This is a genomic window from Escherichia sp. MOD1-EC6300, from assembly GCF_002965045.1.
In the GTDB taxonomy this organism is placed as follows: domain Bacteria; phylum Pseudomonadota; class Gammaproteobacteria; order Enterobacterales; family Enterobacteriaceae; genus Escherichia; species Escherichia coli_F.
Window position 1 is genome coordinate 344,991 of the sequence record NZ_PTRH01000003.1, and the last position, 85,339, is coordinate 430,329.

86 protein-coding genes and 2 pseudogenes (1 of these 88 running past the window's edge) are annotated in these 85,339 nt (G+C 49.8%); 57 read left to right on the plus strand and 31 right to left on the minus strand.

Features of this window, described 5'->3' with window-relative positions; genetic code table 11:
• Positions 1-133: the 5' portion of a multidrug efflux MFS transporter MdtH gene (mdtH, locus tag BGE37_RS06705; protein WP_000092207.1), read on the minus strand. It extends 1,076 nt beyond the left edge of the window; the window shows 133 of its 1,209 coding nt (coding positions 1-133); the start codon lies at positions 131-133; its stop codon lies beyond the left edge, outside the window.
• Between the two features lie 235 nt (positions 134-368).
• Here mdtH and rimJ point away from each other — a divergent pair, with 235 nt between their 5' ends.
• From rimJ to murJ, 4 genes are all read left to right on the plus strand, one after another.
• Positions 369-953 (plus strand): ribosomal protein S5-alanine N-acetyltransferase, encoded by a 585-nt coding sequence (rimJ, locus tag BGE37_RS06710; RefSeq protein ID WP_000468190.1) that lies wholly within the window; start codon positions 369-371, stop codon positions 951-953.
• Positions 954-963: 10 nt separating this feature from the next.
• Positions 964-1,611 carry a YceH family protein gene (locus tag BGE37_RS06715; RefSeq protein WP_000877108.1) on the plus strand — a complete coding sequence of 216 codons (648 nt, stop codon included), beginning with the start codon at positions 964-966 and terminating at the stop codon, positions 1,609-1,611.
• Between the two features lies 1 nt (position 1,612).
• Complete coding sequence (locus BGE37_RS06720; protein ID WP_105287890.1) at positions 1,613-2,536, plus strand: Gfo/Idh/MocA family protein; 924 nt, start codon at positions 1,613-1,615, stop codon at positions 2,534-2,536.
• A gap of 109 nt (positions 2,537-2,645) precedes the next feature.
• On the plus strand, positions 2,646-4,181 hold the full coding sequence (gene murJ, locus BGE37_RS06725) for a murein biosynthesis integral membrane protein MurJ (RefSeq protein ID WP_001050688.1): 1,536 nt from the start codon (positions 2,646-2,648) through the stop codon (positions 4,179-4,181).
• A gap of 39 nt (positions 4,182-4,220) precedes the next feature.
• Here the strand turns inward: murJ and flgN are convergent, their stop codons facing one another.
• From flgN to flgA, 3 genes are all read right to left on the minus strand, one after another.
• Positions 4,221-4,637 carry a flagella biosynthesis chaperone FlgN gene (gene flgN / locus BGE37_RS06730; RefSeq protein WP_000197347.1) on the minus strand — a complete coding sequence of 139 codons (417 nt, stop codon included), beginning with the start codon at positions 4,635-4,637 and terminating at the stop codon, positions 4,221-4,223.
• 4 nt (positions 4,638-4,641) lie between these two features.
• Complete coding sequence (flgM, locus tag BGE37_RS06735; protein WP_000020882.1) at positions 4,642-4,935, minus strand: flagellar biosynthesis anti-sigma factor FlgM; 294 nt, start codon at positions 4,933-4,935, stop codon at positions 4,642-4,644.
• Positions 4,936-5,010: 75 nt separating this feature from the next.
• Positions 5,011-5,670 carry a flagellar basal body P-ring formation chaperone FlgA gene (gene flgA / locus BGE37_RS06740; protein WP_000955728.1) on the minus strand — a complete coding sequence of 220 codons (660 nt, stop codon included), beginning with the start codon at positions 5,668-5,670 and terminating at the stop codon, positions 5,011-5,013.
• Between the two features lie 154 nt (positions 5,671-5,824).
• Between flgA and flgB the strand changes: the two genes are divergently transcribed.
• The 11 genes from flgB (at position 5,825) to flgL (ending at position 15,790) form a co-directional block, all read left to right on the plus strand.
• Positions 5,825-6,241 carry a flagellar basal body rod protein FlgB gene (gene flgB, locus BGE37_RS06745; protein ID WP_000884705.1) on the plus strand — a complete coding sequence of 139 codons (417 nt, stop codon included), beginning with the start codon at positions 5,825-5,827 and terminating at the stop codon, positions 6,239-6,241.
• A 3-nt stretch (positions 6,242-6,244) separates the two neighbouring features.
• A complete protein-coding gene (gene flgC / locus BGE37_RS06750) occupies positions 6,245-6,649 on the plus strand; it encodes a flagellar basal body rod protein FlgC (RefSeq protein WP_001196460.1) in 405 nt (134 codons plus the stop codon).
• An 11-nt stretch (positions 6,650-6,660) separates the two neighbouring features.
• The gene (gene flgD / locus BGE37_RS06755) at positions 6,661-7,356 is read left to right on the plus strand and encodes a flagellar hook assembly protein FlgD (RefSeq protein WP_000020488.1); all 696 of its coding nucleotides are present in this window, start codon (positions 6,661-6,663) and stop codon (positions 7,354-7,356) included.
• A gap of 25 nt (positions 7,357-7,381) precedes the next feature.
• A complete protein-coding gene (flgE, locus tag BGE37_RS06760) occupies positions 7,382-8,587 on the plus strand; it encodes a flagellar hook protein FlgE (protein WP_032183932.1) in 1,206 nt (401 codons plus the stop codon).
• Positions 8,588-8,606: 19 nt separating this feature from the next.
• On the plus strand, positions 8,607-9,362 hold the full coding sequence (gene flgF, locus BGE37_RS06765) for a flagellar basal-body rod protein FlgF (RefSeq protein ID WP_000349334.1): 756 nt from the start codon (positions 8,607-8,609) through the stop codon (positions 9,360-9,362).
• A 170-nt stretch (positions 9,363-9,532) separates the two neighbouring features.
• Positions 9,533-10,315, plus strand: coding sequence for a flagellar basal-body rod protein FlgG (gene flgG / locus BGE37_RS06770; RefSeq protein ID WP_000625837.1), 783 nt, complete (start codon positions 9,533-9,535; stop codon positions 10,313-10,315).
• Between the two features lie 52 nt (positions 10,316-10,367).
• Complete coding sequence (flgH, locus tag BGE37_RS06775; protein ID WP_001295442.1) at positions 10,368-11,066, plus strand: flagellar basal body L-ring protein FlgH; 699 nt, start codon at positions 10,368-10,370, stop codon at positions 11,064-11,066.
• Positions 11,067-11,077: 11 nt separating this feature from the next.
• Positions 11,078-12,175 (plus strand): flagellar basal body P-ring protein FlgI, encoded by a 1,098-nt coding sequence (gene flgI / locus BGE37_RS06780; RefSeq protein ID WP_105277117.1) that lies wholly within the window; start codon positions 11,078-11,080, stop codon positions 12,173-12,175.
• Positions 12,175-13,116: a flagellar assembly peptidoglycan hydrolase FlgJ gene (gene flgJ, locus BGE37_RS06785; protein WP_105277118.1), complete on the plus strand. Its 942-nt coding sequence runs from the start codon at positions 12,175-12,177 to the stop codon at positions 13,114-13,116. The genes flgI and flgJ overlap by 1 nt, the downstream gene beginning before the upstream one ends.
• Positions 13,117-13,181: 65 nt before the next feature.
• Positions 13,182-14,825, plus strand: a complete 1,644-nt coding sequence (flgK, locus tag BGE37_RS06790) for a flagellar hook-associated protein FlgK (RefSeq protein ID WP_105287891.1) — start codon at positions 13,182-13,184, stop codon at positions 14,823-14,825.
• An 11-nt stretch (positions 14,826-14,836) separates the two neighbouring features.
• The gene (flgL, locus tag BGE37_RS06795) at positions 14,837-15,790 is read left to right on the plus strand and encodes a flagellar hook-associated protein FlgL (RefSeq protein WP_105287892.1); all 954 of its coding nucleotides are present in this window, start codon (positions 14,837-14,839) and stop codon (positions 15,788-15,790) included.
• Between the two features lie 194 nt (positions 15,791-15,984).
• Here flgL and rne read toward each other — a convergent pair whose 3' ends face one another.
• Entirely contained in the window at positions 15,985-19,170 is a 3,186-nt protein-coding gene (rne, locus tag BGE37_RS06800; RefSeq protein ID WP_105287893.1) for a ribonuclease E, read from the minus strand.
• A 572-nt stretch (positions 19,171-19,742) separates the two neighbouring features.
• Here rne and rluC point away from each other — a divergent pair.
• Positions 19,743-20,702, plus strand: coding sequence for a 23S rRNA pseudouridine(955/2504/2580) synthase RluC (rluC, locus tag BGE37_RS06810; protein ID WP_000846356.1), 960 nt, complete (start codon positions 19,743-19,745; stop codon positions 20,700-20,702).
• 111 nt (positions 20,703-20,813) lie between these two features.
• On the opposite strand, the gene yceF is transcribed toward rluC, so the two are convergent.
• Positions 20,814-21,398, minus strand: a complete 585-nt coding sequence (gene yceF / locus BGE37_RS06815) for a 7-methyl-GTP pyrophosphatase (RefSeq protein WP_105287894.1) — start codon at positions 21,396-21,398, stop codon at positions 20,814-20,816.
• Between the two features lie 198 nt (positions 21,399-21,596).
• Between yceF and yceD the strand changes: the two genes are divergently transcribed.
• The 14 genes from yceD (at position 21,597) to ptsG (ending at position 34,103) form a co-directional block, all read left to right on the plus strand.
• Positions 21,597-22,118, plus strand: a complete 522-nt coding sequence (gene yceD / locus BGE37_RS06820; RefSeq protein WP_001174481.1) for a 23S rRNA accumulation protein YceD — start codon at positions 21,597-21,599, stop codon at positions 22,116-22,118.
• A 51-nt stretch (positions 22,119-22,169) separates the two neighbouring features.
• Positions 22,170-22,343, plus strand: coding sequence for a 50S ribosomal protein L32 (gene rpmF / locus BGE37_RS06825; RefSeq protein ID WP_000290727.1), 174 nt, complete (start codon positions 22,170-22,172; stop codon positions 22,341-22,343).
• An 80-nt stretch (positions 22,344-22,423) separates the two neighbouring features.
• Entirely contained in the window at positions 22,424-23,494 is a 1,071-nt protein-coding gene (plsX, locus tag BGE37_RS06830; protein WP_000197578.1) for a phosphate acyltransferase PlsX, read from the plus strand.
• Between the two features lie 67 nt (positions 23,495-23,561).
• Positions 23,562-24,515 (plus strand): beta-ketoacyl-ACP synthase III, encoded by a 954-nt coding sequence (gene fabH, locus BGE37_RS06835; RefSeq protein WP_105287895.1) that lies wholly within the window; start codon positions 23,562-23,564, stop codon positions 24,513-24,515.
• Positions 24,516-24,530: 15 nt separating this feature from the next.
• Positions 24,531-25,460: an ACP S-malonyltransferase gene (fabD, locus tag BGE37_RS06840; protein WP_000191372.1), complete on the plus strand. Its 930-nt coding sequence runs from the start codon at positions 24,531-24,533 to the stop codon at positions 25,458-25,460.
• Positions 25,461-25,472: 12 nt separating this feature from the next.
• Positions 25,473-26,207: a 3-oxoacyl-ACP reductase FabG gene (fabG, locus tag BGE37_RS06845; RefSeq protein ID WP_105287896.1), complete on the plus strand. Its 735-nt coding sequence runs from the start codon at positions 25,473-25,475 to the stop codon at positions 26,205-26,207.
• A 210-nt stretch (positions 26,208-26,417) separates the two neighbouring features.
• Complete coding sequence (gene acpP / locus BGE37_RS06850) at positions 26,418-26,654, plus strand: acyl carrier protein (protein WP_000103754.1); 237 nt, start codon at positions 26,418-26,420, stop codon at positions 26,652-26,654.
• An 86-nt stretch (positions 26,655-26,740) separates the two neighbouring features.
• Positions 26,741-27,982, plus strand: a complete 1,242-nt coding sequence (fabF, locus tag BGE37_RS06855; RefSeq protein ID WP_000044678.1) for a beta-ketoacyl-ACP synthase II — start codon at positions 26,741-26,743, stop codon at positions 27,980-27,982.
• A 119-nt stretch (positions 27,983-28,101) separates the two neighbouring features.
• Positions 28,102-28,911: an aminodeoxychorismate lyase gene (gene pabC, locus BGE37_RS06860; protein ID WP_105277121.1), complete on the plus strand. Its 810-nt coding sequence runs from the start codon at positions 28,102-28,104 to the stop codon at positions 28,909-28,911.
• A gap of 2 nt (positions 28,912-28,913) precedes the next feature.
• A complete protein-coding gene (yceG, locus tag BGE37_RS06865) occupies positions 28,914-29,936 on the plus strand; it encodes a cell division protein YceG (protein ID WP_000756841.1) in 1,023 nt (340 codons plus the stop codon).
• Positions 29,926-30,567, plus strand: coding sequence for a dTMP kinase (tmk, locus tag BGE37_RS06870; RefSeq protein WP_105277122.1), 642 nt, complete (start codon positions 29,926-29,928; stop codon positions 30,565-30,567). The genes yceG and tmk overlap by 11 nt, the downstream gene beginning before the upstream one ends.
• Positions 30,564-31,568, plus strand: a complete 1,005-nt coding sequence (holB, locus tag BGE37_RS06875) for a DNA polymerase III subunit delta' (RefSeq protein WP_105277123.1) — start codon at positions 30,564-30,566, stop codon at positions 31,566-31,568. The genes tmk and holB overlap by 4 nt, the downstream gene beginning before the upstream one ends.
• Before the next feature lie 10 nt (positions 31,569-31,578).
• Entirely contained in the window at positions 31,579-32,376 is a 798-nt protein-coding gene (locus tag BGE37_RS06880; RefSeq protein WP_105287897.1) for a metal-dependent hydrolase, read from the plus strand.
• A gap of 293 nt (positions 32,377-32,669) precedes the next feature.
• Positions 32,670-34,103 carry a PTS glucose transporter subunit IIBC gene (gene ptsG / locus BGE37_RS06885; RefSeq protein ID WP_000475716.1) on the plus strand — a complete coding sequence of 478 codons (1,434 nt, stop codon included), beginning with the start codon at positions 32,670-32,672 and terminating at the stop codon, positions 34,101-34,103.
• Positions 34,104-34,162: 59 nt separating this feature from the next.
• Here the strand turns inward: ptsG and fhuE are convergent, their stop codons facing one another.
• Complete coding sequence (gene fhuE, locus BGE37_RS06890) at positions 34,163-36,352, minus strand: ferric-rhodotorulic acid/ferric-coprogen receptor FhuE (RefSeq protein WP_105287898.1); 2,190 nt, start codon at positions 36,350-36,352, stop codon at positions 34,163-34,165.
• Between the two features lie 333 nt (positions 36,353-36,685).
• Between fhuE and hinT the strand changes: the two genes are divergently transcribed.
• The 8 genes from hinT (at position 36,686) to BGE37_RS06935 (ending at position 42,962) form a co-directional block, all read left to right on the plus strand.
• The gene (hinT, locus tag BGE37_RS06895; RefSeq protein ID WP_000807125.1) at positions 36,686-37,045 is read left to right on the plus strand and encodes a purine nucleoside phosphoramidase; all 360 of its coding nucleotides are present in this window, start codon (positions 36,686-36,688) and stop codon (positions 37,043-37,045) included.
• A 2-nt stretch (positions 37,046-37,047) separates the two neighbouring features.
• Entirely contained in the window at positions 37,048-37,425 is a 378-nt protein-coding gene (locus BGE37_RS06900; protein WP_001225293.1) for a YcfL family protein, read from the plus strand.
• 13 nt (positions 37,426-37,438) lie between these two features.
• The gene (lpoB, locus tag BGE37_RS06905; protein WP_000594311.1) at positions 37,439-38,080 is read left to right on the plus strand and encodes a penicillin-binding protein activator LpoB; all 642 of its coding nucleotides are present in this window, start codon (positions 37,439-37,441) and stop codon (positions 38,078-38,080) included.
• Positions 38,061-38,885, plus strand: coding sequence for a thiamine kinase (thiK, locus tag BGE37_RS06910; RefSeq protein WP_105277125.1), 825 nt, complete (start codon positions 38,061-38,063; stop codon positions 38,883-38,885). Before lpoB ends, thiK begins: the two co-directional genes overlap by 20 nt.
• 10 nt (positions 38,886-38,895) lie before the next feature.
• Positions 38,896-39,921, plus strand: a complete 1,026-nt coding sequence (gene nagZ, locus BGE37_RS06915; RefSeq protein WP_105277126.1) for a beta-N-acetylhexosaminidase — start codon at positions 38,896-38,898, stop codon at positions 39,919-39,921.
• 22 nt (positions 39,922-39,943) lie between these two features.
• Complete coding sequence (ycfP, locus tag BGE37_RS06920) at positions 39,944-40,486, plus strand: alpha/beta hydrolase YcfP (protein ID WP_000587933.1); 543 nt, start codon at positions 39,944-39,946, stop codon at positions 40,484-40,486.
• Between the two features lie 405 nt (positions 40,487-40,891).
• A complete protein-coding gene (gene ndh / locus BGE37_RS06925) occupies positions 40,892-42,196 on the plus strand; it encodes an NADH-quinone dehydrogenase (RefSeq protein ID WP_000211045.1) in 1,305 nt (434 codons plus the stop codon).
• 226 nt (positions 42,197-42,422) lie between these two features.
• Positions 42,423-42,962 (plus strand): glycine zipper 2TM domain-containing protein, encoded by a 540-nt coding sequence (locus tag BGE37_RS06935; protein ID WP_001043462.1) that lies wholly within the window; start codon positions 42,423-42,425, stop codon positions 42,960-42,962.
• Positions 42,963-43,024: 62 nt separating this feature from the next.
• On the opposite strand, the gene comR is transcribed toward BGE37_RS06935, so the two are convergent.
• Positions 43,025-43,657 (minus strand): TetR family copper-responsive transcriptional repressor ComR, encoded by a 633-nt coding sequence (comR, locus tag BGE37_RS06940; protein ID WP_001356845.1) that lies wholly within the window; start codon positions 43,655-43,657, stop codon positions 43,025-43,027.
• Between the two features lie 240 nt (positions 43,658-43,897).
• Between comR and bhsA the strand changes: the two genes are divergently transcribed.
• Complete coding sequence (gene bhsA, locus BGE37_RS06945) at positions 43,898-44,155, plus strand: multiple stress resistance protein BhsA (RefSeq protein ID WP_000800153.1); 258 nt, start codon at positions 43,898-43,900, stop codon at positions 44,153-44,155.
• Between the two features lie 82 nt (positions 44,156-44,237).
• Here the strand turns inward: bhsA and ldtC are convergent, their stop codons facing one another.
• The 3 genes from ldtC to BGE37_RS06960 all read right to left on the minus strand — a co-directional run bounded on the left by ldtC (position 44,238) and on the right by BGE37_RS06960 (position 49,991).
• Positions 44,238-45,200, minus strand: coding sequence for a L,D-transpeptidase LdtC (gene ldtC, locus BGE37_RS06950; protein ID WP_105277127.1), 963 nt, complete (start codon positions 45,198-45,200; stop codon positions 44,238-44,240).
• Between the two features lie 143 nt (positions 45,201-45,343).
• Positions 45,344-48,790 (minus strand): transcription-repair coupling factor, encoded by a 3,447-nt coding sequence (gene mfd, locus BGE37_RS06955; protein WP_105277128.1) that lies wholly within the window; start codon positions 48,788-48,790, stop codon positions 45,344-45,346.
• 127 nt (positions 48,791-48,917) lie between these two features.
• On the minus strand, positions 48,918-49,991 hold the full coding sequence (locus BGE37_RS06960; protein WP_105277129.1) for an acyltransferase family protein: 1,074 nt from the start codon (positions 49,989-49,991) through the stop codon (positions 48,918-48,920).
• Positions 49,992-50,253: 262 nt separating this feature from the next.
• Between BGE37_RS06960 and lolC the strand changes: the two genes are divergently transcribed.
• The 5 genes from lolC to cobB are packed head-to-tail and all read left to right on the plus strand — an operon-like array spanning position 50,254 to position 55,168.
• Positions 50,254-51,453: a lipoprotein-releasing ABC transporter permease subunit LolC gene (gene lolC / locus BGE37_RS06965; RefSeq protein WP_000284708.1), complete on the plus strand. Its 1,200-nt coding sequence runs from the start codon at positions 50,254-50,256 to the stop codon at positions 51,451-51,453.
• Positions 51,446-52,147, plus strand: coding sequence for a lipoprotein-releasing ABC transporter ATP-binding protein LolD (lolD, locus tag BGE37_RS06970; RefSeq protein WP_105287899.1), 702 nt, complete (start codon positions 51,446-51,448; stop codon positions 52,145-52,147). Before lolC ends, lolD begins: the two co-directional genes overlap by 8 nt.
• On the plus strand, positions 52,147-53,391 hold the full coding sequence (lolE, locus tag BGE37_RS06975; protein ID WP_001251354.1) for a lipoprotein-releasing ABC transporter permease subunit LolE: 1,245 nt from the start codon (positions 52,147-52,149) through the stop codon (positions 53,389-53,391). The genes lolD and lolE overlap by 1 nt, the downstream gene beginning before the upstream one ends.
• A 28-nt stretch (positions 53,392-53,419) precedes the next feature.
• Positions 53,420-54,331, plus strand: a complete 912-nt coding sequence (gene nagK, locus BGE37_RS06980) for an N-acetylglucosamine kinase (RefSeq protein WP_105277130.1) — start codon at positions 53,420-53,422, stop codon at positions 54,329-54,331.
• A 15-nt stretch (positions 54,332-54,346) separates the two neighbouring features.
• The gene (gene cobB / locus BGE37_RS06985; protein ID WP_105277131.1) at positions 54,347-55,168 is read left to right on the plus strand and encodes a Sir2 family NAD+-dependent deacetylase; all 822 of its coding nucleotides are present in this window, start codon (positions 54,347-54,349) and stop codon (positions 55,166-55,168) included.
• A 212-nt stretch (positions 55,169-55,380) separates the two neighbouring features.
• On the opposite strand, the gene potD is transcribed toward cobB, so the two are convergent.
• From potD to potA, 4 genes are read right to left on the minus strand one after another with little or no spacing between them, the layout of a single operon-like run.
• On the minus strand, positions 55,381-56,427 hold the full coding sequence (gene potD / locus BGE37_RS06990; RefSeq protein ID WP_000759307.1) for a spermidine/putrescine ABC transporter substrate-binding protein PotD: 1,047 nt from the start codon (positions 56,425-56,427) through the stop codon (positions 55,381-55,383).
• On the minus strand, positions 56,424-57,218 hold the full coding sequence (gene potC / locus BGE37_RS06995) for a spermidine/putrescine ABC transporter permease PotC (protein WP_000580316.1): 795 nt from the start codon (positions 57,216-57,218) through the stop codon (positions 56,424-56,426). The genes potD and potC overlap by 4 nt, the downstream gene beginning before the upstream one ends.
• Positions 57,215-58,072 (minus strand): spermidine/putrescine ABC transporter permease PotB, encoded by an 858-nt coding sequence (gene potB, locus BGE37_RS07000; protein ID WP_000799396.1) that lies wholly within the window; start codon positions 58,070-58,072, stop codon positions 57,215-57,217. Before potB ends, potC begins: the two co-directional genes overlap by 4 nt.
• Positions 58,056-59,192 carry a spermidine/putrescine ABC transporter ATP-binding protein PotA gene (potA, locus tag BGE37_RS07005; RefSeq protein ID WP_042003470.1) on the minus strand — a complete coding sequence of 379 codons (1,137 nt, stop codon included), beginning with the start codon at positions 59,190-59,192 and terminating at the stop codon, positions 58,056-58,058. Before potA ends, potB begins: the two co-directional genes overlap by 17 nt.
• A 249-nt stretch (positions 59,193-59,441) precedes the next feature.
• On the opposite strand from potA, the gene pepT reads away from it, so the two are divergent.
• Positions 59,442-60,668 carry a peptidase T gene (gene pepT, locus BGE37_RS07015; RefSeq protein WP_000359451.1) on the plus strand — a complete coding sequence of 409 codons (1,227 nt, stop codon included), beginning with the start codon at positions 59,442-59,444 and terminating at the stop codon, positions 60,666-60,668.
• A 47-nt stretch (positions 60,669-60,715) separates the two neighbouring features.
• Here pepT and roxA read toward each other — a convergent pair whose 3' ends face one another.
• The 8 genes from roxA to rluE all read right to left on the minus strand — a co-directional run bounded on the left by roxA (position 60,716) and on the right by rluE (position 68,548).
• The gene (gene roxA, locus BGE37_RS07020; RefSeq protein WP_001353283.1) at positions 60,716-61,837 is read right to left on the minus strand and encodes a [50S ribosomal protein L16]-arginine 3-hydroxylase; all 1,122 of its coding nucleotides are present in this window, start codon (positions 61,835-61,837) and stop codon (positions 60,716-60,718) included.
• Positions 61,838-61,912: 75 nt separating this feature from the next.
• Positions 61,913-63,373 carry a two-component system sensor histidine kinase PhoQ gene (phoQ, locus tag BGE37_RS07025; protein ID WP_000735412.1) on the minus strand — a complete coding sequence of 487 codons (1,461 nt, stop codon included), beginning with the start codon at positions 63,371-63,373 and terminating at the stop codon, positions 61,913-61,915.
• Positions 63,373-64,044, minus strand: coding sequence for a two-component system response regulator PhoP (phoP, locus tag BGE37_RS07030; protein WP_001265481.1), 672 nt, complete (start codon positions 64,042-64,044; stop codon positions 63,373-63,375). The genes phoQ and phoP overlap by 1 nt, the downstream gene beginning before the upstream one ends.
• 168 nt (positions 64,045-64,212) lie before the next feature.
• Positions 64,213-65,583, minus strand: a complete 1,371-nt coding sequence (gene purB, locus BGE37_RS07035) for an adenylosuccinate lyase (RefSeq protein WP_050876101.1) — start codon at positions 65,581-65,583, stop codon at positions 64,213-64,215.
• A 3-nt stretch (positions 65,584-65,586) separates the two neighbouring features.
• Positions 65,587-66,228 carry a high frequency lysogenization protein HflD gene (hflD, locus tag BGE37_RS07040; RefSeq protein ID WP_001297479.1) on the minus strand — a complete coding sequence of 214 codons (642 nt, stop codon included), beginning with the start codon at positions 66,226-66,228 and terminating at the stop codon, positions 65,587-65,589.
• 35 nt (positions 66,229-66,263) lie between these two features.
• Positions 66,264-67,370, minus strand: a complete 1,107-nt coding sequence (mnmA, locus tag BGE37_RS07045) for a tRNA 2-thiouridine(34) synthase MnmA (RefSeq protein ID WP_001353282.1) — start codon at positions 67,368-67,370, stop codon at positions 66,264-66,266.
• Between the two features lie 53 nt (positions 67,371-67,423).
• Positions 67,424-67,885 carry a phosphatase NudJ gene (gene nudJ / locus BGE37_RS07050; protein ID WP_000476093.1) on the minus strand — a complete coding sequence of 154 codons (462 nt, stop codon included), beginning with the start codon at positions 67,883-67,885 and terminating at the stop codon, positions 67,424-67,426.
• Positions 67,886-67,894: 9 nt separating this feature from the next.
• Positions 67,895-68,548, minus strand: a complete 654-nt coding sequence (gene rluE / locus BGE37_RS07055; protein ID WP_105287900.1) for a 23S rRNA pseudouridine(2457) synthase RluE — start codon at positions 68,546-68,548, stop codon at positions 67,895-67,897.
• Between the two features lie 171 nt (positions 68,549-68,719).
• Here rluE and icd point away from each other — a divergent pair, with 171 nt between their 5' ends.
• From icd to trkG, 4 genes and pseudogenes are all read left to right on the plus strand, one after another.
• On the plus strand, positions 68,720-69,970 hold the full coding sequence (gene icd, locus BGE37_RS07060) for an NADP-dependent isocitrate dehydrogenase (protein ID WP_000444487.1): 1,251 nt from the start codon (positions 68,720-68,722) through the stop codon (positions 69,968-69,970).
• 386 nt (positions 69,971-70,356) lie between these two features.
• A complete protein-coding gene (locus BGE37_RS07065) occupies positions 70,357-71,724 on the plus strand; it encodes a hypothetical protein (protein ID WP_105287901.1) in 1,368 nt (455 codons plus the stop codon).
• Positions 71,725-72,036: 312 nt separating this feature from the next.
• Positions 72,037-72,426, plus strand: a pseudogene (locus BGE37_RS07070) (IS5/IS1182 family transposase); the annotation flags it as partial.
• 250 nt (positions 72,427-72,676) lie between these two features.
• Positions 72,677-74,134, plus strand: coding sequence for a Trk system potassium transporter TrkG (trkG, locus tag BGE37_RS07075; RefSeq protein WP_001360580.1), 1,458 nt, complete (start codon positions 72,677-72,679; stop codon positions 74,132-74,134).
• Between the two features lie 734 nt (positions 74,135-74,868).
• Here trkG and iraM read toward each other — a convergent pair.
• The 5 genes from iraM to bluF form a co-directional block, all read right to left on the minus strand.
• Positions 74,869-75,192, minus strand: a complete 324-nt coding sequence (gene iraM, locus BGE37_RS07080; RefSeq protein WP_000649797.1) for an anti-adapter protein IraM — start codon at positions 75,190-75,192, stop codon at positions 74,869-74,871.
• 248 nt (positions 75,193-75,440) lie between these two features.
• Positions 75,441-75,701, minus strand: a complete 261-nt coding sequence (locus BGE37_RS07085; protein WP_105287902.1) for a biofilm development regulator YmgB/AriR family protein — start codon at positions 75,699-75,701, stop codon at positions 75,441-75,443.
• Between the two features lie 394 nt (positions 75,702-76,095).
• Positions 76,096-76,500, minus strand: coding sequence for a DUF1398 domain-containing protein (locus tag BGE37_RS07090; protein ID WP_032183956.1), 405 nt, complete (start codon positions 76,498-76,500; stop codon positions 76,096-76,098).
• 221 nt (positions 76,501-76,721) lie between these two features.
• Positions 76,722-77,453 carry a DNA-binding transcriptional repressor BluR gene (bluR, locus tag BGE37_RS07095; protein ID WP_000332295.1) on the minus strand — a complete coding sequence of 244 codons (732 nt, stop codon included), beginning with the start codon at positions 77,451-77,453 and terminating at the stop codon, positions 76,722-76,724.
• 204 nt (positions 77,454-77,657) lie between these two features.
• Complete coding sequence (gene bluF / locus BGE37_RS07100; protein WP_105277835.1) at positions 77,658-78,869, minus strand: blue light-responsive regulator BluF; 1,212 nt, start codon at positions 78,867-78,869, stop codon at positions 77,658-77,660.
• A gap of 313 nt (positions 78,870-79,182) precedes the next feature.
• Here bluF and ycgZ point away from each other — a divergent pair, with 313 nt between their 5' ends.
• The 6 genes from ycgZ to ymgF all read left to right on the plus strand — a co-directional run bounded on the left by ycgZ (position 79,183) and on the right by ymgF (position 82,605).
• Complete coding sequence (gene ycgZ / locus BGE37_RS07105) at positions 79,183-79,419, plus strand: regulatory protein YcgZ (RefSeq protein WP_001186982.1); 237 nt, start codon at positions 79,183-79,185, stop codon at positions 79,417-79,419.
• Between the two features lie 42 nt (positions 79,420-79,461).
• Entirely contained in the window at positions 79,462-79,734 is a 273-nt protein-coding gene (locus tag BGE37_RS07110) for a hypothetical protein (RefSeq protein WP_032302888.1), read from the plus strand.
• Between the two features lie 28 nt (positions 79,735-79,762).
• The gene (ariR, locus tag BGE37_RS07115; RefSeq protein WP_000888778.1) at positions 79,763-80,029 is read left to right on the plus strand and encodes a biofilm/acid-resistance regulator AriR; all 267 of its coding nucleotides are present in this window, start codon (positions 79,763-79,765) and stop codon (positions 80,027-80,029) included.
• A 120-nt stretch (positions 80,030-80,149) separates the two neighbouring features.
• A complete protein-coding gene (locus tag BGE37_RS07120) occupies positions 80,150-80,398 on the plus strand; it encodes a hypothetical protein (protein ID WP_088541688.1) in 249 nt (82 codons plus the stop codon).
• A gap of 333 nt (positions 80,399-80,731) precedes the next feature.
• A complete protein-coding gene (locus BGE37_RS07125) occupies positions 80,732-82,255 on the plus strand; it encodes an EAL domain-containing protein (protein ID WP_088541689.1) in 1,524 nt (507 codons plus the stop codon).
• A 131-nt stretch (positions 82,256-82,386) separates the two neighbouring features.
• Positions 82,387-82,605: a cell division-associated protein YmgF gene (gene ymgF, locus BGE37_RS07130; protein WP_001065863.1), complete on the plus strand. Its 219-nt coding sequence runs from the start codon at positions 82,387-82,389 to the stop codon at positions 82,603-82,605.
• Positions 82,606-82,780: 175 nt separating this feature from the next.
• Here ymgF and BGE37_RS07135 read toward each other — a convergent pair whose 3' ends face one another.
• The 3 genes from BGE37_RS07135 to BGE37_RS07145 are packed head-to-tail and all read right to left on the minus strand — an operon-like array spanning position 82,781 to position 83,618.
• On the minus strand, positions 82,781-83,116 hold the full coding sequence (locus BGE37_RS07135; protein WP_000979977.1) for a YmgD family protein: 336 nt from the start codon (positions 83,114-83,116) through the stop codon (positions 82,781-82,783).
• Positions 83,117-83,119: 3 nt separating this feature from the next.
• Positions 83,120-83,464: a YMGG-like glycine zipper-containing protein gene (locus BGE37_RS07140; protein ID WP_000726978.1), complete on the minus strand. Its 345-nt coding sequence runs from the start codon at positions 83,462-83,464 to the stop codon at positions 83,120-83,122.
• A gap of 1 nt (position 83,465) precedes the next feature.
• Positions 83,466-83,618: a hypothetical protein gene (locus BGE37_RS07145; RefSeq protein WP_032183962.1), complete on the minus strand. Its 153-nt coding sequence runs from the start codon at positions 83,616-83,618 to the stop codon at positions 83,466-83,468.
• Positions 83,619-83,883: 265 nt separating this feature from the next.
• On the opposite strand from BGE37_RS07145, the pseudogene BGE37_RS25090 reads away from it, so the two are divergent.
• Positions 83,884-84,004, plus strand: a pseudogene (locus BGE37_RS25090) (ATPase).
• A gap of 64 nt (positions 84,005-84,068) precedes the next feature.
• The coding region (locus BGE37_RS07155; protein WP_198598465.1) for an AIDA repeat-containing protein at positions 84,069-85,339 on the plus strand (1,271 nt) is incomplete at its 3' end.

Sequence of the window (85,339 nt, forward strand, 5' to 3'; positions counted from 1 at the left end):
CGGCCCAGCCCATTTGATCAACGAAGCGGATAGAGATCAGCGGGAAGACAACAAAGAACCCCAGCACGACCAGCATATTATCGATGAGCAGGAAATATTTACCCAGGTTCCTCGCCTGCGACACGCGGGACATTTCCCCTCCCGGGAAATAAAAGATGAGCACTTTCTATTCTGCATTGCCGTTAAGACTTTTCCCATCACTTCGGGGACAATATTTTTTTATCAAAACGTCGCTTTGATAGAGAGTTTTTATCAAATATGTGAATAATGCAGAAAACGGCATTCTGGACTTTTCACAGGGTCTGGTTGCGCAGGTATAGTAATACTTACAGCGTATTAAAGACGTTACGGGAAGGAGTAGGTATAGAATGTTTGGCTATCGCAGTAACGTGCCAAAAGTGCGCTTAACCACTGACCGACTGGTCGTGCGTCTGGTGCATGATCGTGATGCCTGGCGTCTCGCGGATTATTACGCAGAGAATCGCCATTTCCTCAAGCCCTGGGAGCCAGTGCGCGACGAAAGCCACTGTTATCCATCAGGCTGGCAGGCCAGGCTGGGGATGATTAACGAATTTCATAAACAAGGTTCAGCTTTCTACTTTGGCCTTTTCGACCCGGACGAAAAAGAGATTATTGGCGTTGCCAATTTTTCCAATGTTGTTCGCGGCTCTTTTCATGCCTGCTATCTCGGTTATTCGATTGGGCAAAAATGGCAGGGCAAAGGACTCATGTTTGAAGCCCTGACCGCAGCCATTCGTTATATGCAGCGCACCCAACATATTCATCGCATTATGGCCAACTATATGCCGCACAATAAACGCAGCGGTGATTTACTGGCACGATTGGGTTTTGAAAAAGAAGGCTATGCGAAAAACTATCTGTTGATTGATGGACAATGGCGCGATCATGTTCTGACGGCATTAACCACCCCAGACTGGACGCCTGGCCGCTAAGGAGAATCTGATGAAATATCAACTTACTGCTCTGGAAGCCCGCGTGATTGGCTGCTTGCTGGAAAAACAGGTGACTACGCCGGAGCAATACCCGCTATCAGTAAATGGTGTAGTAACGGCCTGTAATCAGAAAACGAACCGTGAACCGGTCATGAATCTGAGTGAATCTGAAGTGCAGGAACAGCTGGATAATCTGGTCAAACGTCATTATCTACGCACGGTGAGCGGTTTTGGTAATCGGGTCACCAAATATGAGCAACGTTTTTGTAATTCAGAATTTGGCGATCTGAAACTGAGCGCCGCAGAAGTGGCGTTAATCACCACGTTGTTATTGCGTGGTGCCCAGACGCCGGGTGAACTGCGCAGCCGCGCCGCGCGAATGTATGAATTCAGCGATATGGCGGAAGTGGAGTCGACGCTGGAACAACTGGCGAATCGCGAAGATGGTCCTTTTGTGGTGCGTCTGGCCCGCGAACCGGGTAAACGCGAAAGCCGCTACATGCATCTTTTCAGTGGTGATGTTGAGGAACAGCCGCCGCTAACGGATACGTCGAACGTGGGTAACGGTGATTTACAGGCCCGCGTCGAAACCCTGGAAATTGAAGTGGCAGAACTGAAACAGCGTCTTGATTCGTTGCTTGCCCATCTGGGAGATTAAAGTGAAAAAATTACGTATCGGCGTAGTGGGATTAGGCGGCATCGCGCAAAAAGCGTGGTTGCCGGTGCTGGCGGCAGCATCTGACTGGACCTTACAAGGCGCCTGGTCGCCAACGCGCGCGAAAGCCCTGCCAATTTGTGAAAGCTGGCGCATTCCTTATGCCGATTCGTTATCCAGCCTTGCTGCCTGTTGTGACGCTGTTTATGTGCATTCCAGCACCGCCAGCCACTTTGACGTGGTCAGTGCGTTACTCAATGCGGGGGTGCATGTCTGTGTCGATAAACCGCTGGCAGAAAATCTGCGCGATGCTGAACGGCTGGTTGAACTGGCGGCGCGGAAAAAACTGACGTTGATGGTCGGTTTTAACCGTCGCTTCGCACCACTCTACGTTGAGTTAAAAACACAACTCTCCACCGCCGCCTCGCTAAGAATGGATAAACATCGTAGTAATAGCGTCGGGCCACACGACCTTTATTTCACGTTGCTGGATGATTATCTGCATGTGGTGGATACCGTGCTGTGGTTGTCGGGCGGTAAAGCCTCTCTGGATGGCGGTACGCTACTGACTAATGACGCGGGCGAAATGCTGTTTGCCGAGCACCATTTTTCGGCCGGTCCTTTGCAGATCACCACCTGTATGCATCGCCGTGCCGGAAGTCAGCGTGAAACCGTGCAGGCCGTGACTGACGGTGCGCTCATCGACATTACGGATATGCGCGAATGGCGTGAGGAGCGCGGGCAGGGCGTGGTGCATAAACCGATTCCTGGTTGGCAGAGTACTCTTGAGCAACGTGGATTTGTCGGCTGTGCGCGGCACTTCATTGAATGCGTGCAAAATCAGACAGTTCCGCAAACCGCCGGCGAACAGGCCGTGCTGGCGCAACGTATCGTTGACAAGATCTGGCGCGATGCGATGAGTGAATAAACCCTGTAACATCTGGCGGTAGCAATTCACCATAATCCAGGTAGACTATTCGCCTCTTTCAGCGCCTGCTTTGCAGGCGTTTTGCCCGTGGGTCTGGATTAGAACACCGATGAATTTATTAAAATCGCTGGCCGCCGTCAGCTCGATGACCATGTTTTCGCGTGTGCTTGGCTTCGCACGTGACGCAATTGTCGCCAGAATCTTTGGCGCAGGGATGGCAACAGACGCCTTTTTCGTCGCATTTAAACTTCCTAACTTGTTGCGCCGTATTTTTGCCGAAGGGGCATTTTCCCAGGCATTTGTACCGATTCTGGCGGAATATAAAAGCAAGCAGGGTGAAGACGCCACGCGGGTCTTTGTCTCTTATGTTTCTGGCCTGCTGACACTCGCGCTGGCGGTTGTGACGGTCGCCGGGATGCTCGCCGCGCCGTGGGTGATCATGGTGACCGCGCCGGGTTTTGCTGACACGGCCGACAAATTTGCCCTGACTACCCAGTTATTACAGATTACCTTTCCTTATATCTTGCTGATTTCCCTGGCGTCGCTGGTGGGTGCGATTCTGAATACCTGGAACCGCTTCTCAATTCCGGCGTTTGCCCCGACATTGCTCAATATCAGCATGATTGGCTTTGCGCTGTTTGCCGCACCGTACTTTAACCCACCGGTGCTGGCGCTGGCGTGGGCTGTTACGGTTGGCGGCATCCTGCAGCTGGTGTATCAGCTACCCCATCTGAAGAAGATCGGCATGCTGGTTTTGCCACGCATTAACTTCCACGATGCCGGAGCAATGCGCGTGGTGAAACAGATGGGACCGGCGATCCTTGGCGTCTCTGTGAGCCAGATCTCCTTAATCATCAACACCATTTTTGCCTCATTTCTTGCTTCCGGTTCGGTGTCGTGGATGTATTACGCCGACCGCTTAATGGAGTTCCCCTCCGGTGTTCTGGGCGTGGCGCTTGGCACTATTTTGCTGCCGTCGCTATCTAAAAGTTTTGCCAGCGGCAATCATGATGAATACAACCGTTTGATGGACTGGGGGCTGCGTCTTTGTTTCCTGTTGGCACTGCCGAGTGCGGTTGCGTTGGGCATTCTTTCAGGCCCGTTAACCGTTTCGCTGTTCCAGTACGGTAAATTTACCGCCTTTGATGCGCTGATGACCCAGCGGGCGTTGATTGCCTACTCGGTGGGTTTGATTGGCCTGATTGTCGTGAAAGTGTTGGCTCCTGGCTTTTATTCCCGCCAGGACATTAAAACGCCAGTGAAAATTGCCATCGTTACGCTGATTTTAACGCAATTGATGAACCTGGCATTTATCGGCCCGTTGAAACATGCCGGGCTGTCCCTTTCTATTGGTCTGGCGGCGTGTCTGAATGCTTCTCTGCTTTACTGGCAGTTGCGTAAGCAGAAAATCTTTACCCCGCAACCCGGCTGGATGCCGTTTCTGTTGCGTCTGGTGGTGGCGGTACTGGTGATGTCTGGCGTGCTTTTAGGTATGTTACATATTATGCCTGAGTGGTCACTGGGTACTATGCCCTGGCGTTTACTGCGTTTAATGGCGGTCGTGCTGGCGGGAATTGCCGCGTACTTCGCTGCACTGGCGGTGTTGGGCTTCAAAGTTAAAGAGTTTGCCCGTCGGACGGTATAACAATGCATTCCGGCCTGCACTGCAGGCCGGAGATAATCTTCAGATCGAAATCTTTTTACTGCCGCGATGGGGTATTGATGTCTGACCGTTCGCCCCGTACAGCGTCGGTTCCTGATGCGGTTTTAACATTTCCAGCGCCTGTTGATTGCGCTCAATCTGTCCTTCCAGTAACCAGCCATTATGTTGATTCATTTGACGTAGTTGCTGAGTTTGCACCGTAATTTCCTGCCAACGTTGACTAATATCAACGCTATTTTCTGCATTGGGTTCTTTTCTGCGTAACTGTTCGAGGTAATCCAACGTCGCCAGCAGTGAGCTTTTTTGTTCTGTAATCCATTGCAACTGGCTGCCGTTGATCTGCCCCATTGAGAGATGTTGCTGCTCTTGATCCATTACTGTTTTGAGATCGTTAAGCACTGCGGACATCTGGTCGAGGATCTCTGCAAGACGCGTCATACGATCAGTTACTCTGCAAGTCTTGCTGCGCTTCGTTGATTAGCGCATCGGCAATTTTGCCGGTGTCCATTTTTAGTTCACCGTTACGAATCGCCAGTTTTAACGCTTCGACACGTTCAAGATTGATATCACTGCTGCCGGGTTGCATTAGTTTTGCTTGCGCGTCGCTTAACGTCACACTGGTGCTGGTGGCGGCGGTTGTTTTTGCCGCCCGGGTATTCGTTACCGGCGCGTCAGTGGTTTCACGCGGTTGAACGGTGCTTACGGGCTTCAGAGGTGAAGTGCGGTCAATACTCATGGTTTATTCCTCATTGAGGGCGCTTTTATCATGTGTTGCTTATTTATCGGCATGGGTCGGGTAATCTTTAACAGCTTACAGGTTTATAAGAATATTCCCATCTGCATCAACAACGCCGCTGACCACCTGTCCCGATACCATGCGCACCCGCGCATTCTGTGCGACGGCAGCATTGTTCAACGCCTGACCTTCAGCGTTGGCGCTAAATCCATCACCGTTGGCGATCACGTTGACGCGTTGTCCCGCTTTTACACGCCAGGCCTGGCGCAACTGGGTTAATTGGATAGGTTGTTCGGGTGATAGATCGCGCAGGCTAACGGCATCAATAAGTTGATTGATATCCAACACAGTACGCGGCGGCAAGGTGTCCAGTCGTCCGCGTTTCAGTTTTACATTGCCAGCTTCCAGCTTTCCTCCCCGCACAATGGGCATCGCGGCAACCACATAATTTCCTGTGGCCTGTACATTGACTTGCAAATATCGTTTGTCGTTACCGCAGCGTGCCAGCACATTCACATTTCCCCACAGGCGGGAATTATTGCTTATCGAAAGCAGTGGTTGCTCGCACGGCGGAAGTAGATGGGGCGATGTACGAATAGAAACACGAACCTCATCACTTACTCCCGCGAGCTGGGCGCTAAAAAAGGTTTGTAACTGCGATGTGAGATTGCTCGCCGTACTTAACGGACTGAACAGTATCGCAATGATCGCCACGCTACGTTTTATTGTCAGCATTTTCGCTCCCAGCCATTTCTACAACGTGAATTGTACCTGTACGCAATGACCATCAACGGCATAAATAGCGACCCATTTTGCGTTTATTCCGCCGATAACGCGCGCGTAAAGGCATTTAAGCTGATGGCAGAATTTTGATACTTGCGGAGGAGATATGCTCGATAAGCTCGACGCCGCCTTACGTTTTCAACAAGAGGCGCTCAATCTGCGCGCCCAGCGTCAGGAAGTGCTGGCAGCAAACATCGCCAATGCCGATACCCCTGGTTATCAGGCACGCGATATCGATTTTGCCAGTGAACTTAAAAAGGTCATGCAGCGTGGACGGGATGAAACCAGCATGGTTGCGCTGACGATGACCTCAACGCAACACATTCCGGCGCAGGCGCTGACGCCTCCTACCGCAGAACTGCAATACCGTATTCCGGACCAGCCTTCGCTGGACGGTAATACCGTCGATATGGATCGCGAACGCACTCAGTTTGCCGATAACAGCCTGCAATACCAGATGAGCCTTAGCGCGTTGAGCGGGCAAATCAAAGGCATGATGAACGTTTTACAGAGCGGAAATTAACGGATGGCACTGCTGAACATTTTTGATATCGCCGGGTCGGCGTTAACTGCCCAGTCCCAGCGCCTGAATGTGGCGGCCAGTAATCTGGCGAATGCTGATAGCGTGACCGGTCCCGATGGACAGCCATATCGGGCAAAACAGGTGGTATTCCAGGTGAACGCTGCGCCAGGCGCTGCGACAGGCGGCGTAAAGGTTGCCGATGTTATAGAAAGTCAGGCTCCGGACAAACTGGTTTATGAACCGGGTAATCCGCTGGCGGATGCAAAGGGCTACGTGAAAATGCCAAACGTTGATGTTGTCGGCGAGATGGTTAACACCATGTCGGCGTCACGCAGCTATCAGGCCAATGTTGAAGTGCTCAACACGGTGAAAAGCATGATGCTGAAAACCCTTACGCTTGGTCAATAAAGGAGAAATCTATGTCCATTGCGGTAACCACCACCGATCCGACAAATACCGGCGTCAGCACCACCAGCAGTAGCTCACTCACGGGTAGCAACGCCGCAGATTTACAAAGCAGTTTTCTGACTTTGCTGGTGGCGCAGCTGAAAAACCAGGACCCGACCAATCCAATGGAAAACAACGAGCTGACGTCGCAATTGGCACAAATCAGCACGGTCAGCGGGATTGAAAAACTCAATACCACGCTCGGATCTATTTCCGGACAGATTGATAACAGCCAGTCGTTACAGGCCAGTAACCTGATCGGTCACGGTGTGATGATCCCCGGCACCACAGTTCTTGCCGGAACCGGCAGTGAAGAAGGGGCTGTGACCACGACCACACCGTTTGGTGTTGAGTTGCAGCAGGCGGCAGACAAAGTTACGGCCACCATCACCGATAAAAACGGCGCGGTTGTCCGTACCATTGATATCGGTGAACTGACTGCCGGAGTCCACAGTTTCACCTGGGACGGTACGTTGACTGACGGCAGCACTGCGCCGAACGGTTCTTACAATGTAGCGATTAGCGCCAGTAGCGGTGGTACACAACTGGTTGCCCAGCCGCTGCAGTTTGCTCTGGTGCAGGGTGTGATCCGCGGCAACAACGGTAATACGCTGGATCTCGGCACTTACGGCACCACCACCCTCGACGAAGTACGGCAGATAATTTAAAGCCCTCAAATTTCAGGAGTCAGTCATGGCCTTTTCTCAAGCGGTTAGCGGATTAAACGCTGCCGCCACCAACCTCGATGTTATTGGCAACAATATCGCCAACTCCGCCACCTACGGCTTTAAATCAGGCACGGCCTCTTTTGCCGATATGTTTGCCGGTTCGAAAGTGGGACTGGGGGTAAAAGTTGCCGGTATCACTCAGGACTTTACCGATGGCACGACCACCAACACCGGGCGAGGTCTGGACGTTGCTATCAGCCAGAATGGTTTTTTCCGTCTGGTAGACAGCAATGGTTCGGTTTTTTACAGCCGTAATGGACAATTTAAGCTTGATGAAAATCGTAACCTGGTGAACATGCAAGGATTACAGCTGACGGGGTATCCGGCAACCGGTACGCCGCCGACTATTCAACAAGGGGCGAATCCGACCAATATTTCGATCCCGAATACCCTGATGGCAGCGAAAACTACCACCACGGCGTCGATGCAGATCAACCTGAATTCCAGTGATCCGCTTCCCTCTGTTAAAGGATTCGATGCCAGCAATGCGGATAGCTATAACAAAAAAGGTTCGGTGACTGTTTTCGATAGTCAGGGTAATGCTCATGATATGAGCGTTTATTTTGTGAAGACCGGGGATAATAACTGGGATGTTTACACCCTGGATAGCAGTGATCCAAAAGGCACAGCTAACCCTGCAACGACGCTGGTGTTTAATGCCAATGGCGTTCTGACCTCAGATCCAACAAAGGATATTACCACCGGAGCAATTAACGGCGCAGATCCCGCCACGTTTAGCCTGAGCTTCCTCAACTCCATGCAGCAAAATACCGGTGCTAACAACATTGTGGCAACCACCCAGAACGGCTACAAACCGGGCGATCTGGTGAGTTATCAAATCAATGATGACGGTACGGTTGTCGGCAACTATTCCAACGAACAAACCCAACTGCTGGGGCAGATTGTACTGGCGAACTTTGCCAACAACGAAGGTCTGGCATCCGAAGGCGACAACGTCTGGTCTGCGACGCAATCTTCTGGCGTGGCGCTGTTGGGGACAGCCGGGACGGGCAACTTTGGCACCCTGACCAACGGTGCGCTGGAAGCGTCCAATGTCGATCTCAGCAAAGAACTGGTCAATATGATCGTTGCCCAGCGTAACTATCAGTCTAACGCCCAGACCATCAAAACCCAGGACCAGATCCTCAACACGCTGGTTAACTTACGCTAATCGCTGACGGGATAGCTCAATGGATCACGCAATTTATACCGCGATGGGGGCAGCCAGCCAGACGCTGAATCAACAGGCGGTGACCGCCAGTAATCTGGCCAATGCCTCTACGCCCGGTTTTCGCGCACAGTTAAACGCCTTGCGTGCAGTGCCGGTGGAAGGGCTTTCACTACCCACGCGCACGCTGGTTACGGCGTCAACACCGGGTGCTGACATGACGCCCGGTAAGATGGATTACACCTCGCGCCCGCTGGACGTCGCGTTGCAGCAGGACGGCTGGCTGGCCGTGCAGACCGATGACGGTAGCGAAGGGTATACGCGTAATGGCAGCATTCAGGTTGATCCCACCGGGCAACTGACAATTCAGGGGCATCCGGTGATCGGCGAGGCGGGGCCAATTGCTGTGCCGGAAGGGGCGGAAATCACTGTTGCTGCCGATGGCACAATCTCAGCGCTGAATTCTGGCGATCCGGCAAATACGGTTGCACCAGTGGGGCGTCTGAAGCTGGTGAAAGCCACGGGCAGCGAAGTGCAGCGCGGTGACGACGGCATTTTTCGTTTAAGCGCAGAAAGCCAGGCTACGCGTGGGCCGGTACTGCAGGCAGATCCAACCTTACGTGTGATGTCGGGGGTTCTGGAAGGCAGTAACGTCAATGCCGTTGCGGCAATGAGCGACATGATTGCCAGCGCGCGGCGTTTTGAAATGCAGATGAAGGTGATCAGCAGCGTCGATGATAACGCAGGCCGTGCCAACCAACTGCTGTCGATGAGTTAATTGAACGGATACATGACAAACGTAAGTTGCCCGGTGTGCAAACTTATCGGTCTACGGGGTACATCGCAATTTATTGATTTTTCTATACCTTGTAGGCCGGATAAGGCGTTTACGCCGCATCCGGCATGAAGACATATGCATTTTGTCAATAATCCACCACAGGACATTTTATGATCAGTTCATTATGGATCGCCAAAACGGGCCTTGACGCCCAGCAAACCAATATGGACGTCATTGCCAACAACCTGGCAAACGTCAGTACCAACGGTTTTAAGCGCCAGCGCGCGGTGTTTGAAGATCTGCTGTATCAAACCATTCGCCAGCCGGGGGCACAGTCTTCCGAACAAACCACCTTGCCATCCGGGTTGCAAATCGGCACGGGGGTACGTCCGGTCGCCACTGAACGCTTACACAGCCAGGGCAACCTGTCGCAGACCAACAACAGTAAAGACGTCGCGATTAAAGGGCAGGGCTTTTTTCAGGTGATGTTGCCAGATGGCTCATCAGCCTATACCCGCGACGGCTCTTTCCAGGTGGATCAGAACGGGCAACTGGTGACGGCTGGTGGTTTTCAGGTGCAGCCAGCGATCACCATTCCGGCGAATGCGTTAAGTATCACCATCGGTCGTGATGGCGTGGTCAGCGTAACCCAACAAGGCCAGGCAGCTCCGGTTCAGGTTGGGCAGCTCAATCTCACCACCTTTATGAATGATACCGGACTGGAGAGCATTGGCGAAAACCTCTACACCGAAACGCAATCCTCCGGTGCACCGAACGAAAGCACGCCGGGCCTGAACGGCGCGGGACTGCTTTATCAAGGGTATGTTGAAACGTCTAACGTTAACGTGGCGGAAGAACTGGTCAATATGATTCAGGTGCAACGCGCTTACGAAATCAACAGTAAAGCGGTATCCACCACCGATCAGATGCTGCAAAAACTGACGCAACTCTAAGGCATAACCGGTGGCAGATTCACCGGGTTACTGATTTTTGAAGATGATAGCCATGCAAAAAAACGCTGCGCATACTTATGCCATTTCCAGCTTGTTGGTGCTTTCACTAACCGGCTGCGCCTGGATACCCTCCACGCCGCTGGTACAGGGGGCGACCAGTGCACAACCGGTTCCCGGTCCGACGCCCGTCGCCAACGGTTCTATTTTCCAGTCTGCTCAGCCGATTAACTATGGCTATCAACCGCTGTTTGAAGATCGTCGACCACGCAATATTGGCGATACGCTGACCATCGTGTTGCAGGAGAACGTCAGCGCCAGCAAAAGCTCCTCTGCGAATGCCAGCCGTGACGGTAAAACTAATTTTGGCTTTGATACTGTGCCGCGCTATTTGCAGGGGCTGTTTGGTAACGCTCGTGCCGATGTCGAAGCCTCTGGTGGCAACACGTTCAACGGAAAAGGCGGGGCCAATGCCAGCAATACCTTTAGCGGCACGTTGACGGTGACGGTTGACCAGGTACTGGTCAACGGCAACCTGCATGTGGTGGGTGAAAAACAGATCGCCATTAATCAGGGTACCGAATTTATTCGCTTCTCTGGTGTAGTTAATCCTCGCACCATCAGCGGCAGTAATACCGTACCGTCTACTCAGGTGGCGGATGCGCGCATTGAATACGTAGGCAATGGCTACATTAACGAAGCGCAAAATATGGGCTGGTTGCAGCGTTTCTTCCTTAACCTGTCGCCAATGTAAGTGAGGCTGTGGTGATTAAATTTCTCTCTGCATTAATTCTTCTACTGGTTATCACGGCAGCTCAGGCTGAGCGTATTCGCGATCTCACCAGTGTTCAGGGGGTAAGGCAAAACTCACTGATTGGCTATGGCCTGGTGGTGGGGCTGGATGGCACCGGTGACCAGACAACTCAGACGCCGTTTACCACACAAACGCTTAATAACATGCTCTCACAGCTGGGAATTACCGTTCCGACGGGCACTAATATGCAGCTAAAAAACGTCGCTGCGGTAATGGTGACGGCGTCACTTCCACCGTTTGGACGTCAGGGGCAAACCATTGACGTGGTGGTTTCTTCCATGGGAAATGCCAAAAGTCTGCGTGGCGGTACGTTATTGATGACACCGCTTAAGGGCGTTGACAGTCAGGTGTATGCGCTGGCACAGGGCAATATTCTGGTTGGCGGCGCAGGGGCCTCCGCTGGCGGTAGCAGTGTTCAGGTGAACCAACTGAACGGTGGACGGATCACCAATGGTGCGGTTATTGAACGTGAATTGCCCAGCCAGTTTGGCGTCGGGAATACCCTTAATTTGCAACTTAACGACGAAGATTTCAGTATGGCGCAGCAAATCGCTGACACCATCAACCGCGTGCGTGGATATGGCAGCGCCACCGCGTTAGATGCGCGGACTATTCAGGTGCGCGTACCGAGTGGCAACAGTTCCCAGGTCCGTTTCCTTGCCGATATCCAGAATATGCAGGTTAATGTCTCCCCGCAGGACGCTAAAGTAGTGATTAACTCGCGCACTGGTTCGGTGGTGATGAATCGCGAAGTGACCCTCGACAGCTGCGCGGTAGCGCAGGGGAATCTCTCGGTTACGGTAAATCGGCAGGCCAATGTCAGCCAGCCAGATACACCGTTTGGTGGCGGGCAGACTGTGGTTACTCCACAGACGCAGATCGATTTACGCCAGAGCGGCGGTTCGCTGCAAAGCGTACGTTCCAGCGCCAGCCTCAATAACGTGGTGCGTGCGCTCAATGCGCTGGGCGCTACGCCGATGGATCTGATGTCCATACTGCAATCAATGCAAAGTGCGGGATGTCTGCGGGCAAAACTGGAAATCATCTGATGATCAGCGACAGCAAACTACTGGCAAGTGCGGCCTGGGATGCACAATCGCTCAACGAACTTAAGGCGAAAGCGGGCGAAGATCCGGCGGCAAATATCCGTCCGGTGGCCCGCCAGGTGGAAGGGATGTTCGTGCAGATGATGTTGAAAAGCATGCGCGACGCTTTACCAAAAGATGGCCTGTTCAGCAGCGAGCACACTCGCCTGTATACCAGTATGTATGACCAGCAGATTGCCCAACAGATGACGGCGGGCAAAGGTCTGGGGCTGGCAGAGATGATGGTTAAACAGATGACGCCAGAACAACCATCGCCAGAGGAGTCCACGCCAGCAGCACCGATGAAATTCCCGCTCGAAACCGTGGTGCGTTATCAAAATCAGACGCTTTCGCAGCTGGTGCAAAAGGCCGTACCACGTAACTACGATGATTCGCTGCCGGGTGACAGTAAAGCATTCCTCGCGCAACTCTCGTTGCCCGCCCAACTGGCAAGCCAGCAAAGCGGTGTGCCACATCATTTGATCCTCGCTCAGGCGGCGCTGGAATCTGGCTGGGGACAACGGCAAATCCGCCGTGAAAACGGCGAGCCGAGCTATAACCTGTTTGGCGTCAAAGCCTCTGGCAACTGGAAAGGGCCAGTCACTGAAATCACCACGACTGAATATGAAAATGGCGAAGCGAAGAAAGTAAAAGCGAAGTTTCGGGTCTACAGCTCGTATCTGGAAGCATTGTCGGATTACGTTGGGCTATTAACACGTAACCCGCGCTACGCTGCCGTGACGACCGCCGCGAGTGCGGAGCAGGGGGCGCAGGCCCTACAGGACGCGGGCTATGCCACCGATCCTCACTATGCCCGCAAACTCACCAGCATGATTCAGCAGATGAAATCGATAAGCGACAAGGTGAGCAAAACCTACAGCATGAACATTGATAATCTGTTCTGAATAACTCAAGTCCGGCGTGTCGCTGCCGATAATACTCTGTAATTGAAGGCTTATAAGGAACCTCCATGTCCAGCTTGATCAATAACGCCATGAGCGGACTGAACGCGGCTCAGGCGGCGTTAAATACGGCAAGTAATAATATTTCCAGCTATAACGTTGCCGGATATACCCGCCAAACCACTATTATGGCGCAGGCCAACAGCACGTTGGGCGCGGGTGGCTGGGTTGGCAATGGCGTCTACGTTTCTGGTGTGCAGCGTGAGTATGATGCGTTTATTACCAACCAGTTACGTGCTGCGCAGACGCAAAGTAGCGGCCTGACTGCCCGCTATGAGCAGATGTCGAAAATCGACAATATGCTCTCCACCAGTACCTCTTCGCTGGCAACACAGATGCAGGATTTCTTCACCAGCCTGCAAACGCTGGTAAGTAACGCGGAAGACCCGGCAGCACGCCAGGCGCTGATTGGGAAATCAGAAGGGTTGGTGAATCAGTTTAAAACCACCGATCAATATCTGCGCGACCAGGACAAACAGGTCAATATCGCGATAGGTGCCAGCGTTGATCAGATCAACAATTACGCTAAACAAATCGCCAGCCTGAACGATCAGATCTCCCGCCTGACAGGCGTGGGGGCAGGGGCGTCACCTAACAATCTGCTGGATCAACGCGATCAACTGGTGAGCGAATTAAACCAGATTGTTGGCGTAGAAGTCAGCGTTCAGGATGGTGGCACTTATAACATCACGATGGCCAATGGCTACTCACTGGTTCAGGGTAGTACGGCGCGGCAGCTGGCGGCAGTTCCTTCCAGCGCCGACCCTTCTCGTACGACTGTCGCTTATGTTGATGGGACTGCGGGCAATCTTGAGATCCCGGAGAAATTGCTGAATACCGGGTCACTGGGCGGTATTCTGACATTTCGTTCTCAGGATCTCGACCAGACGCGTAATACGCTCGGACAACTGGCGCTGGCATTTGCCGAGGCTTTCAATGCCCAACATAACAAGGGGTATGATGCCAATGGTAAAGAAGGGGAGGATTTCTTTGCTATCGGTAAGCCCGCGGTTCTGCAAAATACTAACAACAATGGTGGCGTTGCGATCGGTGCAACGGTAACTGATGCCTCCGCGGTACTGGCGACAGATTACAAAATCTCGTTCGATAATAATCAGTGGCAGGTCACCCGCCTTGCCAGCAATACCACTTTTACGGTGGCGCCGGATGCCAACGGTAAAGTGGCATTTGATGGTCTGGAGTTGACGTTTACAGGAACGCCTGCCGTTAACGACAGCTTCACGCTGAAACCGGTAAGTGACGCCATCGTCAACATGGATGTATTAATCACTGACGAAGCGAAAATCGCCATGGCGAGCGAAGAAGATGCGGGTGATAGCGACAACCGCAACGGTCAGGCCCTGCTGGATCTGCAAAGCAACAGTAAAACGGTGGGCGGTGCGAAATCCTTTAACGATGCTTATGCATCGTTAGTGAGTGATATCGGTAATAAAACCGCGACGTTGAAAACCAGTAGCGCCACGCAAGGTAATGTGGTGACGCAGCTTTCCAATCAGCAGCAGTCGATTTCCGGTGTCAATCTCGATGAGGAGTACGGAAATTTGCAACGTTTTCAGCAGTATTACCTGGCGAATGCGCAGGTTCTGCAGACGGCAAACGCGATTTTTGATGCGCTGATTAACATTCGCTAAGGGGAGATAAAATGCGTTTCAGTACCCAGATGATGTACCAGCAAAACATGCGTGGCATCACCAATTCTCAGGCAGAATGGATGAAGTACGGCGAACAGATGTCGACGGGTAAGCGAGTCGTTAACCCTTCAGATGATCCCATTGCTGCATCACAAGCTGTTGTTCTCTCCCAGGCACAGGCGCAAAACAGTCAGTACACGCTGGCGCGTACTTTCGCCACTCAAAAAGTGTCACTGGAAGAGAGTGTGCTTAGCCAGGTCACCACTGCTATCCAGAATGCTCAGGAAAAAATTGTCTACGCCAGCAATGGCACCTTGAGTGACGATGACCGGGCCTCACTGGCTACGGATATTCAGGGGCTTCGTGACCAGTTGCTGAATCTGGCGAACACCACTGACGGTAACGGGCGCTACATTTTTGCCGGTTATAAAACAGAAACTGCGCCGTTTAGTGAGGCAGACGGCGAATATGTTGGCGGAGCAGAAAGTATTAAACAACAGGTCGATGCTTCGCGTTCGATGGTGATAGGGCACACGGGTGACAAAATTTTCGACAGTATTACCAGCAACGCGGTAGCGGAACCAGACGGTAGCGCTTCTGAAACCAATCTTTTTGCCATGCTGGATAGCGCCATCGCAGCCCTGAAAACGCCGGTCGCGGATAGCGAAGCGGATAAAGAAACCGCCGCTGCGACACTGGATAAAACCAACCGCGGACTGAAAAATTCGCTGAATAATGTGCTGACCGTTCGCGCGGAATTAGGCACGCAGCTGAACGAACTGGAGTCGCTGGATTCATTAGGTAGCGATCGCGCTTTAGGGCAAACGCAGCAGATGAGCGATCTGGTTGATGTGGACTGGAATGCAACTATTTCATCTTACATCATGCAGCAAACGGCATTGCAGGCATCGTATAAAGCATTTACCGATATGCAGGGATTGTCGCTGTTCCAGCTCAACAAATAAGCTCGCTTTAAAACATATCATGAAACTGGGTATGTTTTGTCTGCCTGCTCTGGGATCGCCGGGGCGGGCATTTTTTTGCCTATTTTGTATTGTTGGTTAGCAAGGATGCCATTCGATGAATTTTAATATGTTGATTTAAAGATGAAATAAAAAAGCCCTGGCAGTTACCAGGGCTTGATTACTTGAGCTAATTATTACTCAACAGGTTGCGGACGCGCAGGCGCGGCAGATGCATGATGCGTTGCCGTATGACCACCTGCAGCACCTTTACCTTCGAAGGTAAAAGCAGGGCGCTGCCAGTCACTGTGACGCGGTGCCTCCGGAACATATGCCGGAGCCGGAGCACGCGTCATTGGCGCGGTAGCGTGGTTATGCTCAACAGCTAATACAGGTTCAACAGCGGCTACCGTTTCAACTTCTGCTGCGACTTCAGCGACGATTTGCGCGGGAGGTTGAGCAACAACTTCAGGTTCAGCAACCACAACCTCAGCAGTTTCGGCAACTTCTTCAATATCAGCCGTCTCTTCCTGCGGTTCAACCACCGGTTCTGCGTGTTCTGCAACTTCCTGGGCTACGGCAACATCAGACTCGGTAATCACCTGCGGCTGTTCAGTTACCGCGGCGGCAATCACCTCAGGATGCGTCGTTTCAACCACTTCCGGTTGCGGTTCGGCAACCTGAACGGGGGCTTCTACGACTTCAGCCACTTCTTCAACAACCGGCGCGCTAACAACAGGTTCGACAGCGGCGGCGACAGGGACCTCAGTCACCATCGGTTGCACTTGTACTTCTTCCTGTTCGCGCTGCTCTTCAACCTGTACATCTTGCGGACGTACAATCGGATAGCGGATCCAGACTTTGCCAGAGGCCAGTTCCGGAGACGCGCACGCTACGGTTAACGGCATTGGCGACTGGGTCGGATAACGCTCGTCACGATAGCGACGACGACGCTGACCACTTACGCGCAGGTGACGAGGCGAGCGGCGAGAGCGACGCGGCATGCCACCGTTATCACGGTTATCAGCATTGTTCTCTTCCTGCTGTTCCGGCGCAGTTTGCGCTACGACTGGCAGCGGGACTTTCGCCAGTTCTGTACGCGGAGCAGGCACTTCCTGAACGATGGTTTCGGCAGCGGCAGTTTCTTCAACCACTGGTGCGGCTACCGTTTCTTCGGCTACGCTTTGCTCGTAACGCACTTTCTGATTCAGCTGGCGCTGTTTACGACGCGGCTGAACCGGACGTACACGTTCTTCCTGTTCGATTTCCTGAACAGATTGCTCTTCAACATTCAGCGCTTTCGCTTCTTGTTGCGCCTGACGTTTATCATCATTACGGCGGCGGCTACGTTCACGACGCGGCGCTTGCTGCTCGTCGGTGGTACGCGCTTTTTCCGTTACCTCAGCCTGCTGACGGCTCTCACGCGTCTCGGCAGTCTGCTGCTGTGCCTGGCGACGATTACGGCGGTTTTCTTCGCGATTATCGCTGCCTTCATTACGTTCGCTACGTGTGTCGCGGCGTTCATTTCGGTCACGACGGTTGTTCTGACGTGGCTTACGGCGGTCCTGTTGACGTTCCGGTTTCGTTTCAGTTTTCGGTGCCGGTTGCTCGGTCGGTTTGGTTTCTTCACCACCGCTGAACAGCGCTTTCAGTGCGCCGAAGAAGCGGCTCAACAGCCCAGGTTGTGCAGGAGTTGCTGGTGTTGTTGATGCAGCTTTAGGTGCTGGGGCTGCGACAGGCGCGGCAGGTTCAGCTGGGGTTGGCGCTGGCGGCACATCCGGCATGGCAAACGTTGCCAGCGCAGGTTGTTCCGGACGCTTACGTTCAGCGAACTCTTCTTCAGACGGCAGCGCCATCGCTTCTTCATGCAGCTTCGGCAGCATGTAGCTTAAGGTTGGGGTTTCTTCCCCTTTGCGCACGCGCAGCACATGGTAGTGCGGGGTTTCCATCTGATCGTTTGGCACAATCACACAGCGCACGCCGTCCTGACGAGTTTCAATGGCATTTACCGCAGAGCGTTTTTCGTTCAGCAGGTAAGAAGCGATTGGTACAGGAACAATGGCATGCACTTCCTGAGTGTTCTCTTTCAGCGCTTCTTCTTCAATCAGACGCAGAATAGAGAGCGACAGGGATTCGTTGTCACGCACGGTGCCGGTACCGGAGCAGCGCGGGCAGACGTGATGGCTGGATTCACCCAATGATGGGCTCAGGCGCTGACGGGACATTTCCAGCAGGCCAAAGCGAGAAATATGGCTGATTTGAATACGTGCACGGTCCTGACGCACCGCTTCACGCAGACGGTTTTCTACCGCACGCTGGTGGCGTACTGGCGTCATGTCGATGAAGTCGATAACAATCAGGCCGCCGAGGTCACGCAGGCGCAGCTGACGAGCAATCTCATCGGCAGCTTCGAGGTTGGTGTTAAACGCGGTTTCTTCGATATCGCCGCCGCGGGTCGCGCGTGCGGAGTTGATGTCGATGGCTGTTAACGCTTCGGTGCTGTCGATAACAATGGAACCACCGGATGGCAGACGAACTTCACGCTGGAAGGCGGACTCGATCTGCGACTCGATCTGGTAGTGGCTGAACAGCGGAATTTCACCAGTGTACAGCTTGATTTTGCTGCTGAAATCCGGGCGACCTAATGCAGCGATATGCTGACGCGCCAGTTCGAGCACTTTCGGGTTATCGATAAGGATTTCGCCGATGTCCTGACGTAAGTAATCGCGGAATGCGCGAACGATGACGTTGCTCTCCTGATGAATCAGGAATGGAGCAGGGCGGCTTTCAGCGGCTTTTTTGATGGCTTCCCAGTGTTTCAGACGGAAGCTTAAATCCCATTGCAGCGCCTCTGCAGATTTGCCGACGCCAGCGGTGCGCACGATAAGCCCCATGCCTTCCGGCAGTTCAAGGCTTGCCAGTGCTTCTTTTAATTCGGTACGGTCGTCGCCTTCAATACGGCGAGAAATACCACCCGCGCGCGGGTTGTTCGGCATCAGAACCAGATAGCTACCCGCCAGACTGATAAAGGTGGTTAATGCCGCGCCTTTGTTGCCGCGCTCTTCTTTATCGATCTGAACAATGACTTCCTGACCTTCACGCAACACATCTTTAATGTTGGGACGACCATGAGCACTGTAGTTAGCAGGGAAATATTCGCGGGCAATTTCTTTTAGTGGGAGGAAACCGTGACGTTCAGCGCCGTAATCAACAAAAGCAGCTTCCAGACTCGGTTCAATGCGGGTGATTTTACCTTTGTAGATGTTTGCCTTTTTCTGTTCGTGCCCTGGACTTTCGATATCCAGGTCATACAGACGCTGCCCATCTACAAGGGCAACGCGCAACTCTTCCTGCTGAGTTGCGTTGATTAACATTCTTTTCATCGTAACTTACTCATTATTCTTACATTGACGACTAAGCTGCGGGCAAAGTAACGCCTTTCCGGGTGTGAACCGATGGCCTCGTGTCTAGTCGCGTCGCCAACCTCACGGTTATCGTCAGCTCAAAGAGGCGCAGAGTGTCGGTTGCCCGTTTTTCATGCGGAAAAACAGCGCAATTATCAAAGAAACAGACTGGGTATTACTCTCCAGAAATATTTCCATCTACCGGTAAGGACTGCAACCCGCAGCCCGCTAACTGCCTGAAAGATCAATACGTCTTACGCCATTGCTGCGTGGATGATCGGTCGGGCAAAATGGGTTATTCCGTAAAATTTCTTGTTTTAACAAGGATGGACACGGAAACGTTCTCATTATTCCACTGCAAGCCTTGTTATAGCAAGATGACTTTTACCATTTATCACCCGCTTACTCACAGTTTTTTCACTTCTTAATGGTGATTGGTTTAATAACCATCAATAAAGTGATGACGTAGTGGAGTAATAAGGTGCAAAACTAAATATAAGCATAGAAAAATGAGTGGCGCGAATCCTGTTGGCTAATTAGAATCGCCCACCATGAAAACAGAGACTCCATCCGTAAAAATTGTTGCTATCACCGCGGACGAAGCGGGGCAACGTATCGACAACTTTTTGCGTACCCAATTGAAAGGCGTACCTAAAAGTATGATTTACCGTATTTTGCGTAAAGGCGAAGTGCGGGTGAACAAAAAACGTATTAAGCCTGAATATAAACTCGAAGCAGGTGATGAGGTGCGTATTCCACCGGTTCGCGTTGCTGAACGTGAAGAGGAGGCGGTTTCGCCACATCTGCAAAAGGTGGCGGCGCTGGCGGACGTCATCTTATATGAAGATGAGCATATCCTGGTGCTGAATAAACCTTCCGGTACGGCAGTACATGGCGGCAGTGGTTTAAGCTTCGGCGTTATCGAAGGTTTACGGGCGTTGCGCCCGGAAGCGCGGTTCCTTGAACTGGTACATCGTCTCGACCGGGACACTTCCGGTGTGTTGCTGGTAGCGAAAAAACGCTCGGCGTTGCGTTCTCTGCATGAGCAATTACGTGAAAAAGGGATGCAAAAAGATTACCTGGCGCTGGTGCGCGGTCAGTGGCAGTCGCATGTGAAGAGCGTACAAGCGCCGTTGCTGAAAAATATTCTGCAAAGTGGCGAACGTATCGTGCGTGTGAGTCAGGAAGGTAAACCGTCGGAAACACGCTTTAAAGTGGAAGAACGCTATGCATTTGCCACCCTGGTGCGTTGTAGCCCGGTAACTGGGCGTACTCATCAGATCCGTGTGCATACACAGTATGCGGGTCATCCGATTGCCTTTGACGATCGCTACGGTGACCGTGAATTTGATAGACAGCTCACTGAAGCAGGCACGGGATTAAATCGTCTGTTCCTGCACGCCGCAGCGTTGAAGTTTACCCATCCGGGAACCGGTGAGGTGATGCGTATCGAAGCGCCGATGGATGAAGGTTTGAAGCGTTGTTTGCAAAAGCTGCGTAACGCGCGCTAATACAAGCATATAAACCTGATAATGGGCGGTTGGCCTGATAAGGCGTTTACGCCGCATCAGGCCGCCAGCACCGATTGCCGGATGCGACATACCTGCATCCGGCGTAAAAAACTATCCCATCAGCGGATTTTTCCCTTCCCGACGTAACATCTGACACAGCGCGATTAGCGGTAAACCAACCAGCGTGTTATGGTCACGCCCTTCTAAACGCTCAAACAGCGTAATGCCAAATCCTTCACTCTTAAAGCTACCCGCGCAGTGCAGGGGATGCTCCTTACGCACGTAATTATCAATCTCCGCCTCGCTCAGGTGACGGAAATGGACGTCAAAAGGCTCCACTTCTGTTTGCAGATGCCCATTCGCCGAATTAAACAACGCCAGTCCAGTATAGAAGGTGACGATATTGCCGCTGGCTTTGCGTAATTGCAGACGGGCATTTTCTTCCGTTAACGGTTTACCGGTGATTTCGCCATCAAGAACACATACCTGGTCTGAACCAATAATTAAATGATCCGGATAACGTGACGCCAGAGATTGCGCTTTTTCTTGTGCCAGTCGAAGCACCAACTGTCGCGGTGATTCGTCGCTGCGTGGGGTTTCGTCGACCTCGGGTGCTGCACATTCAAAAGAGATTTGCAGTTTTTCCAGAAGAGCGCGACGCCAGGGCGAGGTGGAGGCTAAAATAAGTTTAGGCATATTTTTTTCCATCAGATATAGCGTATTGATGATAGCCATTTTAAACTATGCGCTTCGTTTTGCAGGTTGATGTTCGTTATCAGCACTGAACGAAAATAAAGCAGTAACCCGCAATGTGTGCGAATTATTGGCAAAAGGCAACCACAGGCTGCCTTTTTCTTTGACTCTATGACGTTACAAAGTTAATATGCGCGCCCTATGCAAAAGGTAAAATTACCCCTGACTCTCGATCCGGTTCGTACGGCTCAAAAACGCCTTGATTACCAGGGTATCTATACCCCTGATCAGGTTGAGCGCGTCGCCGAATCCGTAGTCAGTGTGGACAGTGATGTGGAATGCTCCATGTCGTTCGCTATCGATAACCAACGTCTCGCAGTGTTAAACGGCGATGCGAAGGTGACGGTAACGCTCGAGTGTCAGCGTTGCGGGAAGCCGTTTACTCATCAGGTCTACACAACGTATTGTTTTAGTCCTGTGCGTTCAGACGAACAGGCTGAAGCACTGCCGGAAGCGTATGAACCGATTGAGGTTAACGAATTCGGTGAAATCGATCTGCTTGCAATGGTTGAAGATGAAATCATCCTCGCCTTGCCGGTAGTTCCGGTGCATGATTCTGAACACTGTGAAGTGTCCGAAGCGGACATGGTCTTTGGTGAACTGCCTGAAGAAGCGCAAAAGCCAAACCCATTTGCCGTATTAGCCAGCTTAAAGCGTAAGTAATTGGTGCTCCCCGTTGGATCGGGGATAAACCGTAATTGAGGAGTAAGGTCCATGGCCGTACAACAGAATAAACCAACCCGTTCCAAACGTGGCATGCGTCGTTCCCATGACGCGCTGACCGCAGTCACCAGCCTGTCCGTAGACAAAACTTCTGGTGAAAAACACCTGCGTCACCACATCACTGCCGACGGTTACTACCGCGGCCGCAAGGTCATCGCTAAGTAATCACGCGTCTGCGTGATGAAGCTTAGTGAGGATTTTCCCCAGGCAACTGGGGAAAGACCAAACCGGGCGGCGACGATACCTTGACACGTCTAACCCTGGCGTTAGATGTCATGGGAGGGGATTTTGGCCCTTCCGTGACAGTGCCTGCAGCATTGCAGGCACTGAATTCTAATTCGCAACTCACTCTTCTTTTAGTCGGCAATCCCGACGCCATCACGCCATTACTTGCTAAAGCTGACTTTGAACAACGTTCGCGTCTGCAGATTATTCCTGCGCAGTCAGTTATCGCCAGTGATGCCCGGCCTTCGCAAGCTATCCGCGCCAGTCGTGGGAGTTCAATGCGCGTGGCCCTGGAGCTGGTGAAAGAAGGTCGAGCGCAAGCCTGTGTCAGTGCCGGTAATACCGGGGCGCTGATGGGGCTGGCAAAATTATTACTCAAGCCCCTGGAGGGGATTGAGCGTCCGGCGCTGGTGACGGTATTACCGCATCAGCAAAAGGGCAAAACGGTGGTCCTCGATTTAGGGGCCAACGTCGATTGTGACAGTACAATGTTGGTGCAATTTGCCATTATGGGCTCAGTTCTGGCTGAAGAGGTGGTGGAAATTCCCAATCCTCGCGTGGCGTTGCTCAATATTGGTGAAGAAGAAGTAAAGGGTCTCGACAGTATTCGGGATGCCTCAGCAGTGCTTAAAACAATCCCTTCTATCAATTATATCGGCTATCTTGAAGCCAATGAGTTGTTAACTGGCAAGACAGATGTGCTGGTTTGTGACGGCTTTACAGGAAATGTCACATTAAAGACGATGGAAGGTGTTGTCAGGATGTTCCTTTCTCTGCTGAAATCTCAGGGTGAAGGGAAAAAACGGTCGTGGTGGCTACTGTTATTAAAGCGTTGGCTACAAAAGAGCCTGACGAGGCGATTCAGTCACCTCAACCCCGACCAGTATAACGGCGCCTGTCTGTTAGGATTGCGCGGCACGGTGATAAAAAGTCATGGTGCAGCCAATCAGCGAGCTTTTGCGGTCGCGATTGAACAGGCAGTGCAGGCGGTGCAGCGACAAGTTCCTCAGCGAATTGCCGCTCGCCTGGAATCTGTATACCCAGCTGGTTTTGAGCTGCTGGACGGTGGCAAAAGCGGAACTCTGCGGTAGCAGGACGCTGCCAGCGAACTCGCAGTTTGCAAGTGACGGTATATAACCGAAAAGTGACTGAGCGTACATGTATACGAAGATTATTGGTACTGGCAGCTATCTGCCCGAACAAGTGCGGACAAACGCCGATTTGGAAAAAATGGTGGATACCTCTGACGAGTGGATTGTCACTCGTACCGGCATCCGCGAACGCCACATTGCTGCACCAAACGAAACCGTTTCAACCATGGGCTTTGAAGCGGCGACACGCGCAATTGAGATGGCGGGCATTGATAAAGACCAGATTGGCCTGATCGTTGTGGCAACGACTTCTGCTACGCACGCTTTCCCGAGCGCAGCATGTCAGATTCAAAGCATGTTGGGTATTAAAGGTTGCCCGGCATTTGACGTTGCAGCAGCTTGCGCAGGTTTCACCTATGCATTAAGCGTAGCCGATCAATACGTGAAATCTGGGGCGGTGAAGTATGCTCTGGTCGTCGGTTCCGATGTACTGGCGCGCACCTGCGATCCAACAGATCGCGGGACTATTATTATTTTTGGCGATGGCGCGGGCGCTGCGGTGTTGGCTGCCTCTGAAGAGCCGGGAATCATCTCTACCCATCTGCACGCCGATGGTAGCTATGGTGAATTGCTGACGCTGCCTAATGCTGACCGTGTGAATCCAGAGAATTCAATTCATCTGACGATGGCGGGCAACGAAGTCTTCAAGGTTGCGGTAACGGAACTGGCGCACATCGTTGATGAGACGCTGGTGGCGAATAATCTTGACCGTTCTCAACTGGACTGGCTGGTGCCGCATCAGGCTAACCTGCGTATTATCAGTGCAACGGCGAAAAAACTCGGCATGTCGATGGACAATGTCGTGGTGACGCTGGATCGCCACGGTAATACCTCTGCGGCCTCTGTCCCGTGCGCGCTGGATGAAGCTGTACGTGATGGGCGTATTAAGCCGGGGCAGTTGGTTCTGCTTGAAGCCTTTGGCGGTGGATTCACCTGGGGTTCCGCGCTGGTTCGTTTCTAGGATAAGGATTAAAAGATGACGCAATTTGCATTTGTGTTCCCTGGACAGGGTTCTCAAACCGTTGGAATGCTGGCTGATATGGCGGCGAGCTATCCCATTGTCGAAGAAACGTTTGCTGAAGCTTCTGCGGCGCTGGGTTATGACCTGTGGGCGCTGACTCAGCAGGGGCCAGCCGAAGAACTTAATAAAACCTGGCAAACTCAGCCAGCGCTGTTGACTGCATCAGTTGCGCTGTACCGCGTATGGCAGCAGCAGGGCGGTAAAGCACCAGCGATGATGGCCGGTCACAGCCTCGGGGAATACTCTGCGCTGGTTTGCGCTGGTGTGATTGATTTCGCTGATGCGGTGCGTCTGGTTGAGATGCGCGGCAAGTTCATGCAAGAAGCCGTACCGGAAGGAACGGGCGCTATGGCGGCAATCATCGGTCTGGATGATGCGTCTATTGCGAAAGCGTGTGAAGAAGCTGCAGAAGGTCAGGTGGTTTCTCCGGTAAACTTCAACTCTCCAGGCCAGGTGGTAATTGCGGGACATAAAGAAGCCGTTGAGCGTGCTGGAGCTGCCTGTAAAGCTGCAGGCGCAAAACGCGCGCTGCCGTTGCCAGTGAGCGTACCGTCTCACTGTGCGCTGATGAAACCGGCAGCCGACAAACTGGCAGTAGAATTAGCGAAAATCACCTTTAACGCACCAACAGTTCCTGTTGTGAATAACGTTGATGTGAAATGCGAAACCAATGGTGATGCCATCCGTGACGCACTGGTACGTCAGTTGTATAACCCGGTTCAGTGGACGAAGTCTGTTGAATACATGGCAGCGCAAGGCGTAGAACATCTCTATGAAGTCGGCCCGGGCAAAGTGCTTACTGGCCTGACGAAACGCATTGTCGACACCCTGACCGCCTCGGCGCTGAACGAACCTTCAGCGATGGCAGCGGCGCTCGAGCTTTAAAAGAGGAAAATCATGAATTTTGAAGGAAAAATCGCACTGGTAACCGGTGCAAGCCGCGGAATTGGCCGCGCAATTGCTGAAACGCTCGCAGCCCGTGGCGCGAAAGTTATCGGCACTGCGACCAGTGAAAATGGCGCTCAGGCGATCAGTGATTATTTAGGTGCCAACGGCAAAGGTCTGATGTTGAATGTGACCGAACCAGCATCTATCGAATCTGTTCTGGAAAAAATTCGCGCAGAATTTGGTGAAGTGGATATCCTGGTCAATAATGCCGGTATCACTCGTGATAACCTGTTAATGCGAATGAAAGATGAAGAGTGGAACGATATTATCGAAACCAACCTTTCATCTGTTTTCCGTCTGTCAAAAGCGGTAATGCGCGCTATGATGAAAAAGCGTCATGGTCGCATTATCACTATCGGTTCTGTGGTTGGTACCATGGGAAATGGCGGTCAGGCCAACTACGCTGCGGCGAAAGCGGGCTTGATCGGCTTCAGTAAATCACTGGCGCGCGAAGTTGCGTCACGCGGTATTACTGTAAACGTTGTTGCTCCGGGCTTTATTGAAACGGACATGACACGTGCGCTGAGCGATGACCAGCGTGCGGGTATCCTGGCGCAGGTTCCTGCGGGTCGCCTCGGCGGTGCACAGGAAATCGCCAACGCGGTTGCATTCCTGGCATCCGACGAAGCAGCTTACATCACGGGTGAAACTTTGCATGTGAACGGCGGGATGTACATGGTCTGACCGCGATTTGCACAAAATGCTCATGTTGCGCGCAGTCTGCGTGGTTATGAGTAATAATTAGTGCAAAATGATTTGCGTTATTGGGGGGTAAGGCCTCAAAATAACGTAAAATCGTGGTAAGACCTGCCGGGATTTAGTTGCAAATTTTTCAACATTTTATACACTACGAAAACCATCGCGAAAGCGAGTTTTGATAGGAAATTTAAGAGTATGAGCACTATCGAAGAACGCGTTAAGAAAATTATCGGCGAACAGCTGGGCGTTAAGCAGGAAGAAGTTACCAACAATGCTTCTTTCGTTGAAGACCTGGGCGCGGATTCTCTTGACACCGTTGAGCTGGTAATGGCTCTGGAAGAAGAGTTTGATACTGAGATTCCGGACGAAGAAGCTGAGAAAATCACCACCGTTCAGGCTGCCATTGATTACATCAACGGCCACCAGGCGTAAGTGAACATCTCCAGGCGGTCGTTCGACCGCCTGAGTTTTATCTTTTGTCCCACTAGAATCATTTTTTCCCTCCCTGGAGGACAAACGTGTCTAAGCGTCGTGTAGTTGTGACCGGACTGGGCATGTTGTCTCCTGTCGGCAATACCGTAGAGTCTACCTGGAAAGCTCTGCTTGCCGGTCAGAGTGGCATCAGCCTAATCGACCATTTCGATACTAGCGCCTATGCAACGAAATTTGCTGGCTTAGTAAAGGATTTTAACTGTGAGGACATTATCTCGCGCAAAGAACAGCGCAAGATGGATGCCTTCATTCAATATGGAATTGTCGCTGGCGTTCAGGCCATGCAGGATTCTGGCCTTGAAATAACGGAAGAGAACGCAACCCGTATTGGTGCCGCAATTGGCTCCGGGATTGGCGGCCTCGGACTGATTGAAGAAAACCACACATCTCTGATGAATGGTGGCCCACGTAAGATCAGCCCATTCTTCGTTCCGTCAACGATTGTGAACATGGTGGCAGGTCATCTGACTATCATGTATGGCCTGCGTGGCCCAAGCATCTCTATCGCGACCGCCTGTACTTCTGGCGTGCACAACATCGGTCATGCTGCGCGTATTATCGCGTATGGCGATGCTGACGTGATGGTTGCAGGTGGCGCAGAGAAAGCCAGTACGCCGCTGGGCGTTGGTGGTTTTGGCGCGGCACGTGCATTATCTACCCGCAATGATAACCCGCAAGCGGCGAGCCGCCCGTGGGATAAAGAGCGCGATGGTTTCGTACTGGGCGATGGTGCCGGTATGCTGGTACTGGAAGAGTACGAACACGCGAAAAAACGCGGGGCGAAAATTTACGCTGAACTCGTTGGCTTTGGTATGAGCAGCGATGCTTACCATATGACGTCACCACCAGAAAACGGCGCAGGCGCAGCTCTGGCAATGGCAAATGCTCTGCGTGATGCAGGCATTGAAGCGAGTCAGATTGGCTACGTTAACGCGCACGGTACTTCTACACCGGCTGGCGATAAAGCTGAAGCGCAGGCTGTTAAAAGCATCTTCGGTGAAGCTGCCAGCCGTGTGTTGGTGAGCTCCACGAAATCTATGACCGGTCACCTGTTAGGTGCGGCGGGTGCAGTAGAGTCTATCTACTCCATCCTGGCACTGCGCGATCAGGCTGTTCCGCCAACCATCAACCTGGATAATCCGGATGAAGGTTGCGATCTGGATTTCGTACCGCACGAAGCGCGTCAGGTTAGCGGAATGGAATACACGCTGTGTAACTCCTTCGGCTTCGGTGGTACTAATGGTTCTTTGATCTTTAAAAAGATCTAAGTTGTCATTTCCCACCCTTATAAAAGGTCCGCTTGCGGGCCTTTTTTCTTAGCTTTTATTCCGACTTGTTCCGTAGTGAACATGCTGCCACACTAACAATTCTCTGGTAAGGAGTTGGTATGTTCTTAATTAACGGTCATAAGCAGGAATCGCTGGCAGTAAGCGATCGAGCAACGCAGTTTGGTGATGGTTGTTTTACCACCGCCAGAGTTATCGACGGTGAAGTCAGTTTGTTATCGGCACATATCCAGCGACTACAGGATGCTTGTCAGCGGTTGATGATTTCCTGTGACTTCTGGCCTCAGCTTGAACAAGAGATGAAAACGCTGGCAGCAGAACAGCAGAATGGTGTGCTGAAGGTCGTGATCAGTCGCGGTAGTGGCGGGCGAGGGTACAGCACATTGAACAGCGGACCGGCAACGCGGATTCTCTCCGTTACGGCTTATCCTGCACATTACGATCGTTTGCGTAACGAGGGGATGATGTTGGCGCTAAGCCCGGTGCGGCTGGGGCGCAATCCTCATCTTGCAGGTATTAAACATCTTAATCGGCTTGAACAAGTATTGATTCGCTCTCATCTTGAGCAGACAAATGCCGATGAGGCGTTGGTCCTTGACAGCGAAGGGTGGGTTACGGAATGCTGTGCGGCTAATTTGTTCTGGCGGAAGGGCAATGTAGTTTATACGCCGCGACTGGAGCAGGCAGGTGTTAACGGCATTATGCGACAATTCTGTATCCGTTTACTGGCACAATCCTCTTATCAGCTTGTCGAAGTGCAAGCCACTCTGGAAGAGGCGTTGCAGGCAGATGAGATGGTTATTTGTAATGCGTTAATGCCAGTGATGCCCGTACGTGCCTGTGGCGATGTCTCCTTTTCGTCAGCAACGTTATATGAATATTTAGCCCCACTTTGTGAGCGCCCGAATTAGTCATGAAAAAAGTGTTATTGATTATCTTGTTATTGCTGGTGGTACTGGGTATCGCCGCTGGTGTGGGCGTCTGGAAGGTTCGCCATCTTGCCGACAGCAAATTGCTTATCAAAGAAGAGACGATATTTACCCTGAAGCCAGGGACCGGACGTCTGGCGCTCGGTGAACAGCTTTACGCCGATAAGATCATCAATCGCCCACGGGTTTTTCAATGGCTGCTGCGTATCGAACCGGATCTTTCTCACTTTAAAGCCGGGACTTACCGCTTTACACCGCAGATGACCGTACGTGAGATGCTGAAATTGCTGGAAAGCGGTAAAGAAGCACAGTTCCCTCTGCGACTGGTAGAAGGGATGCGTTTGAGCGATTACCTCAAGCAATTGCGTGAGGCCCCGTATATCAAACACACGCTGAGCGACGATAAGTACGCCACCGTAGCGCAGGCACTTGAACTGGAAAACCCGGAGTGGATTGAAGGTTGGTTCTGGCCAGACACCTGGATGTATACCGCCAATACCACCGATGTCGCGTTACTCAAGCGAGCGCACAAGAAAATGGTGAAAGCGGTCGATAGCGCCTGGGAAGGGCGTGCGGACGGTCTGCCTTATAAAGATAAAAACCAGTTGGTGACGATGGCATCAATTATCGAAAAAGAAACCGCCGTTTCCAGCGAACGCGATCAGGTTGCCTCGGTATTTATCAACCGTTTACGCATTGGTATGCGCCTGCAGACCGACCCGACCGTGATTTACGGGATGGGAGAGCGTTATAATGGCAAACTTTCTCGTGCAGACCTGGAAACGCCGACAGCGTATAACACCTATACCATTACCGGTTTGCCGCCAGGTGCGATAGCGACGCCGGGGGCGGATTCGCTGAAGGCTGCTGCGCATCCGGCAAAAACGCCGTATCTCTATTTTGTGGCCGATGGTAAAGGTGGTCACACGTTTAATACCAATCTTGCCAGTCATAACAAGTCTGTGCAGGATTATCTGAAAGTGCTTAAGGAAAAAAATGCGCAGTAAGTATATCGTCATTGAGGGGCTGGAAGGCGCAGGCAAAACTACCGCGCGTAACGTGGTGGTTGAGACGCTCGAGCAACTGGGTATCCGCGACATGGTTTTCACTCGGGAACCTGGCGGTACGCAACTTGCCGAAAAGTTAAGAAGCCTGGTGCTGGATATCAAATCGGTAGGCGATGAAGTCATTACCGATAAAGCCGAAGTTCTGATGTTTTATGCCGCGCGCGTTCAACTGGTAGAAACGGTCATCAAACCTGCGCTGGCTAACGGCACTTGGGTTATTGGCGACCGCCACGATCTCTCTACTCAAGCGTATCAGGGGGGCGGACGTGGTATTGACCAACATATGTTGGCAACGCTGCGTGATGCTGTTCTCGGGGATTTTCGCCCCGACTTAACGCTCTATCTCGATGTTACCCCGGAAGTTGGCTTAAAACGCGCGCGTGCGCGCGGCGAGCTGGATCGTATTGAGCAAGAGTCTTTCGATTTCTTTAATCGCACCCGCGCCCGCTATCTGGAACTGGCAGCACAAGATAAAAGCATTCATACCATTGATGCCACCCAGCCGCTGGAGTCCGTGATGGATGCAATCCGCACTACCGTGACCAATTGGGTTAAGGAGCAGAACGCATGAGATGGTATCCATGGTTACGACCTGATTTCGAAAAACTGGTAGCCAGCTATCAGGCCGGAAGAGGTCACCATGCGCTACTCATTCAGGCGTTACCGGGTATGGGCGAGGATGCTTTAATCTACGCCCTGAGCCGTTATTTACTCTGCCAACAACCGCAGGGCCACAAAAGTTGCGGTCACTGTCGTGGATGTCAGTTGATGCAGGCTGGCACGCATCCCGATTATTACACCCTGGCTCCCGAAAAAGGGAAAAATGCGCTGGGCATTGATGCGGTACGTGAAGTTACCGAAAAGCTGAATGAGCACGCACGCTTAGGCGGTGCAAAAGTTGTCTGGGTAACCGATGCTGCCTTACTGACCGACGCTGCGGCTAACGCATTGCTGAAAACGCTTGAAGAGCCGCCAGCAGAAACCTGGTTTTTCCTTGCTACCCGCGAGCCTGAACGTTTACTGGCAACATTACGTAGTCGTTGTCGGTTACATTACCTTGCGCCGCCGCCGGAACAGTACGCCGTGACTTGGCTTTCACGCGAAGTGACAATGTCACAGGATACATTACTTGCCGCATTGCGCTTAAGCGCCGGTTCGCCTGGTGCGGCACTGGCGTTGTTTCAGGGAGATATCTGGCAGGCTCGTGAAACATTGTGTCAGGCGCTGGCATATAGCGTGCAATCGGGCGACTGGTATTCGCTGCTAGCGGCCCTTAATCATGAACAAGCTCCGGCGCGTTTACACTGGCTGGCAACGTTGCTGATGGATGCGCTAAAACGCCATCATGGCGCTGCGCAGGTTACCAATGTTGATGTGCCGGGCCTGGTCGTCGAACTGGCAAACCATCTTTCTCCCTCGCGTCTACAGGCTATACTGGGGGATGTTTGCCACATTCGTGAACAGTTAATGTCTGTCACAGGTATTAACCGCGAGCTTCTCATCACCGATCTTTTACTGCGTATTGAGCATTACCTGCAACCGGGCGTTGTGCTACCGGTTCCTCATCTTTAAGAGAAACATCATGTTTTTAGTCGACTCACACTGCCATCTCGATGGTCTGGATTATGAATCTTTGCATAAGGACGTGGATGACGTTCTGGCGAAAGCCGCCGCACGCGATGTGAAATTTTGTCTGGCAGTCGCCACAACATTACCGGGTTATTTACACATGCGGGATCTGGTAGGCGAACGTGACAACGTCGTATTTTCTTGTGGCGTGCATCCACTCAACCAGAATGATCCCTACGATGTAGAAGATTTACGCCGTCTGGCGGCAGAAGAGGGCGTTGTTGCGCTGGGTGAAACCGGGTTGGATTATTATTACACGCCGGAAACTAAAGTACGGCAGCAAGAGTCCTTCATCCATCATATCCAGATTGGTCGTGAACTGAACAAGCCGGTTATCGTCCACACCCGTGACGCCCGCGCCGATACGCTGGCAATTCTGCGCGAAGAAAAAGTGACGGATTGTGGTGGCGTACTACACTGTTTTACAGAGGACAGAGAAACGGCGGGTAAATTACTGGATCTCGGATTTTACATCTCCTTTTCCGGCATTGTGACCTTCCGTAATGCGGAGCAACTGCGCGATGCCGCGCGTTATGTCCCCCTCGATCGGTTACTGGTAGAAACTGACTCACCTTACCTTGCACCGGTTCCGCATCGAGGAAAAGAGAATCAACCTGCGATGGTTCGTGACGTTGCAGAATACATGGCTGTGTTGAAAGGTGTTGCCGTTGAAGAACTGGCGCAGGTAACCACCGATAACTTCGCCCGTCTGTTTCACATCGACGCTTCCCGCCTTCAATCCATCCTTTGAATGAGTTTTTTTAAAGCTCGTAATTAATGGCTAAAACGAGTAAAGTTCACCGCCGAAAATTGGGCGGTGAATAACCACGTTTGAAATATTGTGACATATGTTTTGTCAAAATGTGCAACTTCTCCAATGATCTGAAGTTGAAACGTGATAGCCGTCAAACAAATCGGCACTGAATTATTTTACTCTGTGTAATAAATAAAGGGCGCTTAGATGCCCTGTACACGGCGAGGCTCTCCCCCCTTGCCACGCGTGAGAACGTAAAAAAGCACCCATACTCAGGAGCACTCTCAATTATGTTTAAGAATGCATTTGCTAACCTGCAAAAGGTCGGTAAATCGCTGATGCTGCCGGTATCCGTACTGCCTATCGCAGGTATTCTGCTGGGCGTCGGTTCCGCGAATTTCAGCTGGCTGCCCGCCGTTGTATCGCATGTTATGGCAGAAGCAGGCGGTTCCGTCTTTGCAAACATGCCACTGATTTTTGCGATCGGTGTCGCCCTCGGCTTTACCAATAACGATGGCGTATCCGCGCTGGCCGCAGTTGTTGCCTATGGCATCATGGTTAAAACCATGGCCGTGGTTGCGCCACTGGTACTGCATTTACCTGCTGAAGAAATCGCCTCTAAACACCTGGCGGATACTGGCGTACTCGGGGGGATCATCTCCGGTGCGATCGCAGCGTACATGTTTAACCGTTTCTACCGTATTAAGCTGCCTGAGTATCTTGGCTTCTTTGCCGGTAAACGCTTTGTGCCGATCATTTCAGGCCTGGCTGCCATCTTTACTGGCGTTGTGCTGTCCTTCATTTGGCCGCCTATTGGTTCTGCAATCCAGACCTTCTCTCAGTGGGCTGCTTACCAGAACCCGGTAGTTGCGTTTGGCATTTACGGTTTCATCGAACGTTGCCTGGTACCGTTTGGTCTGCACCACATCTGGAACGTACCTTTCCAGATGCAGATTGGTGAATACACCAACGCTGCAGGTCAGGTTTTCCACGGCGACATTCCGCGTTATATGGCGGGTGACCCGACTGCGGGTAAACTGTCTGGCGGCTTCCTGTTCAAAATGTACGGTCTGCCAGCTGCCGCAATTGCTATCTGGCACTCTGCTAAACCGGAAAACCGCGCGAAAGTGGGCGGTATCATGATCTCCGCGGCGCTGACCTCGTTCCTGACCGGTATCACCGAGCCTATCGAGTTCTCCTTCATGTTCGTTGCGCCGATCCTGTACATCATCCACGCGATTCTGGCAGGCCTGGCATTCCCTATCTGTATTCTTCTGGGGATGCGTGACGGTACGTCGTTCTCGCACGGTCTGATCGACTTCATCGTTCTGTCTGGTAACAGCAGCAAACTGTGGCTGTTCCCGATCGTCGGTATCGGTTATGCAATTGTTTACTACACCATCTTCCGCGTGCTGATTAAAGCACTGGATCTGAAAACGCCGGGTCGTGAAGACGCGACTGATGATGCAAAAGCGACAGGTACCAGCGAAATGGCACCGGCTCTGGTTGCTGCGTTTGGTGGTAAAGAAAACATCACTAACCTCGACGCATGTATTACCCGTCTGCGCGTCAGCGTTGCTGATGTGTCTAAAGTGGATCAGGCTGGCCTGAAGAAACTGGGCGCAGCGGGCGTAGTGGTTGCTGGTTCTGGTGTTCAGGCGATTTTCGGTACTAAATCCGATAACCTGAAAACCGAGATGGATGAGTACATCCGTAACCACTAATCCGTAAGACGTTGGGGAGACTAAGGCAGCCAGATGGCTGCCTTTTTTACAGGTGTTATTCAGAATTGATACGTGCCGGTAATGCTGAAATTACGCGGTGCGCCGTAGACGATAGAACCTTCCACGTTGGTATCGTAGGTTTTGTCGAACAGGTTATTGACGTTCCCCTGTAACGAGAAGTTTTTCGTCACCTGGTAGCGGGTGAAGAGATCCACCAGCGCGTAGCTACCTTGCTCGGCGCGGAAGGTGCCATACGGTGTCACGGTGTCGGTATACACGCGATTTTGCCAGTTAACACCACCGCCGACCGTCAACTCTGGCATGACAGGTAACCGATAGCTGGTGAACATTTTAACCGTGGTGCGTGGCAGATTAGGATTAACGGCGTTTCCTTCGTTATCTTCTGCAATATAGCGCGTTGCGCCAAACGTCAGCTGCCAGTTGTCGGTAATTGCGCCGTTGAGTTCAAATTCCACACCTTTACTGACTGTCCCATCCACCGCTTTATAGGCGGTTTCGCCGTTGCTGCCGGGGATAGGTGTACCGGTGGACTGAGCGACATTATCCTGCTCAATACGGAAGATGGCTAACGTGGTGGTCAGACGGCTATTCATCCAGTCCGATTTCAGACCCAGCTCGTAGTTGTTACCGGTGATTGGAGCCAGATATTTGCCTGAACTGTCACGATCATTTTGCGGCTGGAAAATAGAGGTATAGCTGGCGTAGGTCGACCAGTTGTCATTAATGTCAAACACCAGACCAGCATAAGGCGTGGTGTGGTTTTTCTCCATGCTGTAAGTCAGCGTATCAACCCGCCAGTTGGTATAACGTGCGCCAAGGATCAGATGCAGCGGATCGGCAAGGGTGACACGAGTGGCAGCATATAACGATTTCATATGTGTGGTATCGTCCTGCGCCAGACTCTGTGGTGACCAGTCGGTTTGTGGGAAATTGCCATTAAAGTTGTAGAAACTGCCAATTTCATCCGGGAAGATGTTGGCCCATGAACTGAAGTAACGATTGTTTTGTTTGCTGTAACTGCCACCAAACATGAGATTGTGCTGACGACCAAACAATTCATAACTACCGTCAGCGAACAAATCCAGCGCATCAACTTTACGTTTGCCGCTGTTCCAACCGGTGCCGCCGACATAATCAAAGCCAGGTCCATAATTACTGTATGGCCCAACCAGCATACCATCCGCTTTGTTTACATAGGCATCGACATACATCATTTTGCTGTCAAATTCGACTTCGGAGTGGGTGGCATTCAGTGTCGCTTGCCAGGTATCAGCAAACCGCTGCTTCAGGGTCATAAAGACCTTGTTGATCTCTTTATCGTTGTACGCCCAGTCAGGTGCGGTACTGCGTGCGCGATCGTAACTGTTGCTGCTGCCATCAGTATTCCAGCGCGGTAAACCGCCCCAGGTTGGGCTATTAACATCAATGCGCTGATATTCGTAACCGCCTGAAAGCGTCGTAAGATCGCCTAAATCAGCATCGACAATGCCGGAGAAGAAGGTCTTTTCACTGTTGTAGCGGTCCAGCCATGAGTCGTTATTCTGGTAGCCGCCGACAATTCGCGCGCGGATTTTACCATCTTCGGTGAGTGGACTTTGTAAATCCGCTACATACCGTTCTTTGTTCCAGCTACCGTATTCTGCCGAGACATCGCCTTTAAATTCACGACTGGTCGCGTGTTTTCGAACCATATTAATTGCCGCAGATGGATTACCCGTACCGGTCATGAGTCCTGTCGCGCCACGCACTACTTCTACGCGTTCAAACAGTGCCATATCAGAAAGTGCGTCGCCCAGATTCCAGCGCGATTCAAAATAGGTGGGGATACCATCAACCATATAGTTATCGATCTGGAATCCGCGGGAATAATAAAGAGCACGATCGGAATCCGCCTGACTTTTGCTGATCCCCAGCGTGTTTTCCATCACTTCGCCCAGCGTTTGTAACTGCTGATCTTCCATCCGCTGCTGACTAACAATAGTGACCGACTGAGGAATATCACGTTGAGTCATCTGCATTTTGGTACCCGCAGAGGTAGACGTTACGCTGTAATCATTTTCGTCATCAACTGGAGTAGTGGCGGAACCCTCAACAATCACCGTTTCTTCAGTGGCTGGTGCAGCAAAAGCGGCGGAAGGTAAGAGTGCCAGTGCTATGCAACCGGCGAGTAGTGACGGTTTGGAGGTGGTTTGATGTTGATTATCCCTGTTAAATTGTGTTGAAAGCATTTGAAATCTCTTGGTTTATGTTGTCGTCAGGCTCATGCCGGAGGAGGATGATGAGCGGTTATATATAGTGTGCGAATAATTTTGCATGTAAATGCAAATGAGAAATATACGCATTCATATTTGGCGTGTAAACCAAACAGAGAATGTCTTTTCAGCGAATTCGCAGGCAGAAATGGGAATAATGACGATATATACGGCAGTAAAACGATTTTTTGCTTAAGAAATCGTGAGTTAAGGTTGAAAGAGCAGGTTTAACTCGACCATACTCTATACTCGCAGTATGGCGCGGCGTAGCATGGCGCAACGCATGGCTATTTGAAAAAGGAAAATGTCGTGGCAGAAGAAACTATATTTAGCAAAATTATTCGTCGTGAGATCCCCTCCGATATCGTCTACCAGGATGATCTGGTAACGGCGTTTCGCGATATTTCGCCGCAAGCGCCAACGCATATTCTGATCATTCCAAATATCCTCATTCCGACTGTGAACGACGTGTCTGCTGAGCATGAGCAGGCGCTGGGACGCATGATCACCGTAGCGGCAAAAATTGCTGAGCAAGAAGGTATTGCCGAAGATGGCTATCGTCTGATCATGAACACCAATCGCCATGGCGGACAAGAGGTGTATCACATCCATATGCACTTGTTGGGTGGCCGTCCGCTGGGACCAATGCTGGCGCATAAAGGTCTGTAACGATGAGAAAAGGATGCTTTGGGCTGGTGTCTCTGGCGTTGTTAGTGCTGGTGGGCTGTCGTTCACATCCGGAAATTCCGGTGAATGATGAGCAATCGCTGGTGATGGAGTCATCTTTATTGGCTGCGGGCATCAGTGCAGAAAAGCCCGTCCTTTCAACGTCTGATATTCAACCTTCAGCATCCTCAACGCTTTATAACGAAAGGCAAGAACCCGTTACCGTTCATTATCGTTTTTACTGGTATGACGCCAGAGGACTTGAGATGCATCCTCTGGAAACGCCACGCAGCGTTACCATTCCCGCACATTCGGCGGTAACGCTATACGGCAGCGCCAATTTTCTGGGGGCGCACAAAGTCAGACTTTATCTATATTTGTAAGGGGTGAATCTTGATGATAAAAATGAGTCGCTACGCTTTGATTGCCGCGCTGGCGATGTTTCTCGCCGGGTGTGTGGGGCAACGTGAACCTGCACCGGTAGAAGAAGTGAAACCAGCGCCGGAACAACCTGCCGAGCCACAACAGCCTGTGCCCACAGTGCCCTCGGTGCCGACGATCCCGCAGCAGCCAGGGCCAATTGAGCATGAAGATCAAACCGCACCGCCTGCGCCGCATATTCGCCATTATGACTGGAATGGCGCAATGCAGCCGATGGTCAGTAAGATGCTTGGGGCTGACGGCGTGACTGCGGGTAGCGTCCTGCTGGTTGATAGCGTCAACAACCGTACTAACGGTTCGCTGAATGCCGCAGAAGCGACCGAAACGCTGCGAAATGCGCTGGCTAATAACGGTAAATTTACCCTGGTTTCCGCCCAGCAACTGTCGATGGCTAAGCAACAGTTAGGTTTGTCGCCGCAGGACAGTTTAGGCACCCGTAGTAAAGCCATAGGCATTGCCCGCAACGTCGGTGCTCATTACGTGCTGTACTCCAGCGCCTCTGGCAACGTTAACGCTCCGACCCTACAAATGCAGCTAATGCTGGTGCAGACGGGCGAAATTATCTGGTCAGGTAAAGGTGCCGTTTCGCAGCAATAATCCCATCACGCGCGACGAATTGCTGTCGCGCTTTTTCCCGCAATTTCATCCCGTCACGACGTTTAATAGTGGGCTTAGCGGCGGGAGTTTTCTCATTGAACATCAGGGCCAGCGTTTTGTTGTGCGTCAGCCGCACGATCCTGATGCGCCGCGGTTCGCGTTCTTGCGCCAGTATCGGGCTTTATCACAACTACCCGCATGCATTGCACCGAAGCCGCATTTATATCTCCGTGACTGGATGGTGGTCGACTATCTGCCCGGCGAGGTAAAAACGCATTTGCCGGATACCAACGAACTGGCAGGCTTGCTGTATTATCTACATCAACAGCCGCGTTTTGGCTGGCGAATAACGCTGCTGCCGTTACTGGAACTGTACTGGCAGCAAAGCGATCCGGTGCGGCGGACAGCGGGTTGGCTGCGAATGTTAAAACGTCTCCGCAAAGCGCGGGAACCACAGCCTTTACGCTTGTGTCCATTGCATATGGATATCCACGCCGGAAATTTAGTGCATAGCGCGTCAGGATTAAAACTTATCGACTGGGAGTATGCCGGAGATGGTGATATCGCGCTGGAACTGGCGGCGGTGTGGGTGGAAAATACTGACCAGCATCGGCGATTGGTTAATGACTATGCCGCGCGCGCGAAGATTAATCCGGCGCAATTATGGCATCAGGTCAGGCGATGGTTTCCCTGGCTGCTGATGCTCAAAGCTGGGTGGTTTGAGTACCGCTGGCGACAAACCGGCGATCAACAATTTATCAGGCTTGCCGATGACACCTGGCGGCAGCTATCAATAAAACAATAAGGAGAGCAGTGTGGGTCCAGTAATGTTGGATGTCGAAGGTTACGAACTGGACGCGGAAGAGCGTGAAATACTGGCGCATCCGCTGGTAGGAGGGCTGATTCTCTTTACGCGTAACTATCACGATCCTGCCCAGTTACGCGAACTGGTGCGCCAGATCCGTGCAGCTTCGCGCAATCATCTGGTGGTGGCGGTGGATCAGGAAGGTGGGCGTGTGCAGCGTTTTCGTGAAGGTTTTACCCGCTTGCCAGCGGCACAGTCATTCGCTGCGCTGTTGGGAATGGAAGAAGGTGGAAAACTGGCGCAAGAGGCCGGTTGGCTCATGGCCTGCGAAATGATTGCTATGGATATTGATATCAGCTTTGCGCCAGTGCTGGACGTCGGGCACACAAGCGCGGCGATTGGCGAGCGTTCTTATCATGCCGATCCCGAAAAAGCCCTGGCAATGGCCAGCCGCTTTATTGATGGCATGCATGAAGCCGGAATGAAAACCACCGGTAAACACTTCCCTGGGCATGGTGCGGTAACGGCAGACTCACACAAAGAGACGCCGCGTGACCCTCGTCCACAAGCGGAAATTCGTGCCAAGGATATGTCGGTATTCAGCGCATTAATCCGTGAAAATAAACTCGACGCCATTATGCCTGCGCATGTGATCTACAGTGATGTCGATCCGCGTCCTGCGAGCGGTTCTCCCCACTGGCTGAAAACCGTTTTACGCCAGGAACTGGGTTTTGACGGCGTGATTTTCTCCGACGATTTATCGATGGAAGGTGCCGCGATTATGGGCAGTTATGCCGAACGCGGGCAGGCATCACTGGATGCGGGTTGCGATATGATCCTGGTCTGCAATAATCGTAAAGGGGCCGTCAGCGTGTTAGATAATCTGTCACCGATCAAGGCAGAACGTGTTACACGTTTGTATCATAAAGGTTCATTTTCGCGACAGGAACTGATGGACTCGGCTCGCTGGAAAGAGATCAGCGCCCGTCTGAATCAGTTACATGAACGCTGGCAGGAAGAGAAAGCAGGTCACTAACCCTGGCTTATGTGAGGAAGCGATGATTATCTATTTACACGGTTTTGACTCTAACAGTCCGGGTAACCACGAGAAAGTCTTACAATTGCAGTTTATTGACCCGGATGTACGCTTGATAAGCTACAGTACGCGGCATCCGAAACATGATATGCAGCATCTGCTCAAAGAAGTGGACAAAATGCTGCAACTAAACGTCGATGAGCGTCCGCTGATATGCGGCGTTGGTCTGGGCGGATACTGGGCGGAGCGAATTGGTTTTCTTTGCGATATCCGCCAGGTGATCTTCAATCCTAATTTGTTCCCTTATGAGAACATGGAAGGCAAGATTGATCGCCCGGAAGAGTATGCCGATATTGCCACTAAGTGTGTGACCAACTTCCGCGAGAAGAATCGCGATCGCTGTCTGGTGATTTTGTCGCGTAACGATGAAGCGCTTAACAGCCAGCGGACATCTGAAGAGTTGCATCATTATTACGAGATTGTCTGGGACGAAGAGCAGACGCACAAATTCAAGAATATCTCCCCGCATTTGCAGCGCATTAAAGCGTTCAAAACCCTCGGTTAAATGCCCTCGTCGCATCAGGTAACCTTGCTGATACCTGATGCGTTCCAGATTCTGTAAATTCTGTAGGTCGGATAGGGCGTTCACGCCGCATCCGACACTGGCAATGTGCCTGATGCGACGCCGCTCGCGTCTTATCAGGCCTACCAAACGCCCTCCATATACGTCTCACCCTCCTGAATTCGTTTAAATAATAAACAATAAGCTGTATTTTTTGATCTCATCCGGTAAATCAGCCTATCTTTTCAGCAACAAAACTTGATTAACATCAATTTTGGTATGACCAATGCACCATTCATGTTATTCTCAATAACGAAGAACATTTTCATTGCTGTAACCTGTTGTTAATTAAGAGCTATATTAATAACCATTAGTTAACAATTGGTTAATAAATTTAAGGGGGTCACGTTGACTACGCCATTGAAAAAAATTGTGATTGTCGGCGGCGGTGCTGGTGGGCTGGAAATGGCGACACAGCTGGGACATAAGCTGGGACGCAAGAAAAAAGCCAAAATTACGCTGGTCGATCGTAACCACAGCCACTTGTGGAAACCGCTGCTGCACGAAGTGGCGACTGGCTCGCTTGATGAAGGCGTCGATGCGTTGAGCTATCTGGCCCATGCGCGCAATCATGGTTTCCAGTTCCAGCTGGGTTCCGTCATTGATATCGATCGTGAAGCGAAAACAATCACTATTGCAGAACTGCGCGACGAGAAAGGTGAACTGCTGGTTCCGGAACGTAAAATCGCCTATGACACCCTGGTAATGGCGTTGGGCAGCACCTCTAACGATTTCAATACGCCAGGAGTCAAAGAGAACTGCATTTTCCTCGATAACCCGCATCAGGCGCGTCGTTTCCATCAGGAGATGCTGAATCTGTTCCTGAAATACTCCGCCAACCTGGGCGCGAATGGTAAAGTGAACATTGCGATTGTCGGCGGCGGCGCGACGGGTGTAGAACTCTCCGCAGAATTGCACAACGCGGTCAAGCAACTGCACAGCTATGGTTACAAAGGCCTGACCAACGAAGCCCTGAACGTAACACTGGTAGAAGCGGGCGAACGTATTTTGCCTGCATTACCGCCACGTATCTCTGCTGCGGCCCATAATGAGTTAACGAAACTTGGCGTTCGCGTGCTGACGCAAACCATGGTCACCAGTGCTGATGAAGGCGGCCTGCACACTAAAGATGGTGAATATATTGAGGCTGATCTGATGGTGTGGGCAGCCGGGATCAAAGCGCCAGACTTCCTGAAAGATATCGGTGGTCTTGAAACCAACCGTATCAACCAGCTGGTGGTGGAACCGACGCTGCAAACCACTCGCGATCCAGACATATACGCTATTGGCGACTGCGCGTCATGCCCGCGTCCGGAAGGGGGCTTTGTTCCGCCGCGTGCGCAGGCCGCACACCAGATGGCAACCTGCGCAATGAACAACATTCTGGCGCAGATGAACGGTAAGCCGCTGAAAAATTATCAGTATAAAGATCACGGTTCTCTGGTATCGCTGTCGAACTTCTCCACCGTCGGTAGCCTGATGGGTAACCTGACGCGCGGCTCAATGATGATTGAAGGACGAATTGCGCGCTTTGTATACATCTCGCTATACAGAATGCATCAGATTGCGCTGCATGGTTACTTTAAAACCGGATTAATGATGCTGGTGGGGAGTATTAACCGCGTTATCCGTCCACGTTTGAAGTTGCATTAATCGGCTTGTACTGGCGGATGCGGCGTAAACGCCTTATCCGCCCTGGACAAATGGTACGAGCGGTAGGCCTGATAAGACGCGTTAAGCGTCGCATCAGGCATTCCTTCAGACTCCTCCGAATCCCTAAGTATTTCCAGCCATTCCCGCGCTTTTCATCTTCTGTCTGATAGCTGCTTTTCTCCTTCACTTGCATGATTGGCATAACAGCAAAGAAGGAGGTGTTCCCGTGAATAAATCAATGTTGGCGGGTATGGGGATTGGTGTCGCAGCTGCGTTGGGCGTAGCGGCAGTGGCCAGTCTGAACGTGTTTGAACGTGGCCCGCAATACGCTCAGGTTGTTTCTGCAACCCCAATCAAGGAAACGGTTAAAACACCGCGTCAGGAGTGTCGCAACGTCACAGTGACCCATCGTCGACCGGTGCAGGATGAAAATCGCATTACCGGGTCGGTGCTCGGCGCTGTTGCTGGCGGCGTGATAGGGCATCAGTTTGGCGGTGGTCGCGGTAAAGATGTCGCCACTGTTGTGGGGGCGCTGGGAGGTGGCTATGCCGGTAACCAGATCCAGGGCTCTCTCCAGGAAAGCGATACTTACACGACTACGCAACAGCGTTGTAAAACGGTGTATGACAAGTCAGAAAAAATGCTCGGTTATGATGTGACCTATAAGATTGGCGATCAGCAGGGCAAAATCCGCATGGACCGCGATCCGGGTACGCAGATCCCGTTAGATGGCAACGGGCAACTGATTTTGAATAACAAAGTATAACAAGGCTGTATTCTGCAATTTAGCCCCCCATTCGCTCAGGCTGAGGGGCTTTTTTTTGCGCCTTATTTCACCAGTTCGGGCCATAAACGCAAAGTCGTTCGGGCAATCTGCATCAGTTTTTCCAGCGATGCACCTTCGCGTGCGCTGATCGACATCCCCTGAATAATACAATTAAGGAATTCAGCCAGATGCGTCACATCACAGTGGGTCGGGATTTCCCCGCGCGCTTGTCGTTGACATAAAAACTGCTGCAAAGTGCGCTCTTGCATCGCATGGCGTGATTTCAGCGTATTGGCGATATCTCCGGAATCCGGGGAGAGGGTGGTGCAGTTGTTGATCATAAAGCAGCCAGCCGGGGTGTCTTTGCTGGTAAAGCAGTTGGCGATGGCAGCAAAATAGTCAGCCAGCGCAGACTCCACGCTTTTCTCTTCACAAAACAGCTGTGCTTCATGCTTAGCGGCAAAACGATCGATATAGCGGTCGAGTACGGCGCGGAATAACCCCTCTTTGTTGGTAAATTCCGCGTATAGCGTGGGCGCTTTGGCTCCGGTCGCTTCGACGAGGTCCGCAAGAGAAGTCGCTTCATAACCGTGCTGCCAGAACAATTTCATGGCCTTATCAAGCGCGGCATCCCTGTCGAACACTTTTGGGCGGCCACGGCTTTTTTTTACACATTGTGTTGAGTCAGTTGCCATGATGCCGTTGTACCTGGTGACTGTGAATGAAAGGTTATTATAAAAATAATCACCTCCGTTCACCAGTCCACAAACCATAAAAATAATTGCTTTCTATTTAACTGAAATTTAAAGATTTTTAAATTAATTAATGATTGTTATAAAAAATATCTTGTATGTGATCCAGATCACATCTATCATTTAGTTATCGATCGTTAAGTAATTGCTTGCGACGTCATTCATCTGCATAAGGCCACTATTATGAAAAACGTAAAAACCCTCATCGCTGCGGCGATTTTAAGCTCAATGTCATTTGCCAGCTTTGCGGCTGTCGAAGTTCAGTCAACGCCAGAAGGCCAACAAAAAGTCGGTACTATCAGTGCTAACGCGGGGACAAATCTGGGATCGCTGGAAGAGCAGCTGGCGCAAAAAGCGGATGAGATGGGCGCAAAATCTTTCCGTATTACTTCTGTAACCGGTCCGAATACCCTCCATGGAACAGCAGTAATTTATAAATAAGCATTAACCCTCATTAATGCCTGCTACTGCTGATTTTTTTCCCCGCGACATGCCGTGTCGCGGGGATTTTTTTATCCAGGATTTACAAAGTTTGTGGGCTCACTTGATGACGGCGGACATCCACCGGCATCCCGGAACGGACATCCATCACATGCTGCATCACTTCAGCGTCAGTTTGCGCTGCATCTTTAAATGATTGCATTGCGCTATTCAGTGTAATTGGCAGCAGCTGCGGATCGTCATCAATCTTCTCTGACAGCGGTTGATGTACTTCAACCAGACGCGCACCGTCTGGTTCGGCAGAGACTTTAATCGGGGTGTTGATGATATTCACTTTGGTACCTGGGGTGACCTGGCTAAAGAGTGTTTTGATATCGTCATCCCGCAGACGAATACAGCCAGAACTTACCCGCATGCCAATGCCGAAATCGGCGTTCGTACCGTGAAGCAAATAAACACCGCCATAGGCCGCCAGACGAATCGCATGATGGCCCATTGGGTTATCCGGTCCAGCCGGAACTACCGCAGGCAACTCAATTCCCTGTGCCTTATACCGCGCGCGAATGTTTGCCGTTGGCGTCCAGGTTGGGTTTGCACGCTTGTCAGAAACGGTGGTCACCATTGTCGGTGTCAGCGTGTCACCACCCAACTGACCAATGCCGATGGGATACACGGTTACCGAATTTTTACCCGGCGGGTAGTAATAGAGACGCAGTTCCGCAATATTGATCACAATGCCTTCGCGCGGCGCATCTGGAAGTAGGGTTTGCAACGGGATCGTTAACACGCTACCCGCGCGCGGCACGTAAGGATCAACGCCGGGGTTGGCCTGTAACAGAGCGAGAAAGCCGACATTATATTTTTTGGCGATGGCTTCCAGAGAACCACCGTCATTTTCCACCACATGAAATTTGTTTTCGCCAACCAGACGACTGCCTGCTGGCGGCAGCGGCCAGGTGTTGGCTTTTACCGGTAGCGCCAGCGCCACGGCAGCGGCGAACGTAAAAAACGTTAGCCAGCGAGAAAAACGCGTTTTGATCATCACCAAAAATCCATAATAAATATAAGGTTATTGTAATAAACAGATAAGCCTGAATTATGGATGGTGACAGTGTCGGATAGTGCAGGGAAGTGCAAATAATTTGTAAATGTTGGATATGGGGGCGCAGAAACGCCCCCGATTTACCATTAAGCGATCGCGTTCTCTTCCAGTTCACGCATAAACTGGCGAATCCATTCGATACGCGTTTTCCGCTCGCTCAAATCCTGAATAAACTTCAGGCGCGTCGGACCATCAAGGCGGTAATGCTGTGGCTGTTTTTGCAGCAAACCAATCAACCAGGCCGGATTAACGTGATTCTTCTCGGCAAATTCGATCACCCCACCTTTCTCATTACCTTCCAGCTTCCTGATCCCCAGTTTCTGCGCTTGCTGACGCAGACGGGCAATATCCAGCAGGGTACGCGCCGGATCCGGCAGCAGGCCGAAGCGATCGATAAGCTCGACTTTGATCTCTTCCAGTTCGTTTTCCGTTTTGGCGCTGGCAATACGTTTATAGAACGACAAACGCGTATTCACGTCAGGAATGAAATCATCTGGTAATAGCGACGGCATCCGCAGCTCGACTTCCGTTTGCTGGCTAGTGAGATCTTCCAGCGACGGCTCGCGTCCGGCTTTCAGCGCATCGACGGCGTTTTCCAGCAACTCCATATACAGCGAGAAACCGATAGTTTCCATTGAGCCGCTTTGTTCTTCGCCAAGCAGTTCACCCGCGCCGCGAATCTCCAGATCGTGCGTTGCCAGCGCAAAACCTGCACCGAGATCTTCCAGCGAGGCAATCGCTTCAAGACGTTTTTGCGCATCGGTAGTCATCGCTTTTGGATGCGGCGTCAGCAGCCATGCATATGCCTGATGATGCGAACGTCCGACGCGACCGCGCAACTGATGCAGCTGCGCCAGACCGAAGTGATCCGCCCGCTCGATGATAATGGTGTTGGCAGTCGGGATATCGATCCCGGTTTCGATAATGGTGGTACAAACCAGCACGTTGAAACGTTGATGATGGAAATCATTCATCACCCGTTCCAGTTCGCGCTCGCGCATCTGCCCGTGACCGATGGCGATCCGCGCCTCTGGCACCAGCTCCGCCAGTCGTTCGGCAGCTTTCTGGATGTTTTCCACATCATTGTAGAGATAATAAACCTGTCCCCCGCGCAAAATTTCACGCAGGATCGCCTCCCGGACCACCAGACTGTCATACTCACGGACAAAGGTTTTAACTGCCAGACGACGGGCAGGCGGCGTAGCGATAATCGACAGATCGCGCATTCCGCTCATTGCCATATTCAGCGTACGTGGGATCGGCGTTGCGGTAAGTGTCAGAATATCCACGTTCGCCCGCATCGCTTTGATGCGCTCTTTATGACGCACCCCGAAGCGGTGTTCTTCATCGACAATCAGCAGACCTAAATCTTTAAACTTGACGTCATTTTGCAGCAGTTTGTGCGTACCGATCAGAATATCGATTTTCCCTTCCGCCACTTCCGCAAGGATTTGCGTCTGCTCTTTGGCGCTGCGGAAACGGGAGATCATTTCGATGCGTACCGGCCAGTTGGCGAAACGGTCGCGGAAGTTGTCGTAATGCTGCTGCGCGAGAAGGGTGGTAGGCACCAGCACCGCCACCTGCTTGTGGTTATCTACCGCCAGGAACGCGGCGCGCATCGCGACTTCAGTTTTACCAAAGCCAACATCACCGCACACCAGACGATCCATCGCCAGCGGCTGACACATATCGCTAAGCACTGCATTAATGGCTTGCGCCTGATCCGGCGTGGTTTCAAACGGGAAGCTGTCGCAGAACAATTGATATTGTTCACGATCGTGTTTAAACGCGAAGCCCTCTTTGGCGGCGCGTTGCGCGTAGATATCCAGCAATTCCGCCGCCACATCACGCACTTTTTCCGCCGCTTTCTGCCGCGCCCGCGACCACGCATCACCGCCAAGTTTATGCAGCGGGGCGTTTTCTTCCGCGCCACCGGCGTAACGGCTAATCAGATGCAGTGATGACACCGGAACATACAGTTTGGCGTCGTTGGCATAGGTGAGCATCAGGTACTCGCCAGTAATGCCGCCCGCTTCCAGCGTGGTCATTCCTGCATAGCGCCCGACGCCGTGCTCCAGATGGACCACCGGCTGACCAATATGCAGCTCCGCAAGGTTACGGATCAGTGTATCGGGGTTGATGGCGCGGCGAGAATCCTGACGACGACGGGCAACGCGTTCACCGAGCAGATCGCTTTCGCAAATCAGCGCCAGATTACGTACCGTATCGACAAAACCATGTTCGGCAGCGCCAATCATCAGATAACGCCCACGGTCGTTGGCTTCATCAAGACGCATAATGCGTTGAGGAGCAATTTTAATTCGCGCGAGCAGTTCACCCAGCGCTTCACGGCGACCTTCACTTTCTACCGAGAACACCACCGGACCGTCGAAAGACTCGAGGAACTTACGCAGCGCATCCAGCGGCGCTTTTTGTTGTGCCTGAACGGCCAGGTCTGGCAGCTTCTGGAAACCTAAATTGGCATTCGCTGCTTTTGTCGGTAAATGTTCAGTTTTTAGCTGCACACGCGGCCAGTTTTTTAGCTCTGAAAAGAGCTCGTCTACCCGCAGCCAGAGCGATTGTGGTGGCAACAGTGGACGCATCGGATCGACGCCGCGATTTTCAAAACGCGCCAGCGTGTCAGCCTGGAAACGTTCGGCACTGTTTTCCAGATCGCCAGTATTCACCAACAGCGTATTGGCAGGGAAATAACTGAACAGTGGCGGCAGCGGTTCGCTGAAGAATAGCGGCTGCCAGTACTCGATCCCGGCAGGTAATGTGCCTTTACTCACTTGCTGATAAATATGTTCCGGGTCGCGCTTCACTTCGAAGGTATCGCGCCACTGGCTGCGGAACAGTTCAATTGCCGCTTTATCTGTCGGAAATTCGTGCGCGGGCAGCAGATTGATGGCTTCTACTTCCTCCAGCGTACGCTGGCTGTCAACGTCAAATACGCGCAGGCTATCGATTTCATCATCAAAAAAATCAAGACGATAAGGCAAGTCGCTGCCCATCGGGAAAAGATCCAGCAACGCGCCGCGCGTGGCGTATTCGCCGTGCTCCATAACCTGGTCAACATGGCGATAACCGGCACTGTCCAGTTGCGTACGTAAGGCATCACGAGATAACCGCTGACCTTTTTTCATCATCAGCGCGTGGCCGTGGAGGAAACTGTGCGGGCAAACGCGCTGCATAAGCGTATTCACCGGAACAATCAGTACGCCACGCTGCATCGTTGGTAGCTGGTAAAGAGTGGAAAGGCGTGAGGAGATAATGTCCTGATGAGGCGAAAAACTGTCGTAGGGAAGGGTTTCCCAGTCCGCCAGATTCATCACCATCTGATCGGTAAACTGGCTGATTTCATCATGCAAACGCAGGGCATTTTGCATATCTGGTGCAATAAGTACCACCGGACCGGCGTGACGTTCGGCAATTTCCGCTACCAGCGTCGCGCAGGCAGCGCCAGTTAACTCGCCCAGCAGACGCTGCTCACCCGCTTTGACGGGCAGCGTATAACGATATTGTTCAGGCATAACGGTTGTCAGATTCTCGTTAGGATATGCCTCAACATATGGGGGCATATCTCTGATAAGCAATGCTGTTCATTATCCGTAATCGACATGGTTTAGCAAATTGAATCGCCCCGGCTGGGGCGATGGCTTAGCGGGAGTAACTGACGGCAGCGGGCAGAGAAGGCGGGGAGAACAACAGATCGCTGAATGCGCGCTGTGAAAGTTTTCTTACCAGCAAGCCCGCAACAGTACAAATCAACAAACTGACAAAGGGGTAAACCAGCAGGAGCGTCAGTTCGACTTGCGGCGACCAGCGTGCCGCGTTCATTTGCGGAATCAGGCTTAAGCTGAATATTTCTACCAGTATGCGATGGGTGGTGTAGATAGCAATGGTGTTGGAGCCAATCACATTCAGCAGGCTGGTGGGGCGCATACCGAAACGTTGCTCGTACTGATAAAACAGTTTCATGATCACCACAATCGATACCAGCGACAACAGCAGCGAGATAGTAAACAACCAGGCACCGACCGCCAGAACAGCCAGCAAAGAAGCCATCAGCAGATGGCGGCGCAACGGCACCTCTTTAACACAGGTCATTAATGTTGCGCCAAACCATGCGCCAAGGCTGTAATAAGGCAAATTGCGGATCACACTGTTCATTCCCCACCACGGTGTGGGTACGAAATTAACCGCCACACTCATCAGTACAAACAGAACAAATAACGGCAGGGCCAGGCGGTTAAAAATTTTACATATCACGAAATAGACAATTAAAGCATACAGATACCACAAGCTGGTGCTGGCGGTGATCATTCCGTGCAGGAACTCATCGGTAGAATCGGCATAAGCGGCATTGGAGGCATTACTTAAATTGCGCTCAGGTGCCAGCCACTGATTTAGTGCACTTATCGCCAGCCACTGCACTACGCCCCAAAGTGCCAGCACCCAGAAGATGCTCCAGATGCGTTTATCGAGACAATTTCCCCATGGCACGCTATCGATATAGCGGCGAATCAAATAGCCAGAAATAAAGAAAAAAACCGGCATACGAAAGGGGGCAAGGTAAAGATTGAAATAGATCCAGCATTTGCTCAGGACTTCCGATAACGGATGCTGAAAAGTGGTCAGATGCGGATAAAAGGTAATGACCGAGTGATAAATCACTACAAGACAAATACATAACCCTTTGATCTGGTTAATCCATAGCTCTTTTTGTTTCATCAGGACAACACGCTCTTTTTTAATTTACATGCGGTTGATCCTGCGGGTTATGACCCGAGGTGTAATGGGTATCTGTCTGTATTGGATGATTTTTCAGATTAAGATCAGGCGGCAAGATTGATGATAAAACATGGCAATTTAGCCGATTGATTTACGGGGACTTTTCAGATTAGCCCTGACGATCACTTACAGTTCAGACGTTTACCCATCTTGCTTTCGCTTATATACTCGTGTCTTTGCTAACAGCAACCAGACGGATTTCATGTACCAACCTGTCGCTCTATTTATTGGCCTGCGTTACATGCGTGGGCGTGCAGCGGATCGCTTCGGTCGCTTCGTCTCCTGGCTTTCTACCATCGGCATTACCCTCGGGGTGATGGCGCTGGTCACAGTATTGTCAGTGATGAACGGCTTTGAGCGCGAGCTGCAAAACAACATCCTTGGCCTGATGCCACAGGCAATTCTCTCTTCTGAGCATGGCTCTCTTAACCCGCAGCAACTCCCGGAAACGGCAGTCAAACTGGACGGCGTTAATCGCGTCGCACCTATTACTACCGGTGATGTGGTACTGCAAAGCGCGCGCAGCGTGGCGGTCGGGGTGATGCTGGGTATCGATCCGGCGCAAAAAGATCCACTCACGCCGTATCTGGTCAATGTGAAACAAGCTGATCTCGAACCGGGGAAATATAATGTCATTCTCGGCGAACAACTTGCCTCACAGTTGGGCGTCAATCGCGGTGATCAAATCCGCGTGATGGTGCCATCTGCCAGCCAGTTCACGCCGATGGGGCGTATTCCAAGCCAGCGCCTGTTCAATGTGATTGGCACTTTCGCCGCCAACAGTGAAGTCGATGGCTATGAAATGCTGGTGAATATTGAGGATGCCTCGCGTCTGATGCGTTATCCGGCAGGCAATATCACTGGCTGGCGTTTGTGGCTGGATGAGCCGCTGAAAGTTGATTCTTTAAGCCAGCAAAAACTGCCTGAAGGCAGCAAATGGCAGGACTGGCGTGATCGTAAAGGCGAGCTATTCCAGGCCGTACGCATGGAAAAAAATATGATGGGCTTGCTGCTGAGCCTGATTGTTGCCGTAGCGGCGTTTAACATTATTACCTCGCTAGGGCTGATGGTGATGGAGAAGCAGGGCGAAGTAGCGATCCTGCAAACGCAAGGCTTAACTCCGCGACAAATCATGATGGTCTTTATGGTGCAAGGGGCCAGCGCCGGGATTATCGGTGCGATCCTCGGAGCGGCGCTTGGTGCACTGCTTGCCAGCCAGTTGAATAATCTGATGCCGATAATCGGCGTCCTGCTTGATGGCGCGGCACTGCCAGTCGCTATCGAACCTTTACAGGTCATTGTTATTGCGCTGGTGGCGATGGCTATCGCGCTGCTGTCTACGCTTTACCCTTCATGGCGCGCTGCCGCCACTCAACCCGCTGAGGCTTTACGTTATGAATAAGATCCTGTTGCAATGCGACAACCTGTGCAAACGCTATCAGGAAGGCAGTGTGCAAACCGATGTACTGCACAATGTCAGTTTCAGCGTCGGCGAAGGTGAAATGATGGCGATCGTCGGTAGCTCTGGTTCTGGTAAAAGTACCTTGCTGCACCTGCTGGGCGGGCTGGATACGCCAACCTCCGGCGATGTGGTTTTTAATGGTCAGCCGATGAGCAAACTGTCGTCGGCGGCGAAAGCAGAACTGCGCAACCAGAAGCTGGGCTTTATTTATCAGTTTCACCACCTGCTGCCGGATTTTACCGCCCTGGAAAACGTGGCTATGCCGCTGTTGATTGGCAGGAAAAAGCCCGCTGAAATCAACAGCCGTGCGCTGGAGATGTTAAAAGCGGTGGGGCTGGAGCATCGTGCGAATCACCGCCCATCTGAACTTTCTGGCGGCGAACGCCAGCGTGTGGCGATTGCCCGTGCGCTGGTCAATAACCCGCGGCTGGTACTGGCGGATGAACCTACTGGTAACCTCGATGCACGTAACGCCGACAGCATCTTCCAGTTGCTTGGGGAATTGAATCGCTTGCAGGGCACCGCCTTCCTGGTGGTTACTCACGACCTGCAACTGGCGAAACGTATGAGCCGCCAACTGGAAATGCGTGATGGACGTCTGACGGCGGAACTGAGCCTGATGGGAGCGGAGTAATGGCGATGCCTTTATCGTTATTGATTGGCCTGCGTTTTAGTCGCGGACGGCGGCGCGGCGGTATGGTGTCGCTGATCTCCGTCATTTCTACCATTGGCATTGCCCTCGGCGTGGCGGTATTGATTGTCGGCTTAAGCGCGATGAACGGCTTTGAACGCGAACTGAATAACCGCATTCTGGCGGTGGTGCCGCATGGCGAAATTGAGGCGGTGGATCAGCCGTGGACTAACTGGCAAGAAGCCCTGGATAACGTGCAAAAAGTGCCGGGTATTGCCGCTGCCGCGCCGTATATCAATTTCACCGGGCTGGTGGAAAGTGGTGCCAATCTGCGCGCAATTCAGGTCAAGGGCGTTAACCCGCAACAGGAACAGCGTTTGAGCGCATTACCCTCGTTTGTCCAGGACGATGCGTGGAGCAATTTTAAAGCAGGCGAACAGCAAATTATCATCGGCAAAGGCGTGGCGGATGCGCTGAAAGTGAAGCAGGGCGATTGGGTGTCGATTATGATCCCCAACTCGAATCCCGAGCATAAACTGATGCAGCCAAAACGCGTGCGTTTGCACGTTGCCGGTATTTTGCAGTTGAGTGGCCAACTCGATCACAGTTTTGCCATGATCCCGCTGGCGGATGCCCAGCAATATCTTGATATGGGTTCCAGCGTGTCAGGTATTGCCCTTAAAATGACGGATGTTTTCAACGCCAATAAGCTGGTACGCGATGCGGGTGAAGTGACCAACAGCTATGTTTATATTAAAAGCTGGATTGGTACTTACGGCTATATGTATCGCGATATCCAGATGATCCGCGCCATTATGTATCTGGCGATGGTACTGGTGATTGGCGTGGCCTGTTTCAACATCGTCTCTACCTTAGTGATGGCGGTGAAAGACAAGAGTGGCGATATCGCCGTATTAAGAACGCTGGGGGCGAAAGACGGTTTAATTCGCGCCATCTTTGTCTGGTATGGATTACTGGCAGGGCTGTTCGGCAGCCTGTGTGGGGTGATTATCGGCGTGGTGGTTTCACTGCAACTTACCCCGATTATTGAGTGGATTGAAAAGCTGATCGGTCATCAGTTCCTCTCCAGCGATATCTATTTTATTGACTTCCTGCCATCGGAATTGCACTGGCTGGACGTCTTCTACGTACTGGTCACAGCATTGTTGCTGAGTCTTTTGGCAAGTTGGTATCCGGCGCGGCGCGCCAGTAATATTGACCCTGCGCGAGTCCTTAGCGGCCAGTAAAGGCAGTACATTAAAACAAGGAGCGGCAATGTATTACGGGTTTGATATTGGTGGAACAAAAATTGCGCTTGGCGTGTTTGATAGCGGTCGGCAGTTGCAGTGGGAAAAGCGGGTGCCGACACCGCGTGACAGCTATGACGCATTTTTAGATGCAGTGTGCGAGCTGGTAGCCGAAGCTGACCAACGTTTTGGCTGTAAAGGTTCTGTCGGCATCGGTATTCCGGGAATGCCGGAAACAGAAGATGGTACGCTGTATGCCGCCAATGTCCCCGCTGCCAGCGGTAAATCGCTGCGTGCAGATCTGAGCGCACGTCTTGATCGCGATGTCCGCCTTGATAACGATGCCAACTGTTTTGCCCTTTCAGAAGCCTGGGATGATGAATTTACTCAATATCCACTGGTGATGGGGTTGATTCTCGGCACCGGCGTTGGCGGCGGGCTGATTTTCAACGGTAAACCAATTACCGGTAAAAGCTATATTACCGGCGAGTTTGGCCATATGCGTCTGCCGGTTGATGCGTTAACCATGATGGGGCTGGATTTCCCGTTACGCCGCTGCGGCTGTGGTCAGCATGGCTGCATTGAAAATTATCTGTCTGGTCGCGGTTTTGCGTGGCTGTATCAACACTATTATCATCAACCGTTGCAGGCTCCCGAAATTATTGCGCTTTATGATCAAGGCGATGAGCAGGCAAGGGCGCACGTTGAGCGTTATCTGGATTTATTAGCGGTTTGTCTGGGAAATATCCTGACCATTGTTGACCCTGACCTGGTCGTCATTGGTGGTGGCTTATCGAATTTCCCGGCAATCACAACGCAACTGGCGGACAGGCTGCCTCGTCATCTCTTACCTGTAGCTCGTGTTCCGCGCATTGAACGCGCGCGCCACGGTGATGCGGGAGGAATGCGTGGTGCGGCTTTCCTACATCTAACCGAGTAAACAACAGAGGTTGCTATGCTGTCGCGTCGGGGTCATCGGTTAAGTCGTTTTCGTAAAAATAAACGCCGCCTGCGCGAGCGTTTGCGTCAGCGTATTTTTTTCAGAGATAAAGTGGTGCCGGAAGCAATGGAAAAACCAAGAGTACTCGTACTGACTGGGGCAGGTATTTCTGCGGAATCAGGTATTCGTACCTTTCGCGCCGCAGATGGCCTGTGGGAAGAACATCGGGTTGAAGATGTGGCAACGCCGGAAGGTTTCGATCGCGATCCTGAACTGGTACAAGCGTTTTATAACGCCCGCCGTCGACAGCTGCAGCAGCCAGAAATTCAGCCTAACGCCGCGCATCTTGCGCTGGCTAAACTGCAAGATGCTCTCGGCGATCGCTTTTTGCTGGTGACGCAGAATATCGACAATCTGCACGAACGCGCAGGTAATACCAATGTGATTCATATGCATGGGGAATTGCTGAAAGTACGTTGTTCGCAAAGTGGTCAGATTCTCGACTGGACCGGAGACGTTACGTCAGACGATAAATGCCATTGTTGCCAGTTCCCGGCACCCTTGCGCCCGCACGTCGTTTGGTTTGGCGAAATGCCACTCGGCATGGATGAAATTTATATGGCGTTGTCGATGGCCGATATTTTCATTGCCATTGGTACATCAGGGCATGTTTATCCGGCGGCTGGGTTTGTTCACGAAGCGAAACTGCATGGTGCGCACACTGTCGAACTCAATCTTGAACCGAGTCAGGTCGGTAATGAATTTGCCGAGAAATATTACGGCCCGGCAAGCCAGGTGGTACCAGAGTTTGTTGAGAAATTGCTGAAAGGATTATAAATCAGGAGTAATGGCCTGATGCGCTACGCTTATCAGGCCTGCGATGGGGCGCAATGAATTGAATTTCCGGGTGTCGTAGACCAGAGAAGGCGTTGACGCCGCATCTGGCATATTTACTGCCTCTTTTAGCGTTTACTCGTCCATAACAGCAACATTAGCCACATCCTTGCTAAATAAAAAACGGGCGGTAATACCACCGCCCGCTTGCTGAATTAACGTCCTGCTTTCAGCTTCTGATAATACTCTTCATAAATGCTGCTGGCTGCGCCAACGTCATTCTGCCATTCGCCATTTTTAATGGTTTCAGCATCCGGGTAGAGCGTTTTATCGTTCGCTATTTCCGGGCTTAACAGCTTACGCGCGGCGAGGTTTGGCGTTGGATAACCGATAGTTTCAGCAACCTGTTTTGCCACATCCGGGCGCAGCAGGAAGTTAATCAATTTCAGCGCGCCTTCTTTGTTTTTGGCATTTGCCGGAATTGCCAGACTGTCCATCCAGAAAATGCCGCCTTCTTTCGGCCACACCACGTCAATTGGCGTACCCGCCTGGCGTGCAACGAAAGCAGAACCGTTCCAGATCATGCCGAGGTTAACTTCGCCTTCCATATACGGGTTAGCTGGGTTATCGGAGTTAAACGCCGCGACGTTTGGCATCAGTTTTTTCAGCTCGTTGTATGCAGCTTCAATCTCTTTCGGATCGGTGGTGTTACCGGAGTAGCCCAGCTTACGCAGCGCCATCTGGAACACTTCACGGGCATCGTCGGTCAGCAGCAGGCTGCCTTTGTACTCAGGTTTCCACAGATCGGCCCAGCTGGTGACAGATTTCGGATCCACCGCATCACCGTTAACGCCAATCGCCGTCGCACCCCAGATATACGGAATGGAATAGTCGTTATTCGGGTCAAACGGCTTGTTGAGCATGTCTGGATCGAGGTTGCTGAAATTGCTTAACTTCGACTTGTCGATCTTCTGGATCATCCCTTCTTTACGCATTTTATCGACGTAATAGGTTGAAGGAACCACCAGGTCATAGGCACCGTCTTTGTACGTTTTCAGCTTCGCGTACATGGTTTCGTTCGACTCGTAAGTCGAATAGATAACCTTAATACCTGTTTCTTTGGTGAACTGTTCAAGCAGTCCTGGCGGCACGTACTCGGTCCAGTTGTAGAAATACAGCGTGTTGTTGTCATCGGCGTGAGCGGCGCTCATGCCCAGTGCCAGAGCACCCGCCGCGAGCAGGTGGCGTGACCATTTTTTCATTTAACGTCCCCTGTGTTACCTTTCGTTTTATCACGAGCAATAAGCTGGCTGGCAATTACCATCACCAGCGACAGCACCAGTAATATGGTTGCCAGCGCGTTAACTTCCGGCGATACGCCGACTTTGACCATCGAATAAATTTTTAACGGCAGAATTTCATAACTCGGCCCGGTGACAAACGAAGAAACCACCACGTCGTCCATCGACAGGGTAAAGCTTAACACCCAGCCCGCCGCTACCGCTGGCATTGCCAGTGGCAGAATGATTTTTCGCAGAATGGTAAATTCGCTGGCACCGAGATCTTTCGCCGCTTCCAGCATTCGCACATCAAAACCTTTCAGGCGCGAATACACCGTCACCACCACAAACGGCAGGCAAAAGGTGATATGCGAGAACAGCAGCGACCAGAAGCCAAGCTGAATACCCAGCAGCATAAACAGCACCAGCAGCGAAATCGCCATTACGATATCTGGTGACATCATCACCACAAACAGCATTCCGCTAACGAACGGCTTACCACGAAAGCGATAACGGTACAACGCAACTGCCGTCAGTGAACCGATAAGCGTAGCAAACGTCGCCGAAAACACCGCCATCGTCAGTGAATGCTGAGCTGCCTGCAACAGACTGTCGTTGTTCATCAGCAGGCTATACCATTTGGTGGTAAAACCCTGCCAGTTGATGCCAAAGCGCGAGCTGTTGAAAGAGTTCACAATCAAAATAATGATTGGGATATACAGGTACGCGTAGATAGCGGTCATAAAACCGCCGCGAAGCAGTCGACCGATCATTCGAGTTCCACCTTCTTATTCAGCAAACGAGAAGCGCGCCAGTAAACCAGCAACATCAGGCCCATTACGATAGTCAGCGTAATGCTGGTGGCAGCACCAAACGGCCAGTCACGAATATTGAGGAACTGGACCTTGATGACGTTACCAATCAGCAGGTTTTTCGCACCGCCCATCAGGTCAGACACGTAGAACAGGCCCATCGCTGGCAGCATCACCAGCAGACATCCGGCAATAATTCCCGGCATCGTCAGTGGGATAATGATGCGGATAAAGGTCTGCAACTTGCTGGCACCGAGATCGCGCGCCGCCTCCAGCAACGGCTTATCCAGTTTTTCGATACTGGAGTACAGCGGCATCACCATAAACGGCAGCAGAATGTAAACCAGACCGATAATCACCGCACTGGGTGTGAACATAATGCGAATTGGTGTATCGATAATACCCAACCAGAGCAAAAACTCGTTGAGATAGCCTTTGGTACTGAGGAAAATTTTCAGCCCATAGATACGAATCAATGAGTTGGTCCAGAACGGAACAATCAGCAGAAACAGCAGCAGCGGACGCACCTTGTGTGGCAGCTTCGCCAGAAACCAGGCAAAAGGATAGCCCAGCACCAGGCAGGCGAGGGTGGCGATCAGCGCCATATTCAGCGAGTGCAATAGCACTTCAAAATAAAGCGGATCGAGCAGACGCGTGTAGTTATCCAGCGTAAAGACCATTTTGACGAAACTGGCGTCGTCGCGGGTCAAAAAGCTGGTGCCAATGATCATCAGGTTGGGCAGAAAGACAAACAACACAAGCCAACCGACAATAGTGACAATCACTACATTCTGGAACTTACTTGTGTTCTTCATCAGCCAGTACGACCTCCCAGCTTTCTACCCAATTAATGGCCATTTTTTGGTCGAGAGAGTGGTCAAAGTCAGGATCGTCTTCATTGAAGAATTCGCTGACCATCACCATCTTGCCATTTTCCAGTTCAACAACCGACTCCAGCGTCATGCCTTTGTAGTTACGCTCGCGAACGTAACCAATCAGCCCTTCAGCGTGGTTGTCGTCGTTAATCTCTTCAACACGTAAGTCTTCCGGGCGCAGCAGAACATGCAGTTTTTGCCCCGGTTCAACGCCGAAGTTAACGTAGATATTACACTCGCGGCCTTCAACGTTGGCGCGTACGCGCTGCTCGTCGAGACGTTCGATGACCGTGGCATTAAACATATTGATTTCACCGATAAACCCAGCAACAAACAGGTTTTTCGGCTCTTCGTAGATTTCACGCGGCGTGCCGTCTTGCTCAATGCGACCATCGCGCATCACCACAATCCTGTCCGACATGGTGAGTGCTTCTTCCTGGTCGTGAGTCACGAAGACGAATGTAATGCCAAGCTTACGCTGTAGCGCTTTCAGCTCGTTCTGCATCTGTTTACGCAGTTTGTAATCCAGCGCTGAGAGCGACTCATCCAGCAACAACAGACGAGGCTTGTTAACCACCGCGCGAGCAATGGCGACGCGTTGCTGTTGACCACCAGAAAGCTGATGCGGTTTACGTTGAGCGAAGGTTTCCAGCTGCACCATCCGCAGGGCTTCCATCACGCGGGGCGTAATTTCAGCAGCGGGGGTTTTTTGCATGCGCAACCCAAAGGCCACATTTTCGAACACGGTCATGTGGGGGAAAAGTGCGTAGCTTTGGAAAACAGTGTTCACATAGCGGTTTTCCGCCGGAACATGGGTGATGTCCTCGTTATCCAGCATGATGCGTCCGGAATCAACAGTTTCCAGACCGGCAATCAGGCGAAGAACGGTTGTTTTACCGCAGCCAGAAGGGCCAAGCAGCGTGAGGAACTCGCCATTATTAATAGTGAGATCAAGCTGGGGAATGACCTCTTTACCATCAAAGCATTTGCGAATTCCCGCCAATTGCACCAGCGGTGAAAGCGAACTCGATTGTTTATTCAATTTTTTACTCTGTCCCATGTAAACGCAACGGATGGCTTACCGATGCGGGGTTTGTGGTTAACCACCTTGGTGACTCTTAATGAGGGCGGTAATTCTACGGCAAACCGCTTGAATCGCCAATCTTTGTTGTGAATTACTGGCTTAGCTTTATATTCATTAAGGTAATGCTGATAAATATTCCCGCTTGCAGGGCTAAAAGTGACCTGACGCAATATTTGTCTTTTCTTGCTTCTTAATAATGTTGTCACAAAAAGTGAGGGTGACTACATGGATAAACTACTTGAGCGATTTTTGAACTACGTGTCTCTGGATACCCAATCAAAAGCCGGGGTGAGACAGGTTCCCAGCACGGAAGGCCAATGGAAGTTATTGCATCTGCTGAAAGAGCAGCTCGAAGAGATGGGGCTTATCAATGTGACCTTAAGTGAGAAGGGCACGTTGATGGCGACGTTACCGGCTAACGTCCCTGGCGATATCCCCGCGATTGGCTTTATTTCTCATGTGGATACCTCACCGGATTGCAGCGGCAAAAATGTGAATCCGCAAATCGTTGAAAACTATCGCGGTGGCGATATTGCGCTGGGTATCGGCGATGAAGTTTTATCACCGGTTATGTTCCCGGTGCTGCATCAGCTACTGGGTCAGACGCTGATTACCACCGATGGTAAAACCTTGTTAGGTGCCGATGATAAAGCTGGTATTGCAGAAATCATGACCGCGCTGGCGGTATTACAACAAAAAAACATTCCGCATGGTGATATTCGTGTCGCCTTTACCCCGGATGAAGAAGTGGGCAAAGGGGCGAAACATTTTGATGTTGACGCCTTCGATGCCCGCTGGGCTTACACCGTTGATGGTGGTGGCGTAGGCGAACTGGAGTTTGAAAACTTCAACGCCGCGTCGGTCAATATCAAAATTGTCGGTAACAATGTTCACCCGGGCACGGCGAAAGGAGTGATGGTAAATGCGCTTTCGCTGGCGGCACGTATTCATGCGGAAGTTCCGGCAAATGAAAGCCCGGAAATGACAGAAGGCTATGAAGGTTTCTATCACCTGGCGAGCATGAAAGGCACCGTTGAACGGGCCGATATGCACTACATCATTCGTGATTTCGACCGTAAACAGTTTGAAGCGCGTAAACGTAAAATGATGGAGATCGCCAAAAAAGTGGGCAAAGGGTTACATCCTGATTGCTACATTGAACTGGTGATTGAAGACAGTTACTACAATATGCGCGAGAAAGTGGTTGAGCATCCGCATATTCTCGATATCGCTCAGCAGGCGATGCGTGACTGCGATATTGAGCCGGAACTGAAACCGATCCGCGGTGGTACCGACGGCGCGCAGTTGTCGTTTATGGGATTACCGTGTCCGAACCTGTTCACTGGCGGTTACAACTACCATGGTAAGCATGAATTTGTGACTCTGGAAGGTATGGAAAAAGCGGTGCAGGTGATCGTCCGTATTGCCGAGTTAACGGCGCAACGGAAGTAGCGAAAAGGGATGCGGCATGTGATGCCGCATCCAGCTTAACTTCAAACTTACCCTTCGAAGAACCAATACCCGCTATTGACCAGCGCCGCGAGCATCGCGAGGAATGACGGATCTTCCAGCGCATCGCCAAAATTCTCCGCGGTCAGCGCAATGTTGCTGGCGAGCGCATCCAGTGCCGGACGGTGCGGGGAATCGATCTTCTCACCATTGGCATACACGTCGTCGCCAATGCGCAATACGCGCAGACCACCCAGACGCACCAGCACATCACCTTGTTTCAGCGCATCGTAGATTTCATCCGGCTGATAAGGCGGCTCTGGCGGCGCGATATCCAGTTCATGACGTGACTGGGATATAAACTCGCCAAACCATTGCTTAAAGTGTTCCGGCTGGTTGATCAATTCGAGCATCATCTCACGCAGTTTATCCATCTCTTGCGGCAGAACGTCCGCAGGATGAGCGCGAGGTGGAACATCAGGATCGCTGTAGTAGTTGCCGCCCAGTTCACGTTGCAGCACATAATCGGCAAATCCGCTAATCAGTTCCCGCGTATTTGGCGCGCGAAAACCCACGGAATAGTTCATCGCATTTTCCAGCGCGTAGCCTTCATGGGGGAATCCTGGCGGAATATAAAGAATATCGCCTGGCTCCAGTTCTTCATCAATGATGGCTTCGAACGGATCGACCTGTAACAGATCCGGGTGCGGGCAGTGCTGTTTCATTTGCAGCTTTTCGCCCACTCGCCAGCGACGACGTCCGGTACCCTGAATGATAAACACGTCGTACTGATCGAGATGTGGGCCGACGCCGCCGCCAGGTACGGAAAAAGAGATCATCAGGTCATCAATACGCCAGTCCGGCAGTTCACGGAACGGCCGCATCAGCGAGGCGCTCGGCTCATGCCAGTGGTTCACTGCCTGTACCAGTAACGACCAGTTGGTTTCACCGAGATGATCGTAGCTTTCGAACGGGCCGTGGCTGACCTGCCATTTGCCATCCTGGTGACTGACCAGTCGACTGTCGACTTCGCTTTCCATCGCCAGACCCGCCAACTCGTCTGGAGAGATCGGGTCAATAAAATTATTAAAGCCGCGTTTTAACACCACCGGGCGTTTCTGCCAGTGACGTTCAAGAAAATCGGGCCAGTTAAGAGTGAGTTGGTATTCCATGTTAAGCATCCACAGGCTGGTATCTGCAACCGATTATAACGGATGCTTAACGTAATGCGTGAAGTATGGACATATTTATTCATCTTTCGGCGCAGAATGCTGGCGGCCAAAAATCACCTCCATCCGCGCACCGCCCAGCATGCTCTCTCCGGCGACGATTTTACCCTCATACTGCTCGGTGATTTCGCGGGCTACCGCCAGCCCTACACCTTGCCCAGGGCGTAAAGTATCAACCCGTTGACCACGGTCGAAAATGACCTCTCGCTTGCTTAATGGAATACCGGGGCCATCATCCTCGACCACAATATAGAGATGCTCGTCGGTTTGCCTTGCAGAAATTTCGACAAACTCGAGGCAATATTTACAGGCGTTATCCAGCACGTTGCCCATCACCTCGACAAAATCGTTCTGCTCACCAACAAAGCTGATCTCTGGTGAAATATCGAGAGAGATATTGACCCCTTTGCGTTGATACACTTTGTTCAGCGCCGAGGTGAGATTGTCCAACAGAGGGGCGACCGGATGCAGCTCGCGGCTAAGCAATGTCCCACCGCGCATACTGGCACGATGCAGGTAGTAGCCAATTTGCTGTGAAATGCGGCTGATTTGCTCCAGCATCACCGGCTCAGCATCACTGACGCTCATCTTCTCACTACGCAGAGAACGCAGCGTACTTTGCAGCACCGCCAGTGGCGTTTTCAGACTATGGGTCAGGTCGGTGAGCGTCGTACGATATTTGTCGTAACGTTCGCGTTCACTTTTTAACAGTCGGTTCAGGTTTCGTACCAGACTGGTCAGTTCTCGCGTTGTGGCTGGATTGAGCAATTCGCGGTTATGTTCTTCCAGTTCGCGGACTTCTTTTGCCAGGGCTTCGATGGGGCGTAAACTCCACCAGGCGGCGACCCACAGCAGCGGGATCACTAACAGCAGATTGGCTGAGAGCACATAGATAAACCAGCTCCAGACCATATAGGAACTTTTTAGCTCCACCGGAATGGTATCCACCACCACAATGGTTAACTTTGGCATCCGCGATGTTGCCGGGTAGACGTTTACCGCCACCGAGTGGGTCATCTCCGCGTCGTCATCATCTTCCCGCACTTCCTGCAACTGTTGCTGTATTGAATGATCTCCACTCAGTAACAGGCTGGTGTCGTTAACATCCGCTTCAATTTCATGAAAACCATTCGATTTCAGCCAGTCAGGCTGGATCATTTTCATCAGCCAGGGCACGTCACGTTGCGCCCATAAAAGCTGCCCGTTCTCATCATAAATTAGCGTCATGGTGGGGCTTTGCTTGTCGATATTTTCGGGTAACTCGACATGCAATTTATTATTTTCCCACTTCGCAAGGGTATAGAACAGATTGCTCTCGCCACGTAACAGCCGAAACGTGGTTTTATCGAAACTGACGCTATAACCGATCAGCGCAACCATTCCGTAGGCAAGCGAAAGCACCAATACTACTGCTGCCGTTGCTAACAGAAAACGTACCCGCAGCGAGAGCGGGAAAAAAAGACGCAGTAATTTTTTCATCAGCGCAATTCGAACAGATAGCCCTGGCCGCGAACGGTGGTAATCACTTCTTGCGGATATTGTGCCTGAATTTTTTTGCGCAGACGTCCCATCAGTACATCAATGGTATGGCTTTCCCGCAGCTCCGCATCCGGGTAGAGTTGTAGCATTAACGAATCTTTGCTGACCACTTTGCCATTATTGCGTATCAACGTTTCCATAATGGTGTATTCGAACGCGGTCAGTTTGATCACTTCGTCATTAATAGATAATTCACGGCGGGAGAGATCAACCTGAAACGGTGGTAGCGAAATGACCTGTGAAGCCAGACCGCTATTACGCCGCATTAATGCCTGCATTCGCGCCATCACCTCTTCAATATGAAACGGTTTAGTCACGTAATCATCAGCGCCAGCACTTAATACTTCGACTTTGTCCTGCCAGCTTTCACGGGCGGTTAATACCAGAATCGGCAGTGAAACATCATTGCTACGCCAGCGGCGAATCAGTGACAGACCGTCCTCGTCAGGCAAACCGAGATCGACAATCGCAATATCCGGTAAATGCTCATTGAGATAATAATCGGCTTCTTTGGCATCTTCTGCGTCATCGACCTGATGACCAGCATCCTGAATCTGAACTTTAAGATGGTGACGTAACAACGCATTGTCTTCAACAACCAGTACGCGCATTTTTCATTCTCCCTGTTTTAATTATTAAAATAGTGTAACGCGATTATGTCGTTATGGGGGTAAACATTAAATAAACCAGCGGGGAGGGGAGGTAAAGTGAAAAAATAAAAAGCGGATAATCTTAATAAGCAGGCCGGACAGCATCGCCATCCGGCACTGATTTGAGGCTTATTTCAGCTCATCAACCATGGTGATGGCGCGGCCAATGTAGTTTGCCGGCGTCATCGCTTTCAGGCGGGCTTTTTCTTCTTCTGGCAGTGCCAGACCGTCGATAAATTGCTTCATGCCTTCGGCGTCAACGCGCTTACCGCGAGTCAGCTCTTTCAGCTTTTCGTACGGTTTTTCGATGCCATAGCGACGCATAACTGTCTGGATTGGCTCAGCCAGCACTTCCCAGTTGTGATCCAGCTCATCCAGCAGATGGTCACGGTTCACTTCCAGTTTGCTCACGCCTTTCAGGGTGGATTGATACGCAATCAGCGCATAACCGATACCCACGCCGAGGTTACGCAGCACGGTGGAGTCGGTCAGGTCACGCTGCCAGCGGGAAACTGGCAGTTTGCTTGCCAGGTGCTGCAATACCGCGTTGGAAAGTCCCAGATTCCCTTCGGAGTTTTCGAAGTCAATCGGGTTAACTTTATGCGGCATGGTGGAAGAACCAATCTCACCAGCAATGGTTTTCTGTTTGAAGTGGTTAAGGGCGATATAACCCCAGACGTCACGGTCAAAGTCGATCAGAATGGTGTTGAAACGCGCAACGCAATCAAACAGTTCGGCAATATAGTCGTGTGGTTCGATCTGGGTGGTGTACGGGTTCCACTGAATACCCAGCGAGGTGACGAACTCTTCGCTGAACTGATGCCAGTCAACTACCGGGTAAGCCGCGATGTGGGCATTATAGTTGCCGACAGCGCCGTTGATTTTGCCGAGGATCTCCACCTGATTAAGCTGGCGGTACTGGCGCTCCATACGGTAGGCGACGTTAGCCATCTCTTTACCGATGGTTGACGGCGTGGCTGGCTGACCGTGGGTACGAGACAGCAACGGGATATCGCGATACTGAACGGCGAGATCTTTAATGCCATCAATCAGTTGACGCCAGTACGGCAGGATCACTTCGTCACGCGCGGTTTTCAGCATCAACGCGTGGGAGAGGTTATTGATATCTTCCGAAGTACAGGCAAAGTGGATGAATTCAGAAACCGCGTGCAGTTCCGGGATCTCCGCCACTTTTTCTTTCAGGAAATACTCAACCGCTTTAACGTCGTGGTTAGTCGTACGCTCGATGGTTTTGATGCGTGCTGCATCTTCTTCGCTGAAACTGGCGACAATTGCATCAAGGTAACCGATTGCGTCGGCAGCAAAAGCAGGAACTTCCTTGATCGCTGCGTGCGCGGCCAGTTTTTGCAGCCAACGTACTTCAACTTGTACACGGAATTTCAGCAAACCATATTCGCTGAAAATCCCGCGCAGCGCGCTGACTTTATCGCCGTAGCGTCCATCGACAGGGGAAACGGCGGTCAGTGAGGATAATTCCATAGATCACAACTCCGGGGTTAAATGAGCAAGAATTTGTTTTGCCTGAGTGGTCAGGCGATTACGAGAAAACATCAGTTGTAGACGTCCGCCGCCGACCTGGTGCCAGAGCACGGCGGCGCGAATGCCTGCCAGCAGGGTGGCGCGGACTTTCGCCTGCACCTGTGGGCTTTGCAGTACAGCAGGGGAACCGGTGACCTGAATGCGCGGGCCTAGCGGGCTGATAACATCAACATAGATGGCGGCCATCGCGCTCATCAGCGTTTCGGACTGTAAATCGAAGTGTTCGAGCTGTCGTTGCAGGCCGTTGATCCGGTTGCCCAGAGTGTCGAGCGCGCCTTTCGCTGAGGAGAGTTTGCGCTCAAGCACCATCAGGCTAAGGGTGTAGCGGGTTAACTCAGCGTTTAAGCCCTGGCGACTGCTGGCGTTGAGCACGCCGAGCAAGGTTTCCAGCCCGACGCGCAGGTTGGCTTCGCTACCGCCAAAAACCGCCAGCGTCGAGCTGGGGTTCATATCAATAATACTGTTGAGTGAGACGTGTAGCGCATCGGCATCACAATGCCCCTGGTGAGCGAGTTGTTGCACCAGGCGTGCCGACTGACAAATTCCGGCCAGGGCGAGGGTGATGTCATAGTAATTCTTTGCCACGTTCACTGCTTCCTTGTTGTAATTAAAGACAATAATCAGACCGGCAGCGGCAGACGCTGCTCAATAATACCGCCACCGAGGCACACTTCACCGTTATAGAAGACGGCAGACTGGCCCGGCGTCACGGCGGCAACCGGCTCATCAAAAATCACTTCAATGCGATCGTCGTCCAGCGCCTTGACGGTGCAAGGGATGTCGGTCTGGCGATAGCGGGTTTTTACCGTGCAACGCATAGTGCCGGTGAAGGGTTCGCGATCGACCCAGTGCAGCTGCTGGGCAATCAGACCGACAGACATCAGACGCGGGTGTTCATGGCCCTGCGCAACAATCAGAATGTTGTTTTCGACGTCTTTATCGACCACATACCACGGTTCTTCAGTGCCTTCTTTGGTGCCACCGATACCCAGACCTTTACGCTGACCGAGGGTGTGATACATCAGCCCCTGGTGCTCGCCAATTTCATCGCCGTCAACGGTAATGATTTTGCCCGGTTGCGCCGGGAGATAACGGCCCAGGAACTCGCGGAATTTACGCTCGCCAATAAAGCAGATCCCGGTAGAGTCTTTTTTCTTCGCGGTAACCAGACCGAGATCTTCAGCAATCTTGCGCACCTGCGGCTTTTCCAGTTCGCCGACCGGGAACAGGCTTTGCGCAATCTGCTCATGGCTGAGCGTATAAAGGAAGTAGCTCTGGTCTTTATTGCTATCCAGACCACGCAGCAGGCGGCTTTTGCCATCGACATCGGCACGACGAACGTAATGACCGGTAGCGATATAATCGGCACCTAAATCTTCGGCGGCAAATTCGAGGAACGCTTTAAATTTGATCTCTTTGTTGCACAGAATATCCGGGTTTGGCGTGCGACCGGCTTTATATTCGGCAAGGAACAGTTCGAAGACGTTGTCCCAGTACTCGGCAGCAAAGTTAACGGTGTGCAGTTCAATGCCGAGCTTATCGCAGACAGCCTGGGCATCAGCCAGATCCGCTGCCGCCGTGCAATATTCCTCACCGTCGTCTTCTTCCCAGTTCTTCATAAACAGGCCTTCGACCTGATATCCCTGTTGTTGCAACAGCCAGGCAGAAACGGAGGAATCGACACCGCCGGACATGCCGACGATTACTTTTTTTGCGGTTTCAGACATTGGATCACTCACGACATTGAACTTCAAGGCGGCGTATTCTATCACGCAGCCTTTTAGATGACACCCTTTGTAAAAGGCCAGTTAAAATCGCCAATCATCTCCAGCGGATAGCGTTGCCCACTTTGATAACAACGAATACTTTCCGCCACCAGCGGCGAGCGCAGATTTGACGCCTGTAAAATCTCTTCGGCGCTGACCCAACGGCAGCAGTCGATATCGCTGTCATGGGGCTGGGTTGGACATATTTGCTCAAGCTCAATGGCAAACAGGAAGCGCAAAAACGGCGTTTTATCCGGCGCAATCCACTGATGCATGCGGATAAAATGTTGCGGTTGCGCGCTGATGCCCGTCTCTTCCCACAGCTCACGGGCGGCGGCTTCCACTAAGGTTTCATCGGCTTCCAGGTGCCCGGCAGGTTGGTTCCATAACGCTTTACCATTAATCGTCTCTTCAACGACTAAAAATTTGCCTTCTGCGTGCACCACGCAAGCAACGGTAACGTGCGGTTTAAACATTTTGCATCCTTAATCTGTCGCGTCTCGCCATTCGCCATTGGCAAGATTATCCAAAGAGTAATCCCCCATCGCATAGCGAATCAGTCGCAGCGTGGGGAAACCAACATGGGCGGTCATGCGGCGCACCTGGCGATTACGTCCTTCATATAAGGTGATCTTAAGCCAGCTGGTGGGAATACTTTTTCGTTCACGAATTGGCGGATTACGGGGCCATAACCATTCCGGCTCCTCAACCATCTCCGCACCTGCGGGCAGGGTAGGGCCATCATTTAAGGTTACGCCATTGCGCAACGCTTCAAGGGCGTCTTCCGTGGGAATACCTTCTACCTGTACATAATAGATTTTCCCGGTACGTTTACCCGGCTGGGTTAAACGCGCCTGCAAAGCGCCGTTATTGGTCAGCACCAGTAACCCTTCGCTGTCGCGGTCGAGACGACCTGCCGCATACACCCCCTGAATCGGGATGAATTCTTTTAATGTTTTGCGTCCGGCTTCATCGGTGAACTGCGGAAGAACATCGTAGGGTTTATTGAACAGGATCACACGCGTGGGCTGGTTTTCAGGTTTTCGCCTGGTAGAACGTTGCGAGCTGAATCGCTTAACCTGGTGATTTCTAAAAGAAGTTTTTTGCATGGTATTTTCAGAGATTATGAAGTGCCGCATTATAGCCTAATAACGCGCATCTTTCATGACGGCAAACAATAGGGTAGTATTGACAAGCCAATTACAAATCATTAACAAAAAATTGCTCTAACGCATCCGTATCGCAGGACGCAAACGCATATGCAACGTGGTGGCAGACGAGCAAACCAGTAGCGCTCGAAGGAGAGGTGAATGGAAAGTAAAGTAGTTGTTCCGGCACAAGGCAAGAAGATCACCCTGCAAAACGGCAAACTCAACGTTCCTGAAAATCCGATTATCCCTTACATTGAAGGTGATGGAATCGGTGTAGATGTAACCCCAGCCATGCTGAAAGTGGTCGACGCTGCAGTCGAGAAAGCCTATAAAGGCGAGCGTAAAATCTCCTGGATGGAAATTTACACCGGTGAAAAATCCACACAGGTTTATGGTCAGGACGTCTGGCTGCCTGCTGAAACCCTTGATCTGATTCGTGAATATCGCGTTGCCATTAAAGGCCCTCTGACCACTCCGGTTGGCGGCGGTATTCGTTCTCTCAACGTAGCTCTGCGTCAGGAACTGGATCTCTACATCTGCCTGCGTCCGGTACGTTACTATCAGGGCACCCCAAGCCCGGTTAAACATCCTGAACTGACCGATATGGTTATCTTCCGTGAAAACTCGGAAGACATTTATGCGGGTATCGAATGGAAAGCTGATTCTGCCGACGCTGAGAAAGTGATTAAATTCCTGCGTGAAGAGATGGGCGTGAAGAAAATTCGCTTCCCGGAACATTGCGGTATCGGTATCAAGCCGTGTTCGGAAGAAGGCACCAAACGTCTGGTTCGTGCCGCGATCGAATACGCAATTGCTAACGACCGTGACTCTGTGACCCTGGTGCACAAAGGCAACATCATGAAGTTCACCGAAGGCGCGTTTAAAGACTGGGGTTACCAGCTGGCGCGTGAAGAGTTTGGCGGTGAACTGATCGACGGCGGGCCGTGGCTGAAAGTCAAAAACCCGAACACCGGCAAAGAGATCGTTATTAAAGACGTGATTGCTGACGCATTCCTGCAACAGATCCTGCTGCGTCCGGCTGAATACGACGTTATCGCCTGTATGAACCTCAACGGTGACTACATTTCTGATGCTCTGGCAGCGCAGGTTGGCGGTATCGGTATCGCCCCAGGCGCAAACATCGGTGACGAATGCGCGCTGTTTGAAGCCACCCACGGTACTGCGCCGAAGTATGCTGGTCAGGACAAAGTTAACCCAGGCTCTATCATCCTCTCCGCTGAGATGATGCTGCGCCATATGGGTTGGACTGAAGCGGCTGACCTGATTGTTAAAGGTATGGAAGGCGCAATCAATGCCAAGACCGTAACCTATGACTTCGAACGTCTGATGGAAGGCGCTAAACTGCTGAAATGTTCAGAGTTTGGTGACGCGATCATCAAGAATATGTAATCACTACATGTGTTAAATATTGAAACGGGCGTATAACACGCCCGTTGTTTTTTTGTTAGCCTGCTAACGGTTATTAAAATTTTATCAAAACTCCCCTGCTAGTTTGGGGTAGTGTGGTCTGTCCAATGACTGCTCTACTGCCTAAGTCCCTATTCTCTTTTCTTTTAAACTGCGGTAAAGACCGGAATGCAACGGATCTGTATTAATAAAATAATAATGATCTCCCGTCTGGCGTTTAATGGCACGACGGTTATGCTCCCTGTTTACTGACAGGCCCCGGCGCTGTGCGAGTTAAATAAACAGGTCTGCAGCTCTCCAGGGGGAGCCGTGGGCAAACACGGCACGATCCGGAATATCAACCCCCCTGAGAAAAAGGATTGTATTATATGGTAACACCATGCCGCATTAACGCGGCTGTGACACTGTCCCAGCTCCTGCAGAGCCAGGAAAGTTGCAGGACTCATCTGCGGGAGATGATAAATTTAATTCACAGAAATACGGACTGTAGCACGATGAGTTCTGACCAGATTAACGAACTGGCGGCTGTCATGGCGACCGCACTGCAGCCAAATCAGATGGCTAAACTGCCGGATAATCCAGACATGCCTAGGGCGCGTGGTCTGCAAATTCCTGAGTCGTTCAGTTTTAGTTTTTCCGACCACACCATTACCTTCACCAACACGCATATGGATTTTAATGGGGACAATTGCGTGAATATTATGGTCAGCAAGGATGGGAGGAGTGCCTGTGGCTATGCTGATTGTTATCTGTTTAACGCCTTTGTCACAACACTGGTCTCACGCATTCGCCAGCCCGGAATAGATGATTTCAGCCCTTCTATCACAGAAGAAAAACAACGGGAAGGAGTGAATTACATGCTAACGCCATGCTACTCCAACCTCGCCATGGGCGCGACATTGCCCCGGCCCCTGCTGCTGCTCCAGAGCAGCGAGAAAATTCTGAATCAGATGAAAAATTTAATCATCGAGAATACGGACGAGGCTAACGAACTGGTAGTTGCCATGACGAATGCACTGTTTACGTACCGGGCGGAGGTGGGGGCTGACCCGCAACTCACTAAGCTTTTCACTGAGCCGTTCAAGTTTAGTTTCTGTTTTTCCGGCCACACCATCACCTTCACGAAAACTATTAGTAATAGCAAATTAGTGAATATTGATGTCAGTGATGGCAGTGTGAAGGTCTGTGGAAGTGTGGATAGTGCCCGATTTCACGCCATTGCCGCGACACTGTTGTCACATAACCAGCCAGAATCACTTGATTTCAGGTCCTCCCTCTCCGCACTGTCGGAAGAAAACCTGAGTGCGAAACATGAGACAGTCCCGCAACGTCGTGTCAGGGTAAGGTCGAAAGTTGCCATAAAGCTCCCCATTCCCTACGAGGTTATCCGGAAATGGTCGATGATGACCTCGGATGAGCGGCGCAACGTCGATTTCAATAAGTGGTGTGAGAGCCACAACATCCGGCCGTGCACAGCACGTCATTACCTGAATTTGAGCAAGGACGGATTAACCTGGGTGGGCCGAGCGAAGCTGAACAAACCAGAGAAATGGAACAGAGTTACCAAAAATCTCGTCCGGGAATGGTCGAAGATGCCCCAGGTTCAGCGGGAAAAGATCAAGGGTGTTAAGGGGTTTTGTACTGACCACAGCATTAATATATTCACTGCCAGAAAATACATGACAGAGAATGGGCTTACCGAAAGGGGCAAGAGCAGGATAAAGAAAGGTTCGTAAGGATCCGGTAAATTCGCGTTACATAATCATCAGCCCCTTAAATCGAAATCATAGTGGAGGGGCTTTTTTGAATAAATCGTACTTTTACTGAGTTTAAGGATCAGACCACACATCATCTGCCAACACGGCTCGTCCCGTTACAAAGCAAAAGTTAGAATCACCAACTGGCACATCAATAACAGAGCTCTTATCAACCGAGGCCCCTCCCTGTCTGGTTGGACGAGTAGGTGATTTCGGATTGGTATAAGTCAGCAATGCCTTCTTCCCAAGGGCGACCTCAGCATTCAGCGTAACGGATGTAGAGGTGTAGCCGGATTAATCCGGCAAACCCATCAAAAAATCAGGACAGCAGCAGACGGAGTTTACGCCTCTCGGCTCTGTTACGAGCAGCTGCGCCGTGTGAAAATCAGCGCGCTCATCCCACCCCAAAAAGGAGCGGGTTACTGGCCCGGTGAGTATGCCGACCGTAACTGTGCAGTCGCGTATCAGCGATTGACCGAGGGTAATTCCCGGTGAAAATGGACAAAAGATTACAATCGTTGCTCAATAGCGGAAACGGCAATGTACAGGGTAAAACAGTTATTCTGAGGTTCTCTGATGCTGCTAGATTATGATAGGCCGGTTGCAGAGGCTTTGGTCATGGTGCATACGCTGAACATAATGACGAAGGTAGGTATACCAGAAAGTGTTCATACTGCCTGAAGATACAACCTGCTCAGGGGACACTTACCGAAAAATTATTTATTCGACAAAGCCCCATAGGGAGCGACTTGTAATGATGCAGGCCCAGCGGGAAGGCTCAACAATACATAACCGAACAGTGTTATAATAAGATTCATTTTGCTGATTGTTTCATAAGGACCAGTGAAGTAAGATCTAAGAAGAGTTAAAATTTATACAGTATAATCATGACATTGCAGTAAGGTGGTTATAATTGAAAGAACATTTGGATATGAATACATCTCATGTAAGAGTTGTAACTCATATGTGTGGGTTCTTGGTCTGGCTCTATAGTCTTTCAATGTTACCACCAATGGTTGTAGCATTGTTTTATAAAGAAAAAAGCTTGTTCGTTTTTTTTATTACTTTTGTTATATTTTTTTGTATTGGTGGCGGAGCGTGGTATACCACTAAAAAATCTGGCATTCAATTACGCACCCGTGATGGGTTTATTATAATTGTAATGTTTTGGATTTTATTTTCTATTATTAGCGCATTTCCATTATGGATTGATTCAGAGCTTAATTTAACGTTTGCTGACGCGCTGTTTGAAGGGGTTTCCGGAATAACAACAACAGGAGCAACAGTAATTGATGATGTCAGTTCATTATCTCGGGCATATTTGTTCTACCGGTCACAATTAAATTTTATAGGCGGTTTAGGGGTTATTGTTCTGGCAGTTGCTGTGTTGCCATTATTGGGTATTGGTGGTGCAAAACTTTATCAGTCAGAAATGCCAGGACCATTTAAGGATGACAAACTGACTCCACGCCTGGCTGATACGTCGCGGACACTTTGGATAACTTATTCTTTATTAGGCATTGCTTGTATTGTTTGTTATCGACTTGCAGGAATGCCGTTGTTTGATGCTATTTGTCATGGACTTTCTACAGTTTCTCTTGGCGGTTTTTCAACTCATAGTGAGAGTATCGGTTATTTCAATAATTATTTGATTGAACTGGTGGCGGGCTCTTTTTCTCTGTTATCGGCTTTCAACTTCACTCTTTGGTATGTTGTTATAAGCAGGAAAACAATAAAACCCTTACTCAGAGATGTTGAACTTCGTTTCTTTTTGTTAATAGCTTCAGGTGTTATCATTGTTACCTCTTTCCAGGTCTGGCATATAGGTATGTATGACTTAACTGGAAGTGTTGTTCATTCGTTTTTTCTTGCTAGCTCCATGCTCACTGATAATGGTTTAGCTACGCAGGATTATTCAAACTGGCCCACACATACGATAGTTTTTTTGCTGCTGTCAAGTTTTTTTGGGGGATGTATAGGCTCAACGTGCGGCGGAATTAAATCACTTAGATTTCTTATACTTTTTAAACAAAGTAAACACGAAATAAATCAGCTTTCTCATCCCAGAGCATTGCTTAGTGTAAATGTAGGAGGGAAGATTGTTACAGACCGCGTAATGAGGTCTGTATGGAGTTTCTTTTTTCTTTATACTTTCTTTACAGTGTTTTTTATACTGGTGCTAAACGGTATGGGATATGATTTCCTTACATCATTTGCGACAGTCGCTGCATGCATTAATAATATGGGGCTGGGTTTTGGGGCTACCGCATCCTCATTCGGTGTTCTTAATGATATTGCAAAATATCTCATGTGTATTGCTATGATTCTTGGTCGACTTGAAATTTACCCTGTTATTATACTATTTTCAGGATTTTTTTGGCGTTCTTGATATATAGTTAATTTATGATTGTGAATTTTATAGTATGTTGACCCCCTCATATGGACTGGACCCATAGGATTATTACCATCTCCGATGTGAAGTTGATAAAAAAATGCCTCTTTCTTACGCGAAATATCATCATTTCATCTGACGTGAATGCTGATAGTATCCAGGCTTGAGAAGCAAGCAGGCTACTCACTTAGCCTCGACGCCTCCTATTTACCATAAGAGACATCGAAATAACATTACAGTACAGTTTTTGCCCATCGCCTTCTGCGAAGTTTAGGAATGCAAGATGTTGCAGTGAGTCTTGTTCCACAGCGGGAACAGACAGCACCATGAGGTTGATTTAACTCAGGTTTATAGGTTGTAAAATTAAAACTTTGGCTTGAGCAAATCGGGCAGCAAAATTTAAGATTGGGGATAGCCCCTCCTGCCGGATACGTTGAAACCTAAGGTTAGTTCAGAAGGTAGAAAAAAGATAGGTAACTACGTTAAATTAATAGCATTAAACACTAAAAAAATAAACTCTGACGTCACATACATATCATTGTTTGACCACTCGGTAGAGGAACCAGAAACAAGTATTATGGGTTAAGTGCAGCTTCAGGTGTTGAATCTGGATTCAACGAATACATTCAGCACCATGCCTTCAAATAAAACAAAATCATAGAGCCCCTCTACGAAGGGGCAGTTTTTGGTAGATTTATCTATAGCATATAGGGAAGGTTAAATAACCCCCATTACTTGAGACCATGTGGACATATTTGCATAATGCAATGCTTATGCAGGCATTTATTCGTAATTTTGTTTGATTCTGTAGGACACTCTTGACTATTTTTGATTAAATTCCATAAATTTTTGTTGAATAGCGCCACGTTAAAAATACTGATCGGATATTCTTTATCCTCGAGTATAATACCTGACTTAATAACTGTAAATATGCTGCCAGGTGGGAGAAAGATATTTGAACGATACCAAATGATCATTTTTATATCGCTCCATATGACTGAAAAATATATACCACACGAAGGTTGTATTACAGTATCAATTACTATACACTTCATTTCTTCGCCTTATTCTTCTGTTCCAATGATGTTGATAAAGAATATCAATATAATTTGTACTATAGTCAGCTCAGATGAGGTTGAATGCAAAGGTGGTTTGTTCTTTATTTATATTTAAAGTTGTTTTTCTATCGCGGACGTTAGAGAAATATGCCAATGCATAATCTCTTTCCCCGCACTCATAATTAAATATGAATATAATCGCTAGTATCCGGGCACTCTTCGTGTATTAAAACTCCTGAGATGACTTAAATATCGTCTAATGTAAAAAGAAGCACCACTTCCAAAGCATTCCTGATAATATCTTTTTCAACAATGTCATCAGCAGATGATAAAAATGAGAGCAATTTCAGTATAATTCTCTTGTTATCCACGCGTTCGTTGCAAAGATATAAATCTCTAACTGCCTTATCAATTGCAAGTTTTTCTTCTGAAAGCCGACTATCATATTTATTCAAATATGCGTATAGGTTCATTTCAAAGTTCATTCCTTGACTTTGCATAGACATAATTGACTCCCAAGGATTTAATTAAGAATTTTATCCAAATGAAATTTAAAACAAGGGATCTCAACAGAGGCTAAACAAAATCAAATTTAGTAACATGATTAAATAATTCATTCCGTTTTAGTTCTGTTTAGTCAGGACGATATATATTTAATTTAAAGAAGGTTTTTAAACAAAGCATAGCTTTTATGCTGGTTTGTGCCACTTTGCCAACCACCATGGTTGGCTTTTTTATATAAAGATCATAAGGATGACTATCTTACTGACATGATGAAAAGGTTTCAATTATTGGGTTTTATAGTATCGGTTTGACTGTTATGAGCAGCGTTAACTCGTTCCTGATAATATTTTGTTATTTTACTGAATTATGATAGATCTCTGATGTGTTAAAATTTTGCTAGATTAATGGCTTGTTATTTTCCACATCTTCAACATACAACAGCGTATTATCAATAGCGTAGTAGCCGCGTTTGTTGTTATTAACATCGGTTACCCAGCGGAAAACGCCAGCACTTGCCAGTGTTGTACAATACTCCCAAAATGTAGAGTTCCCAGAAATATGAAGCAATGCCGCCTCTTTAATTTTTCCTGGGTTTTTGGTTGTACTGACTTTTAACAGGCTACGGTTTCCTCTTAATAACAAAACTGTTTCATCGTGAGTAATAATTCTGATGTTATCCGTAGCCAGATAATAAATGTAATGCACAATACGGTGATGTTTTAACTCTGAATAAAACCAGGAAAAGTTTTGCTCTTTTCTCACTTTTTCAAACATCTTTTGAAAAACAACGACCTGATCCATCAGGATAATAACCTTTTGTTAGTTGTGAGAGTGCGTAGTGTGCACGATCGGTTTTCTCACTTCAAGCTGGTCTGTCCTTTGGCTGTGATATGTACAAAGTGTGAAAGGGGGGGTTACCTGAATTCTCCCGGTGAGCATTTTGCAACGGATCAGCTCCGGTACAAACGCTGTTGTGGGTTCAGATTATAAGATTCTGTCTAAGGGGCGGGATAAAGGTGAAATTAGGGGGCATGAAAGATGACGTTATAACCTTGCTCACCCCAGTGTTGTAAAAGTTCGTTTTGCCTTCTCGTTGGTGCCATGCCTGTCCAGACAATCAATGTTTGCGTCGGGAACAGTTCCGGGCGCGGCGATTCAATGGGATCAGCAAGGACAGAAATATGCCATCCTGACAATGATAAACGCCATGCTTCCAGCCACAATCGTGCTCTCTCTTCAACATTCCACGCCATTAGAATGGCTTCTTTACCGGGCTTACGGCGCATTTCGAAAAGTGAGGCTGCTGCGTATTCAATTAATGCGCCGTCAAATATACTGCTCATAATGCGGGAGGTGTTGTGATCAAGCACGAGACGCTGACGAACAGGAAGGTAAACATGATTAATCAATTGATCTACCGGGTACTCTCGACCCAGTGAAATAATTCTCGCGCGTAGTTTGGCAGGATTAGCCATACGAAGAATTGACATCATCTCTTCTTGCAGGCGGCTCCAGTCATCTTCCGTATCCTGGCTGGTGGTTTCCAGTAATGCTTTAACTTTGCCTACAGGGACGCCATTACTTATCCAACGCTTGATCTCTTCGATGCGTTGTATGTCTTCTTCATCAAAGAGTCGGTGTCCGCCTTCACTGCGCTGTGGTTTTAACAAACCGTAGCGGCGTTGCCAGGCCCGGAGAGTGACAGGATTAATCCCGCAACGTTCAGCAACATCACCAATGCTGTAATAAGCCACAATTCCTCCTTGCGCTCATAAATCTCCGTCGCCTGTACACGACCCAATAATACTTTGTACAATATACGCTAAAATTGTACAAAGTATAAATAAGATTTCAGCTAAATTGGATAAAACATTATTTTTAATGTGGATTAAATTAAAACATAACGTATTCATTTTCACGATGATTTCCAGAAATCATGTGAAATAATGTGCTGAAAATTATTTTTTCTCCGGCCACGCAACTGAAGGGATACCATTCAATTTAGCTTTGGCAAACAGATCTCCCTGAAACATCTCAATTCCTGCAGATTCAAGCCACATCCACTCTTCTGGTGTTGCCACACCCATCGCAGAGACTTGAATTTCAAGTGATGTACAGCATTTTATGATCGCCTGAATAATTGCCTGCCGAGGCCCGCTTTTATGAACATTGGTAATCAATTCCTGACTGATTTTAATTCTGTCAGGCTGGAAGCGTGACAGGAGTAACAAACCAGCAAAACCTGTGCCAAAATGGTCAATTGCTACACTCATACCGGTAGCCTTAAGTGATTTAACAGCATCGGCAAATTCATCAAACCGAGATATGACCTCACTTTCAGTAAATTCCACGATAATTTGTTCAGGCACCAAACCATTGGCCTTTATTTCATCAAGTAAAAAAGAGACCGCGTCAGGCTCGTTAACCAGGGTCATAGGTAATAGATTGATTGAAATCATTTTATCACCGAGCTCAAGTGCGTGTGCCATCGCGAATGCAAGTGCCTTACTTTTGAGATCCGCTTTGTAGATTTCCCCGTCTTTACGCTGCCCAACCGCTATAGCTGATGGGCTATCTTCATTTTTTTGCACAATGGCTTCAAAAGCGATTATTCGCCGCGATAAGGGATCGACAATAGGATGAAAGGCAAAGTGGTCGTTTATAGTTGGTGAAAGGGTACAGGAATCAAGTTCTTTATCAGAACCGTCAGCGATAAAAAGCCAGGAGTCTTCGGCAGGGATCTCGAAATAGGTTGCTTGTTCGGTTGCAAGGACAAAAGTACGAAAAAATTGTAGCGCTCTGTCATCATAAGTTAGCTGAAATTTTGATGTACCCTTGTCGAATACGGCCTGTAAAACGTCATCTCGCTCGTGCAGGCGTAAATCAAATAATTCCATTCCTGCTTTGCCAAAACGGCGAGCAGGCGCGTAATCGCACAACAGTTCAACAATATTATAATGCCGTGGATCCTGGCATATGGCCCGATATATCAGTTGAACCTGTTCTTCCGGACCTTCCAGAAGCTGGAAAAAATGAGAACCATTAAACAGTAAGATCCCTGTTACGTCAGACTGCATGTTCCTGCGATTTGCTATCGAAACCATTTCTTCGATTTTTTTGACAGGTTCGTCGTCACGTATATGGCTACGATAAATAAGGGTGGTAAGCATTAACAATCCAGGGTAATGGGCGAGGCGAGAGTAAGACGGTAACAGACATATCTGCTTGTGTCTTTCTTTTAATACCAAAACATAACTGTTTCTTTACATTTATAAAAGGTGGAAAAAGTTGAAGATGAGTTCGTTTGGAATCTTGTATAGGTTGTCAGTCAAATGATGCAAATAATTTTTACGTATCTCATTGTTTTATAGGTGTTAGCACTAATTGCAAAAAAATAATTTATCATTCTGTACACATATTTCGTACAAGTTTGCTATTGTTACTGCACTTAACAACGTTTAACATTTTTAATAGAGGCGTAGCATGCAGCAAAATTCAGTGATTTCAGATTCTGCGGGGGCAATTACTCGTTACTTTGCAAAAGCTAACTTGCCTACTCAGCAGGAAACCCTCGGGGAAATTGTGACTGAAATTTTGAAAGATGGACGTAATCTGAGTCGAAAGTCGCTTTGTACCAAACTTCTTTGTCGACTGGAGCAAGCGACAGGGGAAGAGGAACAGAAACACTACAATTCACTAATTGGGTTGCTTTTTGAATAATGTGACAGCCTGATTATTTGACAGATTAACTATGAAGTCGTTATGAAGACATCTGATAATGAAAGTATAAAACATGAAATTACTGGCCAGGCGGTGCTCCAGATATTACGCATGAAGATAAATTTTTCGTTGCAGACTCTTATTAAGCAATTACTCGTAATGAAATCGGCTGAGGAAAATGCTTTCCGACGAGATTTAATTGACAGCATAATTCGTGATTTTAGCAACAGTGATACAGGAGGGCCAAACAGAAGAACAGCGATAGCTGACAATAAAAGTATGTTCAATGGTAAGAAAATAAACAGAATACATTAAAATTTCATAAGTAAGATGAGAGGTTACCATGCTTGAAGATACTACAATTCATAATGCAATAACTGATAAAGCGTTATCAAGCTACTTTCGCAGTTCGGGTAATTTGTTAGAAGAAGAGTCAGCTGTGTTAGGGCAGGCTGTGACCAATTTAATGCTTTCAGGCGATAATGTTAATAATAAAAATATTATCTTAAGTCTGATACACTCTCTGGAAACAACAAGTGATATTCTCAAAGCTGATGTGATTAGAAAAACACTGGAAATCGTGTTGCGATACACAGCTGATGATATGTGACTTTTTATTGTTTAGTATAACTAGCATAAGTTTATAGAAAACTCATTCATCTTATTTTTGTCTGTCGCTTAGACTATACACAGCATAATTCTATTGGATTGATATTTTTACGAGGCTGACATGAATAATTCAATTCCCGAGAGATTTATTTTTCAATGTGCTTTATTTAAAAATCTCGAGAGGGAGGTGTTCATGGCGCATGGGTATGTTAATAGTCATATTCTTGATCAGGCTTTACGCTTGCGTTTAAAAGATGAAACGAGTGTGATTCTTTCTGATCTCTACCTGCAAATTTTGCAGTACATTGAATTGCATAAGACAACACTAACGGATGTCATTATTAATGACAGGGAATCCGTGCTCTCTTAGAACTGAGTAAGGTTTTAAAATTACCATCAGCTGTATCATATGCTGGTGCAAAGTAATAATTTAAGTCGTTATGTTTCTTAATATATCCGGAATATCAGGGGTTAAACAAGAATGGAGAACTATTGTTCTCCATTCTTGACGTCTGACATCCTGCCAGATTTGCTTAATTTTACCCACATTAAGCACAATAATTAATAGGTTAGATGACGATGGAGAAAATTTTATCTTCGGCGTGGATATTTCTTATGCTCTCTACCATGCTCTCTTTAGACGCCAGCACGAGCGAATGAACGTCATTTTCATGTATTAAAATCCTTAGTCCGGGACAAGCGAATGCGCAATACACTCATACCCATCCTCGTTGCGATATGCTTGTTTATAACCGGTGTCGCTATTTTGAATATCCAGCTCTGGTATTCCGCAAAAGCAGCATATATGGCGGGAGCGAGATATGCTGTCAACAATATCAATCACATACTTGAAGAAGCGTCACAGGCGACTCAAGCGGCGGTTAACATTGCCGGGAAGGAATGCGACCTCGAGGAGCAATATCAGCTTGGCACCGAAGCAGCTCTGAAACCTCACTTGCGCACAATCATCATTCTCAAACGCGGAATGGTCTGGTGTACATCCTTGCCGGGGAATCGAGTCCTGCTGTCTCGTATTCCTGCTTTCCCTGACAGTAATTTATTGTTGGCTCCGGCAATCGACACCGTCAATAGATTGCCTATCCTGCTCTATCAGAGCCAATTTGCAGACACGCGTATTTTGGTCACGATAAGTGATCAGCATATTCGTGGAGCGCTTAATGTGCCCTTGAAAGGGGTAAGGTATGCATTACGCGTAGCGGATGACATTATTGGACCTACCGGTGACGTGATGACGCTTAATGGACACTATCCTTATACTGAGAAGGTTCACTCCACAAGATATCATTTCACTATTATCTTTAACCCACCACCATTCTTTAGCTTCTACAGACTTATCGATAATGGCGTAGGGGTTTTGATATTCATTCTGTTAATTGCCTGCGCCGCAGCCTACCTGCTTGATAAGTATTTTAATAAAAGCGCAACGCCTGAAGAGGTCCTGCGACGGGCAATAAGTAATGGTGAGATTGTCCCTTTTTACCAACCTGTGGTAAATGGTCGGGAAGGTACATTGCGGGGAGTTGAGGTATTAGCCCGCTGGAAACAACCTCACGGCAAATATATCTCACCCGCGGCATTTATTCCACTTGCTGAAAAATCTGGATTAATTGTTCCGCTTACACAAAGTCTGATGAATCAGGTTGTCACACAGATGAACGCTATCGCGAGTAAATTGCCGGAAGGTTTTCATATCGGAATTAATTTTAGTGCCTCGCATATTATTTCGCCGACGTTTGTCGACGAGTGCTTAATTTTCCGTGACAGTTTTACCCGCCGCGATTTAAACCTCGTTCTGGAAGTGACCGAGCGTGAATCATTAAATGTTGATGAAAGTCTGGTTCAGCGGTTGAACATTCTGCATGAAAATGGTTTTGTCATCGCACTGGATGATTTTGGTACTGGCTATTCAGGGCTTTCTTATCTGCATGATCTGCATATTGATTATATTAAAATTGATCACAGTTTTGTTGGTCGTGTCAATGCAGACCCGGAATCAACCAGGATTCTGGATTGTGTACTGGATCTGGCTCGTAAACTTTCGATCAGTATCGTCGCTGAAGGTGTCGAAACAAAAGAACAACTTGATTATCTGAATCAAAACAACATCACATTTCAGCAGGGTTATTATTTCTATAAACCGGTAACCTACATCGACCTGGTTAAAATTATCCTTTCTAAACCGAAGGTGAAGGTTATGATTGAGTAAAAATTGATCATTAAGACCATGGTGCGGTGTAATTATAGACAGCTAATTAGCTCGTTGCGTCTTGTTACTATTGTTCATTATTTTGTTTGCTATAATTGTTTGAAAGTTTTGACAGGATTGCCATTAGTAGCATGAACAATAGTAATAATCTGGATTATTTCACTCTCTATATCATCTTTTCCATTGCATTTATGCTGATCACCTTGCTGGTCATCCTTATCGCAAAACCCAGTACTGGGCTTGGAGAAGTGCTTGTGACGATAAATTTGCTGAATGCCCTTGTTTGGCTGGCGATCAATCTGGTTAATCGAGTAAGGGAAAAACTCGTTAGCCACAGGGATCAGCACTAATCTTTCTTTATGCTATAGCCGCTATATAGTAATAAGTATTGTTGTATTTGTGGTTTAATGCCGATTAAATTGCTTTGCTTGTTGTTGTGAGGGCGTATTGGCGGGTGTGATGTTTCATTGTAGAACTATATACAACCACCGCGTCGAATCAATCGACGCGGTAACAGACGAAATATTATTTTTTGCCGATAGCACGCATGGTGTCATCAATTGCCGTGATCAACAGCATTTGCGGGTCTTTAGCGCAAACCTGGTTCAGTTTTTCTACCACTTTGGCGCTCAGTTCCGGAGATTGCTCAATTTTTAAATCACGGCTGGCAACGCTGGCATTACCCATTACCGCAACAATTTCTGCAACTTGTGCGCTGTCAGTTTTTGCCATTTCGTTGGCTTCTGCGCAAGTAATATAGGTTTCTGACGGCAAACCGTTCTTAATATTGTAGTCCTGCGCCCAGGTCATTGGTGCGAAAACAAACAGACCCGCCAGTAAAGCAAATTTTTTCATCATCATTCCTTATTTCATTTTACCCAGAATTGCACCACCCGTACCGCCAATTACGGCACCTTTAATCGCCCCTTCAAGGCCATTGCCGGTCAGAACGCCAGTGACAGCACCAACGGCGGCACCCACTTTTGCACCTTTGCGCGCATTTTTGCCGTCGCGGCCTTTTTCTGTTACTGCACCAACGCCAGCGCCAACAGCTGCACCTTTCAGTACGCCATTAACGCCATTGCCAGTAAGTAAACCAACGCCTGCACCAAGTAGTGCACCTTTTGTGGTGCGATTCATATCCGCCATGGCTGGCGCGGAGCAGAGCAATGCTGAGATAAGCCCGAAGGCGAGTATTTTTTTCTTCAACTTAGATGTCCGGTATTAAGTAAGTTGCACACACAATAATTTCGTCTTCAATTAAGACCTGCTTAACTAAAGAACGCTCGCTATTATTCAGATAATTCAAAATGAGCGTGGCTGTGATGATAGGAATTATGTCTTTTACTTGAATGAGAATAATCTTAAATAAAAAATAACTCTTTGATTGACAATATTTTTATTCAAGAAGTGTCATTGGCTGTTAACGTGATGTTGTAAAGGTAAGATAATCTGATGCATCAATATTATTGTGTAATATTCATGTGAGTAGAAGATATTCATCAGAAACAATTATGTGAGTCATTTTACTTTGCCGACGGCCTTATTTTCGCAGAATAAGCGTACGACAGTCTTATCTGAAAAGATTAATTTTTATTCAACCACACTTCAGCGCGATGCGTCTAAAAATGCCTCTTTCTTATGCGGAATATCATCATTTCATCATGATGTCTTTGATGAGCGGTGAACACAATACACTTGCGCTGTCTCTTCAGGATGAATCCCCTTGGTCTGGTGCCTGTGGGCTGATGTTGCAGCAGAGCTAAGGTTGCTTACCCGCTACTCAGTATTCACTTTTCAGAGGATGAAATTTATGAACAGGACCAGTCGCTATTATTTTCGCCGTTCAGTACTTTCCTTATTGATATCTGCCTTGATATATGCCCAGCCTGGAGAGGCTGCTTTCACATCAATCGTTACTGGTATCGTAAATGGTGAAACTGTGGATGGCGAGCAAATAGTAGATGAACGGGGGACAACTAATGATACTCATATCATTAATCACGGCCACCAGACTGTATTTGGTGGGGTGTCTAATGGAAGTATTATTGAAATGGGTGGACAACAAGATGTAGCAAACCATAACAATTATCAGGGGCAAGCTAATAATACAATCCTTCATGGGGGTACACAGGTAATTTATAATGGTGGGAATTCTAGCGGTACGATAATCGCGAGTGGCAATCAGCAAGTTTATAACGGTGGTACCAGCAATGGCACGTTAATCGAGGGTGGCAATCAGTACATTTATAAGGATGGTAACAGCAATGGCACGATAATTAAGAATGGTAATTCATACGTCGAAGGAGGGAGAGCAAACGGGACTGTCATTGATGGTGGTAAACAAACAGTAACAGCTCAGGGGCATGTTGACGGTACGACGATAAATACATCTGGTTCTCAAAACATCACACAAGGAAGTCTGGCAACGAACACAACAATAGATGGGGGCCGACAGTATGTAGATTCGAGTATTGTAGAAAACACTATCATTAAAAATGGAGGTGACCAAAGAACAATTAAGAGCCATGCGCTGGACACCACAATAGATGGTGGTCGACAGGATGTTGATTCAAGCACTGCACAAATAACCACCATTAAAAATGGAGGAATGCAGACGCTGCAAAACACGTCAACGGCGCACACTACCACGATCTATTCTGGTGGGACGCAAATTGTTGATAGCAGGAGCACCTCGAATGTTATTGAAATATATTCCGGTGGCGTGCTTGATGTTAGAGAGGGCACGGCAACGAATGTTACCCAGCACGATGGCGCGGCTTTAAAAGCAATGACTGACAGGTCGACGGTGAGCGGTACGAATAGTGAAGGGGCATTCTCTATTCACAATAACGTGGCAGACAATGTGTTGCTGGAAAACGGTGGTCATTTAGACGTATATGGTTCGGCAAACAAGACAATTATTAAAGATAAAGGAACAATGTCAGTTTTAGCGAATGCTAAAGCTGATGCGACCCGAATAGATATCGGCGGAACCATGGACGTAGCCGGAAACGCGACAAATACCATAATTAATGGTGGCACACAGAATATAAATAATCATGGTATTGCCACGGGAACCAA

Excerpts from the sequence above, each read along its gene's own strand:
- rimJ (WP_000468190.1), top strand. The coding sequence starts at position 369 with ATGTTTGGCTATCGCAGTAACGTGCCAAAAGTGCGCTTAACCACTGAC.
- BGE37_RS06715 (WP_000877108.1), top strand. The coding sequence starts at position 964 with ATGAAATATCAACTTACTGCTCTGGAAGCCCGCGTGATTGGCTGCTTG.
- murJ (WP_001050688.1), top strand. The coding sequence starts at position 2,646 with ATGAATTTATTAAAATCGCTGGCCGCCGTCAGCTCGATGACCATGTTT.
- flgN (WP_000197347.1), bottom strand. The coding sequence starts at position 4,637 with ATGACGCGTCTTGCAGAGATCCTCGACCAGATGTCCGCAGTGCTTAAC.
- flgM (WP_000020882.1), bottom strand. The coding sequence starts at position 4,935 with ATGAGTATTGACCGCACTTCACCTCTGAAGCCCGTAAGCACCGTTCAA.
- flgA (WP_000955728.1), bottom strand. The coding sequence starts at position 5,670 with ATGCTGACAATAAAACGTAGCGTGGCGATCATTGCGATACTGTTCAGT.
- flgB (WP_000884705.1), top strand. The coding sequence starts at position 5,825 with ATGCTCGATAAGCTCGACGCCGCCTTACGTTTTCAACAAGAGGCGCTC.
- flgC (WP_001196460.1), top strand. The coding sequence starts at position 6,245 with ATGGCACTGCTGAACATTTTTGATATCGCCGGGTCGGCGTTAACTGCC.
- flgD (WP_000020488.1), top strand. The coding sequence starts at position 6,661 with ATGTCCATTGCGGTAACCACCACCGATCCGACAAATACCGGCGTCAGC.
- flgE (WP_032183932.1), top strand. The coding sequence starts at position 7,382 with ATGGCCTTTTCTCAAGCGGTTAGCGGATTAAACGCTGCCGCCACCAAC.
- flgF (WP_000349334.1), top strand. The coding sequence starts at position 8,607 with ATGGATCACGCAATTTATACCGCGATGGGGGCAGCCAGCCAGACGCTG.
- flgG (WP_000625837.1), top strand. The coding sequence starts at position 9,533 with ATGATCAGTTCATTATGGATCGCCAAAACGGGCCTTGACGCCCAGCAA.
- flgH (WP_001295442.1), top strand. The coding sequence starts at position 10,368 with ATGCAAAAAAACGCTGCGCATACTTATGCCATTTCCAGCTTGTTGGTG.
- flgJ (WP_105277118.1), top strand. The coding sequence starts at position 12,175 with ATGATCAGCGACAGCAAACTACTGGCAAGTGCGGCCTGGGATGCACAA.
- flgK (WP_105287891.1), top strand. The coding sequence starts at position 13,182 with ATGTCCAGCTTGATCAATAACGCCATGAGCGGACTGAACGCGGCTCAG.
- flgL (WP_105287892.1), top strand. The coding sequence starts at position 14,837 with ATGCGTTTCAGTACCCAGATGATGTACCAGCAAAACATGCGTGGCATC.
- rne (WP_105287893.1), bottom strand. The coding sequence starts at position 19,170 with ATGAAAAGAATGTTAATCAACGCAACTCAGCAGGAAGAGTTGCGCGTT.
- rluC (WP_000846356.1), top strand. The coding sequence starts at position 19,743 with ATGAAAACAGAGACTCCATCCGTAAAAATTGTTGCTATCACCGCGGAC.
- yceF (WP_105287894.1), bottom strand. The coding sequence starts at position 21,398 with ATGCCTAAACTTATTTTAGCCTCCACCTCGCCCTGGCGTCGCGCTCTT.
- yceD (WP_001174481.1), top strand. The coding sequence starts at position 21,597 with ATGCAAAAGGTAAAATTACCCCTGACTCTCGATCCGGTTCGTACGGCT.
- rpmF (WP_000290727.1), top strand. The coding sequence starts at position 22,170 with ATGGCCGTACAACAGAATAAACCAACCCGTTCCAAACGTGGCATGCGT.
- fabH (WP_105287895.1), top strand. The coding sequence starts at position 23,562 with ATGTATACGAAGATTATTGGTACTGGCAGCTATCTGCCCGAACAAGTG.
- fabD (WP_000191372.1), top strand. The coding sequence starts at position 24,531 with ATGACGCAATTTGCATTTGTGTTCCCTGGACAGGGTTCTCAAACCGTT.
- fabG (WP_105287896.1), top strand. The coding sequence starts at position 25,473 with ATGAATTTTGAAGGAAAAATCGCACTGGTAACCGGTGCAAGCCGCGGA.
- acpP (WP_000103754.1), top strand. The coding sequence starts at position 26,418 with ATGAGCACTATCGAAGAACGCGTTAAGAAAATTATCGGCGAACAGCTG.
- pabC (WP_105277121.1), top strand. The coding sequence starts at position 28,102 with ATGTTCTTAATTAACGGTCATAAGCAGGAATCGCTGGCAGTAAGCGAT.
- yceG (WP_000756841.1), top strand. The coding sequence starts at position 28,914 with ATGAAAAAAGTGTTATTGATTATCTTGTTATTGCTGGTGGTACTGGGT.
- tmk (WP_105277122.1), top strand. The coding sequence starts at position 29,926 with ATGCGCAGTAAGTATATCGTCATTGAGGGGCTGGAAGGCGCAGGCAAA.
- holB (WP_105277123.1), top strand. The coding sequence starts at position 30,564 with ATGAGATGGTATCCATGGTTACGACCTGATTTCGAAAAACTGGTAGCC.
- BGE37_RS06880 (WP_105287897.1), top strand. The coding sequence starts at position 31,579 with ATGTTTTTAGTCGACTCACACTGCCATCTCGATGGTCTGGATTATGAA.
- ptsG (WP_000475716.1), top strand. The coding sequence starts at position 32,670 with ATGTTTAAGAATGCATTTGCTAACCTGCAAAAGGTCGGTAAATCGCTG.
- fhuE (WP_105287898.1), bottom strand. The coding sequence starts at position 36,352 with ATGCTTTCAACACAATTTAACAGGGATAATCAACATCAAACCACCTCC.
- BGE37_RS06900 (WP_001225293.1), top strand. The coding sequence starts at position 37,048 with ATGAGAAAAGGATGCTTTGGGCTGGTGTCTCTGGCGTTGTTAGTGCTG.
- lpoB (WP_000594311.1), top strand. The coding sequence starts at position 37,439 with ATGATAAAAATGAGTCGCTACGCTTTGATTGCCGCGCTGGCGATGTTT.
- ycfP (WP_000587933.1), top strand. The coding sequence starts at position 39,944 with ATGATTATCTATTTACACGGTTTTGACTCTAACAGTCCGGGTAACCAC.
- comR (WP_001356845.1), bottom strand. The coding sequence starts at position 43,657 with ATGGCAACTGACTCAACACAATGTGTAAAAAAAAGCCGTGGCCGCCCA.
- bhsA (WP_000800153.1), top strand. The coding sequence starts at position 43,898 with ATGAAAAACGTAAAAACCCTCATCGCTGCGGCGATTTTAAGCTCAATG.
- mfd (WP_105277128.1), bottom strand. The coding sequence starts at position 48,790 with ATGCCTGAACAATATCGTTATACGCTGCCCGTCAAAGCGGGTGAGCAG.
- BGE37_RS06960 (WP_105277129.1), bottom strand. The coding sequence starts at position 49,991 with ATGAAACAAAAAGAGCTATGGATTAACCAGATCAAAGGGTTATGTATT.
- lolC (WP_000284708.1), top strand. The coding sequence starts at position 50,254 with ATGTACCAACCTGTCGCTCTATTTATTGGCCTGCGTTACATGCGTGGG.
- lolD (WP_105287899.1), top strand. The coding sequence starts at position 51,446 with ATGAATAAGATCCTGTTGCAATGCGACAACCTGTGCAAACGCTATCAG.
- lolE (WP_001251354.1), top strand. The coding sequence starts at position 52,147 with ATGGCGATGCCTTTATCGTTATTGATTGGCCTGCGTTTTAGTCGCGGA.
- nagK (WP_105277130.1), top strand. The coding sequence starts at position 53,420 with ATGTATTACGGGTTTGATATTGGTGGAACAAAAATTGCGCTTGGCGTG.
- cobB (WP_105277131.1), top strand. The coding sequence starts at position 54,347 with ATGCTGTCGCGTCGGGGTCATCGGTTAAGTCGTTTTCGTAAAAATAAA.
- potD (WP_000759307.1), bottom strand. The coding sequence starts at position 56,427 with ATGAAAAAATGGTCACGCCACCTGCTCGCGGCGGGTGCTCTGGCACTG.
- potC (WP_000580316.1), bottom strand. The coding sequence starts at position 57,218 with ATGATCGGTCGACTGCTTCGCGGCGGTTTTATGACCGCTATCTACGCG.
- potB (WP_000799396.1), bottom strand. The coding sequence starts at position 58,072 with ATGAAGAACACAAGTAAGTTCCAGAATGTAGTGATTGTCACTATTGTC.
- potA (WP_042003470.1), bottom strand. The coding sequence starts at position 59,192 with ATGGGACAGAGTAAAAAATTGAATAAACAATCGAGTTCGCTTTCACCG.
- pepT (WP_000359451.1), top strand. The coding sequence starts at position 59,442 with ATGGATAAACTACTTGAGCGATTTTTGAACTACGTGTCTCTGGATACC.
- roxA (WP_001353283.1), bottom strand. The coding sequence starts at position 61,837 with ATGGAATACCAACTCACTCTTAACTGGCCCGATTTTCTTGAACGTCAC.
- phoQ (WP_000735412.1), bottom strand. The coding sequence starts at position 63,373 with ATGAAAAAATTACTGCGTCTTTTTTTCCCGCTCTCGCTGCGGGTACGT.
- phoP (WP_001265481.1), bottom strand. The coding sequence starts at position 64,044 with ATGCGCGTACTGGTTGTTGAAGACAATGCGTTGTTACGTCACCATCTT.
- purB (WP_050876101.1), bottom strand. The coding sequence starts at position 65,583 with ATGGAATTATCCTCACTGACCGCCGTTTCCCCTGTCGATGGACGCTAC.
- mnmA (WP_001353282.1), bottom strand. The coding sequence starts at position 67,370 with ATGTCTGAAACCGCAAAAAAAGTAATCGTCGGCATGTCCGGCGGTGTC.
- nudJ (WP_000476093.1), bottom strand. The coding sequence starts at position 67,885 with ATGTTTAAACCGCACGTTACCGTTGCTTGCGTGGTGCACGCAGAAGGC.
- rluE (WP_105287900.1), bottom strand. The coding sequence starts at position 68,548 with ATGCGGCACTTCATAATCTCTGAAAATACCATGCAAAAAACTTCTTTT.
- icd (WP_000444487.1), top strand. The coding sequence starts at position 68,720 with ATGGAAAGTAAAGTAGTTGTTCCGGCACAAGGCAAGAAGATCACCCTG.
- BGE37_RS07065 (WP_105287901.1), top strand. The coding sequence starts at position 70,357 with ATGGTAACACCATGCCGCATTAACGCGGCTGTGACACTGTCCCAGCTC.
- trkG (WP_001360580.1), top strand. The coding sequence starts at position 72,677 with ATGAATACATCTCATGTAAGAGTTGTAACTCATATGTGTGGGTTCTTG.
- iraM (WP_000649797.1), bottom strand. The coding sequence starts at position 75,192 with ATGAAGTGTATAGTAATTGATACTGTAATACAACCTTCGTGTGGTATA.
- BGE37_RS07085 (WP_105287902.1), bottom strand. The coding sequence starts at position 75,701 with ATGTCTATGCAAAGTCAAGGAATGAACTTTGAAATGAACCTATACGCA.
- BGE37_RS07090 (WP_032183956.1), bottom strand. The coding sequence starts at position 76,500 with ATGGATCAGGTCGTTGTTTTTCAAAAGATGTTTGAAAAAGTGAGAAAA.
- bluF (WP_105277835.1), bottom strand. The coding sequence starts at position 78,869 with ATGCTTACCACCCTTATTTATCGTAGCCATATACGTGACGACGAACCT.
- ycgZ (WP_001186982.1), top strand. The coding sequence starts at position 79,183 with ATGCAGCAAAATTCAGTGATTTCAGATTCTGCGGGGGCAATTACTCGT.
- BGE37_RS07110 (WP_032302888.1), top strand. The coding sequence starts at position 79,462 with ATGAAGACATCTGATAATGAAAGTATAAAACATGAAATTACTGGCCAG.
- ariR (WP_000888778.1), top strand. The coding sequence starts at position 79,763 with ATGCTTGAAGATACTACAATTCATAATGCAATAACTGATAAAGCGTTA.
- BGE37_RS07120 (WP_088541688.1), top strand. The coding sequence starts at position 80,150 with ATGAATAATTCAATTCCCGAGAGATTTATTTTTCAATGTGCTTTATTT.
- BGE37_RS07125 (WP_088541689.1), top strand. The coding sequence starts at position 80,732 with ATGCGCAATACACTCATACCCATCCTCGTTGCGATATGCTTGTTTATA.
- ymgF (WP_001065863.1), top strand. The coding sequence starts at position 82,387 with ATGAACAATAGTAATAATCTGGATTATTTCACTCTCTATATCATCTTT.
- BGE37_RS07135 (WP_000979977.1), bottom strand. The coding sequence starts at position 83,116 with ATGATGATGAAAAAATTTGCTTTACTGGCGGGTCTGTTTGTTTTCGCA.